We start from the raw sequence: 115,343 nt of genomic DNA, 5'->3' as shown, positions 1-115,343 counted from the left end.
TCATATTATTAGGGGTGAAGATCACGTTAGCAATACCGCTATTCAAATTCAAATGTTTGAGGCTTTAAATACTACTCCTCCGACTTTTGGACATTTAAGCCTAATTATTAACAAGGATGAGAAAATTTCTAAAAGAGTCGGGGGATTTGAGATTGCAACTCTTAGAAAAGAAATCGGAATCGAAGCTATGGCAATAGCTAGCTTTTTTAGCTTACTTGGTTCATCGGCACAAATCTTACCTTATAAATCAATGGAGAAGATAGCAAATCAATTTGAGATAAGTAGTTTTTCTAAAAGCCCGACTATCTATCAGCCGGAAGATTTGGAAAGACTAAATCATAAATTATTGATAAGTTTAGATTTTGACGAAGTAAAAGACCGCCTTAAAGAAATCGATGCCGAGTATATTGATGAAAATTTTTGGTTATCGGTAAGACCTAATTTACAAAAATTACGTGATGTAAAAGATTGGTGGGAGATTTGTCATAAAACTCCGAATGTAGAAAATCTAAATTTAGATAAGGACTATTTAAAGCAAGCTGCAGAATTATTACCGCAAGGAGAAATTACTAAAGATAGCTGGAGTATTTGGACTAAAGAAATAACGAATATAACAGGCAAGAAAGGTAAGGAGTTATTTTTGCCTCTTCGCCTTGCTTTAACCGGTAGAGAATCAGGACCGGAAATCGCAGGTGTTTTACCTTTGATTGATAGAGAAGAGATAATAAAACGACTAACTAGTGCGTAACTCTCTATGTCATTCCCGCAAGGCATTGCCCGCGTGGACACCTAACCGTCATTGCGAGCGACTGAAAGGAGCATGGCAATCTCAGGACTATAGCACGAGATTGCTTCGTCAAAATTTTCAATTTTTCCTAGCAATGACGGATAAACAGGTCCATGCAACAATGCCTGCTCCCAATAACGATTGAGTATAACAATAGACTTCTTGCATAACCTATCTTATAAAGAGGAATTTGAAGGAAACACGGAACGCAGCACCACAGCGTATATAAACATACGTGAGGATGCGAGTACCGGATTGACGTACAAATTACCTTTAGAAGGAGGTTATGCAAGAAGTCTAATATTTTAGCTATAATACTCTATCATATTAGTATTAATAGCACTGGCAAGTTCTGCAGTATCGCCGTAGATATTATCCGCAATAAGAGAAACTATACCTGCTGCTCCTGCCATTAAACCTTCCACAGTTTCACAAGCTACATATCCTGCAGCTATCCCTGCTTTTATTGTATTTTCTGCACATTTGATAGAATCGTACGGCGAAATTGCAATTGCTCCTAAAGCACAAGCACCTATAAGAACAGGCGGATTGTAATAAGCAAAAGTTGCAAGGCTTGCTACAGTTGCTTGAGCAAATGTAGATATAAAAGAATAATTAGTGCTTACATCAGAAATAACACCTTGAATAGAACATATAGCACTTGCACCATTCTCTATCACATTAATAGCATGTTCTGTTGCTAAGGTAGCATACATTGTGAAATCTGCCGCAGCTTTTGGTAGCATTTTGAAAATGAATTGTAGCACTATCAAAGTAACTAGATGTTTTTTTTGAGGTTTGTGGCTCTGTATAGATTTTTGTCATGATTTTTCCCCTTAAAATTAAATCGTGACGACATTATAACTTAAATGTTGGGGCGTGTCAATGGATATTATTAATAAATAATTTAAAAATTAATAATATTTAAACAAGAGAGATATTTAGCTGTTAAAAAACTTTTTGATTTTTACCTTATCTTCTTTAGACAAATTAGGCTTGAATCTGTATATATTTTTTTTATTAGCATTTTCAGGTCTAAATTTAAACTCACCTTTAGTTGTTTTGATTGTAACTATCTGATCAGGAGAACCCCATTTAGGAAAATCATATTTTATAACTATGTCCCCGTTTCTAAGTCCGGATTTATAAGCGTTACTATTTTCATCAATATTTTTTATTGTATAATTATTTATTAAAGCATCTTTATCAAAACCACGAATATGCCCCCATTTTTATTTTCTCAATCGGCAGCACTTTAGCAACATCAGCTAAATCTATAGTTTTACCTTGTTCTATATATTCGTTTATCTCTTTATCTATACCTTTTGGAACATAATCTTTAACTATTTTTTTAAAATAATCGCTTGAAAATTCTTGTTCTTTTGAGGTTTTAAACAAATCAAGCATAACATTATCCAGCGATTTACTCCTATTATTCTCTTTAATGAGATTATCCAAATAAAGTGCAAAAACAAACCCACGATAATACGGTAATTTCTCTACTGTATAATCTTTCCAATAATCTGTTTTGATTAAATTATTAGGTTCATTTATTACAGGTGATAAATAATAATCCTGAAAGAATTGGTTAAATGCTTCTACAAACTCTTCAAGCGTTATAACTTCGGCACGCAAAGCTAAAACACGTGAATAATAATCGGTAAACCCCTCACTCCACCAATAATTTAGTGCTTCGTCTTCTAAATTATTACGTATTTTCTTACCTATCCAATTATGCAGATGTTCATGAGCAAGCAACGTTATATAATCCCGTTTATCCACACCTTGAGGAATAAACGCGGTAAAACTATGAGTTAAGCCCGTTCCGCCCATATGTCTAGGTTGATTCCCCTCGATTAAGCTTATTAGATAATAAGGAAAATCATTATCATGGAAAAATGCTCTTTGTCCCTTGATAATTTTATTTATATAAGAAGCTATTTCTTCATCTTTAAGATCAAACTGACCATGCAGAGAAAGATATACAGGATTTTTTTGATCGACAATTTTGTAAATACGTAAATCACCCGCTGCATAAACGGCACTATATAATTCAATCGGCGTAACTTTAAATTTCACGCTTTTACCAAGACCATAATCTGATATTGTTTTCCAGCTATCAGGAATATTATTCCATTCAATATTAAACTCTACTATGTCATTTCCATTTAAATCGCCGGGAGTAGCAAAAAGCCCATAACCCGGTGAATGAATTAAATTTTGTCTAATTATTGCTTCGTGGACATCGCAAGGATTACCGGTTTTTTGATATATTTCGTAGCTTAAACGAATAATATTGATTTTTCCCGTATTTAAAATAACTTCATTCGAGTCTTGATTTCTAAACTGCAACTTTCCAATTGGATATTCTAGCTTAACATTTTTGATTTGCTGATAGTATGAACCGCTTGCCCAAGCATAGGGTAAATCTAAAATAACTTCACCGCTCATATCGCCTATTATTTCCGTTTCAACTTTAATAACTGAAACAGGCATGTTAGACAAAGGTGTTATTTTGTAATTTACCTGCCGATAAGTATTTGCTAATACTAGATTTGGAATTAGAATTATGAATATTATCAAAAAATTTTTTAGAAAGTACATTTTCAAAACTCATGGATTTTAGAGATTATTTAGATTGTTGTACGACTCTCGATTCCATTCCTGCGTGGCATTGTTGCATGGAGCAGTTTCGCCTCTGTCATCCCGTGGCTTGACCAACGTTGTTACATAGATCGTTTTATGTCATTCCCGCGAAAGCGGGAATCCAGTAAAATCTATGAAAAATTTATTTTTTTAGGTTTATTTTGTCAGTATTAAGACTATTTTTTCTAGATTCCTGCTTTCGCAGGAATGACATCGAGTAGGTTTACCGCTCCACGCAACAATAGCTGCTCACAATGACGATATCTATGTAGGCATGTATTCTATTTAATTATTACTTTCTACCATTAATTTATAAGCTTCATCATCTTCAAGCCATTTAGCGTTTTCTATTAAATATGATTCTTGAAATGCGGCGAGTTTTGGATCAGGTTCTCCCATTAAATGTTTAAGCCCGTCAAATAAAATACCTAAAAATCCAATATTATTCTTTTTACAATAATCTCTTACATCTTCAACATGCTTTTCACGGTCATCAATAAATACAATAAAACTAGCATTTAGTTCTTCAGAAAATTTTGATAAAGTACCGCTCTTTGAATGATTACCTGTTATAAATATCCCTTTATAACAAATAGCATCATCCTTTTGTCCTGAATTACACGCTGCTAATTCTTCATTATCTGAAAATTCTATACCTAGACTCTTTAATTCTTTATATCGCCAATCTTGCATCGAAAGAATATTGCCGAACTCTCCCGTATTCATTTGTGTAAGAGCATAAAACAGGAAACTCTGCCTTGAGCTTGTTTATAACTTCTACCCACTCTTCATCAATTAATATTACTTTTCGCTGAAGCCGTCAATTACTGACAATTTCTTCATAATTATCATAATTACTTTTATTTTCCTTAATTCTATCAATCATTTTATTATAAGGCGGCTTCTTAAAAGTTTTTGATTTAGGAGCAATAATAGTATCGTCAACATCAATAAATATAGATACATCATCAGGGGCATTTTTTATTATTAAATCATAGATTTTTGCGGCACTATCGGCAGTTTCAAAATCTTTCATATGTTATTAAATTCAATCCTAAGCTCTTTAGTTAAAATATCCATCAGCTCAAATTCTGCTCTATTTTTCCATTTTCCTTGTTCATAAAAAAAATGATAAGGACCGCTAACCGGTGACGATAACCAAATTTCTTTGGCGGCACTTTGTTTATTTATTACATATATACCCTTATCAGTATCAAGATTTAATATATCACCTTGTAAATCCACGTCTATACTTGCTTCTTTATCTTGCTCTTCTATCTTGTCGGCTATATATGCAATTGTTGTTTCGGCTATTTTACTAAATTCTGTATTATTCATGATAACATCCGTTAAATGGATAAAAATATACGAAGATCAACTTCAAAAAGAGCAAGGAGTCTATAAGGCGAGGAACGCAGCGTATACTTAATACGTGAGTACCGCAGATCTTATAAGACAACGTAGCCAATTTTTGAAGTTCATCGAGTAGATGGTGTTTCAGGGTCAATTTCCGGCTCAGGTACTTTAATCAAACTTTTTCGATAAGTTTCAACAAATCTATTATGATCATTAAGATTGTTAGAAAAATTATGTCCGCCTTTACCGTCAACCACAAAAAATAATGCATCCGTTTTAGAGGGTTTTACCACTGCTTCTAAAGATTTTAACGACGGACAAGAAATCGGACCGGGCGGTAAACCTTTTATATAATAAGTATTATACGGCAGTTCTTGCAATAAATCTTTTTTTGTTAAAGCTCTTACTAATTTAAATTTTCCTTCAGTCAAAGCATATATAGTAGTCGGATCGGCTTGTAGCTTCATATTTTTCTTTAAACGATTAATGAATACTGCTGCTATAATAGGCTTTTCTGCATTTGAGCCGGCTTCTTTTTCAATTATCGAAGCTAGAGTTAATACTTCAAGTCTAGTTTTTAACGGAGAATCCGGTGAAAGATTTTGCATTACCTTATCTAAATTAGCAGACATTAAATTTCTCATTTGATCGATTATCTGCTCTTTTTGATCTCCATAAGAGAAAAAATACGTTGACGGCATTAAAAACCCTTCCGGTATTATCCCTTTTATTTCTCCAAATAAACGATTTTCTTCATTAATTTTTTTTATAATCTCACTAACTACCGTACCTTCCGGGACAATTATCTTATGTATTATAGATTTACCGCTTGCTAATATTCTTAAAGTTTGCAGAGGCGATATATTACGAGTAAACACATATTCACCGTTTTTAAGAGGTCTTTTTATAGAATAAATTTTAGCAATTACCTTAAAAATTCTCGGATATTTGATTACTTCATTAGAATAAAGTTTTGTAACTATTTGATTTACGGATAATTTAGGTTCAATAATTATCGTTTTATTTTGAGTAAGATTACCCGGCACAAAAATATAAAATATACTAAAATTTAGCAAAGTAATAAATATAGTTAGAGATACTATAACTAAAAAAAGTTTAGTTTTTAATAGGTTTTTTAACATAATAACTATTATTTTTATAAGACTTAGAAATATTGATAAAAAATTACCACGAAATATGGTTTTTTTCTTGACATTTGAAATAACATATAGTAAAATTAACTTAAAGCTTGATTGAAGTTAATTATTTGCTGAATTTAAATTATATAGTTTTTGCTAAATAAATCAATAGTTTTAATATTTGGTAATTAAAATATTAAAATTAGATGACTAACACGCAACAAATTAATAACGTAAACCAATTACTATAACAATAGTATACTCCTGTAAAATGAAAAGTTAGAATTTTTATTACAAACGAAAAATATAAATCTTTATTCATAGTTCATATTACTATACCGGCGTTAATACTGATCTTATAATGGGCATTATATATTATGATACAAGATCACAATACCGATCTAAAACACGAAGAACATACTGAAAGGTTAAAAGCTTTACAAAATAAGTTAGGAAACTTATCCGGTTTCTTGACAACAATGCGTTCTGACAACAATGAGGAATACAAAAAAATTTCCAATGATTTAGAAATTTTAATGAAACAAATTAATACTATAAGAAAAAATATGGAAATATATTTTGTTATTATATTAATATTAATGTTTATTATAATTCAGAAAATGTTGTGGACCACCGGTTCAAGTACTAATCTTTCTCTTTTAACAACTTTATTTTAGGTTCTAAAAACTCCTGTTTAATAATTTCTGCAGCTATATAAGAAGGTATAGCATCGTCTCGATCACTTGATACAAGCGAATTTTCTAAGCTAAGCCTGTGCTCACGTACTTTTGTACGCTTAGCTAGCGTACCTTTAAATTCATCGTGTCTAAAGCTTTCTGATTTTAGCTGTAATCGTTTTGATTTAAATCCTAATTGCTGCAAAATTTTTTGGCTTTCTATTACCTGCTCATACGCTTTTTTAGAATTAAATAATAACTCTTGAAGCTTATTACTCATAAGACTAGCTCGGCAATTAAATTGGATAAATTCCGGAATTATTTCGCTACCTGCTATAATATTTATCAACGTAACATATTTTATTTTTATCAATAGCCTGATAATAAAAAAGCTTATAAGATTAACTTTATAAGCCACAATCATAGGAGTACCGGAAGCTGCTATCTCTAAAGTATTAGTACCGGATTTTGCTAAAGCTGCATCCGCAACAGCATAAGTTTTAAGTCTTTCACTTGAAAATAAATAATTAAACTTAACATCTTCTAAAAACGGCTTTATTATTGCCTCATGAGCAGGATTTGCAAGAGTAAATATAACTTTAAGATTATTACAACTCTTGAATATTTCTTCAATAGAAGAAATAAAAACCGGTAAATGCCTTAGAATCTCTCCTTTTCTGCTTCCAAGAGTAACACATAAAACTCTCTCATTCTCGTCTATTTTAAACTCTTCACGTAAAGCTATTTTATCACTATAAAACTCCTGCTCCATAATCGGATGACCTATATATCTACAGTCAAGACCGACTTTAGTAAAATATGGAGGTTCAAACGGTAGTAAAGCAAATAAACAATCATAAATTTTAGCGTATTTTACTGCCCTACCCTCTTTATATGCCCAAACTGACGGTGCAACGATATGAATCATTTTCAGCTTTGGTAAAAGTTTTCTTACTCGCTTTGCCACACGATAAGTAAACCCCGGTGAATCTATGGTGATTAATAAATCGGCTTTACTATTTATTATATCCTCCACAGTTTTATCAATTAATTTTTTAAGCTTAAAAATATGAGGCAAAATTTCTACAAAACCCATTAAATTTATGGAAGTAATAGGAAATAAGCTTTTAAAGCTACCGGCTTCCTCCATACATTTACCGCCAACACCGACAAACTTTATACTCGTTGAATCCCCAAAATTGGCTACGTCATCTTTATAAGTCCTCGAATGCTGAACGTTTAATATATGCTCCACTCCTCGGCTGAACTTCTTATAACTACTCTTCATTTCACAGGAGTATATTCCTGTATTGTTTTTTAAATGCTGAATTATACGACCACCGATAAAATCGCCTGATACCTCACCGGCTATAAAGTAAATTTTTGTCATATTTAAATATTAATTGATTTTTTTTGTCATTGCGAGAAAGCATTGTTGCGTGGCTCGTTTATGTTATTCCCGCGTAGACCTTGTTGCGTGGATCAATTTCACCTCTGTCATCCCGCGACTTGATCGCGGGATCCAGTCAAAAATACTAAAATTATTAGTATTTTTATTGTTTTTTGGATACCGTGGTCAAGCCACGGTATGACACCGAACGGATTTTTCGATCCACGCAACAATGCAACATGGGAATGACATAGGCAACCATACAGCAACCTCTTTATCTAATTACATATTATTAAATTCCATTTTACGGTAGCTTAAAGCTTCAGCAATATGAATTTTCAAGACCTTACTTTCATTCTCAAGATCGGCAATCGTACGTGCTACTCGGAGTATTCGGTTATAAGCACGCATTGATAAACGAAATTTATTTGCTTCTTCATTAAGTAAATCTCTGCCTTCATCCCCCGGCATAGCGTAATCTATTAGCAACTGCCCGTCTAATCTGTTATTTGTTTTAATATTATAACCCTCATATCTCTTTTCTTGAATCACACACACTTTCTCGACTATTGCAGCTATATACTCAGATTCTTCCTCAGAGTTATCTGCAATCAAATCATAATTATAAATATTAATATTTGATACCTCTATATGCAAATCAAATCTATCCATAATAGGTCCTGAAACTTTCATTTGATAATCGCTAGCACATTTGGGGGCTTTCATACATTCTTTATAAGGATCACCCAAATAACCGCATTTACAAGGATTCATAGCTGCTATTAACTGAAAATTCGCTGGATATTTTATATGAGTACTTGATCTTGAAATCAATATTTCACCATTTTCAATAGGTTGTCTTAAGGAATCAATAACATTATGTGGGAATTCAGGTAATTCGTCTAAAAATAATACGCCGTTATGAGCAAGCGTAATTTCACCCGGCTTTACTTTTTTTCCCACACCCCCACCGACCATAGCAGCAAGCGAGCATGAATGATGCGGAGTTCTGAATGGCCTTACTTTTGTAAGCTTACCGTCTGAAAATTTTCCAGCGATACTTGTAATCGTGCTGCATTCTAAAATTTCTTTTGTAGACATTTTAGGTAGTATACTGGGAAGACAAGCAGCAAGCCTTGATTTACCAGTTCCGGGAGGACCGAACATTAAAAGGTTATGCCCTCCTGATGCTGCAATTTCTAAAGCTCGTTTAGCAATTTTTTGACCTTTTATATCTTTAAAATCGGGATAATTTATTGGCTCATCTTGCAATTTAGCTTCCGGAGGAGTTAAAACTTGTGAACCTTTAAAATGATTTACTAGTTCAATTAAATTACCTGCAACAAGTATATTATCATTACCCGACCAAGCAACTTCTGAACTATTTTTACTTGAACAAATAAGTCCTTTACCTCTAGCAGAAGCCCCAATCACTGCAGGTAGAGCTCCGCTTACCGGTAAGATTGAACCGTCTAATGATAACTCTCCTATTATTAAATATTCCGCAATTTCAAGTTCAGGTAAAATATTCATTGCGGTAAGTATCGAACAGACAATCGCAAGATCGAAATGGCTTCCCTCTTTTACTAAATCTGCCGGAGCTAAATTTATTAAAATTTTTTTAGTAGGTAATGCAAGCCCTATAGAAGATAACGCTGCTTTAACTCGTTCTTTTGATTCAGCTATAGTTTTATCGGCAAGCCCTACTATAGTAAAAGCAGGGATACCCGGTGATATTTGTACCTGCACGTCAACATCAATAATATCAATTCCATTAAACGTTAGACTTGCTATATGAATTATCATGAAATTTTTCTTCAAATGCTATTTTGTGAGGTTGTTAGATGTTATTGCATGGATCAGAAAACGCACTAGGTGTCATCCCGTGGCTTGACCACGGGATCCAAAAAACAATTTAATTTTAAGCTGGCCCCCGTGGTCAAGCCACGGGGTGACAGAGAAAAGAGACGCACAACAATCCTATCTCAACCAAAAATCGAAAAAGCATACTATAGAACAAACTTAGCTAAGTCAAGATTAGTTATTATTTTTGATAATTGATTTTCTACGAATTTATCATCGATAGTTATTTTTTTGCCTTTCATTTCGCTAGCTTCAAAGCTTATATCCTCAAGCAGATTCTCAAGTATAGTATGCAGCCTTCTAGCCCCTATATCTTCGACTTCTAAATTAACGGTGATCGCATAATCAGCTATCTTCTCAATAGCAGAAGCAGCAAATTCAAGATGCACGTCTTCAGTACCTATTAGTGCCGAATATTGCTTTATTAAACTAGTTTCAGGCTCAAGCAATATTTTAATCATATCATCTTTGGTGAGTGAATTTAATTCCACTCTAATCGGTAATCTTCCTTGTAACTCCGGTAATAAATCAGAAGGTTTAGCAATATGGAAAGCACCTGAAGCAATAAATAATATATGATCGGTTTTAACCGGTCCATATTTAGTATTAACAGTTGTTCCTTCTATCAAAGGTAGCAAATCTCTTTGCACTCCCTCTCTACTTATTTCAGCATTTTTTGCTCCGGAACTACCGGTCGAAGCTATTTTATCAATTTCGTCAATAAAAACTATCCCATCATTTTCGGCTAAATTTATAGCTTGCTGAATAATTTTTTCTTGGTCTATTAATTTTTCTGATTCCTCAGGTATAATAATAACCATAGCATCTTTAACTAGCATTTTTTTTGTTTTAGTCTTACTGCTACCAAGGGCTCGTCCAATCATATCGCCAAGATTAAGAACGCCCATAGATGCTCCCGGCATGCCCGGTACTTCAAAACTTCCACCACCGACAGGTGTAGTATCAGCTACGCTAATTTCGATTTCCGTATCATCAAGTTCGCCGTTTAAAATTTTTTCTTTGAACTTTTCTCTAGTCTCACTACTAGAAGTTTTACCTACTAAACTATCTAATATTCTCTCTATCGCTTTTTCACGTGCATTAATATCTACTTCCGTTTTTGCTAAAGTTTTTTCAGTATTAACGGCTATTTCGACCAAATCACGAATTATTGATTCTACATCACGCCCTACATATCCGACTTCGGTAAATTTAGTTGCTTCAATTTTATAGAAAGGAGAATTAGTAAGCTTTGCAAGGCGTCTTGCTATTTCCGTTTTCCCGACCCCGGTTGAACCGATCATTAAAATATTTTTCGGTACTATTTCATTACGTAAATTACCTTCTACTCTTTTACGACGACAGCGATTTCTAAGTGCAATAGCAACAGCTTTTTTGGCCTTTTCTTGACCTACGATAAATCTATTAAGTTCATTAACTATTTGAGAAGGGGTAAGCCCCATAGGGTCTTTTTTATAAGTAGTTTTAGTAGCTTTCATACAACTTTTTCCATTATAATATTATGATTAGAAAATACACACAAATCTGCAGCTATATTCATAGATTTTAAAGCAATTTCTTCAGCAGTTAAATTGTTCTCGTAAGACATTAAAGCACGAGCGGCAGATAGTGCAAATAAACCGCCTGAACCTATTGCCGCAACATTATTTTCAGGCTCTACGACATCACCGTTACCGGTTAAAATTAATATATGATTACGATCGGCAACAATCATCATTGCTTCTAAACGTCTCAAATATTTATCGCTACGCCAATCTTTTGCAAGCTCAACTGCACTTCTAAGTAGATTATGCTTATGTTGCTCTATCTTTACTTCAAGTTTTTCAAATAACGCAAGACCGTCAGCCGTAGAACCCGCAAAACCGGCAATAATTTTATTATTTGCTATAGTCCGAAGTTTTCGTGCTGTAGATTTTAGTACGGTATTACCATGCGAGACTTGTCCATCTGCTGCTATAATTATTTCTTCGTTCTTTTTTAAACAAAGTATTGTTGTGCCGTGTAAGGCTAAATTATCTGACATAATATAAAATTTATTGATATTAAGTTGTTAATTAGGTACTATATAGTATTGAATTACTCCTAAATAAAATGAAGAGTTATTCGACACAGCTTCAAAAAGAGCTAGGAGTTCAAAGTCCTCGGAACGAAAGCCGTTACTTAATATAGTTCGTACCGCAGCTCTTGTAGAACATTGTCACCAATTTTTGAAGTTCTATCTTAGTATATACTCAAATGATTTCAAGAATTGAATTTGTTATCAAATGGTGAACGCACACAGCTTATACTTAATAAGTGAGTACGTGAATCCATGAAGATAACAAAGAGCAATTCTTGAAAGCAGCAGAGTATACTTGACTAATCAGGTTTAACTAATTATTGTCCCTTGAATTTTCAAGGCTTAAGCTTAAATAATGAATATATACGCAATATACATTAACTCCACACAAAAAAATAATAATTTTATTGTTATTGAAGAAGGCTTTTCATGGATAGCTGCTCTTTTAAGTATATTTTGGGCATTATACCATAAAATGTGGTTAGTTGTTGCTATTGCCGTAATAGCGAATATAATCGTTACGGCGATTAATATTGAAGAGTTAAAGTTTATATTTAAGATAGTCTTAATATTAGGCTTCGGCTTCTTTGCTTCAGATATTAGAGAAAATTATTTAAAAAGAAATAATTACCGACTAGAAGATATAATAATTGCCAACTCTAGCATTGAAGCTGAATTGAAATTTTTAGCACGTAGTATGCTTGTTTAATGAATAGAAAAATTTCCTTAATGTCATTCCCGCGTGGCATTGTTGCGTAGACCGGTTTTCTATTGTCATCCCGCGACTTGATCGCGGGATCCAGAAAAGAAATAAAAATACTAATATTATTAGTATTTTTAACTGGACCCCGTGGTCAAGCCACGGGGTGACACAGTGGATTTTACCGGTCCATGCGGGAATGACATCGAGTGTGTTTCTCAAGTCACCTTATAACAGGAATAAAATGATGTATAATAAAGAAAATGTTTTTGCAAAAATTATAGATAAAAATCTTCCGGCAAAAATAATTTATGAAGACGAACAAATTTTAGCATTTAAAGATATAGCACCCGTAGCACCTGTACATATTATCGTTATACCTAAAAACGAATATATAGATTATGCGGATTTTATCTCTAAAGCTCAAATAGACGAAATAAAACATTTTTTTGCTAAAATTTCCGATATAGCGAATGAAGCAGGTTTAGATAAAGACGGTTATCGTTTAATAACTAATAAAGGCGAAAAATCGGGACAAACTATTTTTCATTTTCACTTCCATATTATCGGAGGCGAAAAACTCATCGGATTAATAAATAAATGACTAAAAAATACAATATTGCAGTAATTGGAGCTACAGGAAATGTAGGGCGTGAAACTCTAAATATTCTAGCTGAACGTAATTTTCCTGTTAATAAAATTTATGCTATAGCTTCAGATAACTCTATCGGACGAGAAATAAGTTATGGAGAAAAAATACTGAAAATCAGTAGTTTAACTAATTTAAATTTTGATGATATCGATATTGCTTTTTTTTGTGCCGGTTCAGAAGTTTCAAAAGAATTTGTACCTAAAGCTACTGCTAGTAGTTGTGTAGTTATCGACAAATCCTCACTTTTTAGAGTTGACAATCAAGTACCGTTAATTGTACCTGAGGTTAATTTATCAACACTTACAGAGTTTAATACTAAAAATATCGTAGCTAACCCTAACTGTATAGTAATTCCGCTTGCAGTAGCATTAAAACCGCTAGATAATGAAATAAAGATTAAAAGAGTAGTGATATCTACTTATCAATCAGTATCAGGAGCAGGTAAAGCAGGAATGGACGAACTCTACGACCAAACAAAATCTAAATATGTTTTTGGAGAGAATGATCCTAAGAAATTTCCAAAACAGATTGCATTTAATCTTTTTCCTCATATAGGTGATTTAAATAAAGACGGCTATACAAGTGAAGAAGCAAAAATTGCTTTTGAACTAAACAAAATTATGGGCAATCACTTTAAAGCTAGTGTTACTTCCGTGCGAGTACCGGTATTTATCGGTCATTCTATATCGGTTAACATAGAATTTAACGACAAAATGGACGCTAACATCGCTGAAGAAATATTACAAGACGCAGATGGAATTGTTACAATTTCTAATAATAATGACCTTGCTTATATCTCGCCCGTTGAAGTGGTAGGCGAAGATGCCGTATATGTCTCCCGCATTAGAAATGACGTAAGTAGAGATAACACGATAAATCTATGGATTACATGTGATAATTTACGTAAAGGAGCAGCTTTAAACAGCGTCCAAATTGCTGAAGAACTAATTAATAATTATTTATAATATAACTAATATGGATAATAACAATAATAATCTAAATAAAAAAAACCCGCTAGTAATAGCATTAGGCGAATGTAGAACAGCTTTTTGGATAGTTTTTTGGTTTGCTTTTGTAATTAACTTACTAATGTTAATTACTCCTCTTTACTCACTACAAGTTCTTGATAGAGTCCTTGGAAGCGGTAATCTACACACATTATTATTTTTATCAATAATAATCGCATATATCTATTTTGTTTACGGATTATTACAAATTGCTCGTTCTTTTACACTTATAAAGGTAGGAGAATGGCTTGATAGAACAGTAGCTCCCGTAATTTTTGCTTCTTCAATTTCTGCAGCCGCAACACGAGCAAATATGGGTTCTAGCCAATTATTACGTGATTTTCAAGCCGTTAAAACATTCCTAACAAGTACCGGAATTAATACTTTATTCGATGCCCCTTGGAGCCTTATCTATATTGCCGTTATTTTCTCAATTCATCCATATATCGGTCTTATTACCGTTTTTGGTGCAGTTATCATAGTTTCAACCGCTTTCTTTAACGCTGCCGCTACTAATAAAACGCTTGGTGAAGCTAACGAATTTTCGATAAAAGGTATGACACAAGCCGATATTGCAAACAGAAATGCAGAAACAATTGAAGCAATGGGAATGATGAAGAATGTTACAAAAAATTGGCATAAATTTAACATATTAGCACTTGATAAACAATCAGTTGCTAGCTATCGTAACGGTGTTATTTCTAACTTTTCAAGGTTTATCCGTAACATAATGCAAATGGCTGTTACCGGAGTCGGTGCTTACATTGTTGTAAAATCTCACAGTGCAGATATGACTCCCGGTAATATGATTATGAGTTCTATCATAGTCGGTAGAGCTCTTGCTCCTTTCGATAATGCTATTGATTTATGGAAAAGTATGAGCGGTACTATTAAATCATACAAAAACATTAATAATTTATTTAACACTTATTCTTCTAGAGATGAAGCAATGCCAATTCCGAACGTTGATGGTCATCTTACTGTTGAAAATATTTATTATGCTCATCCTATACCGAAACATTTACCACAACCTCCCGTACCGAAATATATCTTAAAAGGCGTTAGTTTTGCAGTACAGCCGGGCGAAGTTTTAGCAATTATCGGTCCTTCGGCTACAGGAAAATCAACTTTAGCTAAAATCATAGTCGGGGTATGGAAAGAATCATCAGGTTCCGTACGTTTAGATAGTGCTGAAATTTATCGTTGGAATAGAGAAGATTTCGGTAGACATGTTGGCTATCTTCCTCAAGGAATAGAACTTTTTAGCGGTAGTATTAAACAAAATATAGCTAGAATGGAAGAAGATGCCGATCCGCAAAAAGTTATTGAAGCAGCTAAAATAGCCGGAGCTCATGAAATGATATTAAGATTCCCTGACGGTTATGATTCTGATATCGGTCCTGCCGGCTCTAATCTATCAGGTGGTCAAAGACAACGTATCGGGCTTGCTAGAGCTTTTTACGGCAATCCAAAACTCATCATTTTAGATGAGCCTAATGCTAATTTAGATGAGGCAGGTGAAGTCGCCCTTGCAAGTGCCTTAAAACAAGCAAAACTTAAAGGAATAGCAGTTCTTGTAATTTCACATAGACCATCCGTATTATCCGTTGTTGATAAAATTCTAATATTACAGGATGGAGCAGTTGCAGTTTACGGAACGGAAGAAGAGATTCAAAAACACTTTAAAACTTTAAAAAGCGGCACAATTCATATTAATAACTAAAGTGTCATACCAAATTAATGTCATGCCGTGACTTGATCACGGCATCCAGTTAAAAATACTAATATTATTAGTATTTTTATTGTTTTTATGGACCCCGTGGTCAAGCCACGGGGTGACACACAGTGGATTTTACCGGTCCACGCAGGAATGACACCGAGAGCAATGCTGACTAAAAATAATAATGATTAAATATTATGCAGGACTCAAAACACAATAAACCTCAAATTACTCCGGAACAATTGAAACAATTATTGTCCTTACGCGAAGATTCATTAAACCTTAAAGGTCAAAGTTCTAAACGTAAAGCTTTAATAAATACTACATTAAAGAAAACCTCTCACGTTATAGAGTTCTTATTAGTAAAGCTTGACAGGTTTGTTAATTTTACTACCAAAAAAACAGATAAAGATCGTAATAACGTAGCCCAAGCTGCAAGGTCACCTATACTTTTCGGTATTTATGTTATTATCTTTTTAGTATTAATAGGCGGATTATGGGCGGCTCTTGCCCCTCTTGATAGCGGTGCTGTAGCTGTCGGTATCGTAATGCCAAGCACAAATAAAAAAACGATTCAACATAATGAAGGTGGAATAATCAATGCTATTTACGTTAAGCAAGGTGACAAAGTCAAAGAAGGCGATAAGTTAATAGAGCTTGAAGAAACTAGAATAAAAAGCGAACATGAAAATATTCTTGGTCAGTACCGTAATTTTTTAGCAACTGAAAATCGTTTAATTGCCGAACGTGATAATTTAGAACAAATCGAATTCTCTGATTTTCTAATGCAGGATATAAATTTACCGGAAGTAGCTAAAATAATTCATACACAGGAAAATTTATTTAGATCTAGAAAAGAAGTATATAACTCAGAGAAAGATGCATTACATCAAAATATTGCTCAACTTGAGAAAAAAATTGAAGGTTTAGAAGCAAAAAAAGTTGCCGCTTCAAAAACTGCTGAAGTCTATCAAGACCGTTTAAAAGCTTTAAGAACGTTAAAAGAAAAAGGCTTTGTACAAAAAGCAGCTTTATTAGACCAAGAGGCAAAAGTTGCCGCTTCAAAAAGCGATGTTGCAACAACTGAAGCCGAAATAGCAGGGATACGCCATGCTATTACCGAAACTCAAATTAAAATTATAAATCAGCAAAATAAATATACTGAAAGGACTTTAACAGAGCTTCGTGAAGCTCAAGTACAAACAGCATCTCTTAAAGAAAAATATAATTCCCTGACGGATTCGCTTAATCGTGTGATAATCAGATCACCTGTTGACGGCATAGTTAATAATTTAAAATATCATACAATAGGCGGTGTTATAAGTCACGGACAACCTATTATGGAAATTTCGCCAATTAATGATCCATTAATAATAGAAGCAAAGGTATCTCAAAAAAACATTGACTCAGTACATGAGGGACTAGTTGCAAAAATACGTTTCAGTGCATTTAAATCAAGAACGACTCCAACATTTACCGGTAAAGTAGTAAGCATATCACCCGATATCGTACAAGATGAAAGACAACATCCGGGACAACAGCAAGATAATTATTATGTTGCAAGAGTTGAAATTGATATGGATGAATTTAACAAAGTTGCCAAAGTTAAAAATCTTGAATTACATCCCGGTATGCAGGCTGAGGTACAAATCGTAACCGGTACTAGAACACTACTTAGATATTTACTTGATCCCGTTACTGATACTGCATTTAAAGCTTTCAGAGAAAAATAGATAATTTGAAGATTTTAGACTAGATAACTTTACGGAACCTAAATATTTTATAATAATATTTATTAGAAATTCTTAATCCTTTATTGACTTTTAACCAAAAAAGTATAGACTATTTCGTAATCTAATTATTATATAAAGGTTATGTTAGGCTACGAAAAAGAACAAAGAAGTTTAAATAAAGAACAAAAACAAGCTGTCGGATTACTTTCTATAGGTACATTTCTAGAGTATTTTGACCTTATGCTTTATGTGCATATGGCGGTGCTTTTAAATAATTTATTTTTTCCGGAATATGATCCTTTCACTTTTTCGCTGCTTACTGCCTTTTCTTTCTGCTCTACCTACTTGTTAAGACCTATAGGAGCATTAATATTCGGATATATAGGAGATCATTTTGGACGTAAGATTGTAGTTATTTTAACTACTCTATTAATGGCTATTACTTGTGTGATTATAGGCAGTATGCCAACATATGCACAGATAGGTATAACAGCCTCTTGGGTTCTTACTATATGTCGTATAATTCAAGGTATGTCGGCAACTGCAGAAGCACGAGGTGCAGAGCTGTACTTAACCGAAAACTCATCTCCTCCTATACAATATCCGTTAGTAGCAATTATAACCGTATTTTCTGCCGTAGGTACGACGGTAGCACTAGGTATTGCATCAATTTTTACTAATCAAAATATTTATCAACATGAATCAAGTTGGCGTATAGCCTTTTTTGTTGGTGCAACTATTGCTTTTGTAGGTACTATTGCGAGGACTAGTTTAAAAGAAGCAGCGGAATTTTCAAATAAAAAAAATAAATTAAAACTAAGACTTCAAGAAAATAATATTAAGCTTGAAGAAATTGACAAAGACATTCTAGATCAACAAGTTCCAAACGCCACTTCTATTTGGTATTTCTTTATCCAATGTGCTAGACCTCCGTGTTTTTATTTCGTGTATATATATTGTGCTGATATATTAAAAAGAGAATGTGGTTTTACTCCGAATCAAATTATAAATCAAAATTTTTTGGTATCTATAATAGATTTACTCGGTATTATCGGTCTTGCATTTATTAGCTATAAAATCCATCCTTTAAAAATCTTAAAGGTAAAATTATATCTATTTTTTACCTCTCTCATTTTTTTTCCTATAATGTTAAATTATAACCCTACTCCTTTATATATTTTTATTTTTCAATGTTTAGCTGCATTATTCGTATTTGATTACGTACCGGCAGCTCCTATATTTTATAAATATTTTCCGGTTTTTAAGAGATTTACATATACTAGTATGCTAAGTGCAATAGCAAAATTATTTACTTATATTATAACGTCATTTGGTTTAGTTTATATTACCAATTATCTAGGATATTGGGGATTATTTTTAATTTTCATTCCGGTAGGTATAACTTTCTTTATGGGAGTAACTTATTTTGAGAGAATGGAAAAGAATCGAAATTTATAATTTTATTAAAAGTAGAATTTATATTAAACTTTAAATTATTTTTATAACATTCAGCATATATAAGCTCTGAAACTGAATGTATTTCAAGTATTTCACTTAACACTAAAAAGCTTTTTAATGTCTCTTTAATTATTTTATGAGCTTTTTCAGGCGATTTTGCTTCTAAAGTTTGTAAATTATGTATCCTATCAAAAAGTTTTATAAGAGCAGTATCGTATCTTTTTTGTTTAATTAATAAAATAAGACTTTTCTTGCTACTTATTTTTCCACAAGGTTTAATTCTAGTTAGACCTTCTACATGCCTTGCTACTTCTTCATCAAAAATGTTACTAATCATTTCTTCAGTAAGTTCAGTATCTTCAATAGTGTCATGAAGTAATGCAGCTTGTAGCATTCTAAAAGTAAAGAGTTTAGGCACTTCTTTTGCTACAAATTCCGCTACCATAATTGTTACTGCGATTGGATGAGAATAATAAGGATCACCTGATTGACGCATTTGCTTACCATGATATTTACGAGCATAATAAATACCTTTTTTAACTTCTCTAATATCAACAGGTTGTTTTACTTGGGTATTTAAAAATAAAAGCCTTTCGATTAATTTATGTGAATATTTACAGCTTTCCAAATTTTTTTCCCAATATTCTATATCTTTCATAAAGTCTCCCAATTACATATATATTATTTTATTGGTTTTTCTTATGATTATTTTTTATATTTTCTTTTTAAAATCCAATATTTAATAATTTTTCTATTTTTAATGCTAAAAAATAACTATATATTAAAAATAGTTTTTTATAAAGATTTATATGTCCTCCTTAACTATCACCTATATTTTTCTCATTACAACAATCTTAATATCTTTATTTTGTCGTGATAAAAGACCTGCATATTTAGGCATAGGCATTACAATTTTAGCCGCTTTATATCAAGGCGTAATAAATATTATAGGAGTTGGGGCTTTATCTATTTTTACTGCTATTACCTATGCCTATTTTAATTTACAGCTAAATAAAATACTAAAAACCTCATTATTTATATTAATCTCCCTTTGTTTTACTTTATTTGCTTTTCATAAAGTTCCGGGATTTTTTAATATACTTGCTATTAATAAAGTACAATTATCGGAATTATCCATACCGTTTTCTATGTATCTAAATTTTGATAAGATAATGCCGGCTTTAATAATTTTTTCTGTCAGTGATTTATATATTTTAGAAAAACAAGAACATACGAATGCTATAAGATATACTTCTCTTTCTCTATTACTATGTATAGCAATAATTATGGTTCTATCTTTAATAAGCGGTTACGTCTTATTTGAACCTAAAATCCCAAGCATATTACCGATATGGGCAATTAATAATTTCTTTTTCGTATGTATAGCTGAGGAAACATTCTTTCGAGGATTTTTACAAAGAACATTACAAAATCTTTTACAGAACCGGCAAATTTTAGCTGTTATTATAGCATCTTTAATATTTGGGGTCGCACATTTTCAAGGCGGGCTAATATATATAGCTTTAAGCACTATATGCGGTTTTTTCTATGGTTATACATATACAAGACCAATAAAATATTATGCTCTATGATAGTACATTTTGGTCTAAATTTATGCCATTTATTGTTATTTACTTATCCTGCTCTTAAAACTTTATGAAATAAATGTAATTTTAATAGACAAAGTTATAGAGTTTTTTTATTTATAAATAGTAAACATAATAACTAAGTTTTATGAACAAAGACATCCCTACGGATTTATTACCTTCAGAATATGAGTTAGCAAGCTCTAGTAATGCTGCTTTGACTCTACTTTTAATGGGAGCAACTTTATTATTCTTGATAGGTTATTGCTGCTACTGTTGTTTTGATAATGAGCGAAAAGATATGGGGCTTGAATTAATCGGTGACCACCACGAACATGATGAATAATATTTTTAAATTATTTCATGGTTCTTAATGTCATTCCCGCGTAGGCAATTATAGTGCCGGATTTTTACTTTATGTCATTCCCGCCTACGCGGGAAGGCATTGTTACGTAGACCGGTAAAACCTACTATGTCACCCCGTGGTCAAGCCACGGGATGACAGAGGTGAAACTGATCCACGCACCAATACCTCCTCGTAATGACGATTTGGTATCCACACAGGCAATACCCAGCCTACAATTTACTTGGATCAAAGCTAAAATTAATCTCTTTCCAATGGTTAAAACGAGCAGGATCAAGATTTTCGATAGGGCTTGCTTGCCATACCGCTCTAATTGCATTATCCGCTAAAGCTTCACAAACACTAGCCGGAATATTAGGACAAATTCTTTCTTTAACCTTTGCTTGCTCTACATTTCCTGCTTTATCTAGCGTAATACTAATAATGACTTTTACCTTATTATTACCTCTAACCCCCGCCGGTACATTACTCCAATGTCTTTCAATCTGTCTTTTTATCAAAGATGTTTCACTATCGGAAAGAGGCAGCCCATCCGTATAAACACCTTTAGCTTCTTTTGCATTATCAACTTTTTTTGATCTTTGATGCTTATTGGATTTTACATTATCCCCTTCAGAAGATTGCTCTAAATTCTTCAGTAAAGAATCAAGCTCATCGGTTTTAGGCTCTTTTTTCTTTACCTCTTTGGGTTTCTTTTCCTCTTTCTTTTCTGCAGGCTTTTTCACTTCCTCCACCGGCTTTTTTTCTTCTTCTTTAGGCTTTTCTTCTTTTACTTCTTCTTTTTTCTCAGGTAACACTTCTTTCGCCTCTTCAGGCTTTGGCTCTTCTATAGGTTTTTTCTCTTCTATTTTAGGCTTTTCTTCTACCGGTTTGGTCTCAGCTTCTTTAGCTTTTTCTTCTTTAGGCAAATCTTGCTGCGGCTCTTCTTCTTTTGGCTTACTCTGCTCAGACTTTTTAGCATCTTCATTTTCTATAGGAGCTTCTTTTTGCTTTGTTTGAGTGATAATATTTGATTTATCGCTAACAGGTAGCATTTCAAAAGTTATAGTTTGCTCTTCCGGTAACTTTTCAAAAAACGATGGCATACCGAATAGAAAAAAATATAAAAGAAGTAAGTGCAGAACAACAGAGAAGCTAAGGAAAACCGTAAAATTATCCCTATTTTGGTTACTTTTCATTATTTTTAATATTTGAAATAAGAGCTACACGAGAAAAGCCGGCAGCATGAATTTCGGCAACTATCTCTACCACCTGCCCATAAGAAACATTCCTATCGCCTCTTACAAAAATTCTAGCATCCTTTTTTTCTTTAGTGATATTTGTAAGCTTGTCGGTTAAATGTGTTCTCTCTATAGGAGTTTCAAGCAGGAAAATTTCACCTTTATTATTGATAGTAACGACTAGCGGTTCATCCTGCCCTGAAATCGGACTTGAATTTGTCTCAGGTAAATCCACATTTACTCCTGAAACAAGCATTGGAGAAGTAATCATGAAAATAATTAATAGCACAAGCATCACATCAACGAGCGGAGTAACATTAATTTCACTAACTACCGCTCTTTTACTTTTTCTATTACTTCCGGCAAGCTTTATAGCCATTACATTTTCTCCTGATCAATTGCCTTAGAAAGTATAGAATTTAACTCTCTACTAAAATCTTCAATCTTATTATTTATAAGAGTAATACGGGAAATAAGATAGTTATAAAAAATTACTGCCGGAATAGCTGCAAACAAGCCTATCGCAGTTGCAAGTAACGCTTCGGCAATTCCGGGAGCTACTACGGCAAGAGAAGTATTTTTTGAAGTAGCAATCGATTGGAAGCTGTGCATAATCCCCCAAACAGTACCGAATAAGCCTACGAAAGGAGCACTTGACCCAACAGTTGCCAAGAAGCTTAAATTTTTCTCCAGCTTTTCGACTTCCCTATTTTGAGCTAAGTACATTGCACCCGTTATACGCTCTTTATGGTTGTTTTTTAACGCATCGGAAAACCCTTTAGTACTTAAACTTTTACACTCATCCATAGCCGAGACAAATATCAAAGCTAACGGATTATTAACCGACCTCTTTATGCTTTCATATAATTGCTCTAATACTCCACCGGACCAAAACACATTTTCAAAATTCTTCATTCTTCGCTGCACTTGTGCTAGCTTAAATATTTTATCCAAAATAATAGCCCACGACCAAATGGAGGCAATAAGCAGCATCAACATAACCGACTTACCGATAATGTCGGAGGATATTATTAAAGAAAAAATCGATAAATGATCTTGCGTAACAATTTCTAAGCTATCGCTAATATTATTAATATCCGTACTCATAACTTCCTTGATAAATGATAGACAAAGTTTAATTTGGAAAAAAGCAAGGCATTTTGAAGCTTTTAACCACAGCGTACATTATTTAGTACGTGAGGATTAAAAGTAAAAAATAACGTAGCCAATTTTTCAAATTAAACGAGTATATAAAATAATATATTCATATTTTACTTTTGTCATTAAGTTATGTGAAAAAATTTTGAGTATGTCATTGTTGCGTGGACACCTATGTAATTCCCGTGGAAGCGGGAATCCAGCATAAAGCGAGATAAATCGAGCTTTAAAAAAAGCTTTAAAGTACTGGATTCCCGTTTCCGCGGGAATGACATAAACGGGCTAACAACGTTAGTCAAGCCACGGGATGACACATATTTTTTAAACCATTAATTTAATATCTCTTGATTTATCTCAATTTTTTATATAAAGTGCCGCTCTTAAATTTAATCTAGAGTTACACATGAAATTAACCGAATATTTTGAAAAACTTGAATCTATAGCTTTTGGTCCATGGCTTAATAAATACAAACAATTATTTACCTCAAAAGAATTAGCTACTCAGATGTTTGACATAATCATTCAAGCTCAAGAAAATAAAGAACATTATAATAAAGAGTTAGTTATACTATCTAATGATGTTATTGAAACAGAGGTAGGAGAAAATACAAATCAATCAGAAGCTGCAGTTATTTTTTCTTCAGACCATAGAGAAAATTTATATTCTATATTTACTTGGTTAACTAACTTTCAGTTAGAGCAATATTCTAGATTTATATTAAATCTTCCAAAAAATTATAAGGATTATGAAGATTATTTTTTACAAGAAGAACAACAAGGTGGATATTCAAAAATCAAAGCTTTTAATAATGTTCAAGATAAGAAATGGTTAGCAAGGAAATATTTCAATTTATCAAAGCACGAACCGGCAAGTAATTACTCATTGTTTCAAGAAAATACTGTAAAATTGCAAAAATATTTAGAATATCCTTATGAATATAATACTGCAATTTATAAATCTGAATTTCTAGGTTCTATAGATAGCTATTATAATTATTCTTGCGATAATATATAAATATGACGGCTGCGAATACATGGCTTTTTACAACAAAATTTCCAATAAACGAACAATTACAAAAAAACAGCAATCAATATTAACCAACAAACTAAAAGCAATTAGTGATGCCTCACTAGCGTTCTCACTCGCTCTATGTAGTAAGCAATTTGAAACGGCTTCTGATATTTTCAATAAAATGCCTGAGCATCAAATAAATTTGTATGAAAAAGCTATCACAAAGGTTCGGAGTTACGTGGACCCAAATTATATATTGCCTCAAAATAATACTCTGAAGCCCGATGAAAAAGCAGAACTTCTTAATGCTGTTAATACCTCTTTAATAGCAGATAATGAGACTAAATTAACTACTGAAAAGTCTGAAAAGATTTTCCAAAATGTTGAAGATGCTTTACAAAATGATGATGGTAATGAAAGCACTTTAGAAATCGGAATAGTTACCGCCCTATTAAATAATAATCAAAAAAAAGTACAAGAATACGCAAATAAATTAAGCTTAGAAAAAAAAGAAGAAATTATTGCAAGCTATTCCCCCGATAATAAGCAAATAGAAAATTTAGAACAATTAATTGATCAATATGATGCAAAAAAAATTCATCAATATTATCAACTAAAAAAGAAACACAAATTTTATTTAGCCATTCAAAAGATTACTCATTTTAATAATAATTCTTGGAATATTCCTAAAGAAGGACAGATTAAAATTGATAAAGAATTAGATGAAGGTACGGCTATATCACTCGGTAAATATAGAGGATTTGATTGTTACGGTACAATTTCTAAAAAAATCTATAATATTTTTGATGAAAGTAAAATTATGTCTTTTGTTTCTGCTTAAAAAAAAGGAATAATATATCATAAACAAGGAGTAAACGGAGTTAAACTTATCAAGGACAAGGCTTTTAAAGCTAAGTGGGACTGTGATGATCAACTATTTACAAATATATTATATTTTAACAAACAAGGGTTATTATTAAAGTTTGATGAGTATGGTAACCATGCTGAAGTAAAAAAGTTTATTAGCGGTCATCATTTGGAGTTTTATAATGTGGAGTAACATTTATGTCATTCCTGCGTGGCATTGCCTGCGTGGATATCGATGTCATTCCTGCGAAAGCAGGAATGACATAAAGAGCATTTACCGCTCCACGCAGGCAATGCCAGCTCGCAATGACAATGCCTAAAAGGTGCTGTCTCACTAAGTGTGTAAATTTCTAGGATAGGTTATATTAACAATAATATAATTTATCAGGAATAACATGAGTAACAGTAACCAAGAGAAGATAAAACAAGCAGTAGATTTGCTAATAGATAAAGATACTGATTTAACGAGTTTTTTTGCCAAAGACGGGATATTAAAGCAGTTAACTAAAAATATATTTGAAAGAGCCTTAAAAGCTGAGATGGATGAGCATCTTGTCTATAACAAATATGGCAGGATAGAGACTGACAATAGTAGAAATGGTGTATGCAAAAAAAGCCTAATTACTGAAGGTGGAGTATTGGAACTTGAAGTACCACGTGATAGAAATGCTGAATTTTCTCCTGTACTAGTGCCAAAGCGTCAGACTAGGATTGATGGATTAGATCAGAAGATATTATCCTTATATGCTAAAGGGATGAGCCTCTCTGACATTAAGATTCAGATTCATGAGCTATATGGTGCAGAGAACAGTGAAAGCCTTATTAGTCGGGTTACCGATAATGTTATGGATGAGGTCAGGAGTTGGCAGAATAGGCCTCTGGAAGCCATATATGCTATAGTATATTTTGATGCACTTATAGTTAAAGTACGTCAAGATAAGAGAATTATCAATAAGGCAGTATATGTAGCTTTAGGTGTAGATTTAACCGGAAGGAAAGATATTTTAGGCTTGTGTATTAGCGAGAATGAGGGAGCTAAATTTTGGTTAAATAATTTTACTGAAATGAAAGACAGGGGATTAAAAGATATCTTAATTGCTTGTAGCGATAATCTAACGGGCATGAGTGAGGCGATATCTGCAGTATATCCACAAACTGAGCATCAGCTGTGCATTGTACATCAAATCAGAAATAGTTTGTCATATGTAAGCTATAAAGATCGTAAAGAACTTGCAGCAGATTTGAAGCTAGTATACAGCTCTATCACTGAGGATGAAGCACTTACTGCCTTATCTGATTTTGATATGAAATGGGGCAAACAGTACCCACATATTGCAAAATCATGGCAAAATAATTGGCAGAATTTGATAATTTTTTTACAATACCCAGAAGTGATTAGGCGTATCATTTATACAACCAATGCAATCGAAGGTTTAAATAGTCAATTACGCAAGGTTACTAATAACAAAAGGGGTTTTCCTAACGACGACTCTATATTTAAGACTTTGTACTTGACAATTGACTATATTACGCGAAAATGAAATATGCCTATCCAAAATTGGGGAGAGGCCATGGCTCACTTTTTGATAAAATTTGAGGGGCGAATTTAATGCCTATTTTAGAATTTACACACTTATATATCCAGAGCCGCCTAAAACTTAGGATAATTTAATAGCAGAACTTAAATAATCATTACCGTATTTCTCAATATAATCATCATATTTACCTTTAAAATCAATAAGATTTTTTCTATGGGAAAGAGCAATAATTCTTGTTGCTATGGATTTTGCAAAATCACGATCGTGCGTTACTAATATTACTGTACCCTCAAAATCAATTAGAGATTTTTTAAGAGCTTCTCTTGATTCTATATCAAGGTGGTTTGTCGGTTCATCAAGAACCAAAATATTGCTTTTTTCTAGCATCATTTTAGCAAGTAATAACCTTGCCCCCTCCCCGCCGCTTAGACTTAAAATATTTTTATTTACTTCATCGCTACGGAATAATACTTGTCCGAGCGTATTTCTAATAGTATTTTCCGTTTCCTTTTCAGATTGCTTTTTAAGCCAATCAATAATACTAATATTTTCATTAAATAACTCGTGATGATCCTGAGCAAAATAAGATATTTGTGATTCATATCCCCACTCATAGCTACCTTGATCTGCTGATATTTTATTCATTAAGATTTTTAACAAAGTAGATTTACCGATACAGTTTGCACCGATAATAATAATTTTTTCTCCTCGTGATACGTTAAAACTAACTTTATTTAATAGACCTTTTGCATAACTTGCTTCTAAAGGTAATTTATACGTCGATCCGGTACTCGCATCCTCACGTACGCTTGTGTACGCTGCGGTGCTGCGTTCCGTGTCTCCTTTAAATTCCTCTTTATTAGCTTCGTTATGCAAAAGGTCTAATATTTGCTTATTCTCAAAATCTTTAGTTATTTGATCGATTTTTAATACTAATTTTCCTGAATTTCTTAGTTGTTTAAATCTAAATAACGGACTAATTCTTGAAGATTTTTGTATATCCGGCAATTCTATTTTCTCTAACTGCTTTTCTCTAGAAGCACTTTGCCTTGCTCTCGTCCCTGCTCTAAATTTATCAACCCAAGCCTGCATATTTTCTATTTTCTTTTCTAAGAAATTTCTCTCGCTTAATTTTTGAGCAGCTATTATCTGCTTTTCTTGAACAAAATTATCATAATTTCCTGTATATAGTTTTATCTCTCCATAATCTATGTCTAAAATATCCGTTGCGACATTATTTAAAAAAGCTAAATCATGCGATATAAAAATTAATATTCCCTTAAAAGAATTTTTTAAATAATTCTCAAGCCAATATATTGAAATAATATCTAAGTGATTTGTCGGTTCATCGAGTAGTAAAATATCCGGATTATTAAATAGACTTTGTGCAAGTAAAACACGAAGCTTATAACCTCCTGATAGAGCAGAAAGCGGCTCATAATGATATTTTTCGGCTATTCCAAGACCTACAAGCAAGCTAGCTGCAAAAATTTCAGCGGTATAACCGTCATTATCGTATATTATTTGTTCAAGCTCACCAAGCTTATACCCATCTTCATCGCTACATTCTTGTCTATTTAATATCTCTTCTTTTTCCTGTAAAGCTTTCCATAGCTCCTTATTCCCTGCTATTACCGTATCTATAATTTTAGTATTTTCATAAAGAAATTGATCTTGTTTTAAACAACCTACTTTAGAGTTTTTAGGTATGTTAATATCGCCGAAAGCCGGCTCTTCTTCCTTAGTCAAGACTTTAAAAAAAGTTGTTTTACCTGCTCCGTTGGCACCTACTAAACCATATCGTTTATTATTTTTAATATGCAAATTTACATCGGTAAATAGTATTCTTGCACCATAACTCATGGCTAAATCATTTATAATAATCATATTTTTAGATGTCGTGGTTAAATTTAGGAATAATTGAAAAGGTTTTAGAAAAGTTATAAATATTTAATATTTCTTCAACAACTCAAGAACTTTTGCAAAATCTACTATATATTCTTCTTGTTTTTCTAAATCTTTAAGTTTGAGGCTATTATTTGCTTGTTCTTCGTCACCTATGAAAATAATAAATTTAGCATTTTCATTAAGAACACGTTGCATTCTTTTAGCTATTTTACCTACGGGTTCTATAATAGTAGCAATATTTTGCGAACGTAATTTATCGGCAATTTCTAAAGAGTAAGTAATATTATTTTCACCGATCGGTAATACAAATACCGGCTTTACTTCAGATATATTATATTCCCGCATTAAAGCAATTCGCTCAATACCGGCAGCAAAACCGATAGCCGGTACATCATCATTATTACCCATGATTTTAGCAAGCCCGTCATAACGTCCGCCGGCCAAAATAGTGGATTGACTCCCTAGCTTTTTCGTAGTGAATTCAAAAGCAGTATGGCAGTAATAATCAAGCCCTCTAACCAAACGTGGATTTATTCTATATTTCATGCCTAAAATATCAAGATATTTTAGTAACTCCTCAAAATATTCTTTGGATTCATCAGTGTAATATTCAGATAAAACCGGAGCAGCAGCTACTATTTTCTGATCAATTTCGCTTTTAGAATCAAGAATCCGCATTGGGTTTTTGGTCAGCCTTATTTTACTTTCTTCCGATAATTGATCTTTAAAATCATTTAGATATTCTACTAGCTTTTGTTGATAAGCACTTCTTGATTCGCTGCATCCAAGAGAGTTAAGCTCTAAGATAGTATCCTGCTCTATTTCAAGTGCTTTAAGTATATCTACGGCTAACTTCAAAGTTTCAGCATCAGTAATAGCACCTTTAGCCCCGATATATTCATAATTTAGTTGGTGAAATTGTCTTTGACGCCCTGCTTGCGGTCTATCATAACGAAAAACAGGACCGGTAGAGAAAAGCTTAAGAGGTAGTTTGTGCTGCAAACCGTTTGAGAGGAAACTTCTAATAATACCTGCCGTAAATTCAGGTCGTAATGCTACGGAATCATTGCTTTTATCTAAAAAACTGTAGATTTCTTTACTGATTACGTCAGAGCTTTCACCCATAGAACGGTTAAAAACTTTGGTATACTCAAGTATTGGAGTACTCATTTGCTTATAGCCGTACAATACTCCTACATCTCTTGCCTTGTTAATTATATAGTTGTGGACTTTATAATCATCCGGCAATAGATCTTTCATTCCTCGGAGTGGTTGCAGCTTTTCAGTCATTTGCTTAATTTTGTGGTTTTGTGTGGATACCAAATCGTCATTGCGAGGAAATTACGAAGTAATTGACGAAGCAATCTCAGGATACTTGACAAGATTGCCACGTCGCTTCGCTCCTCGCAATGACGACTCGGGTATCCTATAATAAACAAAAAATAGGTAGACGAAGTTTAATTTGGAAAAGAGCAAGGCGTTTTATATTTTTTGACCGCAGCGTACATACTAGTACGTGAGGATCAAAAAATATAAAACAACGACGCCAATTTTTCAAATTAAACGAGTATACCTATTTTTGCTCTTTTTTCATAAAGAACGATCTTACAATATATAAAACAAATATCGTAATAAACCAATATATTAATGCACGACCTGCCGTTAATAGATTAAATTCACCGTCATATATTTGAATAAATAGCAAATAAGCACAAGCAATTAAAATAAACGGTACAATAATAAATACTAACGGACATCTAAAAGGTCTTTGAGCATCAGGTAGCTTTACCCTAAATAATACCACTATTATTGTGACGGTTATATAATCAATTAATGCTCCCATTGAAGTTAATTGAGTTAATAATTCCGTAGAGCAAAATCCTCCAAGGATAGCAGCTAAAGAAGCAAATATTATAATCGTAATATACGGGCTATCATATTTTGGGTGCAATTTTGCAAAACTTTTCGGTAGTAAACCGTCACGTGCAATAGCATAAAAAATACGAGAAGTACCGTAAATATTCATCATCAACACCGTCATCATACCACAAACCGCACCGGTTGCAACAATAGCAGAGCCAATCTTGCTATTATTAATAGTTAAAGCATAAGCAAGTGGTTGATCGTTATTTAACTGATCAAAAGGTGCAATACCGGTCACAAGCCCTGCCATTGTTACATAAACTATAGTAGTTAGAACAAGCGAGCCGATAATACCAATCATTATATCACGCTTTGGATTTTTACATTCCTCAGCTGCAGTTGCAATCGTTCCAAAACCTGTAAAAGCTAGGAATAAAATAGATGCACCTACTAAAACATTACTAAAACCGAAAGGCATAAAATTGCTCCAGTTAGTAGCATCGAAATGAGGAGCAGCAGCGAGTACAAATACAAATATTGCAGCCATTTTTATGAAAACTAAAATTGCATTTAGTCTCTTACTATCTTTAGTACCTAAATATAAAATAAAGCCGATAAATACCGAGATTAAAAATGCCGGTAAATTTATTATACCGCCGTTTGTCGGTACGGTAGTTAATTCTTTCGGTAAATTAATTCCGCCTGCCGCTAATATTCCTTGTACGTAACCCGACCAGCCCGCAGCTACTATTCCTGCAGCAACACCGAGTTCTAATATTATAACGCTACCGATCATCCAAGCGAATACTTCACCAAACGCTACATAGGAATAAGTATAAATACTTCCTGAAGTCGGAAGCATCGCAGCAAGTTCAGTATAAACAAGTGCTACGAAAATACAGGTAATACCTGCAATCGCATAAGATAACATTACTGCAGGCCCTGAATATTTAGCAGCAATTATACCGGTAACAACGAATACGCCGGTACCAATCATTGCACCAAGACCCAGTAATATTAAATCGAATGCTCCAAGCGTCTTGCTAAGACCGCTTGAGCTACCTATCTCTTTTACTGATTCAAAACTTTTCTTCCTTAAAAAACTCATTAGTTTCTCCTGTTTTAGTTAGCTTATTTTTTTGTGAATTGTGTCATTACGAGTGACTAAAGGCATTGCCTGCATGGATATCGATGTCATTCCTGCTTTCGCAGGAATGACATCGATATCCATGCAGGCAATGCCTCTTGCAATGACGCGATTACCTTATATCTCTAGTAATCCACCCGCCGCCAAGTACCCTATCTCCCGCATAAATAACGCATGCTTGCCCAGGGGCAACGGCTTTTTCTTCGGATAAAAATTTTACTTTCATTTTATCATCGTCGAGTTTGCTTATTTCGGCTAGACGAGGCGGTCTTGTCGAACGAATTTTAACTTCTACTTCTAGCTTTTCATTATCTTTAATCTCATCTGCAAGCCAGTTTATGTCTTTAATTATAAACTCCTGCACATGTAATGCAGACTCCGGTCCTACATATACTATATTGTCCTTAGAATCAATCTTTACTACATATAAAGGCTCGTTATAAGCTATACCAAGGCCACGACGTTGCCCTATAGTATAATTAATTATACCGCTATGCTCTCCTAGCTCAAACCCGTTTACATGAATAATTTTGCCACTTTCGCTTGCTCCCGGACGTATTTTATTTATTACACTCTTATAATTTCCATCAGGTACGAAGCAAATATCTTGGCTATCGGGTTTATCTGCTACCTCAAGCCCAAATTTACTAGCAAGCCTACGTGTTTCATACTTAGTAAGCCCCCCAAGAGGAAAACTCAAATATTCCAATTGCTCTTTAGTAGTAGTAAACAAAAAATAACTCTGATCTTTTGCCGGATCAAGTCCTGTATGTAACTCCGCCCCGTGAACACCGTTTATTTTTCGTACGTAATGACCGGTAGCAAGCTTGTCTGCTCCAAGCTCTTTAGCCGTTTTAATTAGATCCCTGAATTTCACTGATTTATTACATTGCACACATGGAAGCGGGGTTTCGCCTTGTAAATAGCTATCAACAAAATTATCTATTACCGACTCTTTAAACTTACTCTCATAATCAAGTACGTAATGGGGAATACCTAGCTTATTTGCTACCATTTTAGCATCGTAAATATCCTGACCGGCACAACAGGCATTTTTTTCCCCTACTGCCATACCGTGATCATATAGCTGCAAGGTAATACCTATAACATTATGTCCCTGTTCATGCAACATTGCGGCAACTGCCGAACTATCAACCCCGCCTGACATCGCGACAACTATAGACTGCTTATCCCCTAAATTAATCATACCAACCTTAAACAAACAGCAAATTATACTAAATTTATAATTAAATTACAACACTATCTTTTAATATATTAAAATGCTATAATCGGCGTTGTTTAATAATTATCAATTAGTCATGATATACTGTCATCCCGTGGTCAAGCCACGGGATGACAGAGATGAAATTGATCCGCACAGCCTACGGCTGCTCGCAATGACGAGGTAATACCCACGCGGGCAATACCTCCTTACAATAACGTAGCTTAAAAAATTAAAAATTATAAAATAATATGTTATTTAAAGTATTATACAAAACGATTATTACATTAGCTCTAATTTATTTCGTACTGATTATCTTAGAATATGCACGCCAAGGTTTTATTAATGATTTATCATTACAAAAAGTAGATTTATCTATTCAGAATTCTATAAAAGAGCCTATTTATTTAGTTTCTTATGCCGACGGTCCGGAATATGTTTATCATAATCAAAATGCTACTACTCACTATGCGATTAATAAAGGTATAGATTTCATATTTAACTATAAGAAAAAGTATATAAATCAAGCATTTATAGAAAAAAATCAAGAAATTTTTAATGAACCTGCAGGAGCGGGGTTATGGCTATGGAAACCTTATATTATACTTGAAACAATGAAAAATGCACCGGAAGGAGCTATTATAGTATATTTAGATTCAGCTTTTGTTATTAAAAAGCATATCAATAATTTAACAAATCTTTTAGGCGATAATGATATATTACTGGTACATGATCGCGATCGTAAAAACGGTAGTTTTGTTAAAGGCGAAACTTTTGCTTTAATGGATTGTCTGAACGAAGAATGTAGAAATAACGATCATATTTGGAGTGCAGTTATTATTATGCGTAATACTGAGCTTTCTCGTTCTTTTATTGAAAAATGGCTAAGAAGTTGTGAAGATATTAGAATTCTTTCAGGCAAAGATTATAATATTCATCCTAATTACGATGAATATAAATGGCATCATTCCGACCAATCGGTACTTAGCCTTATATATCACAAAAATCCACAATCGGTTAAAGTAATAGAATATGAAGAAACGACACCTTTCTTATCTTGGTTTCACCGTAAATATTCAAATAGTTCACCGTTAAAGCCGTGGTATAGCATATACGGTATAGAGCCTATAATAAATTTCAATACTAACGGCAAAGTTTTACCTTCTACCGCTCTTATAAACACTCCACCGATTGTTAGACTTCGTAAATGGATTATTGAGCATCAATGATTAGCTTTGCCTGCGTAGCTCTTGAAAAACGCTCCGTTGTCATACCGTGGCTTGTCCACGGTATCCAGAAAACAATTTAAAATACTAATAATTAACTGGACCCCGTGGTCAAGCCACGGGGTGACAGCTATAGTTCACATCTATAGTTCTCTTACTTTAAAAAAACTATAAGATAAGGTAAGTACTTTAATGTCTTGCATTTCAGGGTCAAGCTCAAAATCCTTATCTATATAAAATGTAACCGGCATTAAGACTTTTTCGCCGGCTTTTAATAATTGTTCTTCAAAACAAAAACAATGAATTTTTACGAAATATTTTCCTGCTTTATTTGGAGTAACATTATATATGGATGTCCCTATTATATCGTTACCGCCTAGATTCTCTGTTTCATAGAACACGAGAGTATTCTGCCCCGGAACAATTTGCACTCTTTGCTGCCTTGGAATAAACCGCCAAGGTAAGTTTTTATCAACATTAGCATCAAACTCGATAATTATAGGCTTAGTACCCTTTACCTTTGAATACACACTCACCGTTTCTTTTGCAGTAGTGCCGCCATATCCTGTAACCTTACAAAATAAATTATAGATAGGCACTGAAGCAAAGCTTAGTAACACCATACTAATTATTAGTCCTAGCAGGGAAAAAGCTAGATTCTCATTAATTTTTTTAGACATTATTTGATTTTATTTAAAAATACTCTAGAAAAAGTTTATTTTAGATCATATATATGTTAGTATAAAGAAAAATAGTAAGGTTGGTATGACTAATAATATTAATGCATTAGCAATCTCTAGCGAATCAGGATTTTATAGCTACTTACAGAAAATCAATAAAATTCCTTCACTTACGCAAGAAGAAGAATTTTTATTAGCGAAATCCTATTTAGAAGAGAATGATTTACAAGCTGCACATAAATTAGTAACGAGCCATCTTAAACTTGTTGCAAAAATTGCAAGTGGCTATAGAACTTACGGTCTTCCTATTACCGAATTGGTTTCAGAAGGTAATATAGGTTTAATGCAGGCAGTAAAAAAATTCAATCCTGAACTTGGTTTCCGCCTATCAACATATGCAATGTGGTGGATTAAAGCCGCTATTCAAGAATATATATTAAAATCTTGGTCATTAGTAAAGATGGGAACAACGGCTGCACAAAAAAAATTATTTTTTAGCCTTAATAAAATTAAGCATAAAATTACCAATTTATACTCAAGGGCTATTACTGCCGACGATTTCGTACAAATAGCAGATGAGCTAGGCGTTTCGGTTAATGAAGTTTCTGAGATGAATACTAGAATTTCAGGTCCTGATTTATCGTTAAACAACCCTATAAATAGCGACGATGCAGAATCAGGAGAATTAATAGAATTATTACCGGAAACACGCCCTACTCCCGAAACTATAGCTATTAATAAGCAAGACTCTACCGGTAAAAGGAAGTTACTATCAAATGCTATGAAGATTTTAAACGATAGAGAACTCCGTATTTTTACAGAGCGTAAATTAACGGATACTCCTAAAACTCTAGATATTTTAAGCAATGAGTATAATATTTCTAAGGAACGTATTAGACAAATAGAGAATACGGCTTTTGAAAAAATAAAAAAGTTTATCTTAAACCATAGTAAAAAAGTAGCTTAAGCCTTATTGGATTGTCATCCAGTGTCTTGACCTGCATGGATCGAAAAACCTACTCTATGTCATTCCCGCTTCCGCGGGAATGACATAAAACGATCCACGCAATAATGCTTTCACAGGAATGACATCAGTTCAGCACGCCTGACCATTCAGGGTCGGAAGCATCGGCTGGTGTTGTAATTTCTCTTTCATTATGACCTGTTAGGTCAATTGCAAATATTTTATTTTTCCCTGGAGCTTTAGCTCTCGACGGCCAACCTTTAGCAAACATAATAACTCGTCCGTTAGGCGACCAACAAGGGCTTTCGACTAAATATCCGCTTGTTATTATCCTTTCACTATTCTCATCATCTTGGGGGCATGCTTTCATAATTCCGATATTAAAAGTTTTTCCTTCAGCTCCTCTAGTAATCTTAGTAAATGCTATATAATCTCCTCTAGGCGACCAGCTAGGAGCAGTGTAAGAACCTCCACCAAAACTAATACGCTGAACGTCACTTCCGTCCGAATTCATGATATATAATTGAGGCACCCCGTTTCTATCGGAGTTATATACAATTTTTTTACCGTCCGGTGAATAGCTAGGAGAGGTATTAATACCGAATCCGTCAGTTAATTTATGAAGCCGTTTAGTAGCAAGGTCAATTTCATAAATATGAGTTGAGCCGTTTTTAGCTATCGACATTACGGCTTTTCTACCGTCCGGTGAGAATCTAGGGGCAAAAGATATACCGGAAAAATCACCTACTACGCTTTCTTTACCTGTTTTTAAATCCTTTTCATAAACAAGAGCTCTTCTTTTAGTTGCGTATGAAACATAAAAAATCTTATCCGCTGAACGAGCAAATCTTGGGGTTAATACTAGTGACTTTCCATTGGTAAGGTATTTATTATTAGCCCCATCATAATCCATCAAAGCAATTCTTTTTATTTTCGGTAAAGAAGTGCTTTCCGATACATACACTATTTTAGTATCAAAATAACCGGCATCACCGGTAATTTTTTCATAAATTTTATCGGCAATTTTATGTGCTGCTCTTCGCCATAAATTTTCCGGTACTTCAAGAATTTCGCCGGCAAGCTGTTTTTCAAGCAACGTATCCCATAATATAAAGCTAATTTTAAGCTTACCGCTTTCTAGTTTTTTAACTTCGCCGTTTACTAAAAGGCTAGCATTAATTTGACGCCATGCAGCAAAAAGCGGTTTATATTCTATTCCTGTCTTCTCTTCTATAAAAGATGCAGAGGAAATAGGACGAAATAACCCCGAAAGCTTTAAATCATTAGAGATAACTTTAACCACATCGTGACCTACGGCGTCATCAGCAGAACTATCAGCATTAAATTTATTAACTGCTATAGGCGTAGGATCAGCTCGCCCATGCTCAATATTTATTGTTTCAAGTGCATAACCTTTAAAGCTAAATAATAGTGATAGTATAAAATATATAATATTTCTCATATTAAATCTCAAAATACTCCTTTTTATCAAATTCCGTTATGGTTGTTGTATGTCATTCCTGCGAAATGAAGAATTGGGATACGAAGATCAACTTGGAAAAGATCAAGGAGTCTGTAAGTCGAGGAGCGGAGCGTATACTTAATACGTGAGCATCCGAGAACTTACAAAGACGACGTAGCCAATTTTTCAAGTTCATCGAGTATATACTACCCAAAAATCTTCATCAATTCTTCCCATTCTCTTTTAGCCATACCGCTAGTTTCATGGGTAACTTTTTCGCCGTTTATCATTCTTTTAATTACATCCAAGCCTTTACGTGAAATATTTGCTCCTTGCAAACGATATTCCTCAAAAGCTTCGTAAGTAAAAGGAACCCAAGCTTTGACTATCTCAAGCATCTTTTCGGCATAAACTCTAATTTCATATTGTGCGTGAGGGTCGGCACGCAATCTTAAGAAATGAAGCAAATTATGTAAATTAATTTTCCAATACCATTCCGTATAATAATTTAAAGTTAAATTCATACGAGCAAGCTCTCTTGCTATTCCTGTGGTATTCTCATCTATAATATTACCATCTTCATCGGCATTCATCAGCTCTTTATAATGCTCATAACACTGCTTAGCATCTTCCTCTAAGATTGCAAGAACCTTTTCAGCCACTTCTTTCGGTAAACTATCACTTTCTCTACATTGTTTATTTACGGCAGATTGGGAAGCAATATTTGCCGGTTCTGGTAAATAAAATTCGTTGCCTAAAATAGAGTACCTTGCCGAATATTCGTTAACGCTAGCTGTTCTATGCCTAATCCATTGCCTTGCAATAAATATCGGTAGTTTAATGTGAAACTTGATATCACACATCTCAAAAGGAGTGGTATGATAATGACGAAGCAAGTAGTTTATCAGCCCTTTATCTTGGTTTAGCTGCTTCGTACCCTTACCGTAAGAAACACGAGCCGCTTGTACTATAGCACTATCATCCCCCATATAGTCGATAACTCTAATAAAGCCGTGATCTAACACTTTTATAGGCTCGTATAAGATTTCTTCAAGTGCCGGAACTGTTACTCTTTTTGTGGTGTTGTGCATTCTATTTATCCTTTATGTTTTTCTTTAAATTAACCTTTTCGATGTCATTCCCGTTTGGTATTGCCTACGTGTATACCTATGTCATTTCTGCGAAAGCAGGAATCCAGCATAAAGCGAGATAAATCGAGCTTTTAATTTCAAAAATTTGCTGTATTAATACTTATTTTCTGGATCCCCGCTTTCGCGGGGATGACATAAAACGGTCCACGCAACAAGGTCGGACAAGCCACGGCATGACATTTCACGACAAATAACTATATAAATTCTTACCGTTTCTTTTTAGCCATAATTTTGCCGGTTGGTATTCAGGATATATATCCTCAACTAGCTCCCAAAAATTTTCGCTATGATTCATTTCTTTTAAATGCACCATTTCATGAGCTACTAAATATTTCAGTACTTCAACGGGAGCAAAAACTACTCGCCAATTAAAAGCAAGATTCCCTTTGCTACAACAGCTTCCCCAGCGAGTAAAATTTTCCATTATTCTAATATTGGAATAAGTCAAATTATGTTTTTTAGATATATTCTCTACTATTATTTTTATTTCTGCTAATTAATGTCTTTTTAAGAAATACTTCTATACTAAGTTTTTTTAGTACCGTACTGCAATATACTTCTAACGTAGAATCATTTAGTTTTATCTGATTTTTAGACGAATCAATATGTATTATTTCATAAGATTTTCCCAAAATAGAAATCTTATCTTCATCCTTTGGTATCACAGTTACATTACGGCGTAATTTTTGCCTAACCCAATATTCTTTACTTAACAGAAAATTATGACCTTTCTCTAGCTTTACCTTAAGAGGCAATACAAGCTCTGCACCTTTAGGCGTAATTCGTATGGCTATATTTTTAGCTTTACCACTCCTCCTTACTATAACATTTTGAGGTTCACCGTATTTAGTAAGAGTAATAAAATCTTCCATTTAAAATTCTATATATTTACTCGGATCAACCGCTATTTTGTTTTTACGCATCGCAAAATATAACTTATGTTCTACATGTCCGATAACACTATTTTTAGTAATTTTATCACCTTTTTTAAGTAACAAATCGTCTAAACTCGCATATGCTACTTCTAAATCGTCTTTATCTAACTTAACTATTACTAAATTACCGAATTGTTTATTAAAACCTGAATATATTACCGTTCCTGCGGCTATCGATTTAACTTCGCTATATTCTTTAGCGGCAATATCTATCCCTTTACTTTTACCGGCTTTAAACTCGGTAATAATTACCCCGTTTAACGGTTTTACAAAGTTTGACTGCTCTATCTCTTCTTCATCTTCATTCCGAGATATAGGAATCTCAATATCATCATTATCATCTTCTATAATTTTTGCCTTTGGTTCTTCGAGTCTACCGCTAACTTTTTCTGATACGGAATCGTCTTCCATAGTTCTTTGAACTATCAACCCCTCATCATGTTCTAATTCGGTAGAATTATTATTTGCAGTAACATCTCCTACTTTATACTCAATTGGAGCAGGCGGCTGTTCAACACAAGCAACTAAACAAAAACATATAACGATACTAAGTGCAACAGGATATTTCATATATTTAACAAAACTATTATTTACATTAGAAAACAAATCTTACATAGTATATAATTTTTATCATTATTTTCCATCAAAAAATTAACTATGAAAACTTATAATATTGTCATAGCTAGTGATCACTCAGGTTATGAGCTTAAGTCTGAAATTATCAATTATTTAGAGCAAAAATCTTTAAAGGTTTATGACTGCGGAACGAATAATACACAAACCGTCGATTATCCTGATTATGCTAAGAAAGTAGTAGATATTATTATTGAAAAATCAGCTCCTATCGGTATTTTAATTAGTGATACAGGAATTGGTATGTCTATAGCCGCTAATCGTAGCTCGGAAATAAGAGCAGCTTTGTGCCATAATATGTTAACCGCTGAAAACGCTAAAGCTCATAATGACGCTAATATCTTAATACTCGGAGCAAAAACCATAGATCACAAAATAGTGTTTGATATTATAGATAAGTTTTTAACCACTAAATTTGAAGGCGGTAGACATAACGTTAGATTGTTAAAAATAAAAATATATTGACTTTACTCACATTATCTAACATTATTTCACATAGTACTCATGTAAAAATAGTGAAATGAATCTACAAGATTTTTGTATACATAAAAGACTAAATCTTAATCCTTCAGTAATTGAAGAAATTTATACAAAAATTTCTGGAATTGAAGGAGTAAAAAATAGTTGGTATATTACGGGACAAATCTTACCTCAAACACTAGATCGTCTTACACGTTCAGTAATTATCACTTCAACCGGCTCCTCCAATCGTATTGAAGGTAATAAACTTACTGATGAGCAAGTCGAAAGTCTATATAAAAATCTAAGTGTTAAAAAATTTAAGACTCGTGATGAGCAAGAAATAGTTGGATATTTAAAGTGTCTTGAATTTATCTTTAATAATTATGAAGAAATTAGTATTACGGAATCATTTATATTAAAGTTACATAATGATATGTTGGTTCATAGTGAAAAAGACGTAAGACATACAGGAAATTATAAATTTGGATCAAATCGTGTAGAAACAAAGATCATAATGGCAATGTAGTCGGTACAATATTTGATCCAACTCCACCTTATTTAGTAAAAAAAGAAATGCAGGAGTTAATAGATTGGTACAATTTGGCAGTTGATAATAAAACTAAGCATCCTTTAATCATTATTGCTAATTTTATTTTTGAGTATTTAGCAATTCACCCATTTCAGAACGGGAATGGTAGAACAAGTAGATTACTAACTAATTTATTGCTTTTAAAGCATGGTTATTTATTTGTTCAGATTATTTCTCATGAACACATTATTGAAGCAAATAAAATTGATTATTACATGGCACTTAATAAAACTCAAGCTACATGGAAGACAAAATCAGAAGATATTACCGCTTGGTTGATTTTTTTTAAATGTGGTTAAATCACAAAGTACTAGGGCATTACAAATAATTAAAAACGATAATATATAGTATTTGTTATCTGCAAAACAATTATAGTTAGAGTATTTTTAGGTTTTGGTAAAATATGTTTCAAGTTTTTAACTGATTTATTTATAGGTATTACCATAAAAGAATTATCTTGCACTATTAGCTCTAACTTACTTCCTGTAGATAAATTTAATTTCTCTCTAATATAACTTGGAATTGTCATTTGCCCTCTATTAGTGAGAGATACAAGTTGTGCTTTCATAATGATCTAATTGTAAATATTTTCAGTATAAATTAATAATAACAGGAATAATTTAATAATGCAGCATTATAATTAAATTTCCTATAAAAATATATATTTAACTTGATGAAACATTATTATATATTCGATAAACCATAATATGAATAGTACTGCTTAATATGAATCTTCAAGAGTTTAAACAAAAATATAATTACGATGTTACAACGAAAATGATGCAACAATATCTAGACATTAAATTTGCTCATTTAGATTGTTTACTACTATTTAGAATGGGTGATTTTTATGAGATGTTCTATGATGATGCAATCTTAGCCAGCAATGTACTCGGTATTGCCTTAACAAAAAGAGGTAAAAACGGTGAAGAAGAAATTGCGATGTGCGGAGTGCCTTATCATGCTCTTGAGAATTATTTAACTAAGCTAATCGAAGAAAATTATAAGGTTGCTATTTGTGACCAGCTTGAAACCCCTGAAGAGGCAAAAAATAGAGGCGGCTATAAAGCGGTAGTTACTAGAGACGTTACACGTATTATAACTCCAGGAACTATAATTGAAGAAAATTTAATTGCTTCAGCCGAACCTAATTATTTAGCAAGTCTTGTAATACCGAAAAATAAAGAAACGGCTAGCCTTTGTTATGTTGATCTTTCTACTTCCAAAATTTTTGTAGTTAATGTACCGGAAACGGAAATTCTTAATGAGCTTGCCCGTCTAAAACCTCGTGAAATTCTGCTTAGCGAAAATCTAAGATCTTCGAGTCTCGCGGATAGTATTTTCAAACAATTAAATTTTCGCATTACCTATCAGGTTGATAGTTTTTTTGCGATTAATAAATGCGAAAAAATCATTTTAGACTTTTATAAAATGAAAGATATTAAAGGAATCGGTGAGATATCTAGCAGTCAAATTTGTGCCATAGGTAGCATCTTAGAATATTTATCATTAACGCAAAAACAAAATATTCCTCATTTACCAATCCCTAGAATTATCAATTTTCATAGCTATATGACTATTGATTTCGCTACTAGACGCAACCTTGAAATTGTAACAAACTCACAAGGGGCCCTGAAAGGAAGTTTACTAAACACTCTCAATCATACGGTTACCAAACAAGGCGGACGTTTACTATATAATTTTCTTTCAAGTCCTTTAACCAACATTGCTAAAATAAATCATCGTTTAAATATTACCGAGTTCTTTTATTCCAACTTAGAAATAGTAAAAAGAATTAGAGAACTTCTAAAAAAAACTAGTGATATAGAACGCTGCCTAACACGTATTACAATGAACAGAAGTTCAGGTCGTGATTTACTTAGTATTAAATATACCTTGGAAGCTGCAACGATTATTAAAGGAGTATTTTTTGACGCTTACGGTTTTAATTTACCTGATTTTATCGAAAAAATTATTAAACCTCTATCAGGCGATGCAGAATTATATAATTTAATAGACGAGAGCATAAGAGAAGATGCACCGAATAATTTAAATGACGGGGGTATAATAAAACATGAATATCATCCGAAAGTAGCCCAATTACATGATTTAATTAATAACGGGAAATTACATATTGAAAAGCTAAAAGATCAATATCGTAGAGAAACTGGAATAGACAGTTTAAAAATATCTCATAATAATGTTATAGGGCTTTTTATCGATATTACCGCTAAAAATGTTAATAAAATCCTTGATCCCAAATTTATTCACCGTCAAACAACGGTTAATAATGTCCGTTACACTACTACTGAACTACAAAAGCTTGAAAGCGAGTTAGTCAACGCTAAAACCTTAGTAATAAGCTTGGAAAAAGAATTATATGCGGATATTTGTAACCAAGTAATCGAAAAAGCTTCCTATTTACGAATGCTTGCAAGCTCCTTAAGCGGGCTTGACGTATTTTGTAATTTTGCATATATCGCTGATGAATATGATTATGTTAAGCCTGAATTTACCGACGATTTAAGCTTTGATATCGTTAAAGGACGGCATCCTGTAGTAGAGAAAGCACTACAACGAGAAAGCAAAAGCTTTGTATATAATGACTGTCATTTATCGGAACTTGAGCGTATTTGGTTAATTACCGGTCCTAATATGGCAGGTAAAAGTACTTTTTTACGTCAAAACGCCATTATTGCAATCATTGCTCAAATAGGTTCGTTTGTGCCTGCTAAAAGTGCCAAAATAGGAGTAGTCGACAAGATATTTAGCCGAATAGGTGCTGCTGATGACTTAATTAAGGGACAATCAACCTTTATGGCAGAGATGCTTGAAACCTCGGCAATTCTTGCTCAATCTACAAAAAACTCACTAATAATACTTGATGAGGTAGGTAGAGGCACATCCACTTATGACGGTGTATCTATAGCGTGGTCGGTGCTTGAATATATCCATGATAAGCTAAAATGTCGCTGTTTATTTGCAACTCACTATCATGAACTTACTGTTATGAGTAATTTCCTGCCGGCTTTGCAAAATTATACTATTGCTATTGAGGAGTCAGGTAAAGATATTCTATTTTTACATAATATTATATCAGGGGCTGCCGATAGATCTTACGGTATTCATGTTGCAGCTTTAGCAGGACTCCCTGCCAGCGTTATAAATAGAGCTGAGCAGATTCTGCTTAAATTTGAGAAAACTTCTACCGGTAAAGGAAAAAACATTTTATCAACGGAATCAAATAATTTGAGCTTGTTCAATCTTGAACCTAATAAAACTATTATAAGCAGCAAATTAGATGAACAATTTAGAACTATCGACCCTGATAAATTATCTCCTAAAGAAGCACTTGAGTTGATTTATGAGTTAAAGAAGTTGGTTTGAGATTAATGCCTGCGAAAGCATGGATTCAGTAGTCTATATTGTCATACCGCGACTTGATCGCGGTATCCAGTAATATTTAACTACTACAAATGTTTCTAATGGATACCGTGGTCAAGCCACGGTATGACAGCTTGGACACTTTTCCAACCAATATTTACTACAGGCAAAAAAATTGGGATTAGCGAAATTTTCTTTACCGTAAGTAATTTCTTGTCCATGTGTATCTAAAATATTACCGCCGCCGGCTTTAATTAAAGCATGACCTGCCGCTATATCCCACTCCATAGTTGGACTGAATTTTGGATATATATCAGCTGCTCCTTCAGCAATTAAGCATAGTTTAATTGAACTGCCTATTGCATTTATTTGACCGAATGAATATTTACTTAAAAATTCTTTAGTAGCTTTATTTGAATTATAAAAACCTATTACCGCATTAAGCTCTTCATGTTTAGGTTCATGATTAACAAATATTTCTTTAGAATTCTGTTCGATTTTTAACCGCCCCTGTACATCGGTATAATATAGCTTTGCTGTTTCAGGGTGATATATCAAACCGATAGCTGGAAGACCGTTTTTAATAAGCCCTATATTTACCGTATATGTATTTTTACCGTTTACATAGCTCCGTGTCCCGTCAATAGGATCAATTAACCAAAAAGTACTACTACTTAATATAGGTAGCGGCTGCTCTTCACATACTATAGCTATTTGAGAGGTTAAGCTTCGTAGAGTTTGATAAATTATTTTACTAATTTCCTTATCAGCATTAGTGACTACTGACCCATCTGATTTAATATCAGTCAATATTCCTGCCTTTTTTATATCTAGTGCAACCTTACCGGTATTAATAATTAAATCTTTTAAAGCATTAATTAAATTGTCATTCATAATTATTTATTTAACATCTTTGCAGCCGTATCATCTTCTAACCACTGACCGGTATTTAAAAACGTAGATTGCTGCAACTCAGCGATTTGATGATCAGGTGACCCTGGTAACATTTGCCACCCCAAATATTCAATTCCATAATACCCTATATCAACCATGCTTAAATAAGAGTACATATTTTCTAAATCTTTTTTATTATTTGCAAAAATTACTATTTTTGTAGGTTGTTTTGGTATAATTTTTAAGAACTCTATAAGAGTTTTTACTCTATTTATATTACCGGTAAATATTATACCTAAATAAAAAATAGGTGCTCCAGCATCGCTTGGATTAAATCTAAATACATCTTTATCATTAACTTTATTAGTAAAATTAATATTGAGTCCGTAAAGTAAGGTATATAACCATCCTTCATAATTTTCAATTAAATTACATGGAGCAGTTATTTCTTGAAGACCTAAAACTGTTGCACCTTGCTGTTTCATCTTATTAATTAAATCTACCCATTTAGATTCAACAAGCATCATTTGACGCTGCACTATCAATTTTGCAATAGTTTTATTAACTGATGCGTTATCCGCTGCAAGACTATATAAATATTTAGTAAAATTTATATAAGAATTATCCCGGTATCGAAATAATTTGGATTTCGGTGTTATAATAGTATTATCTATATTTATAAGTACCAGCGTATCTGCATCTATCTTCGGTAATAAATTTTTCATTGTTACCGAATCTACAGAGTAAGTAGGAATAATTTGACCATAACTTACACACGAAATAACTAAGCAAAGTAAGCTCAATAAAACTTTATTGATTTTTATCATAAGGATTTTTACCTTTCGCATTATTATTCTTTAAAGGTGGATTATTTCTTTTTAATTTATTTATTTGAGGTATTAAATCACCAATGGTTTTAGTATAATATGCAGCATCTTTATTTTCCGGAGCATTTTTATTATTATAATGATAACCAATAAATAATATATTAGAACTATAACTATTAAGCTGAAATTCCATTGAGCTTAGCAATTCTACGCTACTACTAATCATTATAAAGCATTTCGGTATAAAATTCATTTGAACAAGGAAATTGAGCATCATTTCCGCTTCCGATATATTATTACTCGTCAATATACCCTTATAAAATACCGGATAAGTATTAGCAAAACTGTCTAAATTATTAAAAATAATATAATTATTGTTTGGAAAACTATTTGAAAAATCAATATTGAAATTTTTCTTTAAATAATCAGCAAACCATATTTCAAATTTAGGAATATTATTAAAATTACCGGTAAAGCCATCATTTACTGCTATTATAGGGATTTTACTATTACTCATTTCATTTACAAAATTTGGAAAATCAGCTTCTTGTAATTCTTTCTTATAACTATCATTAGTTAAAATCAATTGATTTATATAAATAGCTTTTGGATTTTTATTAATATTAAGCAAAAGAGGAGTTAGTGTACGATAAATATCTTTATCAATTTGTTCAACGATAGGCACTAAAGACTTAAACAGAAATTCATCTAACACCGTTACTACTAATAAATCCTGAGGTAGATAATTTTTATTATAATTTTCTTTAAAATCTTGTTTTATTTTATTTAAACTATCCACTTCTATAATTTCTGCTTTAACTAAGGAAGTAATAAATAATAGTACGATGAACAAATATTTTTTAAACATTTACGGTTTCCGTTTTTTTAAAGGCAGTGTGTCACCCGGGGGTTTTTATGTCATTCCCGCGTAGGCGGGAATCCAGCATAAAGCGATATAACCTCAGCTTTTAATTTTAAAAATTTGATATATCTATACTTTTTTCTGGATTCCCGCCTTTAGCTAGGAATGACATAAACGAGCCATGCAACAAGACCGGCAGGGCCACGGTATGACGATTGTTATATATTAGTGTTACCACATCATAGTGCTAATATCAATCCATATTAAACTATAATATGGTAAATATGTTTGGAAGTTTTTTTAGCTCGCTTGGCGGCGGCATAGGAAATACATTCGGAGGCGGCATATTTTCAAGCGTGGGAAGATTTGCCGGTAAAATGCTTGGTGAGTATTTAGATCAATTAAATCACGAACCGATAGAATATGACAATATTAAAAATTTCAAAGAAAGTTTTAAATATATAACAGCTAATTACGGCGAAGCTATACCGTTAATTTTCGGTACTGCAAGAGTTAACGGAAAAATAATTTGGGCAGACACAATAAAAGAAATAGCAAATAGTAGCCGTCATAAAGAATATTTCCCTTATTTTCATAACTTAAAATCCGTTACTAATTTTACTGAATATAGCTATTTCTTTTCTTTTGCAGTTAGTATTTGCGAGGGAGAAATTACCGAGATTAACAGAGTATGGGCAGGTGATAAGGTAATAAATTTAGGTAAATATAATTTTAGATTATATAAAGGCTCAGAAACACAATTACCCGATCCTTTAATTGAAAACTATCTCGGCAGCGGCAAAACTCCTGCTTTTAGATCGCTTAGCTATATAGTATTTGAGGAACTACCTCTAGAAGATTTCAGCAATATTATTCCAAATTTCTCATTTGAAAGGTTGAAAATCTAATCAGTAGCATCAACATGATTCCGGGATCAGGCGAATTTGTTTACGATACGGAAGTACAATATAAAACTCAAGCAAGTTCTTACGGCGGCGTTATAAGCCATGAGGCTATTAACTCCCATAATCATTATAATATTGCGGATAGTGTATTTAGTCTCAATCAGCTACAAAATACCTGCCCTAATATTAAATGGATAGCACCGGTAGTTTCTTGGTTCGGCGATAGTTTAGATATAGGCTATTGCAGCATAAAACCGGCTATAGAGTTTAACGACCCTCTAACCTCATATTCATGTACTTGGCAAGTTGGTCGTTATAATAGAGTAAATGCTAAAATTATCTCTAAAGATGAGCATGACAACCCTCATTACGGCGGCACTGTTAATGATGCTAGTTTAGTGCGTTACCTAACCGAGCTTAAAAGACGTAATTTAAAAATTATGTTTTATCCAATGTTTTTCATGGATCTATCAGGTAAACCATGGCGTGGGCATGTAACAGGTTCTGCAAATGCAGTAAGTAATTTTTTTCATAAAGCGGACGGCTATAATAATTTCATTCTTCACTATGCAAGGCTTGTTAAAGATTACGTTGATGCCTTTATAATCGGCTCGGAACTAATCGGCATAACTTCTATAAAAGATTCAGCAAATAATTTTCCGGCAGTGCTAGAACTTATAAATCTTGCTCGTTTAGTAAAAGAAATATTAGGAAGTAATGTACAAGTTACTTATGCCGCTGATTGGTCGGAATATCATTATACTAGCGGCGGGTGGTATAATTTAGATCCGTTATTTGCCTCCCCTTATATTGATTTTGTAGGTATAGATGCTTATTTCCCTTTAACTAGTTCTTTAAGTTCTCAGATAACTAAAGAAGAAATTATGAAAGGTTGCCACACCGGCGAAGGATATGATTATTATTTAGACGGTAACGGTAATAAACAACCTCTATCTGCTGCTTATGCTTGGAAAAACGTAGAGTATTGGTGGAAAAACCATCACTATAATCCTGATGGAAATCGAACAGCTTGGGAGCCGAAAATGAAAAAAATATGGTTTACCGAGTTTGGCTTTCCATCAATAGATAAAGCTCCAAACCAACCAAACGTGTTCTTTGATCCTAAATGCACGGACGGCGGTAGCCCTAAATATTCCTCGGCAAGTACGGATTTCTCCGTACAACGCACGGCTATTAAAGGATTTATAGAATATTGGCAAACGCAAAAATATATAGAAGAAATGTTTTTATGGACTTGGGACGCACGCCCCTACCCTGCATGGCCGCACGGTAATATTTGGAGCGATAATCATTTATGGGGAAAAGGACATTGGGTTAACGGCAAATTCGGCTCTTGTAGTCTTGCGGAGATAATCCTTGAGCTATCTGCTAGAAGCGGTATTGACCTACAGAAAATTGATATTTCTACTATTGACGAAGTGGTAGACGGTTTTATTTTGAATAAAGTTTTATCTACAATAGATGTTATTAATTCTCTAAGAATATTTTACTTTTTTGATGTGATAGCAAGCGAATGTGAAAAAATTAAATTTCTGAAGCGAGGAGCAGGTAATTTAGAACATCTAAGCAGTGAGAGCTTAATAAAAATTTCAGATAATAGCTATTTAAAGCAAACGGAAATAGCTGAAGAACATATTATTAGCAAGCTCAGTATTAACTTTATCGACAGGTTTAATAATTACGATAATTCCTATTGTTATATAAGCAATGAAACAGGTTCAAATAGCCCTACCCTTAACGTCAAAATCCCTATTATCTTATCACTACCCGAAATAGAGAGGATAGGAGGATTAATCTTAAAAAATGCTTCTATAGAAAGTAAAGTAATTAAATTCCTAATACCTTCCGTCTTTCATGGGTTTAAGCCAGGCGATTTTTTAATACTGCATTATAACAAACTTAAATATCAAATTAGAATAGTAAATATACAACTACTTTCTCTAACTTCTTATGTTACGGGCGTTATAGATAATCTATCTTCTTATTATTTGCCAGCTGCAAATATTTTATCTGGTTTTGAGCAAAACACAAATGAGCAAATCAAATGCGTTATTCTTGATCTACCATTTAATGTAGTGGAAGGAAATGATCAGCCTTACCTAGCCGTTTATTTACAGAGTAATGTTAATGAAGCCTTATATGTGTCTACAGACGGCAGAGATTATACTAAAATAACAAATTTAACTAACCGGACTTTTATAGGAAGCGTTATCAGCTTTACTTCAAACTCTCTTACTATTAATTGTAAAAGTTTTGAAACGCTAGTTAATGATGATTGGAATTTGGCAGCTTTTGGTCTAGAAATTATAAAATTCAAAAGATGGGAAAAATTAGATATTGATACTTATAAAATAAGCGAAATAGTTAGAGGCGAATTTGTTACCCAAAACTTAATTCGCTCTCATCTTCAACACGAAAATTTTATTTTACTTAAAAAGAATTTTAATATCATTCCTGTAGCTAAAAAATTAAAAGGTAAAAAAATATATTTTAAAGTCGGCAACCTATCATCTATAGAAATAACTTTCCAAAACAAAGCTGGATTGTAGATAAAAAATTTTATATTTCTATTATATCATTTTGACTAATTTTGGTCAAAGTATAGCATAGAATTAGTTCTATATGTTAACTAATTCTATGTCATTCCCGCGAAGCATTGTTGCGTGGACCGGTAAAACCCACTGTGTCAAGCCACGGGATGACAGAGGTGAAATTGATCCACGCGGGAATGACACCGGAAGACCAAACTACACCATAAAACAACTTCTTTTAGGCAATGCTACTTATCATGCTTTATTTTTTCTGACATAATGTTATTTATGAGTAGTATATTTGCACAATAGCAGAAAAAATGTAACAATCCAAGATTGAAATTTATATTTTTAAAATAATGTAGTATTATAAAAAAATCGCTTGATATGTATATATACAAAGTAATTATACTGTATTAAGACATTTATATCAGTAATAAACATGCACGCAGAAATTATTAAAATCGGTAATTCAAGAGGCTTACGCATTCCTAAAGCTTTTCTTGAACAATGTAAAATAAAAAGTACAGTAAATTTAACGGTAAAAAACCACTCTCTTATAATAACTCCTTATGAAAATATACGAGAAGGATTGGAAGAAAGTTTTAAAACTATGGCTGAAAAGAAAGATGACCAACTCTTAGATGAAGATTATATAGACTTAGACACAGAAGGCTGGGAATGGTAAATATTAACAGATTCGATATATTACTTATTTCTCTTGATCCGACTAAAGGAACGGAAATAAATAAGATTAGACCTTGCGTTGTTATTTCTCCTAATGAAATGAATAAGTATATTAATACTCTTATTGTTGCTCCTATGACGAGTAAAATTAAAAACTATCCAACTCGTGTTACGGTTACTTTTGACGATAAAAAAGGCAATATCGTATTAGATCAAATTCATACTATAGATAAATCTAGAATTATAAAAAAACTTGGAACTTTAGACAATGGGCTCTGGATATAAATGTCAGAGAGGCTCATCCCTTTAGCATATAAGGATAATATCTTCTGATCTAATCCATCAATCCTAGTCTGACGCTTTGGCACTAGTACAGGAGAAAATTCAGCATTTCTATCACGTGGTACTTCAAGGAGTCAATCATAAATTTTGTGTAAGTATCTAAAATTCATTTTCTAATAATTCATATTTAAAATCTCCGCAAAGTATCTCAAATTGATTTAAAGCAAGGGACCATTCTCTAATGGGCATGGTCCATTTTTTTGCAGCATTTTTTAGAGCCAGAAAGACGATTTTTGTAATAGATTTATCATCTGGAAAAACTCCCTTATTTTTGATAATTTTACGGATTTGACGATTTACCGATTCAATCGTATTAGTAGTATAGATGACCCTTCTAATTTCTTCTGGAAAGGCAAAAAAAGGCACTATTCCAGTTCAATTACGTTTCCATATATCAGAAATAACCGGATATTTGCTATCCCATTTTTTAGCAAACTCTTCTAATGCTAAATTTGCCATGCTCTCATTATTTGCTGTATAGATTTGTTTTAAGTCAGCCGTTACTTCTTTAAGATCTTTATAAGAAACATATTTTACAGAATTACGAACCATATGCACGATACAAAGTTGTACTATAGTATTTGGAAAGATACTGTTTATAGCATCTCTAAAGCCTTTAAGCCCATCAATACATGCTACATAAATTTGTTCTATACCTCGATTTTTTAGCTCGGTTACAACTTGCATCCAAAATTTTGCACCTTCATTTTTGCTAATCCAAATACCAAGCAACTCTTTCTTACCTTCTGTATTAACTGCAATAGCAAGGTAAACAGCTTTATTTATAACCATATTATTATCTCTTGCTTTTACCATTATACAGTCTAAATAAACAATCGGATATATCCTATCTAAAGCTCTGTTCTGCCATCTTATTACATCTTCCATTACTCCATCGGTAATGGTAGAGATAAGCTCCTTGGAAACTTCTGTATGGTAGATTTCTTCTAAATGTGATTGTATCTCGCTCATAGTCATACCTCGAGCGTAGAGGGAAATAACCGTATCATCAAATCCGGAAAATCTTCTAACTCCTTTAGGGATTAGTTGCGGTTCAAACTCACTATCTCTATCACGTGGTACATCAATTACTATTTTTTGACCGCTCTCGTCTATTATTGTTTTTTCTGTTGTACCATTCCTACGATTGCTATCTATCTTCGCTACTTTGCTATGCCTAGAATATCCTAATTCATGATTTAGTTCACTTTCCAATATTCTTTCTACTAGACGCTTCTTTAGTTGCTGAAACAGTCCATCTTTACCAAATAGCTCAGAAGGATTAGCTTGCGATAATAGCTCTTCTACTAGTTCATTATTTATATTTGTTTTTGCTGTCTCTTGTTCTAATTTTTTAGCCATATTTTCCTTTGGTTAAGTCGTTATTTCTTACAGTAATTCTTTATCTGCTTTTTTTTAACTTACACAAATTATATGACTGACTCACTTCAAGTTCCAATACTCTACCTTCAGTAATTAGGCTTTTTTTGCATACACCATTTCTACTATTGTTAGTCTCTATCCTGCCATATTTGTTATAGACAAGATGCTCATCCATCTCAGCTTTTAAGGCTCTTTCAAATATATTTTTAGTTAACTGCTTTAATATCCCGTCTTTGGCAAAAAAACTCGTTAAATCAGTATCTTTATCTATTAACAAATCTACTGCTTGTTTTATCTTCTCTTGGTTACTGTTACTCATGTTATTCCTGATAAATTATATTATTGTTAATATAACCTATCCTAGAAATTTACACACTTAGTGAGACAGCACCAGACAATGAAACTATAAATTTAGTTTTTAAGACTTTAGAGGCTATATTTACTTAATGCGAACTATAAGACAAGGAACTTATTTATAGTTCGCATTAAATAAACTTACAGATTTACCTTAAGCCTTAAAGAGCCTTGGTTAGCTATATATTTCTTCGCAAGGGATAAATTATATCTAATACCAAACTCCATCATATTATATTGAATAGAAAGACTCCCGCCTAAATTATAATTTAGTTTTGTAGGTTTAAATTTAACTGTTATAAGCGGCTCATCTATTCCATCAAGCCCGTGCATCGGTATTCGGTAATTTTCCTTTAAAATCATAATTTACAAAACCATGCAATTCCGGTTTTATTTTTACGTCTTTTACAAAGAAGTTAGTTACACCTTTTAATCCAGCTATGCCTTCAAATCTATCATATGATTTTTTTCTAACGGATAAATTTTGGAAAGTAGTACCTGTTTCTTTGTAACTATTATTTTTAAATGTAGCATAACGAGTTCCGATCATCGGTGTTATAGCAGTAAAGTTAGATATTAAATAATTATAACCGCCAAGTAATTCACCGCTATAAGAAGTGTTATTAAATTTACCGATTGCAGTTTGATCAGCTGTATAAACCTTACGTTTTTCATAATTCTTAACTCTACTTCTACCGTATGAGCCTATAGCCTCAACAAAGAAATTACTTGTCCCACAATTATAAAGCCCGTAGATAGAATATATATCGCTTATAGCTTTAGTCTTATCACCAACTTTATAATTTTGATGGCGTAATTTACTATCAGCTCTAGTATAAGCAGCTCCAACTATTACACTATCACTTAGAGCATAATCAAAACCTATTATTCCTCCTTGAGATTTAGACTTATATCTGCTTGCCCCATCATTACGGGATTTTTGTGTAGCCTTACCGTAAAAAGGAACGCCCCAGATACCCGTACCGATATTATCCTCATCACCGGCAGCTACTGCCGCTTGATTAGTAAGACTTTCACTAGCATTTGGTTTATTTAAACCGTTTAGCTTAAATGTACTTTCATCTTTATTATTTACTTCACCTAGTCTAGCATTAATCCCCGAAGAAACAACGCTGTCCATATTTACTGAAATATCTGTTAATATGTCCTGTATTTCTTCTATATTAAACTCTCCAAGTCCTTCACTCACTTCTCGTACATCTGTTCTTCCGCCTAACCGATTTAAAGTTTCTGAAACATTTTTTGTTGATCCTAAATCATTTAATACTTTACCTGCATCACTCTCATTACCAATGCCGATACCAATTAATTGCTCTACAAGACCGGGAGCTATAGGACCCGTAACCTCATCTCTTATCGGTTTTGGATCAAAAATAGGCACTATTACACCACCTGCTTCTTTTAGTATTACTTCATGTTTGGTATCAGGAGTAATTTTAGTAATATCAGAGCATGATTTGACTTTAATTACTAAACTATCTAAAGCCGACATATCAACATTAGCCCCGTTACCAACTAATATATGCCCTCCCGATTTCGCAGTCACATCAAAATACGTAATAATCTCAAGAGTACCGTTATATGTAACATTTCCGGTATGCTTTAATTCGTAAGTAGCTAAATCTAAAGCACTATCCGTAAATTGTGAATCAGCATCTATTCCTAAATTATCCAATAATACTATATTTGCTTTATTTTCTAATAAATTAGCTGCTTTAATATTTTTCTCAAGGAGAGCAAATTTCTCAGGACCAAACTCTAAACGCTCTACATTTTTGATTTCTTCTTTTAACCAAACATTTTAATCAAATTTTATAGCACCGCCACCATCAATCTCAGCATTTACTAAAACTGCATCTTTAAAATGTACAGAAGCAGCAGCATCTGCAAAATTCAGCTTATCTACTTTAATATCAGTTAAATAAGTAAATAACTGAAGCGAACGAGGAAGGAGATCTCTATCTACTAAAACCTCCTGTATAATTATATTTTTAACATTTCTATTATTACCTCGTTCAAAATCTATATTCTTACCTGCATCAATGTTAATCTCTTTAGAATATACATCACCTTTAATAGTACTATTCTCACTAACTTGTACACTTGCTAAACTATTATTTTTACTTCCTAAATTATAAGTAGTACCACCCTCTATATTAAGTTTTACGTTACCTTTCCCGTTATTCGCAGTAGTTACATCCGAATAAAAATTCTTAGTATTTACCGTAACTAAACCGTTTCCTGTTAATTCTATTGCTTTTAATCTGTGATCTTCAGTCCCAATAGCACCGTTACCGGTGTCAAAATCCGTTATTGCTAAAGTGTGAAGATTATTTCCTGCTGTAGTAATATTAGTAACTCCACCTGCCGCTTGTAGCGTTAATATCGCTTCTTGTCCTGCATTTGAGAAGTTAATAGCTTGGGCTTTTAATTCACCTGTAATAGTAAAGTCTTTACCGGCTACTTCTACTATACCTAAACTATTATTATTCCCGATGGTACTGGTTATATTAATAGGGACTTTGTTGTTTAATTTTAAAGTACCGTTATTCTCATTTTCACCTGCAATATCGGTAGCGATGATATTATCATTAACCTCTATTTCTACACCGTTTGACATTATAATATTGCCACTTTTAACGGTACTGCCAAAATTTACCGCACCTGCTTTTACGATAATATCACCGACTGCCGCATTTGAACCAACGGCATTACGAACACTACCGCCGTTGGTAAAGATTAAATTTACAGCCTGCCCGCCGGTCTTATTAATATAAGTTATCGTTAATCTAGAATTAGGACCAAAAGTTAAATTATTATTACCGTTACCTTGAATCTCACCGATAGAGTAATCACCGCCGGCAGTCAATGCTACATTACCGTTACCTGCTTTTAACATTTTTATATTAGTAATTAGCTTAGTAACTTCCCCCGCTCCTTCAAAGTTCAATGTACCACTCATATCACCAGTACTTGTAATGATACTATCAATTTTTATATTATCCGTAACATTAATTACACCTGCTTTACCTTGGAAATCTACAATATCACCTACTATATCTCCTGTTGCAGTATATATCGTATCATCTTCAAATCTAATATTTGCATTTACTTTATTAAGCGTAATAGCGTGAATATCTAATACTATATTCTCAACATTTATTCCTGCTTGTAAATTTATAGTACCGTTACCGGTGCTGACAAAATCTAATTCTTTTAATCTATGTCCTTCCGTACCAAGTGTATTATCATCATTACCATTATTAGCTATTATTAAATTTTTATCGCCTGTAGTTAACTTTATTATACCGAACTTATCATGTCTCGAATCTAAAGGTCCGGTTAAATTTATAGTATGATCATCAACCTTTGAACTATTTTTAAGATTTAATACTGAATCTTCATGTATAAACTTCATACCGCCGGTATTTAACTCGAAATCACCGTTTACGGCGTCTAAAGCATAAGTAGCTGCATATGAAGTTTTATCTATTAGCTGACCTATATTTATTTCAGCAACCTTAGCGGACGTTAAACTTTGATCGGTAAAATATGCTCCTTTTTGAATATTTAACTTATTAATATTATGGATGTCCAAATTATTGGTAATAGTAACGTCCCCCTTAATATTTAATTCAGCTAACTCATTACCTGCCGTACCGAGCATTGCTCCGTTCTTACCGCTTACAACTAAATTATGACCATTACCGCTTAAAGTAACAATACCGCCACCACCAGCACTACCTATTTAAGCTACCTGCAAATGTAACAGTTTGATCTATAGGAGCAGTTAATGTTAATTGTGAATTTGCATTACCAAAATTAATACTGCTATTTGGACTAGTTAGTAGAGCTAAGTTAGCATTATTTACTTCAATTAAAAAACTCCGCCCTGCATTAGCATCCCCTATATTTATTGTTTTAAGCGTACCAATGCTTGCATCCGTAGCCGTTAAGGTAGTTAAAACGTTTAATATACCAGTTTGTCCATTTGCTATAACGGCATTGAAAATATATTTATCATTACCGTTAAACTCTAAAGTACCGCCTTTTGCTCCAAAATCAACATTCTTTGCCGTGAGATTTTTATTAAGTTGTAGTTTCCACCGTTTGTAAAATTAACACCACCTACAAATACATCATTTGCTAGAGATACATTTGTTGTATCATCTCCTTGGATATTTATAATAGCAGGACTATTTTCTTCATCAGCACCAACATTCTGAGTTACATTACCATTACCTTTAAAATTTAAAATACCGCCGACCCCGCCGGTACTAAGTACAGCTCCATCAATTGCACGACCGTCATTTATACTAAACGTTCCGTTAGTCCCTTTAAAGTCGATATCTCCTGTTATCCCTTTAGTAGCTGCTACCATACCTGCTGCGTTATAACTTAAATTACCAATCATACGACCATCGGCAGTTACATTAGCTTTAGCATTAGCTACTATAAAATCTGTAGTATTTGCAGTAGAACCTAGTCTTGTATTTCCTGTACCATCAAAATTAATAGTAGTGGCATTGGTTATTGGACCCGTAACGCTACCTCTCAAATTTATAGTTGTTGAAGCGGTATCTATAGAATTTATTGCACCGGTAACTGTCTTTCCTTGATTAATAGTTAATACAAAATTATTACTACCATTGCTAACGCCTTCTATATCAGCAGTAACATCATTATTTATAGTAAGTCGCATAAAATTGTTAAAATTGCGAGTATGGTTTACTTGAATCTTAGAGGCTTTGACCTTACCGTCTAATTGAAAGTTAAGAGTAAATTGACCATTATTATTTCCTATTACTAAATTCTTAATAGGATTGGTTTCGCCTATATTACCCCTTATATAAGAGTTTACTACTCGATTATCTTCAGATTGTATCACATTAACTATACCGTTTTCCCCTGGCATTATATTATCTATATCCGAATTAAAACTTTCATAAACATTTAAAGTAATATTAAGAGTATCATCAACATTTTGAAAGTTAACCTTTCCTATAATAGGATTATCACCTCTAATATTTAATGTACCGGGCTGATTATATAATACCTCTCCTTCTGCTCCCAAATCTAATACTTGATTAAGAGTCACCTGTCCGGTACTATTCATGTTTAAATCGCTTTGTAAATACCGTATTATCAATTACGATATTACCTGCTCCCTTAACTTCAAATTCTTTAAGACGATGCGTATTGTCCTGCCCTATCGTATATGGTCCTCCATTATTTGCTATAGTAAGATTATTTGTAGTTGCTTCTACTCGTACTATCCCATATTCATCTTCTGCATCTGATGGATTTAAATTAGCATATAACGTAAACTGCTTATCCGTATTACCGGTATTTATTAAATCTAACTCTGAACTTGCTCCTTTAAACGCTATACTTGTTCCATTATTTAATAAATTCATGTTACTATTAACACTATCAATATTAAAAGTAGTGTTATCGGCGATATTCGTCTTTTGAATAGCAGTAACAGTTGAATCAGTAGCCGTAGTAACTCCGGCATTTACATTTAATGTTCCATTTGCTCCGTTAGTTATTGCCCCTCTAATTGTAGTATTAGTACCATCTATATTTAGGACAGAATTTGCACCTGTAAAATTAAACCTTACTCTCCCTGCACCTGTTCCATCTTGAATCGAATTGGGAGCAGATAAAGTAAGCGATTTATCTCCGGCAATATTAAAATTCATATTTCCGGCACCACTGGCTTTAGTAGGCTGAGTTATTATAACATCGTCATTTACATTTATTGTTTCTGAGGAGGCACTAGTGTTAAAGATGCTATTTAGAGTTATTGGGGCATTAATATTCAAATTAATACTATTTGCACTATCCCCGCCACCCATCTGTGTAAATGATACCTGTTGTAATGCACTATAATCATTTACTGGAGGAATATTGCCGACCCCTGCACTACCATTTACAAGTAATATTTATATTAGTAGCATTATTAAATCTTGTAATATTCAAACCCTTTACAACACCGAACATTGAACCAATTGTAAGATTTATAGCTAGATCCGTGCTACCCGCTACCGACCGATATTGCAGTTACTTCTTGATCAGCTCGTATAGCACCCTATATTGTAAGTACCGCTATTTGATACAGTTATATTACCGGAATTAATCACTTCAATAGTATTACCGTCAACAAATGATGGATTAAAATTAGTATTCGGATTATTAAGATTAACATCCCCGACCATTTGACTAACAGCTGCTGCATATATTTCATTTACCGGTATGGTCAATGACAGACCTAATATTGATGCGGTTGCTAGAAAACTTTTTAATATTCTAGATTTTTTCCTCATAACTCTTAACCTTATAGTTGATTTATTGACTAAAACTTTATATTAAAACCCTTTAATTTATTAATTTTTATATAAAGTAATGATATATTTATTGAATTGATGAGGTGTTTTTACAACATTAGGTTTTTTAGGCTATTAATATACTAATCAGGAGGTTAAGATTAGATAAGATATTAGGTTCTGTGAACATTTCTAAAAAAGATTTTTTAAATTATAATTTTCTAAAAAATTATCTATTATCATTTTATCTTTTTCATCTATTTTTGAATTTTCCGAGCTTGTACGGCTATTATATTATTTTCATTTTTATGCAATGTAATACGTACTAATTCATCTTCGAGTAGAATAATAAGCCTCGCTATAAGGTCATACAAATTATTTAACGTATCGCTAATATCTTTAGTCATAATCTATCACCGTTTATAATCGGTGGAAGTCCGACAAAAGCTCTTTTTTCATTTAAAGTCATGAAATTAGCATTAGAGATTTTAGCCCATAAATTTTCACGCTTTTCGGTTAATGCAGATATAGAATCACGATCAAAATCAATAATAATATCTTCCTTAAAAAGATATGAAAACCAATTACTCATACTATCCGCAATTTTATCAAGTAAAGGGATTAGCGTTTCTTCCCATAAAGCAAGACGAGCTTCCTGCATATTGCTATAGGTGTTATCGCCGTTAATACCTAGTAACTGCGGCGGCACTCCAAATGCTAAAGCTATTTCTCTTGCCGCAGAGTTTTCAGATTCAATGAAATCCATATCCTTTGGGTTGATACTCATTTCTTGCCAGCCAAGCCCTCCCTCAAGCAGTAGAGGCTTACCGGCATTACTATTACCGCTAAATTTCTCTGATAATTGAGCTTGCAATCTTTCAAATTGCTCATCGCTAAGATAACCGTTACTGTCTTTTACTATTAATGCACCGGATGGTCTGATATTACTTCTCCGGTTCTACTTTTAAGCACTTTCCACGGCACATGTCCCGCTGATTGGGCAATTAAATTAATACATCTATATACTATAACATTTTCACGATAAGCTTCTATGCCTACCTTAACTCTTTTTAAGTTCCCGTATGCAATGTCGTTTAACTCAATAAAATTTTGTGATTTGGTAGTACTATTCTTCCAAAACTTTTTCCAATAATTTTTTATCATATATCCTAATATATTTGTTGTTTTCAGGATTATATAATGATTTGGGAGGTAGACTAAGAGAGCTTAATAAAATGTTAATATTTGTTAATGTAATTTAAATTATTTCTTTACAAATAGAAGGAACTACTATTTATTATAAAACATATTACCATGAAATATAGCAATTTGATAGGATATAAAACATGCCTTTACCATCTGAATATTATTCACAATTACCCACAACAACTTTGAATAAGCTAATAAAAAATTTTATAAAAACTAAAAAATATGACGAAATAAAATCAATTTTAGCATCTAAGAACAGTTATAATTTTTTAGGGTTACATCATGCCGTTACGTCATTTGATCTAGAAGCATATAAACTTATTATTTCTTATGCTAACCCTAACCATTTTACTTCTGCTGAATACGATAGATATATACATAATATCGATGATACATCTATGCTTGATGTAGCAGAATTTATAAATTTTGATACTATACAATATAGAGATACAAAAAGCAGCATGTTACAAGAGTTGATTAAGTTTAAGAAAAGAGCGATTGAGGAGCAAAATAAAAATGCAATTAGTGAACTTAAAATAGAAGGATTTGAATTAAAAAAATTAGCTAGTTATTTAAGTTTTCAAGAGTTTAAAAGCTTTATTGAAGATAACAAAATTGAGATAAATATTGAAGAACTTAATATTGCAAAATTTAAAATAGAAAAATTATCGCCGATTGCAGAAGTAATTTATAGCGAAAACTCTGATATTACTATTTTAATGACAAGGACTTACAATGTAAGCGATTTAAATGACAATATAATTCTTCATAACTATACAAAGCTTTTGCAATGGGAACCTACAAATAAGTTATTAGCCTATATAGCGGCTAATATTAAAGTGCAAGATAGCCTAAAAATAATATTTGATAATAAATCATTTTCTCATTACGATTTAGACAATAACCTAATATGTATAGGCGAAGAAAAATTAAATTTAGAATCAATAATAGCACATGAATTTGGACATTATGCAATAGAGAAAATTTTTTGCAATGAAAGTATCCCACTAAATAATGGTTTTCAAATTTTGAAGGCAGATTTCGTAAAAAATGCACCATATCAAAATGATGATAGAATATTTTTGCCTAAAAATTTTGAAAGCTTAAAGAGCTTAATTAATAGTTCATATGAATATAGTAGAGCCGCAAAACCAATACTTGATTTGACGGCAAATTTAATATTAACACAAGAGGAAAGAAATGAAATTAGTAGTAAATATAACGATAGTAAAGAATTGATTAAATATTTAAAAAACGAGACTATATTACCTATATTTTACTTTAATAATTATAGACCGGAGAAAGCAGATACAAGAGAATTAGAGGAAGTTATAAAAACTAATTCTCATGCCCCTATTATGACCAATTTAATTATTAATTTACTAAAATTATCTTTTGTAAAAGAACAGGATTATCATGAATTATTTGCAACTGATCAAAAAGTTCAATTGCAATGTATATTAACCAAGATTCTAACGCAAATAATAAAAGATAAAGATCTTACTAGCGAGCAAGTTTACTACTTAGAAAGAATTGGAGATCTTATACACAGAGACTCAGATGATAGAGCCGCAGAGTTCATAGTTAGGTATCTAGAAATTAGTATAGATAATTTATTGCATCCAATCGAAGATTCACGTATTATCAATGCAATTCAACCGCTGGCAGATTTTTGGGAGGAACACATAGTTCCTAAAATGGAATCTACTATTATAGGATGTACAAAGGAATATAATTGTGGTACATTTGATGGAGCGTAACTAATCATGCATAAGAGCGTTGTTGCATGGATACCAAATCGTAATTGCGTGCGACTAACAGGAACGTGGCAATCTCAGGACTTTAGCACGAGATTGCTTCGTCAAAACTTGCAGTTTTTCCTCGCAATGACGTTGAAAAGCGGTCCACGCAATAACGCCTCGCAGGGATGACATCACCGGCTTTTCAAAAACTATCCGGCACTATAACAAAAAAACTCTAATCACTAAAATTATAACTAATATTTTTTCTAGCAGAACTTATATCTTTTAAACGTTCACAAACCTTTTCAAAAACTTGTTTAGGCAAGATATTTGAAGCATTAATTTGTAAAAATTTATCGTCTTTTAATTTAATCGAAAAAGAAGGTTCTTGGAATTCCGGTCCATCAATTTCTCTAGCAATTTTTATATAATAACCGATTATATGACTGTTATAATAATCACTTTTACTAATCATTTTCTTAGCTATTTTATTAATCTGCATGTCAGTTTTAGCAGTATAAGTAACCGTAAGAGCAATGCCGAGCATAAGACGCTGTCTATGACTAAAAGGAATGTCTGAAGATAGTATAAATTCCGAAACAAAATTTGCTCTGAGGGTTTTATCAATATTTTTATTATATTGTGCTAGCATTATAGCGAGTTCAATAATAATAAGAGTCGTAGCATCGAAATTAATTAAAAGATATTGTACTGCTTCAATATATTTTTCAATTTTACATATATTTCTATCAAATTTTACTAATCTCTTCACCCTCTCATAAATAATATCTTTTTCTGTTTCATGAGACGGTAACGAATCAAATCTTACTCCTTCTTTTAAACCGTAATTTGAGATAATAATCTTTTCCGGTGAAAATACCTTAATCATCGCTTTTATTACTAGAACTGCATTATAATTTATGGCTTTCTGCTCGTAATAACTCAGCTTTAATTTATCGATTTGCGATAATTTCTCTAAATATAACTCAAACTCTACACGATTTATTTCAAAATTATGTAAATTTTTAAGGGGATAATTTATAGACTCCATATATATACGGCTCATTAGACGTAATGCACCGCCAATTAAATATAAATTAGGATGATGTGCAGCTCCAAATTCTTCCTCTAGCATTTTAGTAATCAGTCCAACATCACCAAAATTGCTACTAGCAATAATTTTTGTACCGAGCGGCAATGATTTTAATTTACCGACTTTTTTATTTCCAATCTGAGCAAGCTCAAGACTTCCACCACCAAGATCGGCTACAATACCGAAAGCATCACTAATACCGGAAATTAATCCGGCAGCTGTTAAATAAGCTTCACGTTCACCTGAGATAATTTCAATATCAATATTGAATCTCTTTTTAATTATAGCTTTGAATTCATCTGCTTTAGGATGCCCCCTAAGTATAGCTGTGGCAACACATCTAATATTAGTAACGGACAGTTTGGTAAAAATATGGATAAGATATTGTAGAGATAAATATGTTTGATGTTTTACGTCTAAATTATCTAAATTAAGTAAATTTGTAAGATAATTTCTAAATTTATAATTAAAAATTTCCGGAGCTCCAAGCTCATCACTTTCATAAACTACAGCTCTTAAAGCATTTGAACCGATATCAATAATAGCTGAACGCATTTTTGGATCTTACTCATTATTTTCCGGAGCAGTTGTTGTTTCAGTCTCTTCAGAAGCCTCATTATTATTTGCCCTAGGATCAAAAGGTACTTGAGTAGGTACAAAAGTCGGCGGTAATAATCTACTAGTAAAAAATTTATCTTCGTAATACTTAATTTTACGAGATTTTATAGGCGGAAAGGATTCTATTAAAACAATTTGCTCATCTCTCGGTAACTGTATTACTTCTTGAGGTAAAAGTAAAGCTCTTTGAACTTGAGAAACGTTTTGGGTTCTAGTAGAAATATTAAGGTCAAAAAATAAAGGTTTACTAAATGATCTTTGTTCTACCGTCTTATTACCGACAAGCTGCGATATTAAATTTGCCGTTTCATAGTTATTAGCAGCAAAAGTAATACGGTATGTTGCATTAGATAAGAAAGAATTCATCCCCGCATCTTCATATGTTCCTTTTAACTGCTGCGTATCTTGAATAATCAAAAATAACCGAACTCTATAACCTCTAAAATAAGCTATACCGGCTTTAAAAGTATCCATCTTTCCAAGTGTCGGGAACTCATCAAGCAAGAACATTACCCCATGCGGCTCTTCCTTTAAATCCGGCATTTTACGGCTTAAAAACTCTGTAGCCTGCTGATAAAACACCTGCATTAATTTTTGTAAACGCTGTATATTATCGGGTGTTAACCCTACATATACGGTTGTTTTTACTTTTTTAAATTCTTGTACGTTGAAATCAGAAGATGCAGTAGCCGAATCAATAAGCGGGTTTGCCCATAATTCAAGCGATGAGTTCATTGTAGATATTACGCCCGAACGCTCTTTATCGGCTTTTTGTAAAAACGCAGCAATATTCATATATGCAACAGGATGTATTACACCGCCAAGCGTATCGAGTACGACCGCTAGATTATAAACTACGTCGTCACTTCTCATGGTACGCACTACTTCACCGAAAGATTTAGTTTTAGTAGGATCGGCTATTAAATATAAAGTTACACCTAAGAATAAACTTCGTGCTTCATTATTCCAAAAATCCTTTTCCGGCATTATAAGATTTGAAATTTTCTGCACGTCATCAACCATCTGCCCGGGCTTAGTACTAACCCAATCAATCGGATTATAACAATGCGTAATACCATCGGGATTAGAAGGCTCCCATACAAAAACTTTCTGACCTTGTTTCTCACGCCAACCGCTCGTCAAACCGTGATTTTCAAGCTTTATGTCATGTACTACTACTGAATCACTCCAAAATAACAGGTTAGGTATCACAAAACCCACACCTTTACCTGAACCTGTAGGAGCAAATAATAAAGCATGCTGGAACCCGTCTGCAACAAAATATCCACCGGCATCAACACCTATTAACATACCTTTTTTGGATCTAAGACCAGCAGCCTCTATATCTGACGGATTAGCCCAGCTAGCATCTCCATATACCTTTTCCGGTTGCTCAAAAAATTGTAATGATTTTATTCTTTCAAAGTTTTTAATGTAAAATATTATGACAACAATAGCAGGACCAAGAAGAGATGCAAGTAGCTTCAATTTTAAATAATTATAGTCGGCAATTTTTAACTGCCCCCAAACATTAATAAGCCAGTAAGCCCACTTATAAGCAATATTTATAGCATTTATATCTACACCTAAAGCTCCAACCTCATTAGTAAAAATTGCAACAAATGCACCGCTTATCCAAATGGTACAAAAAATAACAACCGGATGAATTATAGCATGACCGAATATATTCCTAGTAACTTTAAGTATCTTATGCCATTCCATGAATTGATATTCCTAGTTTTTACTTATTACTTAATATTGTTAATATTCCTACTAAACTGCCGATGTTATTTCCGTGTAAGTAGGACGTTATTGCACAGCTCGTTTATGTCATTCCCGCGTAGGCGGGAATCCAGTTAATAAAAAATCTAAATACAATAAATTTTTAAAGCTCGATTTTATCTCGCTTTATGCTGGATTCCCGCCTACGCGGGAATGACATAAAGAGCATTTACCGGTCCACGCAACAATGTCATAAACGAACCATATACGTCAATGAAGAACCGGTATACGAAGATCAACTTCAAAAAGAGCAAGGAGTTCACAAGTCGAGGAGCGGAGCGTATACTTAATACGTGAGCACCGCAGAACTTGTAGAACGACGCAGCCAATTTTTGAAGTTCATCGAGTATACGCTACACCATACCTTCGGCGTTCTTATTCTTCTTATAATACACTTCCGAAACATATCTTTTCCCACCGCTACCGCGTTTTAACTGCACAACGATATCTACAACGGTTAAAATATACTTCTTTACTTCTTCAGGCGGCATACCAAGATCTGCTTGCATAACCATAAGCTTTAACTGCTCAATAGCCATAGCGGGACTATCCGCATGCAGTGTTGATATTGAACCGGGGTGACCTGTATTAATAGCACGCAAAAAACTAAAAGCTTCCTTACCTCGAAGCTCACCTACTATAATTCTATCTGGTCTTAAACGCAAACATGCCTCTATTAAATCTTGAGTAGTAACATTTGCACGTCCCTGTCCTCCTTTGGAAGCAAGTAAATGCACTCTGTTAGGATGGCTTGATAGCACAACCTCACGAGCATCTTCTACAGTAATTAATCTTTCTATTGCAGGTATTTCAGTAAGTGCCGCATTAGTAAAAGTAGTTTTACCGGTTGAAGTACCGCCGCTAATTATGATATTTTTCTTTGAAACAACTGCATGTCTAATAAATTCTTTAATCTTTTTTTCAGCTAAGAAATTATTTAAAATTACTGCATCTTCATCTACTAAACTCTCTGTTGCAGTATCATCAAATGCTCCCATTTTAGCATATTCATCTAAAGTTAGATTCATACCGCTAGGCTTTCTTATAGAATAAATGATTTGTCCTATCTCACAAGCAGGAGGAAATACTATTTGAATACGGTAACCGTTCGGCAAAGTTGCAGAAAGTAAAGGCTTTTCTTCCGAAATCATCTGTTCGGTAGATTGAGCAACTAAACGCCCTAATGAAAGTAGATGTTCACTATCCAATTCCGGTATTTGCTTAGAATATATATCGCCTTTTTTTTCAACCCATGCTTCCCCAGGCTTATTAACCATAATCTCGTTAATACCATCTTCAGCAAATAAATTTTTAAAAGGAAGTAAAAACGTCTCTAAGGCTGCAAATTCTTCATTCATTTCATTACCTTCGATTTTAATAAAACGGCTTTTGGGAATTTATAATCCTTATTAACGTATATTCTAACCGGCATACCTTGATTAACCGTTGTCGTCGGCTTAAACTGCTGCTGCGTTATCATATTTTGTACAACATTCGTCACATCCGTAAAAGCTTGAGTAGAAGCTTGTTGTGCTTGTATCGGAGTCGATGCTATAGAGGTAGTAGTAAGCAAACTTGAAGCTGCCGTATTAACTGCCTGTACTAAGGTTTGAAGTCTCTGCTCAGCAGTATTCGCTGAAGAAGCAGTTTGTGCTGTTGTACATGCTTGAGTCATAGTAGTATAAGCAGTCGAAGTTTTATCGGTAATAGCCGCAAGTACGTTAGTACAAATCGTAACTATTCTAGTACTTGCATCAATCGAGGTATTAGCCGCTATAGTTTGAGCAGTATTTAACAATTGTGTTGCCGTAGCACTATTGGTAGCTGCTGCCTGCGAATCTATAGGAGGCGGCACTAACTTATCAAGGACTTTAGCAAGACCTATATTAAAGCCAGATTGTAATACGGCATTTGCAAATTGTTCTTTATATTTATTATCAACTCTCCCTTGTAGGCCCGGTCTACCTAAATTATCAACTGCAGGTGAGTCGAATTCTATAGTATAACCGTTAGTTAAATCGATTCTATCCCATATTATAGAAACTCTACCGTAACTGTCTGACGAAGTTGAGGTTGCATATTTACCGAATATTTTTGACCCTTTCGGTATCAATATAACTTTATCTTTCTCAGAAAATACGTCTCTACTAATAATGGCTCTTATTTCACCGCCGAGATCACTATTTATTGCCGTCTCAAGTACTGCATCAATTAATTTACCGCATCCGAGAACCAAAGACATATCACCACGATCTTTAAAGGTCGCTTCTGCCGTAATCTGTTCCTGTGTTTTTTTAGGCTCTACACCACCAACTAACACTATAGCTGATTTTCTTTTTGCTTCACGACGTTGCTTCTCTGCATCACTCTCAACTAACGTTCCTGAAGTCGAAGGCAACGAAACCGGCGGCAATGGAAGCGTTTTGTCTTTATTCTCTTCTACAGGAGTAGTAGGAGGTAAGACCGGTGGAACTTCTACTACCGGAGGAGGCGGCGGTGGAGCAGTAGGCGTCTCAAGCTTAGGCGGATCAGGTAACTTTGGAATCTCCGGAATATTATCATCAACATCAGTAACAGGTTTTACAATATTAGTCGGCACTTGAGTCTCCGGTATTTCTTCTTTTTTATTAGCGAAAAAAAGAGTATAAAAAATATATATAAAAATACCGCAAATTACGACTACTATCGCAATACTCTTATTAAAGCTAACTGAAACTTTTGATAATTCTCTCTGTACTTCAGGAGCATCTGCTCCTGATAAAGAACCGGTATTATTATTGTTATTTTGCTCTTCAGCCATATCTAAATTATATTAGTTAAAGTGTTTTATATTAAAAATTGTCATACCGTGGTCAAGCCACGGTATGACACAGTACCCTACTAAAACCTTGCCATGTAATTACTATTTTTCTTAGGATAGTAAAATTTAATTACATATACTAAATCCCTTTCGTTACCCATCATAAGTTCTGTAGAAGCGATATCAAATTCATATGTTCTTTTATTAGTTATAATAGTCATATTTGTACGAATATCTTTTTCAAGAGGCTTAATAAATAATCTATTTGCCAAAGGAGTTATTTTCCAAGCATAAGCATCCCCAAGAATTATATTTTGGATTTCTTCATTTTTAGCAAATTCTATATGCGATTGAAAGCCAAAATGTAAAACTAACAAGTAAACTTCATTTGGATTATATATATAAGTTTTTATCCTATTATCTTTAGTTATAGATAAATCATCTACATAATTATTACTACTATTATTACATGGATCATCTACAAGTGGACATTCTCGTTGTACTGTAAAACCACTTAATAATATAAAAACTAAAAAATAAAATCTAACTATTGTCATCGTCTACCCTATATCCGTTAACTTGAAACCCTACCGGATTTATATCAAGTTCTGAATCTGTTAATTGCATAGGCACATAAGCATAACTTACTACCGCTATTTTATTATAAACTAATTGGCTTCCTGATGTTTCATTTACGGAAAATCTAACTATATATTTATCTGCTGCGATTTTTGACCATGATTTTATTACTAAAAATGTAGTATTATCTTCTTTATATTTTATCGTAGGATCAAAATCTTTATTTCTTATATAACCAAGATAATTATAATAAACACCTCTTGTTGAAAATAATCTTATTGTCGTACGAGCTATCGTTGCAAAATCAACTGGATTATATGTTTCCCGTGCCGTTATGTATTTCTTTATAAAATACCTTGTAAGAGACTCATCCGCCGTTAACACCGGTGATGAAATAGGTTCTACCACCGAGGCACGTCCGGTATTACTATTAAGCTGAATAACAAAAGGATCAAACTGTTTGGATTTTACTACAAATGCTATTACTAAAGTTGATATAACCATAAAAATGGTTAGTAGTATTATTAATATGATAAGTAAGTTACGTTGAACAATTAACTTATCAGATCGCTCTTCATACCAATTCTGAGTAATTTTTAAAGGATTAGTCGATTTAATACTTTCTTGATTTTGTGTATCTCCTGAACCGCTTTTCGAGTTGTTACTTGATTTAAAGAAGCCAAATATATTATTCATATCAAAGGTATTTTTATTATTACATTGTTATTGTGTAAAACTATTACTTTTATGCTATATTTACTGAATTAACCGGTCTTCTTATACAAGGATTTACGCTTAAACTCGATCCATCATCTATATCAGCAGAAACGCACGGGCTTTTAATTTCATAAGGAGCTGAAGGGGTACATGACAACAATTGAGCAAGCATAATTAATACTAATAGAAACTTTAATGATTTTAACATTCTAATTATACATTATTAAATTATCTTGTTACTATTTTAAAATTACCTTACTATACAATAGTTCACAAGCATTTTTTGAAAAAATCTATTTATAAATATTAAAAAGATTGTAAACTATTATACTCTGAAGTAAATAAAGAGTAGTTATACGAAGTTCGACTTGAGAGCAGAGCGTATACTTAATACGTGGCTACCTGCGGACTTATAAATATATTGTCGCCAATTTTTCAAGTGGGACGAGTACAACATAATAACTACCATCAATAATTGTTATTGTATAATTTTAATTTATAATTTATTTTAATTTTAAAGTTAAACAATATTTGGTATTGTAGCAACAATATAAACTTATTTTATAGCTTAAATAACATTAAATTAACAAATCATAATCATATTATAATAATTATGATAGAGTTAAAACAGAATAAAATTAGATATTAATCTAGTAATTATGGACCCATTAACCAACGCAATACAAGAATATATAAAATCCGGCGAATATTTTATTGATGCAAGAAAATGGTATAATTTTAAGTATATCTTACCGTTAAGTCATAGAAGTCTTTTGCTTTTAATATGCACGATTTTTACCTTATTATTAACCTTAATTTGTATAAATATCAACATATTGCTACCAATAAACGAAAAAGTAAGTTATTTAATAAAAGATGATGCCGAAAAACAAGCTACCGTTACTAATACTAAACATTCAACATTAGCAAATCCTTATATCTCTGTTGCAAATATTATGCTTCAGAATTATGTAAAACAACGGGAAGAATATAATTACGATATATTAAAAGAACAATTTACCTTTATCAAAAATGCTTCTACGAGTATTGTTTATATGCAATTTGCTAATTTTATGAATATTGATAACTCATTATCACCGGTCATAAGATATCAAAAACTATATAGACGCTCAATTAATATATTATCAATTAACAATATAAACGATAACGAGGCAGTTGTTACTTTTGAATCATTGGCACAAAATAGTACGGGTGAAATTTTAGAAAATATGGTATGGGAAGCAAGAATCGGATTTATAATGGATTCTATCAGCACAAGTACATCACCTGATATGCCCTTCAATTTTACCGTTACTAGTTACAAGCTAAAGTTATTAAGGAATAAAAATTAGAAATAATATGAAGCAACTAATAATATTTTGTACTTTTATAATACTTACATTAGATGTATTTGCTCTTACTATATCACGACCTCTAGGTCGAGACCCGCGTCTAAGAGTTATGACTTATAACCCTGACGATGTTTTCAAATTCACAGGATATTACGGCTATCAAGCAAGTATAGAACTAGCAAGAGACGAGGAAATAGTCAGTATTTCTATGGGAGATACTACTTCATGGCAAATAGTACCTGCCGGTCATAGGATTTTTATTAAACCGATGGAACCGGATGCTACTACTAATATGACTTTAATTACTAATAAACGGACTTATTTCTTTGAACTATATGCCGCCGAAACTCTTGATATGCGTGATCCTGAAATGGTCTTTAACGTAAAGTTTCTTTACCCGGATGACGAAAATGACAATATGAGCGGTCATATGCAAACTTTTTCTGCTTTCCTAGCCAGTCCCGATCTTACTCATCCTGAAAAATATAACTTTAATTATTATATTAGCGGCAGCGAAGAAATAGCTCCTATTAAAATTTTTGACGACGGCGAGTTTACTTATCTGCAATTTAGAGACAAAAACGCTGAAATTTCCGGTATTTTTGCTGTAGATGATTCACTTCGAGAATCTTTAGTAAATTATCGCCTTGCTCAAGATAATCCTAATATGGTGATCCTTGAACAGGTTTTTCCTAAGCTCGCTATACGTAAGGGTAAAAAAGTCACATGTGTATTTAATCAGTCTTTCAAAGCATATTAATGTCTACCAACGTCATTGCGAGGAGCGAAGCGACGTGGCAATCCAGAAAATAATTATGTCACATTTAATATACTTTCTTACTTTGATTTTACTAACTAGCGGCTTATTTATAATGCTTACAAGCCGTAATTATATTCATAAAATTATCGGGCTTGGAATTTTTCAAAGTTCGGTATTAGTATTTTATTTAAGTATAGGAAAAGTTAAAACAGGCGGTGTACCTATTTTACAAGATGGGCTAACTACTTATACTAGCCCTTTGCCTCATGTATTAATGCTAACTGCTATAGTAGTTGGGTTTGCTACTCTTAGCGTAGCTTTAAGTTTAATATATCAAATTTATAAACATTTTGGTACAATATCAGAAAATGAAATTAATTTTGATAAATATACTCCTGTGAAATGAAGAGTTGTTATACGAAGTTCAACTTGGAAAAGAGCAAGGAGGCTGTAAGCCGAGGAGCGGAGCGTATACTAAATACGTGAGCATCCGAGGTCTTACAAAGATGACGTAGTCAATTTTTCAAGTTCAACGAGTATAAATGATCCTAGCTAACCATTTCCCTATCATACAAATATTATTCCCTTTATTCGGGGCTTTACTCTCAATAATATCTTTTCGCTTTATTACCTTTGCACGAGTAATTACTACGATTTGCATTTTATCTAGCCTTTTGGTCAGTGTTTATGGATATAGCATTATACAAAATATGGAGCTATCTTATACCATGGGAGGATGGAGTTTAAAAATAGGAATAGAATATCGGCTAAATTCACTAAACCAAGCTATTATTATTTATCTTAACTTGGTTTTATTATTCTTTTTAGTTTTTTGTCATAAGATTACTAATCGAATAATCTTAAAATATATCAACAACAATAGAAAATCTTTATTTTACGGTATATTATTATTCGCTCATACGGGTTATTTAGGAATGATTAGTACTAATGATTTCTTTAATTTATATGTGTTTATAGAAATTTCAGCACTTAGTAGCTATGTATTGATAGCCTCAGGTAATAATCCAAAATCTTTAATCGGAGCTTTTGACTACTTGATAATGGGTAGTATTGGTGCGACTCTTATTCTCATAGCTATAGGGTTTTTACTAAGCATTACGGGTAGCTTAAATATGAGAGACGTTGCAGCTTATTTACAAGAATATCCTAATTCTCGTATAATCAATATAGCTATCGGTTTTTTCTTAATAGGAGCTATTTTAAAAACTGCTTTTTTTCCTATGCATTTTTGGATGATGAGAGCTTATAATAACACGGCTTCAGTCACTTTAGTATATTTAGCAGGGATTTCTACTATAATAGGAATATATATAATATATAAATTTACTTATATTATTATAGGTTATGAGACGATTAAAACTTCTATTACAAATTTTATAAGACCTATCGCTTTAGCTACTCTTATTATAGCTCCGTATTTTGCTTACCGAGCAGAAGACTTCAAGAATATTATAATTTATTCATGTTTCACTCAAATAGGTTATGTATTTCTATTATATGTTACTGAGGGCGGTATAATAATTTTACCGAGTTTATTACTTGCAGACAGTATAAATAAAATAGCTCTTTTCTTGATAGATGCTTATAATGAAAGCTATAAAAAGAATTCTAACAAAGTTTTAACCATAATTATTATTATTTGCAGCTGCGGCTTACCTATCAGCCCATTATTTTTTATCAAAGTAAATATTCTCGAATTATTATTTAGACAAAAACTATTATTAGATTTTGTTATAATCTTACTTAGCTCCGTAGGATCACTATTTTATCATTATAAAATGGTGAAAGTTACTTTTTGGAAGAATTGATTAAATAAATATTATGAAACTTTATATTACAGAGAAAATTTTAAAAAAAGAAAAGCAGCAGATATCCGACTCCGAAATCTTGCTAAAGAAATTAATTTACAATCTTCTGATTTTGAAGAGTGGTTAAATTATAGAAATGAAGGTAGAAAATAAAAAAGGCGTGTTGCATGGATCGAAAAACCTACTCTATGTCATTCCCGCGAAAGCGGGAATTCAGAAAAATAACTTCAATATTAATACAGAAGTTACATATTTGATAAAATAAGCATATAAAATATAAAAATTTGTTTTTATATGCTTTACTGGATTCCCGCTTTCGCGGGAATGACATAGAAAGCCATACAGGTAACACCCTAACCATACTATAAAAAAAAGTATAACAGCTTACCATGATTACACAATTTACTACTCCGAGTCTTTTGATTCTATCAACTTTGCTAGTTGGTGCATTAAACTTAACTAGTCCGTATGCCACTAAAAAAGATAGCTTTATACGTAATTTTTTACTTATTACTATCGCTATTTTTTTCTTCGGGAATATTTTAATTATAGACTGGTTGTTTTTAAAAGGTATTAGAGCAGGCTTTGAATTTAATATATTTGGTAATTACTCTATAGGATTCCATCTTGAACCTTTAGGGCTTATATTCTTAAGCTTAATAGGCTTTTTATGGATTTGTGCTTTACTTTATACCCCTAAATATCTTGCTATTAATAATATAGAACACTCTTCTAGATTCTTATTTTTCTTTAACTTAACTATTCTAATTGGCGTTTTAATTGCCTTATCTAGCAATTTATTCACTATGTTCATTTGTTATGAGCTTCTAACTATTTCTACAGCTTTTTTAATAGGACATACCAAAAATAATATAGTACTTAGCGGGTTATACAAATATCTAAAAATTCTGATGATTTCTGCCACAATGTTGTTTTTACCGGCAGTGATAATTATTTATGCTAAAACCGGTAACGGAGATTTTGCAAGCGGCAGCCTAGTAGAAAATTATTTTTCTCAAAGCCAATCCATTATCTTATTATTAATGTTTATTTTTGGTATTGCTAAAACTGCAATTTTTCCAGTACATTCATGGCTTCCTGCCGCAATGGTTGCACATTACCCTGTTAGTAGCTTACTGCATGCCGTAATAGTGGTTAAAACCGGATTATTTTGTATTTACAAAATCCTATTATATATATTCGGCTTATCGTATTTACAAATGATATTTGCCGAGTTTAACTGGTTAATTTTTATACCTATAGTGAGTATATTTTACAGCTCACTCAAAGCACTAGGCACGGATAATATTAAAAAAATACTCGCCTACTCCACTATGAACCAATTAAGCCTTGCCTTACTTAGTGCTTTCATGTTAACACCTAAAGCACTTGGAGCTGCAATACTCCATTTAGTTTCGCATTCTTTTACAAAAATCTGCTTATTTTACAGTATGGGAAGTATTTACAGTTTAAAGAAAGCTGACCAAGTACAGGATTTGCATGGAACATCTAAAGAGTTTCCTTTAATTTCTTTTATTATATCTATCTCTTCATTATCATTAATCGGTATACCCATCTTTAGCGGATTTATAAGCAAATTCTCAATATTGCTTGCTGCAAGCGAGCAGAATCAAATCATAGTTATGATTGTCGTAATAGCTAGTAGCATATTTTCAAGCCTTTACCTTCTTAAAATATTAAGCTCTATTTATAAACCTTCTTTTATAGAATCTAGCGTAACAAAATCACTCCCCTACTCTATGGAAATCAGTATAATCATTTGTGCCTTAGCTATAACATTATTTTACTTTATCCAAATCTTAATCAGAGAATTTTTAGTTTATATTACATAAATATGTATTTACATAATTTATGTATTTACATATAATCATACAATATGCAATTATTTTTGAGGATAAATATGGCACAAATTATTAGAGCAACAGAATTTGTACGATCTTTTTCAGATATTATGAACAGAGTTTACTATAAAGGCGAGAGCTTTGACGTTCAAAAAGGTAACCATATCGTAGCAAGAATTACGCCTGTACATGCAGCTGATAAACCAAAAAAAACGTTAAAAGAGTTTTTTGAGCATGCACCTATATTAGACCATGATGATGCCGCACAATTTAAAAAAGTCGTGTATGAAGCACGTCAAAAATATGATTTTAAAAGAGATGATAAATGGAAGTAGTTATTGATACCTCTATATTAGTGTATTTAGAGAGAGGTAGATTAACCTATAAAGTACTAGAAGAATATGAACAATGCTATATTAGTCCTATTACTTTAACAGAATTATTAATAGGTGCGGATGAGCCGATAATGAAAATAGACGTATTAAACGTTTAGTTTTTATCGAATATATAATCAATTCACTTATAATATTACCTTTTAAGACTGAAGAAGCCCGTATATATGCAAAAATTATAGAAAATTTACGTAAAGAAAAGATAACTATTGATACTAATGACATGCTAATTGCTACAACGGCAATAACGCATGGTTATCCTCTATTAACTTTAAATGTAAAAGACTTTAAGAGGATTCAAGGACTAGAGGTTTTAACAGTTTCTTCTAAAGATTAAAATGTTTATTCAAAATACCAGATTTACATTTCCGCTTACTAATTTTGAGCTTATGTTTGATTTTAACCCACAAAATCAGCTAATAGCTTTAGCATTTCTAATTGTCACTGCTATCTTAAATCTTTATACAATTTCCCAAAATAGAAAATTTGAGACGCTAATAGGTAGTTTATACTGTCTCTCTTCTATTATATGCGTGTTTGCAGCTGATTTTATTTCCATGATAATCTCACTTGAATTCATGACGATTTTTGCCTGTATAATTATTTTTTGTGACCAATTAAAGATAAAACCGGCACGTCAATATTTCCTCACTCATTTATTCAGCAGCGGGCTAATTTTAATTGGCATGACTCTTCTAATCCAAGCAACAGGTAATACAGCTTTTATTTCTTTAACGGAATCAGTGTATAAGTTTGAGTTACCGGCAATATTCATACTTGCAGGTTGTTTGATTAATCTTGGCACTATTTTTGTAAACGGCTGGGTGGTTAATTGCTATCCTGCAGCTTCAGGTAGCGGCATTGTATATTTAATAAGTTTTACTACTAAAGTTACTTTAATTATCATTTTAAAATTATTTAGCGGTCTTGATATATTAAAATTTTTTGGAATATCAATGATCATTTATGGATTAGTATTTGCTCTAATTGAGAAAAACCTTAAACGATTAATATGTTATCTTGCCGTATCACAGCTTGGCTTTATATTAGTGGCTATTAGTATAAATTCTCCAAACATAGCTTATCTTATTACAAGCTTTATATTCATAAATATACTATATAATGGGTTATTTGCTTTATATTTTACCTATATAGAAGATGAATACAGTATTAAAAATTACCAAGATCTTCAAAATACTCAAATTAATTTGATTTTATTAGGCGGGTTTGTAGTTAGCATATTAATATATACATCTATACTGCCTATTAATTCTTCTTATATCAAAGACGGAATTGCCAATCTTTTAGATGCAAATAATATTATTATATTTTTCAAGATAGCAACTTGTACCGTATTATTTGGGTTGTTGATGGAGAGTTTCGTGTCATTCTCGCGGTCCTCAATGTCATTCCCGCGAAAGCGGGAATCCAGTAACCTTTATGTCATCCCGCGACTTGATCGCGGGATCCAGTCTTTTTTTTATTTTTTTCTGGATACCGTGGTCAAGCCACAGTATGACAATAATTCGTTCTTATTGGATTCCCGCTTTCGCGGGAATGACATGAGAACTATAACTTACCTCTCCTCGTGCATCATAACTTTATGCGTATGTTTATTCTACCCTATTCAAATATCACATACTGCTAATTTTAAGCTAGTTATCCTTGCAATCTCAGTATTATTGGCTTTAATATTTAGAAAAATACCACGCATTTCGACAGAAAACATAAACCTTGACCTATACCAATATATTGAAAAATTTATATATTTCAGTATCGATAAATATAAAGAAAGGACAGACAGTACCGAAGATACAGAAGAATATCTTAATTTTAAGGTTATTTGGGATAATATTTTAGGTAAAATATCTGCTTGGCATAATCAGCAAACTGCTATATTTATTATATTATTCCTATTAATTAGTTTGATTTTAACACTCTGTCATACCGTGGTTTGACCACGGTATCCAGAAAAATAAAAAATTATTTACATTCTTAATCCCTAGATTCCTGCTTTCGCAGGAATGACATATATGAAGGTCGACAACATGAAACCACCAATCGCAAATAAACAAAATTATAGCTTTGAAGCCCACGGACAAACAATAAACGATGATTATCAATGGCTGCGTGATCCTAAATGGCCAAATGTAGAAGACTCTAAAATTTTAGACTACTTAAAGGCTGAGAATAAATATACCGAAAATTTCTTTGCCGTTCTGCAAAACGATAAGGAAAAGATTTTTGAAGAATTAAAAGGACGAATCAAATTAGACGATGAGTCAGTTTATGTTAAGAAAAAAGATTATTACTATTACCATAGAGTAGAAGGCGATAAAAATTATCCGATATATTGTAGAAAGCATAATAGTATGGAAGCACATGAAGAGATAATATTAGATGTTAACCTTCTTACTCCAAACGGCGGTTTTACCGATGTTGCCAAAGTCGCAATGTCACCTAATCAAAATTTAATGGCTTATAGCGTTAATTTTACAGGTAATGAGCAATATAATATCAAAATATACAATCTTAAAGAGCAAAAATACTTACCTGATAATGTAACGGATATAGCTCCTACTGTGATTTGGCATGAAAAATTAAACGACTTTTTCTATATTACTATTAATGAGAATCAACGCTGGGATAAGGTAATGTTACACCGTCTAGGTGAAGATGTTACTCAGGATAAATTAATATTTGAAGTAAAAAACCCTCTTCATTTTATCAGCTGTGAGAAATCTGCAAGTAGTGAATATATTTTTATAAATTCAGGTGATTATAATGAAAATGAAATTTACGTGATTTCTATGCAGGATGATAATTTTACTCCTAAATTAGTACGAGCTGCAGAAAATAAAATATTCTATGATGTAGAACATAATGGCGATTATTTTTATATTAAAACTAATTATAAAGCTAAAAATTTCCATATTGTAAAGCTACCGGTAAATAATTTTGAAAATGCTAATTGGGATGATATTTATATTAAGGAAGAACAAGACAAATATTTAAAAAGCTTTGAGGTTACAAATAATTATTTAATCTTAAATTATCGTGACCAAGGTTTACCGCTAATTAAAATAAAGCGATTTAAAGATTTACAAGAAAAAACAATTCATTTTCCTGACGAAAGTTTCCAAACAAGTAGCTTTTCTACAAACTTTGAAGAAGACGATATCAGAGTAAATTACTCTTCTCTAGCAAGACCAAATACCACTTATAGCTACGATTTTGATAGCGATAGATTAACGATATTAAAGACCCAAGAAATACCTTCAGGCTTTAATCCTGAAGAGTATAAAGTAGAGAGAATATTTGCAGATAATGGTGATGTAAAAGTACCTATCACTTTGTTTTATAAAAAATCTTTATTTAAAAAAGACGGCTCAAATCCTTTATATCTAATGGGATACGGAGCTTACGGGACTAGCATGCCTGTCAATTTTAGAAATACGGCAGTGACGCTTGCCGATCGTGGTTTTATTTACGCAGTTGCTCATATTAGAGGCGGTGACGATCTAGGTCATGGCTGGTATGAAGCAGCAAAATTTTTAACCAAAAAAAGAACCTTTGAAGACTTCATAGCTTGTAGTAAAGCTTTAATTAATGAGCAATATACAAGTAACAATAATATAGTAATAATGGGCGGTAGTGCCGGCGGTATGTTAATAGGTTATGTCCTCAACGAAAAACCTGAACTCTATAAATTAGCCGTTGCTCATGTACCATTTGTAGACGTACTTAATACCATGCTTGATGAAAGCTTACCTCTAACTCTTTTAGAATATAATGAATGGGGTAATCCGAAAGAGAAAGAATATTTTGAATATATTAAATCATATTCCCCTTATGATAACGTAAAAGCACAAAACTACCCTGCTCTATTCATTACTTGCGGTATATCCGACCCACGTGTAGGTTACTGGGAACCTGCTAAATGGGTAGCAAAATTACAAGAACTAAAAACAGACAATAATCCCTTATTATTAAAAACGAATATGGATACGGGACATAAGGGTTCTGCCGGTCGCTTTGATTATTTGAAAGAGATGGCCGACGAATTAGTATTTATTTTTAAAGTGTTTGATGTGGGGATTTAGTTAGCAGATTTGTTGCTGGAATCCTGTTATGTCATTACCGCGGAGGCGGGAATCTACCGTCTTAAGAGTCAAGAGTAAAAAGCGTTAAATTTGATAAATTTCGTTATGTTTTAGCATAGAATTTAAACAAATAATAATTTTACGCATGACGGCAACCAAAGCTACTTTAGCTTTTTTGCCTGAAGCAATTAAACGTTCATATAACTGCTTCATTTTACAGTTATATCGCATAGCAACCAGTGCCGCCATATATAAAGCTTTTCTAGCACCAAACCTACCACCGCTAATCTTAGCTATTTTAGTTTTTTGACCGCTTTGGTTAGTTTTAGGTGCTACCCCAACTAAGCTTACAATCTCTTTATTATTTAACTTACCAAGTTCAGGTACGTCTATTAATAAAGTATTTGCAGTCTTTTCTCCTACGCCTTTATAACTTGTTAATAATTTGCTTTTAGAGCTTAAATCCTCATCTTCTTTTATCAACTTATTAATATCAGCTTTAATTTTCTTAAGTTGCTCTTTGATAAATTCTATTTGTTTATCTAAATATTTTTTACTCTTACCCGTGCAAATCTTAACTCTACATTGATTAGCATGTAGCTCTTCTTCTAAGCTCTTTTCTACTAGCCTTAGGGATTGCAATTCACACTGTAAATCAGAAAGAATAGCATCGCCTTTTTCTTCATTAGAAACAAAAATAGCGTATTTCTCTAGTAATATCGCATCTAATTTATCAGTCTTTGCAAAATGGTTACTAGCTTTAGCAAAAGCATATACCTTATTTGGGTGTGTTCTATGTACCGCAATATCCCACTCTTGAAGCTTCTTCATTACAAGACGCTCATAACCTCCCGTCGATTCTAATACACAAAGCTTAATTTTATTAGAAGCAATAACTGATTTTATAAAATCAGTTATTGCTTCATCTGTATTTTTAATTTTATAATGTTTTTTATTCATAGATATATCTAATGTTGCTTTTGATACATCTATACCTATAAATAACTTGTTTTCTTCTGTCATTTCTGATACCTTGTTAACGTTGTTCAAAGTGCGATTACAGGATTATAAATTCGATCTCTTCAGGACCATCCTACCGTTCGTACTACAACACTTTGTAGATTATGAGGTGTGTACCTAGATTCCTTCGATCTTTTATGATCCATCCAGTTAAACGGTATCACTCATTATTTTCTACTCTATACTCTTTTCAATACTTGCTTCAAGATACAATCCAGCATAAAGCGAAATAAATTGAGCTTTTAAAAAAATCTTTGAAGCCAAGATTTTTATATAGTTTTACTTTTTAAATAAAGCTTTTAAAAAGCTTTAAAATACTGGATTCCTGCTTTCGCAGGAATGACATAAAATACCTCTACTTAATACAAAAACCATGCATAAAAATTATCTAGAACAATTACAAAAATTACCGATTACTTTAATTTTACTAATTAGCTTAATTTGCTGTATTGGTTTCATTGTGCTTTATTCTGCAGCGAATAGTAATTTACAACCCTGGGCTTACAAACAAATTATAAATTTTTGTATATTCTTGCCGTTAGCTATTGTTGTTGCATTGATTGATTTGCGTATAATCTTCAGATTATCATATATTTTCTATTTTTGTGTACTCGCTTTACTAGTTGCTGTGGAGCTTTTCGGTTCAACTGCTATGGGCGGTAAAAGATGGATTGATATCGGTATAGTTAAGCTTCAGCCTTCCGAACCGATAAAAATTGCCGTTGTACTAATGCTTGCGAGGTATTTCCATTCACTAACAATTGATGATCTAACAAAATTCCATAAAGTTATCATACCGATTATAGGAGTTTTAATACCGGCTTTTCTAATAATTAGAGAACCGGATTTAGGTACGGGAATGATTGTTTTAATTGTTTCGGCAATTATATTTTTTGCAACGGGTTTTAGAATAAAATATTTTATAATACTAGGTCTTGCTGCTCTTATTAGCCTCCCTATTGCTTGGAATATGATGTATGATTATCAAAAAAAACGGGTAATGGTTTTTTTAGATCCCGAACATGATCCGCTCGGTGCTAGCTATAATATTATTCAGTCTAAAATCGCTATAGGTTCAGGTAGCCTATTTGGACGCGGTTTAAATCAAGGTAGCCAAAGCCATTTAGATTTTCTTCCCGAACATCAAACAGACTTTATCTTTGCTACCTTTGCCGAAGAGTTCGGCTTTATAGGAGGAATGTTTTTACTAATATTATATTTTGCACTTATAACTATTTCTTTATTAATTGCCGCAAATTGCCGAGAGATTTTTAGTAAATTAATGGTAATAGGTATTACTTCAATTTTATTTAGTCACGTATTTATTAATATAGCTATGGTTATGGGCTTACTGCCCGTAGTAGGTGTACCTTTACCGTTTATTTCTTACGGCGGAACAATGATGGTATCTATGCTAATCGGCTTTGGGCTTGTGATGAATGCTCAGGTACACGGGCATACCACTTTAAACTAGTTCAATTATATTTATAAAATTGATAACATAAATTAATAATAAGTTGTACTTCATTTCTTTATTTATCGTATAAAGCGAAAATTCCTATTGACTTTTATTTTAAACAGTATAGATTTCTTTACAATTTAATTTTTTATAAAGAATTTATGCTCGGCTATGAGAAAGCACAAACAAGTTTAAATAGAGAACAAAAACAAGCATTAGGTATTTTGTCTATCGGAACTTTTCTTGAATATTTTGACTTGATGTTATATGTTCATATGTCGGTACTTCTAAATAAAATATTTTTTTCCCCAGATAATACTTATTCAGTTAAAATGCTTACAGCTTTTGCTTATTGTTCAACTTTTGTTTTTAGCCCTTTCGGTTCTCTTCTTTTTGGTTGGATAGGTGATACTATAGGGCGTAAACCAACAATTATTATCACTACTATGTTAATGGCTTGTACTTGTATAGGTATGGCTATTCTTCCTTCTTATGATGAAATAGGTTTTACTGCTGCAGTTTTGGTTACGCTTTTCCGTGCTATACAAGGTATTTCTTCTTCTGCAGAAGTTACCGGTGCCCAACTTTACATAACAGAAATGGTAAAACCTCCTTTGCAATACCCTGCAGCAACATCCTTTACAATTTCTACTACACTCGGAACAATAGCAGCTCTTGCTGTTGCAACACTTGTAACTTCAACAAATCTTAATTGGCGTTATGCTTTTTTATTTGGAGCATTTGTTGCCATTACCGGTACTATAGCAAGAACGACCCTTAAAGAAACACCTGATTTTATTGATGCTAAAAGACGTATAAAATTAGCTATAGAAAAAACCGGCTTAGACCCTAAAAAAATTGAAAATAATGATATTGTAAAAGAAAAAACAAATTTAAAAACTATTTTATGTTATTTTTTAATTAAATGTGCCTATCCTGTATGGAATTACTTCGGTTATTTTTATTGTGGAAATATTTTAACCGAAGATTTTGGATATAGTCCTGCTGAAGTTATTCAACATAATTTTTATATTTCAATCGGTGATATTTTAGGCTGTATATTCTTGAATATCTAAGTTATAAAATTTATCCTCTAAAGATATTAAGAACTACCTTTTATATTCTTGTGATATTCCTTTGTTTTTTCCCTGTCATAATGCAGAATCTAACGCCCTCTTACATAATGTTAATTCAACTGTATTTTCTTCTATTTGCTCCTACAGGTACTCCAGCTGTAGCTATTTTTATAAACATTTTCCAGTATTTAAACGTTTTATGCATACTAGCCTCATATATGCTATATCACGTGCAATAATGCTCCTAATAACTTAGTTTGGTCTTGCTTACTTGACTGAGCGTTTTGATTACTGGGGGATATTAATAATTATGGTACCGGTAACAATAGGCTATTATTTCGGGCTGCGTCACTTTGAGAATTTAGAAAAGAACAGTGAGCATCAAATTTAATAATAGTTTTAGTTTTGTTGCCTGATAAATTCATTACATATATTGAATAATTTTTCTTCTACACTGTGTATTTCCAAGCGGACAGCAACAACTAAAAAATCCGTTATAGTTTCTTCTATAATTTTTTGTGCTTTTTCAAGAGATTTAGCTCCTAAGGTTTGCACGTTATGCATTCGATCAAATAATTTTATAAGTGCCGTATTATATCTTTTTTGCTGAATTAATAGATTTAAACTTTCTTTAGCGGTAATTTTACCATAAGGTTTGATTCGCGTTAATCCCTCTACATGGTTTGCAACTTCTAGCCCAAAAATTGTAGTTATGACTTCTTCAGTAAGTTCTGTATCTTCAATAGTATCATGCAGTAAAGCAGCTTGCAGCATAATAGCGTTATAAAGTTTAGGAACTTCTTCGGCTACAAATTCAGCAAACATAATCGCTACTTCAATAGGATGAGAATAATAAGGTTCGCCTGATTTACGCATTTGTGAACCATGATATTTACGTGCATAATAAATACCCCTTTTAACTTCCTCTATATCAACGGGATTTTTTACTTTTTTGTTTAAATATTCTAGTTTATCAATCAGCTTTTTAGCGTAAACACATACTTCAAACTTTTCTTTCCAAGAGCTTAAATCTTCCATAAAAGTTATTTTCTTATTTTTGTTAATAATAGTTGATTACAATTATAGTAAAAATTAAAAAATTGCAATAACAAATAGCTTTTTAACTTTAAATACATTAATAACTTTTGGTTACATTGTATTTAAGCAACTTCATTCTGTTTTATCAGTTGCTTTAGCTTCTTGTTCCTGCTGTAATTTATATTCTGCTGCTTTTTCTTCTACATAATTTAAAAAGAAATAAGTAAAAGTTAAAAAACTAGTAAGAATAATAGCAAATGTTATTAATATTAATTTAAGCTCTTTCCTTGCGTTTTCAGCTTTTAATCTCTTTTCTTCCTCTTCATCAATATAAGATTCAGAGATTAAAATTTCTTCTTCTTTATTTTCCATATTTTAACTCTTTTAAATTAACTTATATATGAATTATAGAGCTTAATTATCACCTGAGAGAAGTAATCTATAGAAGTAATTAAAATAAGTCAATAACTATAATTGTTGATTGTAATAATTATATATTTAATAAATCCTCTTTCTCTAAAATACTGTACGTTCTATTTGACGAAAGAAACATCACGAAAAAAACACCAAAGCAAAGTAATATTAGAGATAGCAGAGCATAATAAAGATTTTAATTTGTCGAATGCCCAAGGAAAAAGACGCCTAATAAAAACTGTGTTTTCGACAATTAAATTAACAGGCAAAAAGCTTGACTTTATGCTGCATTTGCCGTTCGATAGATTTACGAATTTGTCGAAAGTCGAGAAATGGCTCCCCGTATCGTACAAACCTTAAACGAGTATATATTAGCCTTGATTCAGTCTTTAATTAAGCCTTTTTATACCTTAATGCCAGCTTCCAACTAAGCAAGTATTTAGCTTAATTCTATACTGCATTTTTCTAGGCAACAAAAAGATAAGGTTTATTTTTAAAGGTATAAAAAAATGAATAAAAATTCAATTAATTATTGCAAATATTTATTTTAATCATTAATGTTTTAACAAACGACTTTTGTATTATAGCTCTATATTAATCGTTAGATAAAATCTATACTAAATTAATAACTAATATAATTAACTATGGGTAAATAATTTATATGCCAAGATTTGAAAATTATGAAGCTTGCAAAAGGCAGGTAAATGAATTGATGAGCGAGGGAAAAAGAGACGAAGCTATAACTACTCTAAATGAATATCTAACAACTAATGACACTTGTCGTGAGGCTTATTATTATAAACTGTCTATACTAAAGCAAAAAGGAAACTATGAAAATATAGACGTCCATACACAGTGTATAGAGGTTTATGACCAACTTATAAATATTGATTTAACGAATTATAACGCTTACTTGGCAAAAAGTACATTTTTATTAAATAAAGGAAAAATCACGAAGAAGCTATAGCGGTTTTAGATAAATATATACAAGTTAATTCTGTAATAAGCCCTTCTGAATGTTTTAAAGCTTATAGTCAGAAAGCTCACTTATTAAAGGCAATAAATAAGATAAGAGAGGCTATAAATGTATATGATGAATATATAGGAATTAATCCTGCCAGCTACGATCCCTATCATGAAAAAGCAGAGTTATGTCTAAGTAATAGAGGATATACAACTAATGATGAAATAATTATGACATTAAAAGACTTAATAAGACTTGCACCAAGCAAAGGCTATGCATACCATAAAATGGCTATATTGTTTATAGAGTTAAATAAACCTGAGGACGCTCTTACGTTTTGTAAAAAAGCAATAAAGTATGATTCCCAGATGCTAGATGCTTATCAAGCTCGAGTTAGTGCTTATGAAGCTTTAGAAGGTAATAAAATACTGCTTCATGATGCATATGTTAGTTTAGGTAAAGCATTGTTACAAAGGGAGGAATTTAGAGAAGTTATCAGTATTGTAGATAAAGCTATTAAAGATAACCCTAATGATTCAATACTACCATACCAGCTTAAGGTAGAAGCAATTATAAATTTAGGGCAAGACAAAAAGTATTTAATTGATCAATTGGAGGAAGTAATTATTGCTAAACCTGAAATAATGAAATTTTGTGTACAAAAATTACAAGATATTGAAAATACAGGTCTTCATATTACATCAGAAAGTTATATTATTAAAGGGTTAGTTTTTTATTATTTAGGTAATTATAATGCCTCTATTGAAGCATATGAGGAAGCTATTTATAAGTTAAAAGAATATATAGAACATGGTGCACCAGACTATACAACTCTTGCAGATGCCTACAACAATAAAGGTAATGCTTTATGTGCGTTAAGTAATGAAAACAAGAAAAAAGGTAAAAATATTGATTATAATCAAGAGCAAGAAGCTCTTAAGTGTTATGATGAAGCAATAAAATTCCAACCAAATAATAAACTCTATTATTGCAATAGAGGAAAATTATTAAATGATATGGGACGCCCAAAAGAAGCATTACAAGATTTTGAACAAGCTCAGAGTTTAAGTAGTAATTTAAATTTAAGAAAAGATAATGAAGATTATATTAAAGTGATATTGGAGCAAGATAAATTACTACTACAAAGAGCAATAGAATTACAGAAAAATACTCTAATATTAGAAGAACAAGTTGAAAGTTTACCTGCTACAGAAAACAACATTTCTTTGCTTAAGAAAATTGAAACATTTAAACAAAATAGTAAAGAAATAGTTAATAAAACTATTAGTAACGCTTCTGGTGAAGAGGTAGAAGCATTGAAAAAACAGCTGCAAGAATTAAAGCAAGAATTCTCTAGTATTAGACAAGAATTGAGCAGTAAGGTAGATGCGGGTCGCCTAGAATCACATGCATTTAAAGTATCTGAAGAAATATTAAGTAATATAGACTTAAAGTGTTACTATGATGCTTTATCTAATAAACTATATTCAGTATTTGAAGAAGCGGCAGTAATAGCTGGAGGACATCTTGCCCTTAATACTTTTAGTGCAGGAAATATAGTTGCAGGCGTATCTAGTACAGTTCCATCTGAAGCTATATCTAATATAGCTCCATGCTTGTTAAGTGTATTTAGCACTCTTACACTGTTAGGTTGTAGATATGTAGTTGAACCAGTAGCTTCTCTAAAAATGAGCAATAGTATAAAAGAGCAGGCAACGAAAATTCAAAGAGCGATTAGTTTGAATCCAGATGAAAGAAAATCTATATTAAAGGAAATAGCAGAAAAGATTACGCTTAATAAAAAAGAACTAATTGAGGATATAGAACACAATCAAGAAGTATTAAATTGGGAAAATCAAGGCTTTGTAAAAAGTTGTATAAATTATTTTATTTTAAATATGGATAAGGAGACATATCGACATAAAATAGAAATTTTAGGCTATATAGATGCTTTAAAAATTATAGAGATTATAATCAAAGATGATAAGATTGATACAAATGAAGGTATAGTTGATTTGCTTGTTAACGCTACTAAAATGGATATGGATATACCATCAAATTCTTCTGATGAAACAGTACTTCTTGTTAACCAAATTAAATATGATAATCCAATACTTAATAAATCTAGTTTATTACAAGAGTTAAGTAAATTTACTGGTTTATCATTATATAAAGTTCTAGCTAATAGTAATATATTGATGCAAGCAGGATATGAGAATATTATAACTCAAGCTGTTAATAATCATGATGTGGCTAAATTAGGTGATTTATTAGTAGGTATAGACTATGATTAAAAGTTAGGATAGAAAAAATAGTGAAACGTTTATATGGAGTTATATACTAAAGGTTGGCTCTGGATATATAAGTGTGTAAATTCTAAAATAGGCATTAAATTCGCCCCTCAAATTTTATCAAAAAGTGAGCCATGGCCTCTCCCCAATTTTGGATAGGCATATTCCATTTTCGCGTAATATAGTCAATTGTCAAGTACAAAGTCTTAAATACAGAGTCGTCGTTAGGAAAACCCCTTTTGTTATTAGTAACCTTGCGTAATTGACTATTTAAACCTTCGATTGCATTGGTTGTATAAATGATACGCCTAATCACTTCTGGGTATTGTAAAAAAATTATCAAATTCTGCCAATTATTTTGCCATGATTTTGCAATATGTGGGTACTGTTTGCCCCATTTCATATCAAAATCAGATAAGGCAGTAAGTGCTTCATCCTCAGTGATAGAGCTGTATACTAGCTTCAAATCTGCTGCAAGTTCTTTACGGTCTTTATAGCTTACATATGACAAACTATTTCTGATTTGATGTACAATGCACAGCTGATGCTCAGTTTGTGGATATACTGCAGATATCGCCTCACTCATGCCCGTTAGATTATCGCTACAAGCAATTAAGATATCTTTTAATCCCCTGTCTTTCATTTCAGTAAAATTATTTAACCAAAATTTAGCTCCCTCATTCTCGCTAATACACAAGCCTAAAATATCTTTCCTTCCGGTTAAATCTACACCTAAAGCTACATATACTGCCTTATTGATAATTCTCTTATCTTGACGTACTTTAACTATAAGTGCATCAAAATATACTATAGCATATATGGCTTCCAGAGGCCTATTCTGCCAACTCCTGACCTCATCCATAACATTATCGGTAACCCGACTAATAAGGCTTTCACTGTTCTCTGCACCATATAGCTCATGAATCTGAATCTTAATGTCAGAGAGGCTCATCCCTTTAGCATATAAGGATAATATCTTCTGATCTAATCCATCAATCCTAGTCTGACGCTTTGGCACTAGTACAGGAGAAAATTCAGCATTTCTATCACGTGGTACTTCAAGTTCCAATACTCCACCTTCAGTAATTAGGCTTTTTTTGCATACACCATTTCTACTATTGTCAGTCTCTATCCTGCCATATTTGTTATAGACAAGATGCTCATCCATCTCAGCTTTTAAGGCTCTTTCAAATATATTTTTAGTTAACTGCTTTAATATCCCGTCTTTGGCAAAAAAACTCGTTAAATCAGTATCTTTATCTATTAGCAAATCTACTGCTTGTTTTATCTTCTCTTAGTTACTGTTACTCATGTTATTCCTGATAAATTATATTATTGTTAATATAACCTATCCTAGAAATTTACACACCTAGTGAGACAGCACCTCATATTTCAGAACTTGCAGCTGAAGGGTCGAAACCTTGAGTACTCTCTGCGTTTCCCGTTTGATATCTTCGAAAAAACAACGAATCGTACGGAATGGCTCCCCGGGCCGGACTCGAACCAGCGACCGAACGGTTAACAGCCGTTTGCTCTACCACTGAGCTACCGAGGAATATAGAAGTTATCTAAAAATTTTTAGATAACTTCTTATAACAAATCTTTTCTATAACGTCTAGCGTTTTCTTTATACAAAATAAAAAAAGTTTACTCATCCCCAATTTTCAACGCTGCGATAAAAGCAGATTGTGGGATTTCGATATTACCGTACTGTCTCATTCTCTTTTTACCTGCTTTTTGCTTCTCAAGAAGCTTACGTTTACGGCTTATATCACCACCGTAACATTTAGATAAAACGTCTTTACGTAAGGCCTTAATAGTCTCACGGGCAATAATACGGCTACCGATACTTGCTTGAATGGCTATATCGATCTGCTGTCTCGGTATCAAGTCCTTTAATCTTACGCATAACGCCCTACCCCTCTGCTCCGCACGTGAACGATGTACGATTGTCGATAACGTATCAACCGCTTCTGCGTTAACCAAAATCCCAAGCTTAACAAGCTCGGAAGGTTCATAAACATCCATTTGCCATTCAAAGCTTGCATAACCTTTAGAACAGCTTTTTAAACGATCGTAAAAATCATAAACAATCTCATTTAGCGGTAATTTATAAACTATTTTAGCTCTGTTTGCTATATAGCTATGATCGAGCTGCACTCCTCTCTTTTCCGTACAAAGCGATAATACCGCTCCTAAAAACTCATCAGGTACCATTATGGTTGCCTTAATCCACGGCTCTTCCATCGATTCAATTTTTTGCAAATCAGGCAAATCTGCAGGATTATGAATCTCTAAGCTTTCACCGTCCCGCATATGGATTTTATACACTACGCTTGGAGCAGTGGTGATTAAATCTAAATCGAATTCCCTACTTAAACGTTCTTGAATTATTTCTAAATGTAATAGCCCTAAAAAACCGCACCTAAAACCTACACCTAAAGCCGACGAGCTTTCCATTTCATACTCGAAGCTGGCATCATTAAGGCGTAATTTAGCTAGCGAATCCTTTAGATGTTCAAATTCCGCACTATCTGTTGGATAAAGCCCGCAAAACACCACCGGTAAATTCGGCTTAAAGCCGGGCAATGCTTGCTCGCAAGGTTTCTTCTCATCAGTAATAGTATCTCCGACTTTACAATCCGCTACTTGCTTTATGGAAGCAGTAAAGAAGCCTATTTCACCTGCATGCAAAACATCTGAAATATGTTTTTTTGGAGTAAAATAGCCGACATTTTCAACGGTATAAACAGAATTTGTTGCCATCATTTTAATCCGCATGTTCTTACGCAAAATTCCATCAATAACACGTACCAAGATAACCACACCAAGATAAGGATCATACCAACTATCGACAAGCAACGCTTTTAAGATATCCGTACTACTTTCTTTCGGTGGAGGTAATTTATTTACTATTGCCTCTAAAACTAAATCAATACCTATACCGCTTTTGGCTGAAATCAATACAGCTTCGCTTGCATCGATCCCGATTATATCCTCTATCTGCTGCTTTACCTGATCAGGCTCTGACGCCGGTAGGTCAATCTTGTTAAGTACCAGCACAATCTCGTGATCATTCTCAATTGCTTGATAAACATTGGCTAGCGTTTGGGCTTCTACTCCTTGCGTACTATCAACTACCAATAGCGAGCCTTCACAAGCAGCAAGTGACCTACTAACTTCATAAGCAAAATCGACATGTCCCGGAGTATCCATCAAATTTAAGTAGTAAGTATTACCGTCTTTAGCCTTATATACAAGCCGCACGGTTTGTGCTTTTATAGTTATACCTCTCTCTTTTTCGATATCCATCGAATCTAGCACTTGCTGGCTCATTTCTCTGGCCTGAAGACCGCCGCAATGTTCAATTAACCTATCGGCTAACGTAGATTTACCGTGATCGATATGGGCAATTATTGAGAAGTTCCTTATATATTTTTGATTATTCATAATTATTGTGATATAATTTGCGTTTGTTTATTGGGGAATTGTCATCACCATTTTTGATGTCATTCCCGCGTAGGCGGGAATCCAGAAAAAAACAATTTTTAATACTAAATATAAGATTTACACATTAGGTAAAATAAACATATAAAAAACTAAATTTTTTATATGTTTTACTGGATTCCCGCTTTCGCGGGAATGACATGTAATATATAACAAAATCGAAATTTATAACAGGAAAAAATAATGCGAGCTGAAATAGAAAATTACGTAAAAAAAATTGAGCAATCTTTAGAACTACTTTGGAGGTCACTTTGACGTTGAAGCATCAACTGAAAGACTGAAAGAGTTAGAAGAGTTAACAGCCGATCCGAGCTTATGGAACGACCAAGCTAAAGCACAAACATTACTGCGAGAAAAAAGCAATTTGGAAGAAAAACTAAATGCCTTTAATAAACTCAAATCTAATTTAAAAGACGCTTTAGAACTTGAAGAAATGGCTGAAGCCGAAAACGATTTAGAAACACTTTCACAAGTTGAACAGGACTTTAAAAATTTAAGCATCATTGCTGCTAAATTTGAAACGGAATGCTTATTTTCAGGTGAAGCAGACGGTAATAATTGCTTTTTAGAGATTAATGCCGGAGCCGGAGGAACTGAAAGCCATGACTGGGCGTCTATTATGATGCGTATGTATTTGCGTTTTGCCGAAAGACTCGGCTTTAAAACCGAAATAATCAATATGATTAACGGCGAAGAAGCAGGAATTAAATCATGCACGATTAGGATAATAGGCAAGCGGGCTTATGGCTGGTTTAAAACCGAAGCAGGAGTTCATAGGCTGGTACGTATTTCTCCGTTCAATGCAGCAGGTAAAAGAATGACTAGCTTTGCAAGTAGCTGGATATACCCCGAAATTGACGATAATATAGCAATTACTATCGAGGATAAAGATTTAAGAATCGATACTTTTAGAGCATCTGGAGCAGGCGGACAGCACGTTAATACTACCGATTCTGCGGTACGTATCACCCATATACCAACCAATACAGTAACACAATGTCAAAGCGATAGATCACAGCATAAAAATAAGGCTCAAGCTATGAAAATGCTTCAAGCAAAACTCTATGAGCTTGAAATGCAGAAACGCACAGACAGCGTTAACGAGCAGAATGCTGCCAAAACCGATAATAGCTGGGGGCATCAAATTAGATCATATGTTTTACAGCCTTATCAGATGGTAAAAGATTTACGTACCGATTATGAAACTTCCGATACTAAAGGAGTGCTTGACGGTGACCTTGAAGAATTTGTTTCCGCAAGCCTTGCTATGAATGCGGGTGGTAAGAGGTAGTTAAAATCAATGAGCAATATTTCAATTAATGAATCATATACTGACTTAATTAAAAATTTAAAACAAGAAATCAGTAAGGCTCGTATTAGAGCTCATTTAGCAGTTAATAAAGAATTAATAGTTCTTTATTGGAATATAGGAAAACTAATTTTAGAACGTCAGAATAAAGAGAAATGGGGGGCAAAAGTTATTCAAAATATTTCTGATGATTTGCGTAAAGAATTTCCTGAAATGAAAGGATTATCATATCAAAATATTTCTTATATGAGGCAATTTGCTGAAGAATATAACGATGAACAAATTCTCCAACAGCCTGTTGGAGAATTTCCTTGGGGGCATAATATTGTTATTTTTTCAAAACTAAAAAATATAAATCAAAGAATTTGGTATGCACAACAAACCATCGAAAATGGTTGGTCAAGAAATGTATTATCCTTACAAATTAAAAGTAATTTATATGAAAGGTCAGCAAAAGGTATAAATAACTTTTCTAATACTTTACCTGAGCTATAGTCTGATTTAGCAAGATCGATTATAAAAGACCCGTATAATTTAGAATTTTTAGATATTCAAGGTAAAATAATAGAACGAGATTTAGAAAATAAATTGATAAATAATATTAAAAACTTTTTATTAGAGTTAGGACAAGGTTTTGCATTTGTTGGCAATCAATATCATATAGAACTTGAGGAAGAAGATTATTATTTGGATTTAGTTTTTTATCACATAAAACTCAAATGTTATGTTGTTATTGAATTAAAAACCGGTAAATTTAAGGCAGAATATGCCGGCAAACTAAATTTTTATCTTAATTTAATGGATCACAAAATTAAAGATAATTCGGATAATCCTACAATTGGGTTAATTTTGTGCGAAGAAAAACAAGGTATTACCGTAGAATACGCTATAGAAGGCATCCAAAAACCAATAGGAGTATCACAATTTAAGCTTACAGAAACATTACCTAAAAAGCTTGAAAAATTCCTGCCCACCCCTCAAGAGCTAGCAAAGCTAAAAAGCGAATAAATTACTAAAAACCCCAACTATGGATAAGGTTTTATTTTCAGAAAAATTAAAAGACTACCTGTAAATTAATTTTAATTAATCGGTATCTCTCTTGCTTCTTGTTCTTTAACCTCAGTGCGAGGTAGAATAATAGTAAGTATTCCATTCTTAAGGCTTGAAGAGATATTTGCCTGGTCTACATCTTCATATAATGATATTACATAATTAAAATTTTTATTCATATAATTATCTGAATCATCAGCTTTATTTTTTTCTTCTATATTCCCTGTAATAAATAATTTATTGCCGTTTACTTTAATCTTAATTTGACTTTTATCAAACCCAGGTACTTCCATTATAATAATATACTGCTTATCTTTAGTAATAAAATTGCTTTTTATGCTATTAGATTCATAAAGCGGTAATCTATTTTTAAATAAATTATCAATATTTGTAATTTGATTATCTATTAAATCCGCTACTTGACGCAAAGGCGTCGCATGACCGGTGTCATAATTATTATTAGCCATTGCAATATTACTAGATAAAATAATAGCTGCTATAGACGGAATATATAATTTTGCACTCTTTAACATAAAATTACCTTTATATTTGTTGCTTATATATTTAAATATATAACATTATCTACTCAAAATTCAAGTCTTACATTTCCATAATTTGCTGAAAGTACGCTGCCCAAAATAAAAACTAATAATCCCTGCAAAAATAGTTTGATCTTCTATACTCCATAATATATCTAGATACTCCACTAGCAGAGCAGAACTTTTTAACGATTTATATTGAACATATTTAACACCTCCGTACATTGCAAAGAAGCTATAAGCAATTACCGGTCTTACTGAACCGTTTAAAGCATCAACCCAGCTAACACCTGATTTATAGGTAGAATAAAGAGAATATTGCTCTGCCATTTCTTGTGATATGTTAAGCTCTGTAAAAGTTTTGGATTGATTGAGTTTGTTATTAGCAATTTGACGATCTAAAATATTTATCTCATGTTTTTTGTCGTTAATATCTTTGTATATTTTTAAAATTTCAGGAATGATAGAACTAATAAATCCTGTAACCGCTGCAAATAAAGTAATCATAAATACCTATCTATATAATTTAAGATAAGTATAGCAAAGATAAGTCATCATACTAAGAGAGGAACGTTATTGCATGGATACCCAAGTCGTCATTACGAGCGACTGAAGGCGTTGTTGCATGGACCTGTAAAACCTACTCGATGTCATTCCAGCGTGGATCGGTAAAACCCACGTCACCCCGTGGCTTGACCACGAGGTCCATAAAAACAATAAAAAATACTTTTTAACTGGATCCCATGGTCAAGCCACGGGATGACAGAGGTGAAATTGATCCACGCAACAAGGCTTTCTCGCAATGACGATTTTTGAACTACTTTAAATTAGACCAAATGCGGTTTTTTGCAATATAGAAAAAGATAGTAAACACTACCAAAAACATCATAACTTTAAGACCCATAGATTTACGATGTTCCATTTCCGGCTCAGCTGCCCATTGTAGAAATACTGCAACATCATGCGACATCTGCTCTACGCTTGCGTTAGTACCGTCCATATAGGTTACCTGCCCGTCTGTAAGAGGCGGCGGCATTGCTATTTGCTCACCTGGGAAATACGGATTATAATGAGCCCCTTGCATTAACTTAAAATCTGCCGGCGGTTCGGTATAACCGGTAAGCAACGAATATATATAATTAGCTCCATCATGACGTGCTTTTATTATCAATGATAAATCAGGAGGATGTGCTCCGTTATTAGCTGCTCTTGCTGCTTGTTCATTAGGGTAAGGAGGTACAAAACGATCGGATGGAAGAGCGGGACGGTCAAACATCTCACCGTCATCATTTGGACCGTCTTTTACCGTATAGCCTTTGGCAATCTCTTTTATCTCATCATCCGAAAAACCTATATCTTTAAGGTTTCGATAATATAAATTGTTTAAACCGTGGCAAACGCTACAAACTTCTTTATAAACCTGAAAACCTCTTTGTGCTGCTTCACGATTAACTGTGCCAAATACGCCGTCAAACGACCATTTCATCTTTTTTGGGTGTAATGCTTCTTCACCTGCTAAGCATACACTAGAAGTTATTAATATGATGATAGAGATAATTAGTTTTGTTTTCATAAAATTTTTATATCTTCGTGACGATGTCAGTCCTACAAAGCATTGTTGCGTGGTTTTATGTCATTCCCGCGTAGGCGGGAATCCAGCATAAAGCGAGATAAATCGAGCTTTTAATTTTAAAAATTTGCTGTATTTATACTTTTTTCTGGATCCCCGCCTACGCGGGGATAACAAAAGAGCATTTACCGGTCCACGCAACAATACCATGCGGGAATGACATAGAACTACCTGCTCACAATGACGATTAGCATGACAGTATTACAACTCCTCCGGTAGCGGTAGTGGCTTCTCATATTTACCTATCAGCGGCAAAGCTACTAAGAAATGGAAAAAGTAATAACAAGCAGCAAAGCGGCTAATTGTAATATACGGCTCTTCTGCCGGCTGCCCGCCTAAATAACCAAGCAATAAACAATCTGCCATAAATATCCAAAAAGCAATTCTATATATCGGTCTATAATTGCTACTTCTGACTTTTGAAGTATCAAGCCACGGTAGTAAGAATAACACGAATATACTTCCGAACATTAATAACACTCCACCGAGTTTAGACGGTACGGCTCTAAGGATTGCATAAAACGGTAGAAAATACCATTCAGGTACGATATGAGCAGGCGTAACTAAAGGATTTGCCGGAACGTAATTATCGGGATGTCCTAAATAATTAGGTTCGTAAAAAATAAAATAAGCGAATATTATGAAATAAACTCCGAAACCGACAAAATCCTTTACGGTATAATAAGGGTGGAAAGGAATAGTATCTTTAGGACTTTTAACGTCGATACCTTTCGGATTATTTGAACCATGCTGATGTAAGGCTACTAAATGCAGCATCACAAGAGCAACAATAATAAACGGCAATAAATAATGCAGTGAAAAGAATCTATTTAATGTTGGGTTATCAACGGAAAAACCACCCCAAAGCCAAGTAACTATGGATTCTCCTATTAATGGAATAGCCGAGAATAAATTAGTAATTACCGTAGCACCCCAGTAGCTCATCTGCCCCCAAGGAAGCACATAACCCATAAAGGCAGTAGCCATCATAGTTAGAAAAATGATAATACCGATATGCCAAAGCAGTTCTCTCGGTGCTTTATAAGAGCCGTAATACAAACCTCTTGCTATGTGTAAGTATACGGCAGCAAAAAACATCGATGCACCTACCGCATGAGTATAACGCAGTAACCAGCCGTAATTAACATTACGCATGATTCTCTCAACACTATCGAAAGCATGATCTACATGCGGAGTATAGTGCATAGCAAGCACCACACCGGTAATTATCTGAATTACTAGTGCAATACCGGCAATAGAGCCTAAATTCCATAAATAGCTAAGATTTTTTGGAGTCTGATAATGGCTAAAATGCTTTAGGAAAGAGAAAATGGGTAGGCGATAATCTATCCATTCGACAATGGCATTAGGCTTTTTAGGGGTAATATCTTCATTCATAACTAACTACCCGATTCTAATTTTTTTGTCGCTAATAAAACTATAAGGCGGCACTGCTAAATTTAAAGGAGCAGGACCTCTTCTAACCCTACCTGAAGAATCATATTGTGAGCCATGGCACGGACAGAACCATCCATCATACTCACCTTGATTAGCAAGCGGCACACAACCTAAATGAGTACAAATCCCTATCGTCACCAACCAATTATCATGACCTGCTTTCACACGTGCTTCATCAGTCTCAGGATCAATAAGCTCCGACATCTTTACGGCTCTTGCTTCAGCTATTTTATCAGGAGTACGGTTTGTGATAAAAACCGGTTTACCTTGCCATTTAACCGTAACTGTTTGCCCTACCGCAATATTTGATAGATCAACCTCAATTGATGATAAAGCAAGCACGTCTGCGGAAGGGTTTAAGGAATCAACGAGAGGCCAAAGCGTACACACAGCCCCGACTGCTGCAACACTACTAGCCGTTAGAACCATAAAATCACGACGTGTAGTTTGTTTGTTTTTATTATCTTCAGTATCCGACATATAATATTAAAGTGACATAAATTAACGATTATTATTACTACCGCTTTGGGTATTATTAAGATTATTTGGATTTTCTAGTTCTTCATAAGGGTTTATTATAGGAGGTTCAGCGTCTGCAGCACTATCTGCTTGTTTTGGCGTAAGCTTATTTATTTCATCTTCTAACACTTTTGCTCCTGTTCCTTCTTCATGCTTATATTCTCCGGGATTACTTAAGCAATTCCAAAAACTAACTAAATGATTCCAATTAGGACCGAGTTTTGTAGTACAATTTTGAGCAACTGCTTTAGTTGTATCTAATATCTCGACTGTAGTTTCAGTAAAATAATCTATAAACCCAATTTTTTTTAAGCCCAATACTGTATAATATAAAGTAATTAAGGAAGCAACTGCTATAATTAAATACCATTTAATTATAATAGACCACAGAAAAAATCCCATAGGATTTGCTGCAATTAACCTTCGTAAAGCCTGCCACATATATTTTTCTCAAAAAAATTTATTAATAATATTCATCTTTATTTTATATCACTACATCAATAAAAATAAAGCAAAATCACGTAATATTGTAAATATTTTTTATTAAATAAGAGCTTAAGAAGAATGAAAACGGTAAAAATATTAAATTAATTCCTATCATAATAAAAATTAATTGTAAGTTATTACCTTGTAATATTAACCCTATCATTATAATATTTGGGATTAATAACGGCATAATAAGCATGCCAATAAAATTAGCATTCTTCTTAAAATAACATTGCACGCTACCCGATAAAACTACTAAACTACTCGATAAAACTAACATCATCCATACACTAATAAAGAAAAACATTACCTCAAACAAAGTTTGGTCGAAAAAAATATAGATAATAGGCAAGGTTAAAATCATCCCTATAGTACTACTGATAAATATAGCAAAAAATTTAGCTAATATGATTTTTTCATGACTAACAATTGATAATAATAACTCTAAGCTTCCGTCTTCTAAATCAGTTTTGAATATTATTGAAGAAAAACCTATTAGTGAGATTAATAAACAAATTACTGAAAAAATTAAGCCGAATTTGGTGATATCTTTCTGACTATTAATTAAAACAGTACTAATTAAGCAAAACAAAAAAAATATAACTAAATATTTAATCATATTATTAATACGATTCTGCACTATAAATTCACGCTTGACTAGTAAAAACAGATTACTCATGATTATTGAATAGGTTATAAATTAAGTACATTACTCCAGAAACAGTTAAACCTATTCCTATTTCAACAATAACTATAGCGATATGCTGGGCAAGTAACTTATCATTTATAAAATTTGTTAGTGAATAATAATTTAAATAATTATCGTTAAAAAATAGTGATATCATTCCTACGATTGCATATATTGCTACACCTAAAACAGCAATAGAAATTAGCATGTTAGGAGGAAAATATCTGCTTAATTTTCGATTGCCGTGAACTAAATCATAAGCAATAAGGCTAGATGCAAATATAACACCTGCTTGAAACCCACCACCCGGCGAAGACTCACCGTTAAGCTGAATATATATACTATATAAAATTATATAAGGTATTATAAAACTAGTGATATATTTTATTATCGGATAAACTTTGAGTTTTGTCATGCCGTGGCTTGACCACGGCATCCAGTCTTTTTTAATTTTTTTCTGGATACCGTGGTCAAGCCACGGTATGACATCCTCCTTTGAAAACACCAACAACACAGCAATTCCTGCAATTAAAATTACGCTAGTTTCACCTAAAGTATCATATCCACGATAGCTTGCAAGAATAGCCGCAACAAAAGAAGGTACACCTATATCTCTAGAGGTATTTTCGAGATAATATTTACTTGAATACATATGAATAGGAGCATTATCATCACCGTAATTCGGTAATTCTAACCCCATATAAGCAAGAGTTACTACAAACAATAAACATATTAAACTTGCGGAAATAATATTAGTTCTCTCAATATTCTTTAAATAAGGAGGTAATTTACATAACAAATTCAAATATACGCATGTTGATAAGCAAGCTCCAAGTGCTGCCTCGGTCATTGCGACATCAGGAGCATCCATAATAAGATAAGATACACCGATTAATAAGCTAAATATTGACGCAGCAATAACTGCATTTAGTAAATCTTTAGCAAAAATTATTTTTATGGATATTAAAATCAATAAAAAAGCAATTAAGTTAAGTAGGTAATTGCCGAGATCAAAATTTAAAGTTGTTTTCATTAGTTTTATAAGGGGTTAACTGTATAGTCTAATGTCATTCCCGCGGAAGCGGGAATCCAGTCTTTTTTAATTTTTTTCTGGATTCCTGCTTTCTAAAGGATGACATTGAAAGCAAAGATGCTTTACCGAGTGCATGGGTTGCTACTGGATTTAGTAGGAAAATCAATAAAGCCGCTAAAATTAATTTACCGGAGTTAACAATATCTGCTTCAATGCACGCAAAACCTATTAAGCAAACAGGCACTCCAAAACTCTCAATAACACTTGCTGCATGTAATTTAGTATAAAAATCAGGAAATCTAAAAAAACCGATTATCCCTGAAAATATAGCAAATAATCCAATAATTACTAATAATATTCCGATATAGTATAGTGTCATTTTTGTTATTTCTTTGTTATGTTATCGTTGTCATCCCGTGGCTTGACCACAGGATCCAAAAAAATTAAAAAAGACTGGGTCCCGCGATCAAGTCGCGGGATGACAACAGAAAATCAATCCACACAACCTACAGCTGCTCGCAATGACGCTTTACTCACCCTGAGCCAAGCTATACCCTGCAACCCCGTCAAACTCAAATAAATTCTCTACTTTGATAAAATCAATATTTGCTTTGCCTAAAGCTTCAAGCAACCTTGTTATATCTAAATGCTTTATTTCCGTGCCGTCTTTATTCATAAAACGACAACACCAATGATCGGAAACGGTTTCAAACCTTGTATCACGAGGCCATAATTTTAGCCCTTTTGACGAGATTGTTTTTAACTCAACATTACCAAGATCAAGCTTATTAATTTTATCTGCTATATCGTGAGCGGAAGATACATTCATATTCACAAATATATCCGTACCGACCAATTTCTTAACCTCTTTAGTATCAATTTTATAGTCTATATTACTTTCTTGTTTCTCGGCAATCAACGGATAATCTGCTTTAGGTAGCTTTATCGGTATCTGCCCTAATCTTTTCGTTACTTCTTCAGCAAATTCTTTTGTACCGACTTTTTTACTAGAATTCTGCTCATTATATATATCGGCTGTATGAACTCCATCCTCTATAGTTTTCTTCCAAGCATTTTCGATTAAACTAGCAATATCACCCTGCCCTATATGTACTAGCATCATTATTGCAGCATTTAAAAGCCCTGACGGATTAGCGATATCTTTACCCGCAATATCGGGAGCACTTCCATGTACCGCTTCAAACATCGCATAATGCTGCCCGATATTTGCAGAACCGGCAAGCCCCACAGATCCTGAAATTTCAGCAGCTACGTCGGATATGATATCACCGTATAGATTAGAAGTCACGATAACGTCAAATATTTCCGGTTTGGTAGCAAGCCTTGCAGTCCCGATATCTATAATATAATGCTCATTATTAATTTGCGAATATTCTTTTGCAATCTCATTAAATACTTTATGAAAAACCCCATCGGAAAATTTCATAATATTATCTTTGCTTAAGCACGTGACTTTTTTGCGGTTATTTTTTACCGCATATTCAAAAGCATATCTAATAATTTTTTCACAACCAGTATGACTTATCAACTTCATTGATTCATACATATTATGCGTTTGGCGGTATTCTATGCCTGCATATAAATCTTCCTCATTCTCACGTATGATAGTGAGGTTCAGATGCGGATGTAATGTCCTAGTAAAAGGATGAAATGAAACAGAAGGACGAATATTAGCAAAAAGCTGTAATGTTTTACGAATCGTGACGTTCAAACTTTTATATCCTCCACCTTGCGGAGTAGTAATCGGGGCTTTAAGTATAATGCCGGTACGTTGTATCGATTCCCAACTTTCTTCACTTATGCCTGAAGTATAATGCTTCTTGTAAAGCTTTTCACCTACTTCAATAGTTTCTAAACGAATACGAGCCTCAGCTTTACGTAATATATAAAGCACTGCCTCCATTATTTCAGGACCTATACCGTCCCCATATGCAATTGTAATCGGTGTAAATTCTACCATATTAAATACTCTTGTTAAATAATAGCGTTGTTATGTCCTATGTCATTCCCGCGTAGGCGGGAATGACACATACTCCTGGTAAATGAAGAGCTGGTATACGAAGCTCAATTTGGAAAAGAGCAAGGAGTCTGTAAGCCGAGGAGCGGAGCGTATAATAATACGTGAGCATCCGAGGTCTTACAAAGACGACGTAGCCAATTTTTCAAATTCAGCGAGTATATACAACACAATTAATAGTTACTTCTTTTAATCTCTCATTCAACATAAAAGTCACTTCGGAAGTTATATTCAAATTATTTTTAGCATATAAGACTTGAGCACTTGGAATTACCAAATTAAGGTTATATTTCTCGGCAAGTTCACTAATTATTGTGATAGTTGTTTCATGGACTCTACTCATAGCCTCAGCGTGTGCTTGTTCAAGCTTTGTTTTCTTAATCTGGATTTCTTTTCTAACGTGGCTAACTTTTGCATTAAATTCGTTTACTTTATGCTCAAATTCGGTTTCACTTAAATTAGAACGCTCATTTAACAATTTCTCTTCCAACGGTTTAAATTCTGCTTCTTTTGCAGCAATATCCTCTTGGATTCTATGGTTAAGCTTTTCGATTTTATTACGCAAATCTTTTATAGCAATCGAACCTTCCAATATAGATTGTACATCAGCAACAGCTACTCTAACTTTGAAATTATCTTCTTTAATCGGCATATTTTGTGCTTTTGCTATTACTGAGAAATTTATGAATATACATAAACATAATATTCGGTATATCATCTTTGGTCCTATAATCTAGACTTAAGTGTTACATTTAAAGATGTCACTTCCGTATACTTATGTCATTCCAGCAACGGCGGGAATCCAGCATAAAGCAAGATAAATCAAGCTTTTAATTTCAAAAATTTGCTGTATTTATACCTTTTTTCTGGATCCCCGCCTACGCGGGGATGACATCGAGTAATTTTTTCGGTCCACGCGGGAATAACATTGCACCTCTATTAATCCAAGAATAAATAACATCAAGTGATTTGTCTATCATTAAAAACTTGAACTGTTACCTAACGTTGGCACATTCCCCTCTCCCCATGGTGTATACTCCTCGCTATTCAAATAATAATCATAAGAACAAGGGTCAAATGGAATAGTTTCTCTTAAATCTTTTTCGCTAAGAAAAAATTCAGTATCAGTATCTTTAAAATCAACATAAATTTCATGTTGTTCATTAAATTTATATAAAAAATTACAAGCTTGATGAATATGCTCTTTTCCTTTGTTCTCAACCAAAACTGCTGTAATACCATAGTCTTTTGCAGCATCGGTATGCTTTGTATCATCATCCATAAAAAACACGTTTTTTTTATTAGTTATTTCGGTATTATTCATTATTTCTCTAATATAAGGTACTTTATTACGAAGTTGTATCTCTTCATAACTATCAGCAGGTAAGCCTGTTTTTATATATATATTTTTTACCTTTTCTTCACCTAGTAATTGTTCCAATGCATATTTTACTGCGTGAGGATAAGCATTAAACGATGCTATTGCTATTTTATGACCGGATAAGATAATATTCTTAAAAAGGCGTGCTATTTGCTCTTCATTTTTCCAACCTAATTTATTACTATCTAGGAATACCTCCATCAGCTCTATAGAAAATTTTTGCTCAAGCCTAGCTTTTTCTTTATCACGTTCGTCATATGAACTAAAACGGCGATTTTGTATATTACGTGCTATTAAGCCGCCTAGCTTCTCCCCGATATAATTATGCGAATGTCCTTTAACCAATGTCCCGTCAAAATCAAATATAAATAGTGCTATATTATCGTTCATTAATTTCTCTTATTTTAAAGTTTAAATATTCTTAGTAATTTTTATTTTGTAGTTAAATCAATTAGTTTTTCAAGAACTTTATTCCAATTTTTGGTATTTTAGTGTATAATACGGAAAACTATTGTAAACTTGAGAGAATTTTTAAAGATGACATCTATTCGTAATATAGCAATTATTGCCCACGTTGATCATGGGAAAACTACGCTTGTTGATAACATGCTTAAACAAAGCGGAACATTTAGAGCTAACCAAGCAGTAGCCGAGCGTGCTATGGACTCTAACGACCTTGAGCGTGAGCGTGGAATAACAATACTAGCCAAATGCACTGCTCTTATGTGGAACGATATCCGTATTAATATCGTTGATACACCTGGACATGCTGATTTTGGCGGTGAAGTAGAACGCATATTAAGCATGGTTGACGGTGTTGTGTTACTTGTCGATGCTTCTGAAGGACCAATGCCGCAAACAAAATTCGTGCTTTCTAAAGCTTTAAATCTCGGCTTAAAACCTATCGTTGTTATTAATAAAATCGATAGAGACGACCAAAGAATTAAAGAAGTTATCGACGAAGTATTCGAGCTATTTGTGGCACTCGAGGCAAATAACGATCAGCTTGATTTCCCTATAGTTTACGCATCAGGTAGAGCAGGAAAAGCTTCTTTAACATTTGATGATAAAATTAATCCTTTAGACAATTTAGCAGAGGATCTAGCACCGCTGTTTGATCTCATAGTAAAACATGTACCAAAACCCGCAGCTGACGATAAAGCACCGTTTTCTATGCTTGTTACTACTAGAGAATATAATTCTTTCTTCGGTAGGGTTTTAACGGGGCGTGTACAAAGCGGTACTGTTAAAATCAACCAAAACGTAAAAGTATTAAATCGTGAGAATAAAGTACTTGAAACCGGACGTATCACTAAAATATTAGCATTTAGAGGTTTAGAGAGAATCGCTATAGATGAGGCTACAGCCGGCGATATTATTGCCGTAGCAGGCGTTGAAAACGCCAACGTTGCCGATACTATTTGTTCACCTGAAGTAACCGAAGCTGTACCGTCTCTACCTATTGACCCCCCAACTTTATCCATGACTTTTAGCGTTAATGACTCACCGCTTGCAGGAAGTGAAGGGACAAAAGTTACATCAAGCTTGATTGGAGCTAGGTTAATGCGTGAGCTTGAGAGCAACGTCGCACTAAAAGTTACCGAAGCTGCTGAAAAAAATGCTTTCCAAGTTGCAGGACGAGGAGAATTACAGCTTGGTATCTTAATTGAAACTATGCGTCGTGAAGGGTTTGAGCTATCTATCAGTAGACCCGAAGTATTATTCCAAACCGATGAGAAAGGTAATAAACAAGAACCGATGGAAGAAATTCAAGTTGACGTTGATGATGATTATGTCGGAGTGGTCGTAAAATCTTTAGCACTTAGAAAAGCCGAAATGACTGATATGAGACCGTCAGGCGGAGGTAAAAGCCGTGTTACGTTTATCGGACCCTCTAGAGGGTTAATCGGCTATCACAGTCAGTTTTTAACCGAAACACGAGGCACGGGGATTATGAATCGTATTTTCCACGGATATGCCGATTATAAAGGAGCTATCGAGGGAAGACGCAACGGCGTACTTATCTCTAACGGTGACGGGGCAGCAGTCGCATATGCTCTATGGAATCTAGAAGAAAGAGGAAAAATGTTTATAAACCCTAGCGATAAAGTATATAGAGGCATGATTATCGGCGAACATAATCGTGATAATGATTTAGAGGTAAATCCGCTAAAAGCAAAGCAACTAAGCAACGTTAGAGCATCGGGTAAAGATGAGGCTATAAGACTAACGCCGCCGATGCTTTTAACTCTAGAGCAGGCAATCAGCTATATACAGGATGATGAAAGGGTTGAAGTAACACCGAAATCTATTCGTCTGCGTAAGGCTCTACTTGACCCTAACGACCGTAAAAGAGCTGCGAAGTAGAAAGACATTACTAGTTAAAAATGTAACCTTGTTGCAGCGATCCCACTGTCATTCCCGCGAAAGCGGGAATCTAGAAAAAATAGCCTTAATATTGATACAAACATTATATATTTGATAAAATAAACCTAAAAAAACTAGTTTTTTATAGGTTTTACTGGATCCCCGCTTTCGCGAGGAGGCATTGTTGCGTAGACCGGTAAAACCTACTGTGTCACCCCGTGGCTTGACCACGGGGTCCATAAAAACAATAAAAAATACTAATAATTTTAGTATTTTTAACTAGATCCCGTGGTCAAGCCACCGGGATGACAGAGGTAAAATTGATCCACGCAAAATGCCTAGCGGGGATGACATAAATATCCCTAAACACTATAATAACAAACCTTTTTAACGGCTTCTATTACATCGCTCTCGCTCGGCAGAGCTAATTTTTCTAAATTAATGGCATAAGGAAGCGGTACGTCTTTACCGCTGACAATCTCTATCGGTGCATCTAAATAATCAAATGCTTCTTTCATAACAATAGAGGCTATACTTGCTCCAACGCCGGCAAAAAACCAACCTTCTTCTACTATAACTACACGATTAGTTTTTTTCACTGATTCTATTATTGTATCCGTATCAAGCGGTTTAATAGTGCGAAGATCAATAACTTCACAATCAATATTATCATTCTGTAAAATATTTGCGGCATCTAAGGCAAGTTTTACTTGAATCGAGAAAGTTACTATAGTGACACTACTACCTTCTCTTAAAATTTTTGCCTGACCAAAAGGTATAGGCTCGATTGTTTCCGGTACGTCAAAACTATGACCGTATAAAATTTCATTTTCTAAAAAAATAACGGGATTATCGTCCCTAATAGCCGTAAGCATAAGTCCTTTATGATCTTCGGCACTATAAGGGGCTACTACTTTTAACCCTGGAACATGAGAATAACAAGCTGTATAATTTTGGCTATGTTGAGCGGCTACTCTACTTGCTGCTCCGTTTGGTCCTCTAAATACTATCGGACATTTGACCTGCCCACCTGACATGTAATGCGTTTTTGCAGCTGAATTTACTATATGATCAAAGGCTTGCATAGCAAAGTTAAAGGTCATAAACTCCACAATCGGGCTAAGTCCCGCAAAAGCTGCTCCAACTGCAAGCCCTGCAAAACCATATTCCGTTATCGGTGTATCAATTACCCTCTTAGGACCAAATTGCTCTAGTAATCCTTGAGTTACCTTATAAGCTCCTTGATATTCTGCAACTTCCTCGCCTATGACAAAAACCTTGTCGTCTCTTATCATCTCTTCTTGCATCGCATCACGCAATGCTTCACGTACCGTTATTTGCATTTTTCTTTTTTATTTGAATTAAAGTTTGTGTCATTCCTATAGTGCCTATGTCATTCCCGCGTGAACCGAAAAATCCGTTCGGTGTCATCTAGTAGCTTGACCACGGTATCCAAAAAACAATAAAAATACTAATAATTTTAGTATTTTTAACTGGATCCCGCTACAAGTGAGCTAGGATGACAACAATGGTGGTTACTGGATACCGTGGTCAAGCCACGGTATGACAAATATTCGTATACAACTCCCTCTCATCAGGTAGTGGTGAGTTTTCTGAAAATTCTACTGCTTCTTTCACAATTTCTTTTACCGACTGTTCTATTTCTTTTAAATCCGCTTCAGTTGCATATTTATTATCGAGTATCGTTTTTCTTATTATCACTAGCGGATCACGTTCTTTATATTGCTCAACTTCTTCTTTACTACGATATTTTGCCGGATCGGACATCGAATGCCCACGATAACGATAAGTTTTTACCTCCAATATTAACGGAAAGCTATTTTCTCTAACATATTCTGCTGCTTGTTTAGCTCCATTATACATTTCTTCAAAATCCATACCGTCTAGCTGAAATCCTTTAATCCCAAACGATTCCCCTTTCTTATATAAATCACGCATAAAGGTAGAACGTGCTACAGACGTTCCCATCGAATATTCGTTATTTTCGATAATATAAACTACCGGCAAACCCCATAAAGCAGCCATATTAAAGGCTTCATATACTTGACCTTGATTAACCGCACCGTCACCTAAAAAAGTAAAGCAAATATTATTCGTACCATTATATTTCTCAGCAAAAGCAAGCCCTGTGCCTATAGGTACTTGAGCTCCGACTATACCGTGTCCACCGTAAAATTTGTTCGGTACGTCAAATAAATGCATCGAACCACCCTTACCTTTCGAGCAGCCTGTAGCTCGCCCCATAAGCTCGGCAAGAACATATTTAGGCTCTGTTCCTGCTAAAATAATATGAGCATGGTCACGATAGCTAGTAATAGTGCTATCGCCTTTTTGTTTAACCATATCTACCGCAGAAATTACTGCTTCTTGTCCTATATATAAATGACAAAAACCGCCTATTTCTCCCATACCGTATAACTGCCCGCATTTCTCTTCAAAACGACGCAGTAGTAGCATATCTTTAAAGCTTTTTATATATTCTTCCTTTGTCTGCTTATATTTTTTTGGTTTAATATCCACTAATTACTCCTTAAGATTTTTAGTTCTATGTCATTCCCGCGTAGTGTTGTTGCATGGTTCAGTTTTACCTCTGTCATCCCGTGGCTTGACCACGGGATCCAGTTAAAAATACTAAAATTATTAGTATTTTTTATTGTTTTTAAGGACCCCGTGGTCAAGCCACGGGGTGACACAGTAGGTTTTACCCGCTTCCGCGGGAATGACATCCAAAGTCACAAAATACGGTACATGATCCGAAGGTGGCGACCAATCACGTGCTTCCGACAATAAATGGATAGAAAATAATGCATCTTTTAAATTATCGCTAACCCAAATATGATCAAGCCTTCTACCTCTGTTAGATTTTTTCCAATCTATATTTCTATAGCTCCACCAAGTATAGAATTTTTCATCAAACGGAACAAAATGTCTACTACTGTCAATAAAACCTAACGAGTTTTGTAGCTCTACCAATAACGAGCGTTCAATATCGGTATGGCTGATAACATTTCTCAACTGCTTACTAGACCATACATCATGTTCTAGCGGTGCAATGTTCAAGTCCCCAACAATGATAATTTTATCGTTTTTAGTACGGTTAGTAGTTAACCATTCCTGCATTAACCTTACATATTCGAGCTTATGCTTAAATTTTAAGTTTACCTCTATATCAGGTATATCACCACCGGCAGGAACATAAAAATTATGTATTTCTATATCATTAACTATAGCTGCTATATGCCTTTTATCACTATTATATAACTCCAATGAAAAAACATTATTCAAAGGAAATTTTGAAATAATAGCAACACCGTTATATGATTTCTGCCCTGAATATATTACATGTTCATAGCCTATATTTTTAATAACTTCAAGAGGAAATAGCGAATCATCTACTTTTGTTTCCTGAAGTAAAATAATATCCGGCTGATGTTCATGTGCTAACTTTCTTAATAAATCGATCCGCAGACGCAATGAATTAATATTCCAAGTAACTATCTTCATTAGACTTGTTGTATAACCTCCTTCTAAAGGTAATTTGTATGTCAATCCGGTACTCGCATCCTCACGTACTAAATGTACGCTGCGGTGCTGCGTTCCGTGTTCCCTTCAAATTTCTCTTTATAAGATAGGTTATACAACAAGTCTATTTAATTCTTTATAGCTGCCCCTATTATTGCATCTCTGAAATAAATTATTCCAAGTTGATTTAAAGGATTCTTCATATCAATTTTATCTTTTTCTTCTTCAGGAATTTTAATCATAGTATTGCTGAGTATAGCAAAATAAAGATTATCAGGCAAAACATATCCTGCTTCACTTTGTATTCCAAGGGCTTTTCCGGTATAATGAACCATTAAATGCTTAGAATCAAGATCCGTAAGGAAAATACCGTAACCCATATAAGACTTACGCCCTTCTATATCTTTTGCTAAAAAATATTTAGTAGTCATAAGTTTATACGACTTCTTAGAAAGAATTTTCCCCTCATTTAATGCCCTATACCATTTAACTAGATCGTTTGGTGTTGATATTATACCGCCATCAGTACAAGAAACTGCTAAAAAATCAGCAGTTACAGGAGTAAATATAGGTTTATTACTATTATTAGGCGTTAAAAAATATCTTACCGGATAATTAGAACTAATAACATTTTTTTGTATTCTAGCGGCTTCACTATATGAAGCAAAGCTAGTAGATTTCATATTAAGAGGTTTAAAAAATTCATCATAAAAAAAGTTAGCTAAATCTTTTTTAGCCACCTTTTCGATAATCATACCGAGTATAACAAAATTAGTATTACTATATTTAAATTTTTTCCCTATAGATATTTCTAAAGGTTTAGAAGAAACAAATTGTAATATTTTCTTGTGAATCTCTTTCTTAGGCATATTTAAATCAAGTTTAACAAAACTAAAATATTCAGCAATACCGCTACTATGCGTTAATAAATTATGGATAGATATTTTATACGCCCAATCCGGTACTTTTCCACCCCACATTTCCGGATCAAGATATTTATAGATTTTATCGTTAATATTTAATAATTCCTGTTCTTGTAATTTTAAAATTCCTGCTGCTGTAAAAGGCTTTGTAGCAGAAGCAATAGGCATCATTTCATTTGCTTTTAATCGCTCACCGTTTAAAGCAAAGATTCCTTTAGCACCGGTTAATAAAGGTTTATAATCATCAGCAAACATAAAAACGGCATTTAAAAATCTATTACTTATATATTCTTTTTCTGCTTCATTGATTCTTTGCTGTATATCTGCAAAACAATCAATACTATTAGTAATAAAAAAAAGCAGCAATAAAAAATATCTACGAATCATAACTTCAACACTCCACAAACTTATCAGTAAAATAAAACGGTAATTTTGCTTCTAAATTAATCTCTTTACCAAAAATCTTTTCAGATAAACATATATTATTAGCATGCAAGAACATATATTTACTATACGGCATTATTTCTTTATTACCATATTTATCATCCCCAACTATCGGGCAACCTAATAATTTAGCATGCAACCTTAGTTGATGCATTCTACCTGTAACCGGTGTAAATTCAATTAAAAATAAGTTATTATCAAGTGATTTAAGTAATTTATAATAAGTAATGGCAAGTTTACCATTTTCACTATAAATATCAGTAATTTTAGGTGTACTTCCCTTACTCTTCTCTATATTACTTCTAACTTCTCCTACATTTTTAATTGGCTTTCCATAGGTTACAGCAAAATATGTTTTTACAACCAATTTTTCTTTAAAAGCATCATGAAGTTTTACACTACTTAAATAATTTTTGGCTATTAAGAGCAAACCGCTTGTTTCTTTATCTAACCTATGTACTAGCTTAAAATCAACACCTTTATAATTCAAATATTTTAATGCAGAGTCAATAGATAAATTTATTTTACTGCCACCTTGAGTAGCAAGACCTGCAGGTTTATTTATAGCTATTAAATTATCATCTTCATATATCAGATAATCGGTAGTAATTTTTTTCGCTAGTTTAATTTCAGCATCGGTAAAAACTAATTTTTCGGGTTGCTTAACAGGTAAATTAAACTTATCGTTAATAAAAATTTTATCGCCGCCCTTTACTCTTAAACTCGCTTCTGCTTTCTGAGAATTAACGGTAATTTGTTTTTGACGTAATGCTTTTTCTATTACTCCTTGAGTCAATAACGGATATAGACGTTTTAAATATTTATCTAATCTAGAAGAAATAGGAGTATTGACATCGATGATCATTTAGAGCTTTTTATTGTGTTGTTTTGTTGTATGGCATTGGCATCATTGAATTGATCGCAAAACCTACTCGATGTCATTCCCGCGTAGGCGGGAATCCAGAAAAACAACTTCAAATATCGATGTAGAAACTATTTATTTTAAAAATAAACCTATAAAAACAAGTTTTTTATAGGTTTTACTGGATTCCCGCCTACGCGGGAATGACATAAAACGATCCACACGGGTAACACCGACTTAACCACAGTAATATTTTAACTAGTTTTTATTAAAAAATAGCACCAAATTATTATAGATAAAAGGATTATAGCAAAAAGCTGATGTATAGAGGCAATTATTATAGGTACAGAGTATAAAAGAGTAATTATTCCGGTAGATATCTGCATCAATAATGCAATCATTAGAAAATACGCTATCTTATTTAATTTCGGATGTTCTATTTTTAACAAGCAAATTACCAAAACCACAACAACCAAAAATACGCTATAGCCGCCTAAACGATGTATGAATTGTATAAAAACCGGATCATGCAAATTTGCAAGATTAAAGAAATTATCTTTTATCTCCATCGGGATAAAACTATCACCCATTAGCGGAAAACTATTATATATCAGCCCTGCATCAAGCCCTGCAACCATCGCCCCTAAAAAAATTTGCACACATATTACAGTAATAGCAATACCGGAAAATATTAATGGTAATTTTAAATCTTTTTGTGACGGTATTAACAAAATATCACAATGATTTTTTATTAATTGATAAAAAAGTATGTGATAAATAATTACGGCAATAATTAAATGAAAAGCAAGCCGAAAATGACTAACGGACGGGCTATTCAATAACCCACTTTTAACCATATACCACCCCATAAAGCCTTGTACGCAAAATAATAGCAAAGCAATTATATAAGGTAGTATGTCACGATTTTTTATAACATCTTTAAAATAGAAATATATTAAAGGTACAATATATATTAAAGCTGTAATTCTACCGAGTAACCGATGTATAAACTCTAACAGATAAATAAACTTAAACTGCGATAAAGTCATTCCATAATTAACGGAGTTATATTCAGGAAAAGCTTTATATTTAGCAAATTCCGCTTGCCAGCTTTCAAAACTAAAAGGCGGCAAAATACCGGTTACCGGACGCCACTCAACTATAGATAAACCAGAACCTGTAAGCCTTGTTATCCCCCCTATAACAATCATCGCTATGACCATTATACAACTTATAAACAACCATTTTGTAATTAAACTCTTCTGCACTTTTATTTTAAGTTTACGTTTTTATTTTGTTGCCTCGTCATTGCGAGCGGGTATTGTTGCGTGGATCAAGAAAAGTGTTCAATGTCATTCCTGCGAAAGCAGGAATCCACCATAAAGCGAGATATATCGAGCTTTTAAAAATCTTTAAAGTAGTATGTATTCCTGCTTTCGCAGGAATACATATTAATCAAGACTCTACATTCTTTTCCGTATCTTCGGCGGTATTAGCAGGACGTTTCTTATTTGATTTTTTATTACGATATCTACGTTTTGTCTTTTTTGGAACAGCTTGTGCTTCTTCTAAGCCGGCATTACTTTCTACAACTTTCACCTCTTCCACAACGCTTACGGTTTGCTCTACCGGTTCTTTTACATCTAAACTCTTGTCTTTTACTTCATTAGCAATATTATTACTATTATTAGCTGTTTTCCATTTATGTTTATTTTTGCGTAACTGTTCTTTTTTCGGCTCTTCTTCAGTATAATCGGCACTATGATTCTGAATTACCGGCTTAACAGGATTAACAGGATTAACATTATTATTATTATTTTTCTTCAACAGCTTCACTTTTTCAATCGAATAACTATCTGATGTAGCATTAGGATCAGAATAAAAATTAAGCTTTATATTATATTTTTCTTCAATAAATTTTATCTCAGCACGTTTATTATTAAGTAGATAAATAACTGAAACGATATTGGTAAAAACATTTATTACATCAATTCTTTCTTCAAAAATTTCATTCTCTATAGTACGTAAAATTAACATAGCATTAGCATCACTCGCTCTAATGACTCCTTTACCGTTGCAATGAGAACAAATTGCCGAATTAGTTTCTAAGAAAGAAGAACGTAATCTCTGCCTTGAGAATTCAAGTAGTCCCAACTGACTAATATTACCGGTTTGTATACGAGCACGGTCACGACTTAAAAACTCTTTAAAGGATCGTTCAATAATTTTACGATTCTTAGCTTCACTCATGTCTATAAAATCAACAACTATCAAACCTGATAGATCTCTAAGCTTTACTTGCTTCGCTACTTCTTTGGCTGCTTCTAAATTAGTTTTTAGTGCCGTTTCTTCAATATTTTTTTCAGAAGTTGATTTACCGGAATTTACATCAATTGAAATAAGAGCTTCTGTAGGATTAATAACGATATATCCCCCTGAAGGTAGTGTCACGACAGGCTGATATAATTTAACTAATTGCTCTTCTACTTGAAACTTAGTAAATATAGGAGTTTTATTTTTATGTTCTTTAAGTTTTGAAAGCTCTGAAGGTAATAAATCCTGCATAAATTTTGAAGCGTCTTCATAAGCCTCTTGTCCTTGAATTACCACCTCTTTAACATTGTGATCGCACATATCACGTATGGTTTTACGTATTATACTATCTTCTTCATGAATAAAACACGGAGCCGGAAATTTAATAGTACTTTTACGAATTTTATTCCATAACCTT

The 115,343-nt window shown here is 33.1% G+C and carries 120 protein-coding genes, 1 tRNA gene and 10 pseudogenes (2 of these 131 running past the window's edge); 49 read left to right on the top strand and 82 right to left on the bottom strand.

The annotated features are described in order from the left end of the window. Positions 1–748 carry the 3' portion of a glutamate--tRNA ligase gene (gene gltX, locus AC5587_RS03010; protein WP_499162809.1) on the top strand. Its footprint begins 596 nt before the window's first position, so 748 of the gene's 1,344 nt are visible here — the last part of the coding sequence; its start codon lies off the left edge, out of view; it ends in the stop codon at positions 746–748. A 192-nt stretch (positions 749–940) separates the two neighbouring features. Then, positions 941–1,093 (top strand): annotated as a pseudogene (locus AC5587_RS03005) (palindromic element RPE1 domain-containing protein); the annotation flags it as partial. Here AC5587_RS03005 and AC5587_RS03000 read toward each other — a convergent pair. The 6 genes from AC5587_RS03000 to mltG all read right to left on the bottom strand — a co-directional run bounded on the left by AC5587_RS03000 (position 1,093) and on the right by mltG (position 5,931). Next, the gene (locus tag AC5587_RS03000) at positions 1,093–1,533 is read right to left on the bottom strand and encodes a hypothetical protein (protein ID WP_499162808.1); all 441 of its coding nucleotides are present in this window, start codon (positions 1,531–1,533) and stop codon (positions 1,093–1,095) included. The pseudogene AC5587_RS03005 and the gene AC5587_RS03000 sit on opposite strands and share 1 nt — an antisense overlap. A 460-nt stretch (positions 1,534–1,993) precedes the next feature. Further along, entirely contained in the window at positions 1,994–3,283 is a 1,290-nt protein-coding gene (locus AC5587_RS02995; RefSeq protein WP_499162807.1) for a M61 family metallopeptidase, read from the bottom strand. Positions 3,284–3,718: 435 nt separating this feature from the next. Continuing rightward, positions 3,719–4,159 (bottom strand): DUF2608 domain-containing protein, encoded by a 441-nt coding sequence (locus tag AC5587_RS02990; protein ID WP_499162806.1) that lies wholly within the window; start codon positions 4,157–4,159, stop codon positions 3,719–3,721. Positions 4,160–4,253: 94 nt separating this feature from the next. Beyond that, positions 4,254–4,469: a hypothetical protein gene (locus AC5587_RS02985; RefSeq protein ID WP_499162805.1), complete on the bottom strand. Its 216-nt coding sequence runs from the start codon at positions 4,467–4,469 to the stop codon at positions 4,254–4,256. Next, positions 4,466–4,771 carry an iron donor protein CyaY gene (cyaY, locus tag AC5587_RS02980; RefSeq protein WP_410527096.1) on the bottom strand — a complete coding sequence of 102 codons (306 nt, stop codon included), beginning with the start codon at positions 4,769–4,771 and terminating at the stop codon, positions 4,466–4,468. The genes AC5587_RS02985 and cyaY overlap by 4 nt, the downstream gene beginning before the upstream one ends. A gap of 140 nt (positions 4,772–4,911) precedes the next feature. Beyond that, positions 4,912–5,931, bottom strand: coding sequence for an endolytic transglycosylase MltG (gene mltG, locus AC5587_RS02975; protein WP_499162804.1), 1,020 nt, complete (start codon positions 5,929–5,931; stop codon positions 4,912–4,914). Between the two features lie 374 nt (positions 5,932–6,305). Between mltG and AC5587_RS02970 the strand changes: the two genes are divergently transcribed. Further along, positions 6,306–6,605 (top strand): hypothetical protein, encoded by a 300-nt coding sequence (locus AC5587_RS02970; RefSeq protein ID WP_032139557.1) that lies wholly within the window; start codon positions 6,306–6,308, stop codon positions 6,603–6,605. Here AC5587_RS02970 and lpxB read toward each other — a convergent pair. The 6 genes from lpxB to hslV all read right to left on the bottom strand — a co-directional run bounded on the left by lpxB (position 6,574) and on the right by hslV (position 11,902). Next, the gene (gene lpxB / locus AC5587_RS02965) at positions 6,574–7,995 is read right to left on the bottom strand and encodes a lipid-A-disaccharide synthase (RefSeq protein ID WP_499162803.1); all 1,422 of its coding nucleotides are present in this window, start codon (positions 7,993–7,995) and stop codon (positions 6,574–6,576) included. The genes AC5587_RS02970 and lpxB overlap by 32 nt on opposite strands. A gap of 107 nt (positions 7,996–8,102) precedes the next feature. Further along, positions 8,103–8,228, bottom strand: coding sequence for a hypothetical protein (locus tag AC5587_RS02960; RefSeq protein WP_499163053.1), 126 nt, complete (start codon positions 8,226–8,228; stop codon positions 8,103–8,105). Between the two features lie 49 nt (positions 8,229–8,277). Continuing rightward, positions 8,278–9,801 (bottom strand): YifB family Mg chelatase-like AAA ATPase, encoded by a 1,524-nt coding sequence (locus AC5587_RS02955; protein WP_499162802.1) that lies wholly within the window; start codon positions 9,799–9,801, stop codon positions 8,278–8,280. A gap of 65 nt (positions 9,802–9,866) precedes the next feature. After that, a complete protein-coding gene (locus tag AC5587_RS02950; protein ID WP_499162801.1) occupies positions 9,867–9,968 on the bottom strand; it encodes a palindromic element RPE4 domain-containing protein in 102 nt (33 codons plus the stop codon). 36 nt (positions 9,969–10,004) lie between these two features. Further along, the gene (hslU, locus tag AC5587_RS02945; protein WP_499162800.1) at positions 10,005–11,357 is read right to left on the bottom strand and encodes an ATP-dependent protease ATPase subunit HslU; all 1,353 of its coding nucleotides are present in this window, start codon (positions 11,355–11,357) and stop codon (positions 10,005–10,007) included. Next, positions 11,354–11,902, bottom strand: a complete 549-nt coding sequence (hslV, locus tag AC5587_RS02940) for an ATP-dependent protease subunit HslV (RefSeq protein ID WP_410527104.1) — start codon at positions 11,900–11,902, stop codon at positions 11,354–11,356. The genes hslU and hslV overlap by 4 nt, the downstream gene beginning before the upstream one ends. 391 nt (positions 11,903–12,293) lie before the next feature. Here hslV and AC5587_RS02935 point away from each other — a divergent pair, with 391 nt between their 5' ends. Continuing rightward, the gene (locus AC5587_RS02935) at positions 12,294–12,647 is read left to right on the top strand and encodes a DUF2628 domain-containing protein (RefSeq protein WP_485440896.1); all 354 of its coding nucleotides are present in this window, start codon (positions 12,294–12,296) and stop codon (positions 12,645–12,647) included. Here the strand turns inward: AC5587_RS02935 and AC5587_RS02930 are convergent. After that, on the bottom strand, positions 12,624–12,860 hold the full coding sequence (locus tag AC5587_RS02930; RefSeq protein WP_410527106.1) for a hypothetical protein: 237 nt from the start codon (positions 12,858–12,860) through the stop codon (positions 12,624–12,626). The two genes, AC5587_RS02935 and AC5587_RS02930, sit on opposite strands and share 24 nt — an antisense overlap. A gap of 25 nt (positions 12,861–12,885) precedes the next feature. Between AC5587_RS02930 and AC5587_RS02925 the strand changes: the two genes are divergently transcribed. From AC5587_RS02925 to AC5587_RS02915, 3 genes are read left to right on the top strand one after another with little or no spacing between them, the layout of a single operon-like run. After that, complete coding sequence (locus tag AC5587_RS02925) at positions 12,886–13,242, top strand: HIT domain-containing protein (RefSeq protein WP_039594921.1); 357 nt, start codon at positions 12,886–12,888, stop codon at positions 13,240–13,242. Further along, the gene (asd, locus tag AC5587_RS02920; RefSeq protein ID WP_499162799.1) at positions 13,239–14,255 is read left to right on the top strand and encodes an aspartate-semialdehyde dehydrogenase; all 1,017 of its coding nucleotides are present in this window, start codon (positions 13,239–13,241) and stop codon (positions 14,253–14,255) included. Before AC5587_RS02925 ends, asd begins: the two co-directional genes overlap by 4 nt. Positions 14,256–14,265: 10 nt before the next feature. After that, on the top strand, positions 14,266–16,020 hold the full coding sequence (locus AC5587_RS02915) for a type I secretion system permease/ATPase (protein ID WP_499162798.1): 1,755 nt from the start codon (positions 14,266–14,268) through the stop codon (positions 16,018–16,020). A gap of 20 nt (positions 16,021–16,040) precedes the next feature. On the opposite strand, the gene AC5587_RS02910 is transcribed toward AC5587_RS02915, so the two are convergent. Then, positions 16,041–16,139, bottom strand: a complete 99-nt coding sequence (locus AC5587_RS02910; RefSeq protein WP_499162797.1) for a palindromic element RPE4 domain-containing protein — start codon at positions 16,137–16,139, stop codon at positions 16,041–16,043. Between the two features lie 75 nt (positions 16,140–16,214). Here AC5587_RS02910 and AC5587_RS02905 point away from each other — a divergent pair, with 75 nt between their 5' ends. Together AC5587_RS02905 and AC5587_RS02900 are read left to right on the top strand one after the other, a co-directional pair. Beyond that, positions 16,215–17,750: an HlyD family type I secretion periplasmic adaptor subunit gene (locus AC5587_RS02905; protein WP_499162796.1), complete on the top strand. Its 1,536-nt coding sequence runs from the start codon at positions 16,215–16,217 to the stop codon at positions 17,748–17,750. A gap of 141 nt (positions 17,751–17,891) precedes the next feature. After that, positions 17,892–19,208 carry an MFS transporter gene (locus AC5587_RS02900; protein ID WP_499162795.1) on the top strand — a complete coding sequence of 439 codons (1,317 nt, stop codon included), beginning with the start codon at positions 17,892–17,894 and terminating at the stop codon, positions 19,206–19,208. On the opposite strand, the gene AC5587_RS02895 is transcribed toward AC5587_RS02900, so the two are convergent. Continuing rightward, positions 19,159–19,866 carry an HD domain-containing protein gene (locus tag AC5587_RS02895; RefSeq protein WP_499162794.1) on the bottom strand — a complete coding sequence of 236 codons (708 nt, stop codon included), beginning with the start codon at positions 19,864–19,866 and terminating at the stop codon, positions 19,159–19,161. The genes AC5587_RS02900 and AC5587_RS02895 overlap by 50 nt on opposite strands. Before the next feature lie 151 nt (positions 19,867–20,017). Here AC5587_RS02895 and AC5587_RS02890 point away from each other — a divergent pair, with 151 nt between their 5' ends. Both AC5587_RS02890 and AC5587_RS02885 read left to right on the top strand, forming a co-directional pair. Further along, positions 20,018–20,800, top strand: coding sequence for a CPBP family intramembrane glutamic endopeptidase (locus tag AC5587_RS02890; RefSeq protein ID WP_499162793.1), 783 nt, complete (start codon positions 20,018–20,020; stop codon positions 20,798–20,800). 142 nt (positions 20,801–20,942) lie between these two features. Continuing rightward, complete coding sequence (locus AC5587_RS02885; protein WP_410526735.1) at positions 20,943–21,140, top strand: hypothetical protein; 198 nt, start codon at positions 20,943–20,945, stop codon at positions 21,138–21,140. A 230-nt stretch (positions 21,141–21,370) separates the two neighbouring features. Here AC5587_RS02885 and tolA read toward each other — a convergent pair whose 3' ends face one another. The 4 genes from tolA to AC5587_RS02865 all read right to left on the bottom strand — a co-directional run bounded on the left by tolA (position 21,371) and on the right by AC5587_RS02865 (position 23,811). After that, a complete protein-coding gene (tolA, locus tag AC5587_RS02880) occupies positions 21,371–22,336 on the bottom strand; it encodes a cell envelope integrity protein TolA (protein WP_499162792.1) in 966 nt (321 codons plus the stop codon). Further along, the gene (tolR, locus tag AC5587_RS02875) at positions 22,326–22,757 is read right to left on the bottom strand and encodes a protein TolR (protein WP_499162791.1); all 432 of its coding nucleotides are present in this window, start codon (positions 22,755–22,757) and stop codon (positions 22,326–22,328) included. Before tolR ends, tolA begins: the two co-directional genes overlap by 11 nt. Beyond that, entirely contained in the window at positions 22,757–23,485 is a 729-nt protein-coding gene (gene tolQ / locus AC5587_RS02870; RefSeq protein WP_499162790.1) for a protein TolQ, read from the bottom strand. The genes tolR and tolQ overlap by 1 nt, the downstream gene beginning before the upstream one ends. Positions 23,486–23,661: 176 nt before the next feature. Beyond that, positions 23,662–23,811, bottom strand: a complete 150-nt coding sequence (locus AC5587_RS02865; RefSeq protein WP_499162789.1) for a hypothetical protein — start codon at positions 23,809–23,811, stop codon at positions 23,662–23,664. Between the two features lie 128 nt (positions 23,812–23,939). On the opposite strand from AC5587_RS02865, the gene AC5587_RS02860 reads away from it, so the two are divergent. Continuing rightward, on the top strand, positions 23,940–24,551 hold the full coding sequence (locus AC5587_RS02860; protein ID WP_410527433.1) for a hypothetical protein: 612 nt from the start codon (positions 23,940–23,942) through the stop codon (positions 24,549–24,551). Positions 24,552–24,570: 19 nt separating this feature from the next. Next, complete coding sequence (locus AC5587_RS02855; RefSeq protein WP_499162788.1) at positions 24,571–25,389, top strand: hypothetical protein; 819 nt, start codon at positions 24,571–24,573, stop codon at positions 25,387–25,389. Positions 25,390–25,570: 181 nt separating this feature from the next. Here AC5587_RS02855 and AC5587_RS02850 read toward each other — a convergent pair whose 3' ends face one another. Then, the gene (locus tag AC5587_RS02850) at positions 25,571–25,750 is read right to left on the bottom strand and encodes a hypothetical protein (RefSeq protein WP_499162787.1); all 180 of its coding nucleotides are present in this window, start codon (positions 25,748–25,750) and stop codon (positions 25,571–25,573) included. Positions 25,751–25,810: 60 nt separating this feature from the next. On the opposite strand from AC5587_RS02850, the pseudogene AC5587_RS02845 reads away from it, so the two are divergent. Further along, positions 25,811–27,025: pseudogene (locus tag AC5587_RS02845) on the top strand (IS256 family transposase). Positions 27,026–27,073: 48 nt separating this feature from the next. Here AC5587_RS02845 and abc-f read toward each other — a convergent pair. The 4 genes from abc-f to mnmA form a co-directional block, all read right to left on the bottom strand. Further along, entirely contained in the window at positions 27,074–28,840 is a 1,767-nt protein-coding gene (gene abc-f, locus AC5587_RS02840; protein WP_499162786.1) for a ribosomal protection-like ABC-F family protein, read from the bottom strand. Positions 28,841–28,903: 63 nt separating this feature from the next. Next, a complete protein-coding gene (gene hisS / locus AC5587_RS02835; protein ID WP_499162785.1) occupies positions 28,904–30,151 on the bottom strand; it encodes a histidine--tRNA ligase in 1,248 nt (415 codons plus the stop codon). A 283-nt stretch (positions 30,152–30,434) separates the two neighbouring features. After that, on the bottom strand, positions 30,435–31,832 hold the full coding sequence (locus AC5587_RS02830) for an amino acid permease (protein WP_499162784.1): 1,398 nt from the start codon (positions 31,830–31,832) through the stop codon (positions 30,435–30,437). Between the two features lie 151 nt (positions 31,833–31,983). Further along, positions 31,984–33,078: a tRNA 2-thiouridine(34) synthase MnmA gene (mnmA, locus tag AC5587_RS02825; RefSeq protein ID WP_499162783.1), complete on the bottom strand. Its 1,095-nt coding sequence runs from the start codon at positions 33,076–33,078 to the stop codon at positions 31,984–31,986. A 266-nt stretch (positions 33,079–33,344) separates the two neighbouring features. Here mnmA and AC5587_RS02820 point away from each other — a divergent pair, with 266 nt between their 5' ends. Continuing rightward, complete coding sequence (locus AC5587_RS02820) at positions 33,345–34,322, top strand: hypothetical protein (RefSeq protein ID WP_499162782.1); 978 nt, start codon at positions 33,345–33,347, stop codon at positions 34,320–34,322. A gap of 21 nt (positions 34,323–34,343) precedes the next feature. Continuing rightward, positions 34,344–34,493 carry a hypothetical protein gene (locus tag AC5587_RS02815; RefSeq protein WP_410527294.1) on the top strand — a complete coding sequence of 50 codons (150 nt, stop codon included), beginning with the start codon at positions 34,344–34,346 and terminating at the stop codon, positions 34,491–34,493. Here AC5587_RS02815 and AC5587_RS02810 read toward each other — a convergent pair. Further along, positions 34,463–34,999: a cytochrome c oxidase assembly protein gene (locus AC5587_RS02810; RefSeq protein WP_410527295.1), complete on the bottom strand. Its 537-nt coding sequence runs from the start codon at positions 34,997–34,999 to the stop codon at positions 34,463–34,465. The genes AC5587_RS02815 and AC5587_RS02810 overlap by 31 nt on opposite strands. Positions 35,000–35,084: 85 nt before the next feature. On the opposite strand from AC5587_RS02810, the gene rpoH reads away from it, so the two are divergent. Then, the gene (gene rpoH, locus AC5587_RS02805; protein WP_499162781.1) at positions 35,085–35,966 is read left to right on the top strand and encodes an RNA polymerase sigma factor RpoH; all 882 of its coding nucleotides are present in this window, start codon (positions 35,085–35,087) and stop codon (positions 35,964–35,966) included. Between the two features lie 124 nt (positions 35,967–36,090). Here rpoH and tolB read toward each other — a convergent pair whose 3' ends face one another. The 4 genes and pseudogenes from tolB to AC5587_RS02785 all read right to left on the bottom strand — a co-directional run bounded on the left by tolB (position 36,091) and on the right by AC5587_RS02785 (position 40,117). Then, positions 36,091–37,425 (bottom strand): Tol-Pal system beta propeller repeat protein TolB, encoded by a 1,335-nt coding sequence (tolB, locus tag AC5587_RS02800; RefSeq protein ID WP_410527297.1) that lies wholly within the window; start codon positions 37,423–37,425, stop codon positions 36,091–36,093. Positions 37,426–37,631: 206 nt separating this feature from the next. Further along, positions 37,632–38,516 (bottom strand): FAD-dependent thymidylate synthase, encoded by an 885-nt coding sequence (gene thyX / locus AC5587_RS02795; protein ID WP_499162780.1) that lies wholly within the window; start codon positions 38,514–38,516, stop codon positions 37,632–37,634. A gap of 241 nt (positions 38,517–38,757) precedes the next feature. Beyond that, positions 38,758–39,448 (bottom strand): annotated as a pseudogene (locus AC5587_RS02790) (M48 family metallopeptidase). Next, on the bottom strand, positions 39,449–40,117 hold the full coding sequence (locus AC5587_RS02785) for a murein hydrolase activator EnvC family protein (protein WP_499162779.1): 669 nt from the start codon (positions 40,115–40,117) through the stop codon (positions 39,449–39,451). Between the two features lie 51 nt (positions 40,118–40,168). Here AC5587_RS02785 and rpiB point away from each other — a divergent pair, with 51 nt between their 5' ends. The 3 genes from rpiB to AC5587_RS02770 are packed head-to-tail and all read left to right on the top strand — an operon-like array spanning position 40,169 to position 41,494. Continuing rightward, positions 40,169–40,609: a ribose 5-phosphate isomerase B gene (rpiB, locus tag AC5587_RS02780; protein WP_410527301.1), complete on the top strand. Its 441-nt coding sequence runs from the start codon at positions 40,169–40,171 to the stop codon at positions 40,607–40,609. A 55-nt stretch (positions 40,610–40,664) separates the two neighbouring features. Next, entirely contained in the window at positions 40,665–41,132 is a 468-nt protein-coding gene (locus AC5587_RS02775; RefSeq protein ID WP_499162778.1) for a Fic family protein, read from the top strand. A 47-nt stretch (positions 41,133–41,179) separates the two neighbouring features. Further along, positions 41,180–41,494, top strand: coding sequence for a Fic family protein (locus AC5587_RS02770; RefSeq protein ID WP_499162777.1), 315 nt, complete (start codon positions 41,180–41,182; stop codon positions 41,492–41,494). Positions 41,495–41,523: 29 nt separating this feature from the next. Here the strand turns inward: AC5587_RS02770 and AC5587_RS02765 are convergent, their stop codons facing one another. Beyond that, positions 41,524–41,763 carry an AbrB/MazE/SpoVT family DNA-binding domain-containing protein gene (locus AC5587_RS02765; RefSeq protein ID WP_499162776.1) on the bottom strand — a complete coding sequence of 80 codons (240 nt, stop codon included), beginning with the start codon at positions 41,761–41,763 and terminating at the stop codon, positions 41,524–41,526. A gap of 158 nt (positions 41,764–41,921) precedes the next feature. Here AC5587_RS02765 and mutS point away from each other — a divergent pair, with 158 nt between their 5' ends. Further along, a complete protein-coding gene (gene mutS / locus AC5587_RS02760; protein ID WP_499162775.1) occupies positions 41,922–44,582 on the top strand; it encodes a DNA mismatch repair protein MutS in 2,661 nt (886 codons plus the stop codon). A gap of 111 nt (positions 44,583–44,693) precedes the next feature. On the opposite strand, the gene AC5587_RS02755 is transcribed toward mutS, so the two are convergent. The 4 genes from AC5587_RS02755 to AC5587_RS02740 form a co-directional block, all read right to left on the bottom strand. Continuing rightward, the gene (locus AC5587_RS02755) at positions 44,694–45,473 is read right to left on the bottom strand and encodes a 3'(2'),5'-bisphosphate nucleotidase CysQ family protein (RefSeq protein ID WP_499162774.1); all 780 of its coding nucleotides are present in this window, start codon (positions 45,471–45,473) and stop codon (positions 44,694–44,696) included. Positions 45,474–45,475: 2 nt separating this feature from the next. Next, positions 45,476–46,321: a DUF2608 domain-containing protein gene (locus tag AC5587_RS02750; protein WP_499162773.1), complete on the bottom strand. Its 846-nt coding sequence runs from the start codon at positions 46,319–46,321 to the stop codon at positions 45,476–45,478. Continuing rightward, positions 46,284–47,168 (bottom strand): DUF2608 domain-containing protein, encoded by an 885-nt coding sequence (locus AC5587_RS02745; protein WP_499162772.1) that lies wholly within the window; start codon positions 47,166–47,168, stop codon positions 46,284–46,286. The genes AC5587_RS02750 and AC5587_RS02745 overlap by 38 nt, the downstream gene beginning before the upstream one ends. 106 nt (positions 47,169–47,274) lie before the next feature. Then, complete coding sequence (locus tag AC5587_RS02740; protein WP_499162771.1) at positions 47,275–47,400, bottom strand: hypothetical protein; 126 nt, start codon at positions 47,398–47,400, stop codon at positions 47,275–47,277. A 46-nt stretch (positions 47,401–47,446) separates the two neighbouring features. Between AC5587_RS02740 and AC5587_RS02735 the strand changes: the two are divergent. The 5 genes and pseudogenes from AC5587_RS02735 to AC5587_RS02715 form a co-directional block, all read left to right on the top strand. After that, positions 47,447–47,692 (top strand): annotated as a pseudogene (locus AC5587_RS02735) (host specificity protein); the annotation flags it as partial. 392 nt (positions 47,693–48,084) lie between these two features. Further along, positions 48,085–50,637, top strand: coding sequence for a glycoside hydrolase/phage tail family protein (locus AC5587_RS02730; RefSeq protein ID WP_499162770.1), 2,553 nt, complete (start codon positions 48,085–48,087; stop codon positions 50,635–50,637). Between the two features lie 88 nt (positions 50,638–50,725). Continuing rightward, positions 50,726–50,899 carry a hypothetical protein gene (locus tag AC5587_RS02725; protein ID WP_410527312.1) on the top strand — a complete coding sequence of 58 codons (174 nt, stop codon included), beginning with the start codon at positions 50,726–50,728 and terminating at the stop codon, positions 50,897–50,899. A gap of 162 nt (positions 50,900–51,061) precedes the next feature. Further along, positions 51,062–51,307, top strand: coding sequence for an AbrB/MazE/SpoVT family DNA-binding domain-containing protein (locus AC5587_RS02720; RefSeq protein ID WP_499162769.1), 246 nt, complete (start codon positions 51,062–51,064; stop codon positions 51,305–51,307). Next, a complete protein-coding gene (locus AC5587_RS02715; RefSeq protein ID WP_499162768.1) occupies positions 51,301–51,591 on the top strand; it encodes a type II toxin-antitoxin system PemK/MazF family toxin in 291 nt (96 codons plus the stop codon). Before AC5587_RS02720 ends, AC5587_RS02715 begins: the two co-directional genes overlap by 7 nt. On the opposite strand, the pseudogene AC5587_RS02710 reads toward AC5587_RS02715, so the two are convergent. The 11 genes and pseudogenes from AC5587_RS02710 to AC5587_RS02660 form a co-directional block, all read right to left on the bottom strand. Then, positions 51,591–51,719: pseudogene (locus AC5587_RS02710) on the bottom strand (transposase); the annotation flags it as partial. The gene AC5587_RS02715 and the pseudogene AC5587_RS02710 overlap by 1 nt on opposite strands. Before the next feature lie 28 nt (positions 51,720–51,747). Then, positions 51,748–53,010, bottom strand: a pseudogene (locus AC5587_RS02705) (IS256 family transposase). Between the two features lie 40 nt (positions 53,011–53,050). Next, positions 53,051–53,350, bottom strand: coding sequence for a transposase (locus tag AC5587_RS02700; RefSeq protein WP_499162767.1), 300 nt, complete (start codon positions 53,348–53,350; stop codon positions 53,051–53,053). A gap of 176 nt (positions 53,351–53,526) precedes the next feature. Further along, positions 53,527–53,748, bottom strand: a complete 222-nt coding sequence (locus AC5587_RS02695; protein WP_499162766.1) for a hypothetical protein — start codon at positions 53,746–53,748, stop codon at positions 53,527–53,529. Further along, positions 53,705–55,081, bottom strand: coding sequence for an autotransporter domain-containing protein (locus AC5587_RS02690; protein WP_499162765.1), 1,377 nt, complete (start codon positions 55,079–55,081; stop codon positions 53,705–53,707). Before AC5587_RS02690 ends, AC5587_RS02695 begins: the two co-directional genes overlap by 44 nt. Before the next feature lie 126 nt (positions 55,082–55,207). Beyond that, positions 55,208–57,073 (bottom strand): hypothetical protein, encoded by a 1,866-nt coding sequence (locus AC5587_RS02685; protein ID WP_499162764.1) that lies wholly within the window; start codon positions 57,071–57,073, stop codon positions 55,208–55,210. Positions 57,074–57,442: 369 nt separating this feature from the next. Beyond that, complete coding sequence (locus AC5587_RS02680; RefSeq protein ID WP_499162763.1) at positions 57,443–58,522, bottom strand: hypothetical protein; 1,080 nt, start codon at positions 58,520–58,522, stop codon at positions 57,443–57,445. Then, complete coding sequence (locus AC5587_RS02675; protein WP_499162762.1) at positions 58,515–59,267, bottom strand: hypothetical protein; 753 nt, start codon at positions 59,265–59,267, stop codon at positions 58,515–58,517. Before AC5587_RS02675 ends, AC5587_RS02680 begins: the two co-directional genes overlap by 8 nt. A 216-nt stretch (positions 59,268–59,483) precedes the next feature. Further along, positions 59,484–59,735 carry a hypothetical protein gene (locus tag AC5587_RS02670; RefSeq protein ID WP_499162761.1) on the bottom strand — a complete coding sequence of 84 codons (252 nt, stop codon included), beginning with the start codon at positions 59,733–59,735 and terminating at the stop codon, positions 59,484–59,486. Positions 59,736–59,992: 257 nt separating this feature from the next. Further along, positions 59,993–60,142: a hypothetical protein gene (locus tag AC5587_RS02665; protein WP_499162760.1), complete on the bottom strand. Its 150-nt coding sequence runs from the start codon at positions 60,140–60,142 to the stop codon at positions 59,993–59,995. Further along, positions 60,139–60,899: pseudogene (locus AC5587_RS02660) on the bottom strand (phage portal protein). Before AC5587_RS02660 ends, AC5587_RS02665 begins: the two are co-directional and overlap by 4 nt. A 182-nt stretch (positions 60,900–61,081) precedes the next feature. Here AC5587_RS02660 and AC5587_RS02655 point away from each other — a divergent pair. Then, a complete protein-coding gene (locus AC5587_RS02655) occupies positions 61,082–62,704 on the top strand; it encodes a hypothetical protein (RefSeq protein ID WP_499162759.1) in 1,623 nt (540 codons plus the stop codon). Positions 62,705–62,921: 217 nt separating this feature from the next. On the opposite strand, the gene AC5587_RS02650 is transcribed toward AC5587_RS02655, so the two are convergent. The 7 genes from AC5587_RS02650 to AC5587_RS02620 form a co-directional block, all read right to left on the bottom strand. Next, positions 62,922–64,334 (bottom strand): Ppx/GppA phosphatase family protein, encoded by a 1,413-nt coding sequence (locus AC5587_RS02650; RefSeq protein WP_040257365.1) that lies wholly within the window; start codon positions 64,332–64,334, stop codon positions 62,922–62,924. Positions 64,335–64,343: 9 nt separating this feature from the next. After that, positions 64,344–66,119, bottom strand: a complete 1,776-nt coding sequence (locus tag AC5587_RS02645; RefSeq protein WP_499162757.1) for a type IV secretory system conjugative DNA transfer family protein — start codon at positions 66,117–66,119, stop codon at positions 64,344–64,346. 413 nt (positions 66,120–66,532) lie between these two features. Continuing rightward, complete coding sequence (virB11, locus tag AC5587_RS02640) at positions 66,533–67,537, bottom strand: P-type DNA transfer ATPase VirB11 (protein ID WP_011270800.1); 1,005 nt, start codon at positions 67,535–67,537, stop codon at positions 66,533–66,535. Beyond that, positions 67,534–68,979, bottom strand: coding sequence for a TrbI/VirB10 family protein (locus tag AC5587_RS02635; protein WP_499162756.1), 1,446 nt, complete (start codon positions 68,977–68,979; stop codon positions 67,534–67,536). The genes virB11 and AC5587_RS02635 overlap by 4 nt, the downstream gene beginning before the upstream one ends. Before the next feature lie 80 nt (positions 68,980–69,059). Continuing rightward, a complete protein-coding gene (locus AC5587_RS02630) occupies positions 69,060–69,536 on the bottom strand; it encodes a TrbG/VirB9 family P-type conjugative transfer protein (protein ID WP_040257357.1) in 477 nt (158 codons plus the stop codon). Next, a complete protein-coding gene (locus AC5587_RS02625; protein WP_499162755.1) occupies positions 69,523–70,254 on the bottom strand; it encodes a VirB8 family type IV secretion system protein in 732 nt (243 codons plus the stop codon). The genes AC5587_RS02630 and AC5587_RS02625 overlap by 14 nt, the downstream gene beginning before the upstream one ends. 49 nt (positions 70,255–70,303) lie before the next feature. Beyond that, a complete protein-coding gene (locus AC5587_RS02620; protein ID WP_011270796.1) occupies positions 70,304–70,483 on the bottom strand; it encodes a DUF2706 domain-containing protein in 180 nt (59 codons plus the stop codon). 451 nt (positions 70,484–70,934) lie between these two features. On the opposite strand from AC5587_RS02620, the gene AC5587_RS02615 reads away from it, so the two are divergent. From AC5587_RS02615 to AC5587_RS02595, 5 genes and pseudogenes are all read left to right on the top strand, one after another. Next, positions 70,935–71,627 carry a VirB8 family type IV secretion system protein gene (locus AC5587_RS02615; RefSeq protein ID WP_410527120.1) on the top strand — a complete coding sequence of 231 codons (693 nt, stop codon included), beginning with the start codon at positions 70,935–70,937 and terminating at the stop codon, positions 71,625–71,627. Between the two features lie 7 nt (positions 71,628–71,634). Then, positions 71,635–72,387 (top strand): P-type conjugative transfer protein VirB9, encoded by a 753-nt coding sequence (gene virB9 / locus AC5587_RS02610; RefSeq protein WP_499162754.1) that lies wholly within the window; start codon positions 71,635–71,637, stop codon positions 72,385–72,387. A gap of 55 nt (positions 72,388–72,442) precedes the next feature. After that, positions 72,443–72,793, top strand: coding sequence for a Na+/H+ antiporter subunit C (locus tag AC5587_RS02605; protein WP_041079421.1), 351 nt, complete (start codon positions 72,443–72,445; stop codon positions 72,791–72,793). Next, a pseudogene (locus AC5587_RS02600) lies at positions 72,775–72,873 on the top strand (palindromic element RPE5 domain-containing protein); the annotation flags it as partial. The gene AC5587_RS02605 and the pseudogene AC5587_RS02600, both read left to right, overlap by 19 nt. A 56-nt stretch (positions 72,874–72,929) precedes the next feature. Continuing rightward, complete coding sequence (locus tag AC5587_RS02595) at positions 72,930–74,216, top strand: proton-conducting transporter transmembrane domain-containing protein (protein ID WP_499162753.1); 1,287 nt, start codon at positions 72,930–72,932, stop codon at positions 74,214–74,216. Between the two features lie 181 nt (positions 74,217–74,397). On the opposite strand, the gene AC5587_RS02590 is transcribed toward AC5587_RS02595, so the two are convergent. Further along, complete coding sequence (locus tag AC5587_RS02590) at positions 74,398–74,547, bottom strand: hypothetical protein (RefSeq protein ID WP_410527116.1); 150 nt, start codon at positions 74,545–74,547, stop codon at positions 74,398–74,400. A gap of 58 nt (positions 74,548–74,605) precedes the next feature. On the opposite strand from AC5587_RS02590, the gene AC5587_RS02585 reads away from it, so the two are divergent. The 6 genes from AC5587_RS02585 to AC5587_RS02560 all read left to right on the top strand — a co-directional run bounded on the left by AC5587_RS02585 (position 74,606) and on the right by AC5587_RS02560 (position 80,573). Next, positions 74,606–76,069 carry a proton-conducting transporter transmembrane domain-containing protein gene (locus AC5587_RS02585; protein WP_410527115.1) on the top strand — a complete coding sequence of 488 codons (1,464 nt, stop codon included), beginning with the start codon at positions 74,606–74,608 and terminating at the stop codon, positions 76,067–76,069. Positions 76,070–76,137: 68 nt separating this feature from the next. Beyond that, entirely contained in the window at positions 76,138–76,413 is a 276-nt protein-coding gene (locus tag AC5587_RS02580) for a hypothetical protein (RefSeq protein WP_040257344.1), read from the top strand. Then, positions 76,404–76,571 carry a PIN domain-containing protein gene (locus tag AC5587_RS02575; protein ID WP_499162752.1) on the top strand — a complete coding sequence of 56 codons (168 nt, stop codon included), beginning with the start codon at positions 76,404–76,406 and terminating at the stop codon, positions 76,569–76,571. The genes AC5587_RS02580 and AC5587_RS02575 overlap by 10 nt, the downstream gene beginning before the upstream one ends. Next, entirely contained in the window at positions 76,559–76,807 is a 249-nt protein-coding gene (locus AC5587_RS02570; protein WP_499162982.1) for a PIN domain-containing protein, read from the top strand. Before AC5587_RS02575 ends, AC5587_RS02570 begins: the two co-directional genes overlap by 13 nt. Position 76,808: 1 nt before the next feature. Continuing rightward, on the top strand, positions 76,809–78,428 hold the full coding sequence (locus AC5587_RS02565) for a proton-conducting transporter transmembrane domain-containing protein (RefSeq protein ID WP_499162751.1): 1,620 nt from the start codon (positions 76,809–76,811) through the stop codon (positions 78,426–78,428). A gap of 90 nt (positions 78,429–78,518) precedes the next feature. Beyond that, positions 78,519–80,573, top strand: a complete 2,055-nt coding sequence (locus tag AC5587_RS02560) for a S9 family peptidase (protein WP_499162750.1) — start codon at positions 78,519–78,521, stop codon at positions 80,571–80,573. 84 nt (positions 80,574–80,657) lie between these two features. Here AC5587_RS02560 and AC5587_RS02555 read toward each other — a convergent pair whose 3' ends face one another. Next, positions 80,658–81,596 carry an IS110 family RNA-guided transposase gene (locus AC5587_RS02555; protein ID WP_499162385.1) on the bottom strand — a complete coding sequence of 313 codons (939 nt, stop codon included), beginning with the start codon at positions 81,594–81,596 and terminating at the stop codon, positions 80,658–80,660. 370 nt (positions 81,597–81,966) lie between these two features. Between AC5587_RS02555 and rodA the strand changes: the two genes are divergently transcribed. Together rodA and AC5587_RS02545 are read left to right on the top strand one after the other, a co-directional pair. Next, entirely contained in the window at positions 81,967–83,067 is a 1,101-nt protein-coding gene (rodA, locus tag AC5587_RS02550) for a rod shape-determining protein RodA (protein ID WP_499162749.1), read from the top strand. Positions 83,068–83,213: 146 nt separating this feature from the next. Then, the gene (locus AC5587_RS02545) at positions 83,214–84,128 is read left to right on the top strand and encodes an MFS transporter (protein WP_499162748.1); all 915 of its coding nucleotides are present in this window, start codon (positions 83,214–83,216) and stop codon (positions 84,126–84,128) included. A gap of 399 nt (positions 84,129–84,527) precedes the next feature. Here the strand turns inward: AC5587_RS02545 and AC5587_RS02540 are convergent, their stop codons facing one another. After that, positions 84,528–85,166 (bottom strand): HD domain-containing protein, encoded by a 639-nt coding sequence (locus AC5587_RS02540; RefSeq protein ID WP_499162747.1) that lies wholly within the window; start codon positions 85,164–85,166, stop codon positions 84,528–84,530. Between the two features lie 132 nt (positions 85,167–85,298). Further along, positions 85,299–85,538: an RP671a family tick cell line-upregulated protein gene (locus AC5587_RS02535; RefSeq protein ID WP_499162746.1), complete on the bottom strand. Its 240-nt coding sequence runs from the start codon at positions 85,536–85,538 to the stop codon at positions 85,299–85,301. Positions 85,539–86,241: 703 nt separating this feature from the next. Between AC5587_RS02535 and AC5587_RS02530 the strand changes: the two genes are divergently transcribed. Together AC5587_RS02530 and AC5587_RS02525 are read left to right on the top strand one after the other, a co-directional pair. Further along, positions 86,242–86,547, top strand: a complete 306-nt coding sequence (locus tag AC5587_RS02530; RefSeq protein ID WP_499162745.1) for a hypothetical protein — start codon at positions 86,242–86,244, stop codon at positions 86,545–86,547. Positions 86,548–86,774: 227 nt separating this feature from the next. Beyond that, entirely contained in the window at positions 86,775–88,838 is a 2,064-nt protein-coding gene (locus tag AC5587_RS02525; RefSeq protein ID WP_499162744.1) for a tetratricopeptide repeat protein, read from the top strand. 94 nt (positions 88,839–88,932) lie between these two features. Here AC5587_RS02525 and AC5587_RS02520 read toward each other — a convergent pair whose 3' ends face one another. From AC5587_RS02520 to AC5587_RS02505, 4 genes are all read right to left on the bottom strand, one after another. Next, positions 88,933–90,123 carry an IS256 family transposase gene (locus AC5587_RS02520; RefSeq protein ID WP_499162981.1) on the bottom strand — a complete coding sequence of 397 codons (1,191 nt, stop codon included), beginning with the start codon at positions 90,121–90,123 and terminating at the stop codon, positions 88,933–88,935. A gap of 192 nt (positions 90,124–90,315) precedes the next feature. Then, a tRNA-Asn gene (locus AC5587_RS02515) sits at positions 90,316–90,390 on the bottom strand. Between the two features lie 92 nt (positions 90,391–90,482). Then, on the bottom strand, positions 90,483–92,285 hold the full coding sequence (gene lepA, locus AC5587_RS02510; protein ID WP_499162743.1) for a translation elongation factor 4: 1,803 nt from the start codon (positions 92,283–92,285) through the stop codon (positions 90,483–90,485). Between the two features lie 124 nt (positions 92,286–92,409). Beyond that, positions 92,410–92,592 carry a hypothetical protein gene (locus AC5587_RS02505; RefSeq protein ID WP_410526619.1) on the bottom strand — a complete coding sequence of 61 codons (183 nt, stop codon included), beginning with the start codon at positions 92,590–92,592 and terminating at the stop codon, positions 92,410–92,412. On the opposite strand from AC5587_RS02505, the gene prfB reads away from it, so the two are divergent. The 3 genes from prfB (at position 92,526) to AC5587_RS02490 (ending at position 94,659) form a co-directional block, all read left to right on the top strand. After that, a protein-coding gene (gene prfB, locus AC5587_RS02500) for a peptide chain release factor 2 (RefSeq protein ID WP_410526615.1) occupies positions 92,526–93,633 on the top strand; the annotation gives its coding sequence in 2 pieces (ribosomal slippage) (positions 92,526–92,594 and positions 92,596–93,633; 1,107 coding nt in all). The genes AC5587_RS02505 and prfB overlap by 67 nt on opposite strands. A gap of 9 nt (positions 93,634–93,642) precedes the next feature. Next, entirely contained in the window at positions 93,643–94,146 is a 504-nt protein-coding gene (locus AC5587_RS02495; protein ID WP_499162741.1) for a DUF1016 N-terminal domain-containing protein, read from the top strand. Positions 94,147–94,164: 18 nt separating this feature from the next. Then, on the top strand, positions 94,165–94,659 hold the full coding sequence (locus tag AC5587_RS02490; RefSeq protein WP_499162980.1) for a PDDEXK nuclease domain-containing protein: 495 nt from the start codon (positions 94,165–94,167) through the stop codon (positions 94,657–94,659). Between the two features lie 71 nt (positions 94,660–94,730). Here the strand turns inward: AC5587_RS02490 and AC5587_RS02485 are convergent, their stop codons facing one another. The 11 genes from AC5587_RS02485 to AC5587_RS02435 all read right to left on the bottom strand — a co-directional run bounded on the left by AC5587_RS02485 (position 94,731) and on the right by AC5587_RS02435 (position 101,433). Further along, positions 94,731–95,234, bottom strand: coding sequence for an Hsp20/alpha crystallin family protein (locus AC5587_RS02485; RefSeq protein WP_410526614.1), 504 nt, complete (start codon positions 95,232–95,234; stop codon positions 94,731–94,733). Between the two features lie 60 nt (positions 95,235–95,294). Continuing rightward, complete coding sequence (locus AC5587_RS02480) at positions 95,295–95,747, bottom strand: hypothetical protein (RefSeq protein ID WP_499163052.1); 453 nt, start codon at positions 95,745–95,747, stop codon at positions 95,295–95,297. Between the two features lie 173 nt (positions 95,748–95,920). Beyond that, on the bottom strand, positions 95,921–96,043 hold the full coding sequence (locus AC5587_RS02475; protein WP_499162740.1) for a hypothetical protein: 123 nt from the start codon (positions 96,041–96,043) through the stop codon (positions 95,921–95,923). 14 nt (positions 96,044–96,057) lie between these two features. Beyond that, complete coding sequence (locus AC5587_RS02470; protein WP_499162739.1) at positions 96,058–96,813, bottom strand: cytochrome c1; 756 nt, start codon at positions 96,811–96,813, stop codon at positions 96,058–96,060. A 60-nt stretch (positions 96,814–96,873) separates the two neighbouring features. Then, the gene (locus AC5587_RS02465) at positions 96,874–97,020 is read right to left on the bottom strand and encodes a hypothetical protein (RefSeq protein ID WP_499162738.1); all 147 of its coding nucleotides are present in this window, start codon (positions 97,018–97,020) and stop codon (positions 96,874–96,876) included. 51 nt (positions 97,021–97,071) lie between these two features. Beyond that, the gene (locus AC5587_RS02460; RefSeq protein ID WP_499162737.1) at positions 97,072–98,268 is read right to left on the bottom strand and encodes a cytochrome b; all 1,197 of its coding nucleotides are present in this window, start codon (positions 98,266–98,268) and stop codon (positions 97,072–97,074) included. 6 nt (positions 98,269–98,274) lie between these two features. Next, positions 98,275–98,808 (bottom strand): ubiquinol-cytochrome c reductase iron-sulfur subunit, encoded by a 534-nt coding sequence (gene petA / locus AC5587_RS02455; protein ID WP_410527676.1) that lies wholly within the window; start codon positions 98,806–98,808, stop codon positions 98,275–98,277. A 21-nt stretch (positions 98,809–98,829) separates the two neighbouring features. Then, complete coding sequence (locus AC5587_RS02450) at positions 98,830–99,288, bottom strand: DUF2670 domain-containing protein (protein WP_410527677.1); 459 nt, start codon at positions 99,286–99,288, stop codon at positions 98,830–98,832. Between the two features lie 76 nt (positions 99,289–99,364). Beyond that, on the bottom strand, positions 99,365–100,012 hold the full coding sequence (locus tag AC5587_RS02445; protein WP_499162736.1) for a heme exporter protein CcmB: 648 nt from the start codon (positions 100,010–100,012) through the stop codon (positions 99,365–99,367). Next, positions 100,005–101,054 carry a DUF4040 domain-containing protein gene (locus AC5587_RS02440; RefSeq protein WP_499162735.1) on the bottom strand — a complete coding sequence of 350 codons (1,050 nt, stop codon included), beginning with the start codon at positions 101,052–101,054 and terminating at the stop codon, positions 100,005–100,007. Before AC5587_RS02440 ends, AC5587_RS02445 begins: the two co-directional genes overlap by 8 nt. Before the next feature lie 34 nt (positions 101,055–101,088). Continuing rightward, positions 101,089–101,433 (bottom strand): Na+/H+ antiporter subunit G, encoded by a 345-nt coding sequence (locus AC5587_RS02435; RefSeq protein WP_041077822.1) that lies wholly within the window; start codon positions 101,431–101,433, stop codon positions 101,089–101,091. Between the two features lie 18 nt (positions 101,434–101,451). On the opposite strand from AC5587_RS02435, the gene AC5587_RS02430 reads away from it, so the two are divergent. Then, on the top strand, positions 101,452–101,634 hold the full coding sequence (locus AC5587_RS02430; RefSeq protein ID WP_499162734.1) for a hypothetical protein: 183 nt from the start codon (positions 101,452–101,454) through the stop codon (positions 101,632–101,634). Here the strand turns inward: AC5587_RS02430 and AC5587_RS02425 are convergent. From AC5587_RS02425 to AC5587_RS02415, 3 genes are all read right to left on the bottom strand, one after another. Beyond that, complete coding sequence (locus tag AC5587_RS02425) at positions 101,584–103,035, bottom strand: NADP-dependent isocitrate dehydrogenase (protein ID WP_499162733.1); 1,452 nt, start codon at positions 103,033–103,035, stop codon at positions 101,584–101,586. The two genes, AC5587_RS02430 and AC5587_RS02425, sit on opposite strands and share 51 nt — an antisense overlap. A gap of 208 nt (positions 103,036–103,243) precedes the next feature. After that, the gene (locus tag AC5587_RS02420; protein WP_499162732.1) at positions 103,244–103,810 is read right to left on the bottom strand and encodes an OmpH family outer membrane protein; all 567 of its coding nucleotides are present in this window, start codon (positions 103,808–103,810) and stop codon (positions 103,244–103,246) included. Positions 103,811–104,071: 261 nt separating this feature from the next. Next, positions 104,072–104,863 carry an HAD family hydrolase gene (locus AC5587_RS02415; RefSeq protein WP_499162731.1) on the bottom strand — a complete coding sequence of 264 codons (792 nt, stop codon included), beginning with the start codon at positions 104,861–104,863 and terminating at the stop codon, positions 104,072–104,074. A gap of 147 nt (positions 104,864–105,010) precedes the next feature. On the opposite strand from AC5587_RS02415, the gene typA reads away from it, so the two are divergent. From typA to AC5587_RS02400, 3 genes are all read left to right on the top strand, one after another. Beyond that, positions 105,011–106,840 carry a translational GTPase TypA gene (typA, locus tag AC5587_RS02410; protein WP_499162979.1) on the top strand — a complete coding sequence of 610 codons (1,830 nt, stop codon included), beginning with the start codon at positions 105,011–105,013 and terminating at the stop codon, positions 106,838–106,840. Then, positions 106,806–106,955 carry a hypothetical protein gene (locus AC5587_RS02405; RefSeq protein WP_499163051.1) on the top strand — a complete coding sequence of 50 codons (150 nt, stop codon included), beginning with the start codon at positions 106,806–106,808 and terminating at the stop codon, positions 106,953–106,955. Before typA ends, AC5587_RS02405 begins: the two co-directional genes overlap by 35 nt. 66 nt (positions 106,956–107,021) lie before the next feature. After that, entirely contained in the window at positions 107,022–107,123 is a 102-nt protein-coding gene (locus AC5587_RS02400) for a proline/betaine transporter (RefSeq protein ID WP_499162730.1), read from the top strand. 79 nt (positions 107,124–107,202) lie between these two features. Here AC5587_RS02400 and AC5587_RS02395 read toward each other — a convergent pair whose 3' ends face one another. The 8 genes and pseudogenes from AC5587_RS02395 to AC5587_RS02360 all read right to left on the bottom strand — a co-directional run. Next, positions 107,203–108,183 carry a pyruvate dehydrogenase complex E1 component subunit beta gene (locus AC5587_RS02395; protein ID WP_499162729.1) on the bottom strand — a complete coding sequence of 327 codons (981 nt, stop codon included), beginning with the start codon at positions 108,181–108,183 and terminating at the stop codon, positions 107,203–107,205. Between the two features lie 208 nt (positions 108,184–108,391). Further along, a complete protein-coding gene (pdhA, locus tag AC5587_RS02390) occupies positions 108,392–109,381 on the bottom strand; it encodes a pyruvate dehydrogenase (acetyl-transferring) E1 component subunit alpha (RefSeq protein ID WP_499162728.1) in 990 nt (329 codons plus the stop codon). 123 nt (positions 109,382–109,504) lie between these two features. Beyond that, positions 109,505–110,365 (bottom strand): annotated as a pseudogene (gene xth, locus AC5587_RS02385) (exodeoxyribonuclease III); the annotation flags it as partial. Positions 110,366–110,377: 12 nt separating this feature from the next. Further along, a pseudogene (locus tag AC5587_RS02380) lies at positions 110,378–110,511 on the bottom strand (palindromic element RPE1 domain-containing protein); the annotation flags it as partial. After that, positions 110,512–111,693, bottom strand: coding sequence for a serine hydrolase domain-containing protein (locus tag AC5587_RS02375; RefSeq protein ID WP_499162727.1), 1,182 nt, complete (start codon positions 111,691–111,693; stop codon positions 110,512–110,514). 4 nt (positions 111,694–111,697) lie between these two features. Then, the gene (locus tag AC5587_RS02370; RefSeq protein ID WP_499162726.1) at positions 111,698–112,615 is read right to left on the bottom strand and encodes an RluA family pseudouridine synthase; all 918 of its coding nucleotides are present in this window, start codon (positions 112,613–112,615) and stop codon (positions 111,698–111,700) included. Between the two features lie 251 nt (positions 112,616–112,866). Beyond that, on the bottom strand, positions 112,867–113,880 hold the full coding sequence (locus AC5587_RS02365; protein ID WP_499162725.1) for a COX15/CtaA family protein: 1,014 nt from the start codon (positions 113,878–113,880) through the stop codon (positions 112,867–112,869). A gap of 187 nt (positions 113,881–114,067) precedes the next feature. Next, positions 114,068–115,343: the 3' portion of an Rne/Rng family ribonuclease gene (locus AC5587_RS02360; protein WP_499162724.1), read on the bottom strand. It continues 806 nt past the right edge of the window; only the last 1,276 of its 2,082 coding nucleotides appear in the window; its start codon lies beyond the right edge, outside the window; it ends in the stop codon at positions 114,068–114,070.

The sequence above is a fragment of the Rickettsia endosymbiont of Hedychridium roseum genome (assembly GCF_964028255.1).
In the GTDB taxonomy this organism is placed as follows: Bacteria; Pseudomonadota; Alphaproteobacteria; order Rickettsiales; family Rickettsiaceae; genus Rickettsia; species Rickettsia asembonensis.
The sequence above is the reverse complement of the archived record's forward strand: the minus strand, read 5'-3'. Positions and strand labels throughout refer to the sequence as shown.

What these genes read in the sequence shown, in the direction of transcription:
- AC5587_RS03000 (WP_499162808.1), bottom strand. Translation starts at nt 1,533, where the DNA reads ATGCTACCAAAAGCTGCGGCAGATTTCACAATGTATGCTACCTTAGCA.
- AC5587_RS02995 (WP_499162807.1), bottom strand. Translation starts at nt 3,283, where the DNA reads ATGCCTGTTTCAGTTATTAAAGTTGAAACGGAAATAATAGGCGATATG.
- AC5587_RS02990 (WP_499162806.1), bottom strand. Translation starts at nt 4,159, where the DNA reads ATGAATACGGGAGAGTTCGGCAATATTCTTTCGATGCAAGATTGGCGA.
- AC5587_RS02985 (WP_499162805.1), bottom strand. Translation starts at nt 4,469, where the DNA reads ATGAAAGATTTTGAAACTGCCGATAGTGCCGCAAAAATCTATGATTTA.
- cyaY (WP_410527096.1), bottom strand. Translation starts at nt 4,771, where the DNA reads ATGAATAATACAGAATTTAGTAAAATAGCCGAAACAACAATTGCATAT.
- mltG (WP_499162804.1), bottom strand. Translation starts at nt 5,931, where the DNA reads ATGTTAAAAAACCTATTAAAAACTAAACTTTTTTTAGTTATAGTATCT.
- AC5587_RS02970 (WP_032139557.1), top strand. Translation starts at nt 6,306, where the DNA reads ATGATACAAGATCACAATACCGATCTAAAACACGAAGAACATACTGAA.
- lpxB (WP_499162803.1), bottom strand. Translation starts at nt 7,995, where the DNA reads ATGACAAAAATTTACTTTATAGCCGGTGAGGTATCAGGCGATTTTATC.
- AC5587_RS02955 (WP_499162802.1), bottom strand. Translation starts at nt 9,801, where the DNA reads ATGATAATTCATATAGCAAGTCTAACGTTTAATGGAATTGATATTATT.
- hslU (WP_499162800.1), bottom strand. Translation starts at nt 11,357, where the DNA reads ATGAAAGCTACTAAAACTACTTATAAAAAAGACCCTATGGGGCTTACC.
- hslV (WP_410527104.1), bottom strand. Translation starts at nt 11,902, where the DNA reads ATGTCAGATAATTTAGCCTTACACGGCACAACAATACTTTGTTTAAAA.
- AC5587_RS02935 (WP_485440896.1), top strand. Translation starts at nt 12,294, where the DNA reads ATGAATATATACGCAATATACATTAACTCCACACAAAAAAATAATAAT.
- AC5587_RS02925 (WP_039594921.1), top strand. Translation starts at nt 12,886, where the DNA reads ATGTATAATAAAGAAAATGTTTTTGCAAAAATTATAGATAAAAATCTT.
- asd (WP_499162799.1), top strand. Translation starts at nt 13,239, where the DNA reads ATGACTAAAAAATACAATATTGCAGTAATTGGAGCTACAGGAAATGTA.
- AC5587_RS02915 (WP_499162798.1), top strand. Translation starts at nt 14,266, where the DNA reads ATGGATAATAACAATAATAATCTAAATAAAAAAAACCCGCTAGTAATA.
- AC5587_RS02905 (WP_499162796.1), top strand. Translation starts at nt 16,215, where the DNA reads ATGCAGGACTCAAAACACAATAAACCTCAAATTACTCCGGAACAATTG.
- AC5587_RS02900 (WP_499162795.1), top strand. Translation starts at nt 17,892, where the DNA reads ATGTTAGGCTACGAAAAAGAACAAAGAAGTTTAAATAAAGAACAAAAA.
- AC5587_RS02895 (WP_499162794.1), bottom strand. Translation starts at nt 19,866, where the DNA reads ATGAAAGATATAGAATATTGGGAAAAAAATTTGGAAAGCTGTAAATAT.
- AC5587_RS02890 (WP_499162793.1), top strand. Translation starts at nt 20,018, where the DNA reads ATGTCCTCCTTAACTATCACCTATATTTTTCTCATTACAACAATCTTA.
- AC5587_RS02885 (WP_410526735.1), top strand. Translation starts at nt 20,943, where the DNA reads ATGAACAAAGACATCCCTACGGATTTATTACCTTCAGAATATGAGTTA.
- tolA (WP_499162792.1), bottom strand. Translation starts at nt 22,336, where the DNA reads ATGAAAAGTAACCAAAATAGGGATAATTTTACGGTTTTCCTTAGCTTC.
- tolR (WP_499162791.1), bottom strand. Translation starts at nt 22,757, where the DNA reads ATGGCTATAAAGCTTGCCGGAAGTAATAGAAAAAGTAAAAGAGCGGTA.
- tolQ (WP_499162790.1), bottom strand. Translation starts at nt 23,485, where the DNA reads ATGAGTACGGATATTAATAATATTAGCGATAGCTTAGAAATTGTTACG.
- AC5587_RS02865 (WP_499162789.1), bottom strand. Translation starts at nt 23,811, where the DNA reads ATGTCATTCCCGCGGAAACGGGAATCCAGTACTTTAAAGCTTTTTTTA.
- AC5587_RS02860 (WP_410527433.1), top strand. Translation starts at nt 23,940, where the DNA reads ATGAAATTAACCGAATATTTTGAAAAACTTGAATCTATAGCTTTTGGT.
- AC5587_RS02855 (WP_499162788.1), top strand. Translation starts at nt 24,571, where the DNA reads ATGGCTTTTTACAACAAAATTTCCAATAAACGAACAATTACAAAAAAA.
- abc-f (WP_499162786.1), bottom strand. Translation starts at nt 28,840, where the DNA reads ATGATTATTATAAATGATTTAGCCATGAGTTATGGTGCAAGAATACTA.
- hisS (WP_499162785.1), bottom strand. Translation starts at nt 30,151, where the DNA reads ATGACTGAAAAGCTGCAACCACTCCGAGGAATGAAAGATCTATTGCCG.
- AC5587_RS02830 (WP_499162784.1), bottom strand. Translation starts at nt 31,832, where the DNA reads ATGAGTTTTTTAAGGAAGAAAAGTTTTGAATCAGTAAAAGAGATAGGT.
- mnmA (WP_499162783.1), bottom strand. Translation starts at nt 33,078, where the DNA reads ATGATTAATTTAGGGGATAAGCAGTCTATAGTTGTCGCGATGTCAGGC.
- AC5587_RS02820 (WP_499162782.1), top strand. Translation starts at nt 33,345, where the DNA reads ATGTTATTTAAAGTATTATACAAAACGATTATTACATTAGCTCTAATT.
- AC5587_RS02810 (WP_410527295.1), bottom strand. Translation starts at nt 34,999, where the DNA reads ATGTCTAAAAAAATTAATGAGAATCTAGCTTTTTCCCTGCTAGGACTA.
- rpoH (WP_499162781.1), top strand. Translation starts at nt 35,085, where the DNA reads ATGACTAATAATATTAATGCATTAGCAATCTCTAGCGAATCAGGATTT.
- tolB (WP_410527297.1), bottom strand. Translation starts at nt 37,425, where the DNA reads ATGAGAAATATTATATATTTTATACTATCACTATTATTTAGCTTTAAA.
- thyX (WP_499162780.1), bottom strand. Translation starts at nt 38,516, where the DNA reads ATGCACAACACCACAAAAAGAGTAACAGTTCCGGCACTTGAAGAAATC.
- rpiB (WP_410527301.1), top strand. Translation starts at nt 40,169, where the DNA reads ATGAAAACTTATAATATTGTCATAGCTAGTGATCACTCAGGTTATGAG.
- AC5587_RS02775 (WP_499162778.1), top strand. Translation starts at nt 40,665, where the DNA reads ATGAATCTACAAGATTTTTGTATACATAAAAGACTAAATCTTAATCCT.
- AC5587_RS02770 (WP_499162777.1), top strand. Translation starts at nt 41,180, where the DNA reads ATGCAGGAGTTAATAGATTGGTACAATTTGGCAGTTGATAATAAAACT.
- AC5587_RS02765 (WP_499162776.1), bottom strand. Translation starts at nt 41,763, where the DNA reads ATGAAAGCACAACTTGTATCTCTCACTAATAGAGGGCAAATGACAATT.
- mutS (WP_499162775.1), top strand. Translation starts at nt 41,922, where the DNA reads ATGAATCTTCAAGAGTTTAAACAAAAATATAATTACGATGTTACAACG.
- AC5587_RS02755 (WP_499162774.1), bottom strand. Translation starts at nt 45,473, where the DNA reads ATGAATGACAATTTAATTAATGCTTTAAAAGATTTAATTATTAATACC.
- AC5587_RS02750 (WP_499162773.1), bottom strand. Translation starts at nt 46,321, where the DNA reads ATGCGAAAGGTAAAAATCCTTATGATAAAAATCAATAAAGTTTTATTG.
- AC5587_RS02745 (WP_499162772.1), bottom strand. Translation starts at nt 47,168, where the DNA reads ATGTTTAAAAAATATTTGTTCATCGTACTATTATTTATTACTTCCTTA.
- AC5587_RS02730 (WP_499162770.1), top strand. Translation starts at nt 48,085, where the DNA reads ATGATTCCGGGATCAGGCGAATTTGTTTACGATACGGAAGTACAATAT.
- AC5587_RS02725 (WP_410527312.1), top strand. Translation starts at nt 50,726, where the DNA reads ATGTCATTCCCGCGAAGCATTGTTGCGTGGACCGGTAAAACCCACTGT.
- AC5587_RS02720 (WP_499162769.1), top strand. Translation starts at nt 51,062, where the DNA reads ATGCACGCAGAAATTATTAAAATCGGTAATTCAAGAGGCTTACGCATT.
- AC5587_RS02715 (WP_499162768.1), top strand. Translation starts at nt 51,301, where the DNA reads ATGGTAAATATTAACAGATTCGATATATTACTTATTTCTCTTGATCCG.
- AC5587_RS02700 (WP_499162767.1), bottom strand. Translation starts at nt 53,350, where the DNA reads ATGAGTAACAGTAACCAAGAGAAGATAAAACAAGCAGTAGATTTGTTA.
- AC5587_RS02695 (WP_499162766.1), bottom strand. Translation starts at nt 53,748, where the DNA reads ATGATTTTAAAGGAAAATTACCGAATACCGATGCACGGGCTTGATGGA.
- AC5587_RS02685 (WP_499162764.1), bottom strand. Translation starts at nt 57,073, where the DNA reads ATGCTCGGTACGGCAGGTAATGAGTTAGCTGAATTAAATATTAAGGGG.
- AC5587_RS02680 (WP_499162763.1), bottom strand. Translation starts at nt 58,522, where the DNA reads ATGAATAGTACCGGACAGGTGACTCTTAATCAAGTATTAGATTTGGGA.
- AC5587_RS02675 (WP_499162762.1), bottom strand. Translation starts at nt 59,267, where the DNA reads ATGGGTGGCGGGGATAGTGCAAATAGTATTAATTTGAATATTAATGCC.
- AC5587_RS02670 (WP_499162761.1), bottom strand. Translation starts at nt 59,735, where the DNA reads ATGAGGAAAAAATCTAGAATATTAAAAAGTTTTCTAGCAACCGCATCA.
- AC5587_RS02665 (WP_499162760.1), bottom strand. Translation starts at nt 60,142, where the DNA reads ATGACTAAAGATATTAGCGATACGTTAAATAATTTGTATGACCTTATA.
- AC5587_RS02655 (WP_499162759.1), top strand. Translation starts at nt 61,082, where the DNA reads ATGCCTTTACCATCTGAATATTATTCACAATTACCCACAACAACTTTG.
- AC5587_RS02650 (WP_040257365.1), bottom strand. Translation starts at nt 64,334, where the DNA reads ATGCGTTCAGCTATTATTGATATCGGTTCAAATGCTTTAAGAGCTGTA.
- AC5587_RS02645 (WP_499162757.1), bottom strand. Translation starts at nt 66,119, where the DNA reads ATGGAATGGCATAAGATACTTAAAGTTACTAGGAATATATTCGGTCAT.
- virB11 (WP_011270800.1), bottom strand. Translation starts at nt 67,537, where the DNA reads ATGAATGAAGAATTTGCAGCCTTAGAGACGTTTTTACTTCCTTTTAAA.
- AC5587_RS02635 (WP_499162756.1), bottom strand. Translation starts at nt 68,979, where the DNA reads ATGGCTGAAGAGCAAAATAACAATAATAATACCGGTTCTTTATCAGGA.
- AC5587_RS02630 (WP_040257357.1), bottom strand. Translation starts at nt 69,536, where the DNA reads ATGACAATAGTTAGATTTTATTTTTTAGTTTTTATATTATTAAGTGGT.
- AC5587_RS02625 (WP_499162755.1), bottom strand. Translation starts at nt 70,254, where the DNA reads ATGAATAATATATTTGGCTTCTTTAAATCAAGTAACAACTCGAAAAGC.
- AC5587_RS02620 (WP_011270796.1), bottom strand. Translation starts at nt 70,483, where the DNA reads ATGTTAAAATCATTAAAGTTTCTATTAGTATTAATTATGCTTGCTCAA.
- AC5587_RS02615 (WP_410527120.1), top strand. Translation starts at nt 70,935, where the DNA reads ATGGACCCATTAACCAACGCAATACAAGAATATATAAAATCCGGCGAA.
- virB9 (WP_499162754.1), top strand. Translation starts at nt 71,635, where the DNA reads ATGAAGCAACTAATAATATTTTGTACTTTTATAATACTTACATTAGAT.
- AC5587_RS02605 (WP_041079421.1), top strand. Translation starts at nt 72,443, where the DNA reads ATGTCACATTTAATATACTTTCTTACTTTGATTTTACTAACTAGCGGC.
- AC5587_RS02595 (WP_499162753.1), top strand. Translation starts at nt 72,930, where the DNA reads ATGATCCTAGCTAACCATTTCCCTATCATACAAATATTATTCCCTTTA.
- AC5587_RS02590 (WP_410527116.1), bottom strand. Translation starts at nt 74,547, where the DNA reads ATGTCATTCCCGCGAAAGCGGGAATCCAGTAAAGCATATAAAAACAAA.
- AC5587_RS02585 (WP_410527115.1), top strand. Translation starts at nt 74,606, where the DNA reads ATGATTACACAATTTACTACTCCGAGTCTTTTGATTCTATCAACTTTG.
- AC5587_RS02580 (WP_040257344.1), top strand. Translation starts at nt 76,138, where the DNA reads ATGGCACAAATTATTAGAGCAACAGAATTTGTACGATCTTTTTCAGAT.
- AC5587_RS02575 (WP_499162752.1), top strand. Translation starts at nt 76,404, where the DNA reads ATGGAAGTAGTTATTGATACCTCTATATTAGTGTATTTAGAGAGAGGT.
- AC5587_RS02565 (WP_499162751.1), top strand. Translation starts at nt 76,809, where the DNA reads ATGTTTATTCAAAATACCAGATTTACATTTCCGCTTACTAATTTTGAG.
- AC5587_RS02560 (WP_499162750.1), top strand. Translation starts at nt 78,519, where the DNA reads ATGAAACCACCAATCGCAAATAAACAAAATTATAGCTTTGAAGCCCAC.
- AC5587_RS02555 (WP_499162385.1), bottom strand. Translation starts at nt 81,596, where the DNA reads ATGACAGAAGAAAACAAGTTATTTATAGGTATAGATGTATCAAAAGCA.
- rodA (WP_499162749.1), top strand. Translation starts at nt 81,967, where the DNA reads ATGCATAAAAATTATCTAGAACAATTACAAAAATTACCGATTACTTTA.
- AC5587_RS02545 (WP_499162748.1), top strand. Translation starts at nt 83,214, where the DNA reads ATGCTCGGCTATGAGAAAGCACAAACAAGTTTAAATAGAGAACAAAAA.
- AC5587_RS02540 (WP_499162747.1), bottom strand. Translation starts at nt 85,166, where the DNA reads ATGGAAGATTTAAGCTCTTGGAAAGAAAAGTTTGAAGTATGTGTTTAC.
- AC5587_RS02535 (WP_499162746.1), bottom strand. Translation starts at nt 85,538, where the DNA reads ATGGAAAATAAAGAAGAAGAAATTTTAATCTCTGAATCTTATATTGAT.
- AC5587_RS02530 (WP_499162745.1), top strand. Translation starts at nt 86,242, where the DNA reads ATGCCAAGATTTGAAAATTATGAAGCTTGCAAAAGGCAGGTAAATGAA.
- AC5587_RS02525 (WP_499162744.1), top strand. Translation starts at nt 86,775, where the DNA reads ATGACATTAAAAGACTTAATAAGACTTGCACCAAGCAAAGGCTATGCA.
- lepA (WP_499162743.1), bottom strand. Translation starts at nt 92,285, where the DNA reads ATGAATAATCAAAAATATATAAGGAACTTCTCAATAATTGCCCATATC.
- AC5587_RS02495 (WP_499162741.1), top strand. Translation starts at nt 93,643, where the DNA reads ATGAGCAATATTTCAATTAATGAATCATATACTGACTTAATTAAAAAT.
- AC5587_RS02485 (WP_410526614.1), bottom strand. Translation starts at nt 95,234, where the DNA reads ATGTTAAAGAGTGCAAAATTATATATTCCGTCTATAGCAGCTATTATT.
- AC5587_RS02480 (WP_499163052.1), bottom strand. Translation starts at nt 95,747, where the DNA reads ATGATTACTTTATTTGCAGCGGTTACAGGATTTATTAGTTCTATCATT.
- AC5587_RS02470 (WP_499162739.1), bottom strand. Translation starts at nt 96,813, where the DNA reads ATGAAAACAAAACTAATTATCTCTATCATCATATTAATAACTTCTAGT.
- AC5587_RS02465 (WP_499162738.1), bottom strand. Translation starts at nt 97,020, where the DNA reads ATGGTATTGTTGCGTGGACCGGTAAATGCTCTTTTGTTATCCCCGCGT.
- AC5587_RS02460 (WP_499162737.1), bottom strand. Translation starts at nt 98,268, where the DNA reads ATGAATGAAGATATTACCCCTAAAAAGCCTAATGCCATTGTCGAATGG.
- petA (WP_410527676.1), bottom strand. Translation starts at nt 98,808, where the DNA reads ATGTCGGATACTGAAGATAATAAAAACAAACAAACTACACGTCGTGAT.
- AC5587_RS02450 (WP_410527677.1), bottom strand. Translation starts at nt 99,288, where the DNA reads ATGTGGCAGGCTTTACGAAGGTTAATTGCAGCAAATCCTATGGGATTT.
- AC5587_RS02445 (WP_499162736.1), bottom strand. Translation starts at nt 100,012, where the DNA reads ATGAGTAATCTGTTTTTACTAGTCAAGCGTGAATTTATAGTGCAGAAT.
- AC5587_RS02440 (WP_499162735.1), bottom strand. Translation starts at nt 101,054, where the DNA reads ATGAAAACAACTTTAAATTTTGATCTCGGCAATTACCTACTTAACTTA.
- AC5587_RS02435 (WP_041077822.1), bottom strand. Translation starts at nt 101,433, where the DNA reads ATGACACTATACTATATCGGAATATTATTAGTAATTATTGGATTATTT.
- AC5587_RS02430 (WP_499162734.1), top strand. Translation starts at nt 101,452, where the DNA reads ATGTTATCGTTGTCATCCCGTGGCTTGACCACAGGATCCAAAAAAATT.
- AC5587_RS02425 (WP_499162733.1), bottom strand. Translation starts at nt 103,035, where the DNA reads ATGGTAGAATTTACACCGATTACAATTGCATATGGGGACGGTATAGGT.
- AC5587_RS02420 (WP_499162732.1), bottom strand. Translation starts at nt 103,810, where the DNA reads ATGATATACCGAATATTATGTTTATGTATATTCATAAATTTCTCAGTA.
- AC5587_RS02415 (WP_499162731.1), bottom strand. Translation starts at nt 104,863, where the DNA reads ATGAACGATAATATAGCACTATTTATATTTGATTTTGACGGGACATTG.
- typA (WP_499162979.1), top strand. Translation starts at nt 105,011, where the DNA reads ATGACATCTATTCGTAATATAGCAATTATTGCCCACGTTGATCATGGG.
- AC5587_RS02395 (WP_499162729.1), bottom strand. Translation starts at nt 108,183, where the DNA reads ATGCAAATAACGGTACGTGAAGCATTGCGTGATGCGATGCAAGAAGAG.
- AC5587_RS02375 (WP_499162727.1), bottom strand. Translation starts at nt 111,693, where the DNA reads ATGATTCGTAGATATTTTTTATTGCTGCTTTTTTTTATTACTAATAGT.
- AC5587_RS02370 (WP_499162726.1), bottom strand. Translation starts at nt 112,615, where the DNA reads ATGATCATCGATGTCAATACTCCTATTTCTTCTAGATTAGATAAATAT.